This window comes from Haloferax namakaokahaiae, from assembly GCF_042663225.1.
In the GTDB taxonomy this organism is placed as follows: Archaea; Halobacteriota; Halobacteria; order Halobacteriales; family Haloferacaceae; genus Haloferax; species Haloferax namakaokahaiae.
This window is the reverse complement of record NZ_JBHTAA010000005.1, coordinates 1482715-1593343: the sequence shown is the minus strand read 5'-3', so window position 1 is coordinate 1593343 and position 110629 is coordinate 1482715. Positions and strand designations below refer to the sequence as shown.

116 protein-coding genes and 1 tRNA gene (1 of these 117 cut by a window edge) are annotated in these 110629 nt (G+C 63.7%); 60 read left to right on the top strand and 57 right to left on the bottom strand.

All coding sequences use genetic code 11. From position 1 onward, the window contains the following. Positions 1 to 57 precede the first annotated feature (57 nt). From ACFQJC_RS16055 to ACFQJC_RS16030, 6 genes are all read left to right on the top strand, one after another. Positions 58 to 225, top strand: a complete 168-nt coding sequence (locus ACFQJC_RS16055; protein WP_390225248.1) for a DUF7556 family protein — start codon at positions 58 to 60, stop codon at positions 223 to 225. 63 nt (positions 226 to 288) lie between these two features. Beyond that, entirely contained in the window at positions 289 to 708 is a 420-nt protein-coding gene (locus tag ACFQJC_RS16050) for a PPC domain-containing DNA-binding protein (RefSeq protein ID WP_390225246.1), read from the top strand. 3 nt (positions 709 to 711) lie between these two features. Next, the gene (locus ACFQJC_RS16045; protein ID WP_390225244.1) at positions 712 to 5790 is read left to right on the top strand and encodes a DNA polymerase II large subunit; all 5079 of its coding nucleotides are present in this window, start codon (positions 712 to 714) and stop codon (positions 5788 to 5790) included. A 387-nt stretch (positions 5791 to 6177) separates the two neighbouring features. Next, the gene (locus ACFQJC_RS16040; RefSeq protein ID WP_390225242.1) at positions 6178 to 8553 is read left to right on the top strand and encodes a cation:proton antiporter domain-containing protein; all 2376 of its coding nucleotides are present in this window, start codon (positions 6178 to 6180) and stop codon (positions 8551 to 8553) included. A 533-nt stretch (positions 8554 to 9086) separates the two neighbouring features. Next, positions 9087 to 9374 carry a DUF7130 family rubredoxin-like protein gene (locus ACFQJC_RS16035; RefSeq protein ID WP_390225240.1) on the top strand — a complete coding sequence of 96 codons (288 nt, stop codon included), beginning with the start codon at positions 9087 to 9089 and terminating at the stop codon, positions 9372 to 9374. A gap of 42 nt (positions 9375 to 9416) precedes the next feature. Then, positions 9417 to 10313: a ketopantoate reductase family protein gene (locus ACFQJC_RS16030; RefSeq protein WP_390225238.1), complete on the top strand. Its 897-nt coding sequence runs from the start codon at positions 9417 to 9419 to the stop codon at positions 10311 to 10313. Positions 10314 to 10347: 34 nt separating this feature from the next. On the opposite strand, the gene ACFQJC_RS16025 is transcribed toward ACFQJC_RS16030, so the two are convergent. The 5 genes from ACFQJC_RS16025 to ACFQJC_RS16005 form a co-directional block, all read right to left on the bottom strand. Then, positions 10348 to 11889 carry a sulfatase gene (locus ACFQJC_RS16025; RefSeq protein WP_390225236.1) on the bottom strand — a complete coding sequence of 514 codons (1542 nt, stop codon included), beginning with the start codon at positions 11887 to 11889 and terminating at the stop codon, positions 10348 to 10350. Between the two features lie 93 nt (positions 11890 to 11982). Further along, on the bottom strand, positions 11983 to 12354 hold the full coding sequence (locus ACFQJC_RS16020) for a NifU family protein (RefSeq protein WP_390225234.1): 372 nt from the start codon (positions 12352 to 12354) through the stop codon (positions 11983 to 11985). Between the two features lie 44 nt (positions 12355 to 12398). Beyond that, the gene (locus tag ACFQJC_RS16015) at positions 12399 to 12716 is read right to left on the bottom strand and encodes a DUF5783 family protein (protein WP_390225232.1); all 318 of its coding nucleotides are present in this window, start codon (positions 12714 to 12716) and stop codon (positions 12399 to 12401) included. A gap of 168 nt (positions 12717 to 12884) precedes the next feature. After that, a complete protein-coding gene (locus ACFQJC_RS16010; protein WP_390225230.1) occupies positions 12885 to 13100 on the bottom strand; it encodes a DUF7557 family protein in 216 nt (71 codons plus the stop codon). Positions 13101 to 13298: 198 nt separating this feature from the next. Beyond that, positions 13299 to 13937: an NAD(P)-dependent oxidoreductase gene (locus ACFQJC_RS16005; protein ID WP_390225228.1), complete on the bottom strand. Its 639-nt coding sequence runs from the start codon at positions 13935 to 13937 to the stop codon at positions 13299 to 13301. Between the two features lie 129 nt (positions 13938 to 14066). Between ACFQJC_RS16005 and ACFQJC_RS16000 the strand changes: the two genes are divergently transcribed. Then, positions 14067 to 14399, top strand: coding sequence for a winged helix-turn-helix transcriptional regulator (locus ACFQJC_RS16000; protein ID WP_390225227.1), 333 nt, complete (start codon positions 14067 to 14069; stop codon positions 14397 to 14399). Positions 14400 to 14496: 97 nt separating this feature from the next. Further along, entirely contained in the window at positions 14497 to 15327 is an 831-nt protein-coding gene (gene ppk2 / locus ACFQJC_RS15995; protein ID WP_390225225.1) for a polyphosphate kinase 2, read from the top strand. Here ppk2 and ACFQJC_RS15990 read toward each other — a convergent pair. The 6 genes from ACFQJC_RS15990 to hemC form a co-directional block, all read right to left on the bottom strand. After that, on the bottom strand, positions 15324 to 16742 hold the full coding sequence (locus ACFQJC_RS15990) for a DHHA1 domain-containing protein (protein WP_390225223.1): 1419 nt from the start codon (positions 16740 to 16742) through the stop codon (positions 15324 to 15326). The genes ppk2 and ACFQJC_RS15990 overlap by 4 nt on opposite strands. A 237-nt stretch (positions 16743 to 16979) precedes the next feature. Beyond that, entirely contained in the window at positions 16980 to 17711 is a 732-nt protein-coding gene (locus ACFQJC_RS15985; protein ID WP_390225221.1) for an enoyl-CoA hydratase/isomerase family protein, read from the bottom strand. 78 nt (positions 17712 to 17789) lie between these two features. Beyond that, positions 17790 to 19001: an MFS transporter gene (locus tag ACFQJC_RS15980; protein ID WP_390225219.1), complete on the bottom strand. Its 1212-nt coding sequence runs from the start codon at positions 18999 to 19001 to the stop codon at positions 17790 to 17792. Beyond that, complete coding sequence (locus tag ACFQJC_RS15975) at positions 18998 to 19741, bottom strand: uroporphyrinogen-III synthase (protein WP_390225217.1); 744 nt, start codon at positions 19739 to 19741, stop codon at positions 18998 to 19000. The genes ACFQJC_RS15980 and ACFQJC_RS15975 overlap by 4 nt, the downstream gene beginning before the upstream one ends. Next, positions 19738 to 20574: a uroporphyrinogen-III C-methyltransferase gene (cobA, locus tag ACFQJC_RS15970; protein ID WP_390225215.1), complete on the bottom strand. Its 837-nt coding sequence runs from the start codon at positions 20572 to 20574 to the stop codon at positions 19738 to 19740. Before cobA ends, ACFQJC_RS15975 begins: the two co-directional genes overlap by 4 nt. Before the next feature lies 1 nt (position 20575). Then, a complete protein-coding gene (hemC, locus tag ACFQJC_RS15965) occupies positions 20576 to 21670 on the bottom strand; it encodes a hydroxymethylbilane synthase (protein ID WP_390225213.1) in 1095 nt (364 codons plus the stop codon). A gap of 97 nt (positions 21671 to 21767) precedes the next feature. Between hemC and ACFQJC_RS15960 the strand changes: the two genes are divergently transcribed. Together ACFQJC_RS15960 and ACFQJC_RS15955 are read left to right on the top strand one after the other, a co-directional pair. After that, positions 21768 to 22157 carry a hypothetical protein gene (locus ACFQJC_RS15960; RefSeq protein WP_390225212.1) on the top strand — a complete coding sequence of 130 codons (390 nt, stop codon included), beginning with the start codon at positions 21768 to 21770 and terminating at the stop codon, positions 22155 to 22157. Positions 22158 to 22234: 77 nt separating this feature from the next. Then, positions 22235 to 22426 (top strand): hypothetical protein, encoded by a 192-nt coding sequence (locus tag ACFQJC_RS15955; protein WP_390225210.1) that lies wholly within the window; start codon positions 22235 to 22237, stop codon positions 22424 to 22426. Here the strand turns inward: ACFQJC_RS15955 and hemL are convergent. The 7 genes from hemL to hemB all read right to left on the bottom strand — a co-directional run bounded on the left by hemL (position 22421) and on the right by hemB (position 29846). Continuing rightward, complete coding sequence (gene hemL, locus ACFQJC_RS15950) at positions 22421 to 23692, bottom strand: glutamate-1-semialdehyde 2,1-aminomutase (RefSeq protein ID WP_390225208.1); 1272 nt, start codon at positions 23690 to 23692, stop codon at positions 22421 to 22423. The two genes, ACFQJC_RS15955 and hemL, sit on opposite strands and share 6 nt — an antisense overlap. Before the next feature lie 32 nt (positions 23693 to 23724). Further along, entirely contained in the window at positions 23725 to 24396 is a 672-nt protein-coding gene (locus ACFQJC_RS15945) for a CPBP family glutamic-type intramembrane protease (RefSeq protein ID WP_390225206.1), read from the bottom strand. Positions 24397 to 24557: 161 nt separating this feature from the next. Continuing rightward, on the bottom strand, positions 24558 to 24923 hold the full coding sequence (locus ACFQJC_RS15940; protein WP_390225204.1) for a P-II family nitrogen regulator: 366 nt from the start codon (positions 24921 to 24923) through the stop codon (positions 24558 to 24560). Between the two features lie 3 nt (positions 24924 to 24926). Further along, positions 24927 to 26384, bottom strand: coding sequence for an ammonium transporter (locus tag ACFQJC_RS15935; protein ID WP_390225201.1), 1458 nt, complete (start codon positions 26382 to 26384; stop codon positions 24927 to 24929). Between the two features lie 360 nt (positions 26385 to 26744). Beyond that, positions 26745 to 27104 carry a P-II family nitrogen regulator gene (locus ACFQJC_RS15930; RefSeq protein WP_390225199.1) on the bottom strand — a complete coding sequence of 120 codons (360 nt, stop codon included), beginning with the start codon at positions 27102 to 27104 and terminating at the stop codon, positions 26745 to 26747. Further along, positions 27101 to 28507, bottom strand: a complete 1407-nt coding sequence (locus ACFQJC_RS15925; protein WP_390225197.1) for an ammonium transporter — start codon at positions 28505 to 28507, stop codon at positions 27101 to 27103. Before ACFQJC_RS15925 ends, ACFQJC_RS15930 begins: the two co-directional genes overlap by 4 nt. Positions 28508 to 28865: 358 nt before the next feature. Then, positions 28866 to 29846 carry a porphobilinogen synthase gene (hemB, locus tag ACFQJC_RS15920; protein WP_390225650.1) on the bottom strand — a complete coding sequence of 327 codons (981 nt, stop codon included), beginning with the start codon at positions 29844 to 29846 and terminating at the stop codon, positions 28866 to 28868. Positions 29847 to 29936: 90 nt separating this feature from the next. On the opposite strand from hemB, the gene ACFQJC_RS15915 reads away from it, so the two are divergent. Then, the gene (locus tag ACFQJC_RS15915; RefSeq protein WP_390225195.1) at positions 29937 to 30446 is read left to right on the top strand and encodes a DedA family protein; all 510 of its coding nucleotides are present in this window, start codon (positions 29937 to 29939) and stop codon (positions 30444 to 30446) included. A 35-nt stretch (positions 30447 to 30481) separates the two neighbouring features. Here the strand turns inward: ACFQJC_RS15915 and ACFQJC_RS15910 are convergent, their stop codons facing one another. Together ACFQJC_RS15910 and ACFQJC_RS15905 are read right to left on the bottom strand one after the other, a co-directional pair. Continuing rightward, positions 30482 to 30643 carry a DUF6757 family protein gene (locus ACFQJC_RS15910; protein ID WP_390225193.1) on the bottom strand — a complete coding sequence of 54 codons (162 nt, stop codon included), beginning with the start codon at positions 30641 to 30643 and terminating at the stop codon, positions 30482 to 30484. 86 nt (positions 30644 to 30729) lie between these two features. Further along, positions 30730 to 31524: a PHP domain-containing protein gene (locus tag ACFQJC_RS15905; RefSeq protein WP_390225191.1), complete on the bottom strand. Its 795-nt coding sequence runs from the start codon at positions 31522 to 31524 to the stop codon at positions 30730 to 30732. A gap of 125 nt (positions 31525 to 31649) precedes the next feature. Between ACFQJC_RS15905 and ACFQJC_RS15900 the strand changes: the two genes are divergently transcribed. Beyond that, positions 31650 to 31934, top strand: a complete 285-nt coding sequence (locus tag ACFQJC_RS15900) for a DUF5789 family protein (RefSeq protein WP_390225189.1) — start codon at positions 31650 to 31652, stop codon at positions 31932 to 31934. A 41-nt stretch (positions 31935 to 31975) separates the two neighbouring features. On the opposite strand, the gene ACFQJC_RS15895 is transcribed toward ACFQJC_RS15900, so the two are convergent. Further along, a complete protein-coding gene (locus ACFQJC_RS15895; protein ID WP_390225187.1) occupies positions 31976 to 32980 on the bottom strand; it encodes a DUF5784 family protein in 1005 nt (334 codons plus the stop codon). Between the two features lie 116 nt (positions 32981 to 33096). Here ACFQJC_RS15895 and ACFQJC_RS15890 point away from each other — a divergent pair, with 116 nt between their 5' ends. Then, entirely contained in the window at positions 33097 to 33273 is a 177-nt protein-coding gene (locus tag ACFQJC_RS15890; RefSeq protein WP_390225185.1) for a DUF5786 family protein, read from the top strand. Between the two features lie 7 nt (positions 33274 to 33280). Here ACFQJC_RS15890 and ACFQJC_RS15885 read toward each other — a convergent pair whose 3' ends face one another. Genes ACFQJC_RS15885 through ACFQJC_RS15875 form a run of 3 tightly spaced genes read right to left on the bottom strand, consistent with a single transcriptional unit; the run spans position 33281 to position 35862 of the window. Continuing rightward, a complete protein-coding gene (locus ACFQJC_RS15885) occupies positions 33281 to 33976 on the bottom strand; it encodes a DUF7530 family protein (RefSeq protein ID WP_390225183.1) in 696 nt (231 codons plus the stop codon). Between the two features lie 39 nt (positions 33977 to 34015). Then, the gene (locus ACFQJC_RS15880) at positions 34016 to 34939 is read right to left on the bottom strand and encodes an NAD(P)H-binding protein (RefSeq protein ID WP_390225181.1); all 924 of its coding nucleotides are present in this window, start codon (positions 34937 to 34939) and stop codon (positions 34016 to 34018) included. A 59-nt stretch (positions 34940 to 34998) separates the two neighbouring features. Next, on the bottom strand, positions 34999 to 35862 hold the full coding sequence (locus ACFQJC_RS15875; protein WP_390225179.1) for a YkgJ family cysteine cluster protein: 864 nt from the start codon (positions 35860 to 35862) through the stop codon (positions 34999 to 35001). A gap of 75 nt (positions 35863 to 35937) precedes the next feature. Between ACFQJC_RS15875 and ACFQJC_RS15870 the strand changes: the two genes are divergently transcribed. From ACFQJC_RS15870 to ACFQJC_RS15860, 3 genes are all read left to right on the top strand, one after another. Beyond that, positions 35938 to 36141, top strand: coding sequence for a DUF7561 family protein (locus ACFQJC_RS15870; RefSeq protein ID WP_390225177.1), 204 nt, complete (start codon positions 35938 to 35940; stop codon positions 36139 to 36141). A 43-nt stretch (positions 36142 to 36184) separates the two neighbouring features. Beyond that, complete coding sequence (locus tag ACFQJC_RS15865; RefSeq protein ID WP_390225175.1) at positions 36185 to 38059, top strand: helicase C-terminal domain-containing protein; 1875 nt, start codon at positions 36185 to 36187, stop codon at positions 38057 to 38059. A gap of 420 nt (positions 38060 to 38479) precedes the next feature. Continuing rightward, entirely contained in the window at positions 38480 to 38674 is a 195-nt protein-coding gene (locus ACFQJC_RS15860) for a DUF7317 family protein (protein ID WP_390225173.1), read from the top strand. Between the two features lie 3 nt (positions 38675 to 38677). Here ACFQJC_RS15860 and ACFQJC_RS15855 read toward each other — a convergent pair whose 3' ends face one another. Genes ACFQJC_RS15855 through ACFQJC_RS15845 form a run of 3 tightly spaced genes read right to left on the bottom strand, consistent with a single transcriptional unit; the run spans position 38678 to position 41412 of the window. Continuing rightward, positions 38678 to 39802: a 60S ribosomal export protein NMD3 gene (locus ACFQJC_RS15855; protein WP_390225171.1), complete on the bottom strand. Its 1125-nt coding sequence runs from the start codon at positions 39800 to 39802 to the stop codon at positions 38678 to 38680. A gap of 37 nt (positions 39803 to 39839) precedes the next feature. After that, complete coding sequence (locus tag ACFQJC_RS15850) at positions 39840 to 40472, bottom strand: phosphoribosyltransferase (RefSeq protein WP_390225169.1); 633 nt, start codon at positions 40470 to 40472, stop codon at positions 39840 to 39842. Between the two features lie 49 nt (positions 40473 to 40521). Further along, positions 40522 to 41412, bottom strand: coding sequence for an NAD-dependent epimerase/dehydratase family protein (locus tag ACFQJC_RS15845; protein WP_390225168.1), 891 nt, complete (start codon positions 41410 to 41412; stop codon positions 40522 to 40524). A gap of 99 nt (positions 41413 to 41511) precedes the next feature. Here ACFQJC_RS15845 and htpX point away from each other — a divergent pair, with 99 nt between their 5' ends. The 5 genes from htpX to ACFQJC_RS15820 all read left to right on the top strand — a co-directional run bounded on the left by htpX (position 41512) and on the right by ACFQJC_RS15820 (position 46047). Then, a complete protein-coding gene (gene htpX / locus ACFQJC_RS15840) occupies positions 41512 to 42393 on the top strand; it encodes a zinc metalloprotease HtpX (protein WP_390225166.1) in 882 nt (293 codons plus the stop codon). Positions 42394 to 42467: 74 nt separating this feature from the next. Then, entirely contained in the window at positions 42468 to 43073 is a 606-nt protein-coding gene (gene pspAB, locus ACFQJC_RS15835) for a PspA-associated protein PspAB (protein WP_390225164.1), read from the top strand. 173 nt (positions 43074 to 43246) lie between these two features. Then, positions 43247 to 44278, top strand: a complete 1032-nt coding sequence (radA, locus tag ACFQJC_RS15830; RefSeq protein WP_390225162.1) for a DNA repair and recombination protein RadA — start codon at positions 43247 to 43249, stop codon at positions 44276 to 44278. Between the two features lie 196 nt (positions 44279 to 44474). Then, positions 44475 to 45620, top strand: coding sequence for an NAD(P)/FAD-dependent oxidoreductase (locus ACFQJC_RS15825; protein ID WP_390225160.1), 1146 nt, complete (start codon positions 44475 to 44477; stop codon positions 45618 to 45620). Positions 45621 to 45630: 10 nt separating this feature from the next. Beyond that, positions 45631 to 46047 carry a helical membrane plugin domain-containing protein gene (locus ACFQJC_RS15820; protein WP_390225158.1) on the top strand — a complete coding sequence of 139 codons (417 nt, stop codon included), beginning with the start codon at positions 45631 to 45633 and terminating at the stop codon, positions 46045 to 46047. 1 nt (position 46048) lies between these two features. On the opposite strand, the gene sufU is transcribed toward ACFQJC_RS15820, so the two are convergent. After that, on the bottom strand, positions 46049 to 46474 hold the full coding sequence (gene sufU / locus ACFQJC_RS15815) for a Fe-S cluster assembly sulfur transfer protein SufU (protein WP_390225156.1): 426 nt from the start codon (positions 46472 to 46474) through the stop codon (positions 46049 to 46051). An 80-nt stretch (positions 46475 to 46554) separates the two neighbouring features. Beyond that, entirely contained in the window at positions 46555 to 47121 is a 567-nt protein-coding gene (locus ACFQJC_RS15810) for a mechanosensitive ion channel domain-containing protein (RefSeq protein WP_390225648.1), read from the bottom strand. 192 nt (positions 47122 to 47313) lie between these two features. Here ACFQJC_RS15810 and ACFQJC_RS15805 point away from each other — a divergent pair, with 192 nt between their 5' ends. Next, positions 47314 to 50133, top strand: a complete 2820-nt coding sequence (locus ACFQJC_RS15805) for a G8 domain-containing protein (protein ID WP_390225154.1) — start codon at positions 47314 to 47316, stop codon at positions 50131 to 50133. 30 nt (positions 50134 to 50163) lie between these two features. On the opposite strand, the gene sufS is transcribed toward ACFQJC_RS15805, so the two are convergent. The 3 genes from sufS to ACFQJC_RS15790 form a co-directional block, all read right to left on the bottom strand. Beyond that, positions 50164 to 51435 (bottom strand): bifunctional cysteine desulfurase/selenocysteine lyase SufS, encoded by a 1272-nt coding sequence (gene sufS, locus ACFQJC_RS15800; RefSeq protein ID WP_390225646.1) that lies wholly within the window; start codon positions 51433 to 51435, stop codon positions 50164 to 50166. A 150-nt stretch (positions 51436 to 51585) separates the two neighbouring features. After that, positions 51586 to 51888 (bottom strand): DUF424 domain-containing protein, encoded by a 303-nt coding sequence (locus ACFQJC_RS15795; protein ID WP_390225152.1) that lies wholly within the window; start codon positions 51886 to 51888, stop codon positions 51586 to 51588. Next, the gene (locus tag ACFQJC_RS15790) at positions 51889 to 52629 is read right to left on the bottom strand and encodes a tetratricopeptide repeat protein (protein WP_390225150.1); all 741 of its coding nucleotides are present in this window, start codon (positions 52627 to 52629) and stop codon (positions 51889 to 51891) included. Positions 52630 to 52719: 90 nt separating this feature from the next. On the opposite strand from ACFQJC_RS15790, the gene ACFQJC_RS15785 reads away from it, so the two are divergent. Then, entirely contained in the window at positions 52720 to 53340 is a 621-nt protein-coding gene (locus tag ACFQJC_RS15785) for a histidine phosphatase family protein (RefSeq protein ID WP_390225148.1), read from the top strand. Between the two features lie 42 nt (positions 53341 to 53382). Next, complete coding sequence (gene thpR, locus ACFQJC_RS15780; protein WP_390225146.1) at positions 53383 to 53937, top strand: RNA 2',3'-cyclic phosphodiesterase; 555 nt, start codon at positions 53383 to 53385, stop codon at positions 53935 to 53937. A 38-nt stretch (positions 53938 to 53975) separates the two neighbouring features. Here the strand turns inward: thpR and ACFQJC_RS15775 are convergent, their stop codons facing one another. Continuing rightward, the gene (locus tag ACFQJC_RS15775) at positions 53976 to 54914 is read right to left on the bottom strand and encodes a DMT family transporter (protein WP_390225144.1); all 939 of its coding nucleotides are present in this window, start codon (positions 54912 to 54914) and stop codon (positions 53976 to 53978) included. A gap of 173 nt (positions 54915 to 55087) precedes the next feature. Here ACFQJC_RS15775 and ACFQJC_RS15770 point away from each other — a divergent pair, with 173 nt between their 5' ends. From ACFQJC_RS15770 to ACFQJC_RS15735, 8 genes are all read left to right on the top strand, one after another. Continuing rightward, positions 55088 to 55240 (top strand): 50S ribosomal protein L39e, encoded by a 153-nt coding sequence (locus tag ACFQJC_RS15770; RefSeq protein ID WP_007544136.1) that lies wholly within the window; start codon positions 55088 to 55090, stop codon positions 55238 to 55240. A gap of 3 nt (positions 55241 to 55243) precedes the next feature. After that, the gene (locus tag ACFQJC_RS15765) at positions 55244 to 55522 is read left to right on the top strand and encodes a 50S ribosomal protein L31e (protein WP_390225141.1); all 279 of its coding nucleotides are present in this window, start codon (positions 55244 to 55246) and stop codon (positions 55520 to 55522) included. A gap of 4 nt (positions 55523 to 55526) precedes the next feature. Then, positions 55527 to 56192 carry a translation initiation factor IF-6 gene (locus ACFQJC_RS15760; RefSeq protein WP_390225139.1) on the top strand — a complete coding sequence of 222 codons (666 nt, stop codon included), beginning with the start codon at positions 55527 to 55529 and terminating at the stop codon, positions 56190 to 56192. Between the two features lie 127 nt (positions 56193 to 56319). Beyond that, a complete protein-coding gene (gene rpl18a, locus ACFQJC_RS15755) occupies positions 56320 to 56496 on the top strand; it encodes a 50S ribosomal protein L18Ae (protein WP_390225137.1) in 177 nt (58 codons plus the stop codon). After that, the gene (gene pfdA, locus ACFQJC_RS15750; protein WP_390225644.1) at positions 56496 to 56966 is read left to right on the top strand and encodes a prefoldin subunit alpha; all 471 of its coding nucleotides are present in this window, start codon (positions 56496 to 56498) and stop codon (positions 56964 to 56966) included. Before rpl18a ends, pfdA begins: the two co-directional genes overlap by 1 nt. 22 nt (positions 56967 to 56988) lie before the next feature. After that, positions 56989 to 58326 (top strand): signal recognition particle-docking protein FtsY, encoded by a 1338-nt coding sequence (ftsY, locus tag ACFQJC_RS15745; protein ID WP_390225135.1) that lies wholly within the window; start codon positions 56989 to 56991, stop codon positions 58324 to 58326. Between the two features lie 212 nt (positions 58327 to 58538). Beyond that, a complete protein-coding gene (locus ACFQJC_RS15740) occupies positions 58539 to 58814 on the top strand; it encodes a hypothetical protein (protein WP_390225133.1) in 276 nt (91 codons plus the stop codon). Beyond that, positions 58811 to 59239: a type II toxin-antitoxin system VapC family toxin gene (locus tag ACFQJC_RS15735; RefSeq protein ID WP_390225131.1), complete on the top strand. Its 429-nt coding sequence runs from the start codon at positions 58811 to 58813 to the stop codon at positions 59237 to 59239. The genes ACFQJC_RS15740 and ACFQJC_RS15735 overlap by 4 nt, the downstream gene beginning before the upstream one ends. Positions 59240 to 59688: 449 nt before the next feature. Here the strand turns inward: ACFQJC_RS15735 and ACFQJC_RS15730 are convergent, their stop codons facing one another. The 4 genes from ACFQJC_RS15730 to ACFQJC_RS15715 form a co-directional block, all read right to left on the bottom strand. Next, positions 59689 to 66321, bottom strand: a complete 6633-nt coding sequence (locus tag ACFQJC_RS15730) for a DUF7743 domain-containing protein (RefSeq protein ID WP_390225128.1) — start codon at positions 66319 to 66321, stop codon at positions 59689 to 59691. Between the two features lie 154 nt (positions 66322 to 66475). Beyond that, positions 66476 to 67090, bottom strand: a complete 615-nt coding sequence (locus tag ACFQJC_RS15725) for a LysE family translocator (RefSeq protein WP_390225125.1) — start codon at positions 67088 to 67090, stop codon at positions 66476 to 66478. Between the two features lie 40 nt (positions 67091 to 67130). Beyond that, a complete protein-coding gene (locus tag ACFQJC_RS15720; RefSeq protein ID WP_390225122.1) occupies positions 67131 to 68093 on the bottom strand; it encodes a D-2-hydroxyacid dehydrogenase in 963 nt (320 codons plus the stop codon). 77 nt (positions 68094 to 68170) lie between these two features. Beyond that, the gene (locus ACFQJC_RS15715; protein WP_390225121.1) at positions 68171 to 69220 is read right to left on the bottom strand and encodes a type IV pilin domain-containing protein; all 1050 of its coding nucleotides are present in this window, start codon (positions 69218 to 69220) and stop codon (positions 68171 to 68173) included. 155 nt (positions 69221 to 69375) lie between these two features. On the opposite strand from ACFQJC_RS15715, the gene ACFQJC_RS15710 reads away from it, so the two are divergent. The 4 genes from ACFQJC_RS15710 (at position 69376) to ACFQJC_RS15695 (ending at position 73035) form a co-directional block, all read left to right on the top strand. Beyond that, a complete protein-coding gene (locus ACFQJC_RS15710) occupies positions 69376 to 70764 on the top strand; it encodes a signal recognition particle protein Srp54 (RefSeq protein ID WP_390225119.1) in 1389 nt (462 codons plus the stop codon). Positions 70765 to 70868: 104 nt separating this feature from the next. Beyond that, positions 70869 to 71450 (top strand): magnesium transporter, encoded by a 582-nt coding sequence (locus ACFQJC_RS15705; RefSeq protein ID WP_390225117.1) that lies wholly within the window; start codon positions 70869 to 70871, stop codon positions 71448 to 71450. Then, entirely contained in the window at positions 71451 to 72011 is a 561-nt protein-coding gene (locus tag ACFQJC_RS15700) for a magnesium transporter (protein ID WP_390225115.1), read from the top strand. A 55-nt stretch (positions 72012 to 72066) separates the two neighbouring features. Beyond that, the gene (locus ACFQJC_RS15695) at positions 72067 to 73035 is read left to right on the top strand and encodes a nucleoside recognition protein (protein WP_390225113.1); all 969 of its coding nucleotides are present in this window, start codon (positions 72067 to 72069) and stop codon (positions 73033 to 73035) included. A gap of 13 nt (positions 73036 to 73048) precedes the next feature. Here ACFQJC_RS15695 and ACFQJC_RS15690 read toward each other — a convergent pair whose 3' ends face one another. Both ACFQJC_RS15690 and ACFQJC_RS15685 read right to left on the bottom strand, forming a co-directional pair. Next, positions 73049 to 73468 (bottom strand): RNA-binding domain-containing protein, encoded by a 420-nt coding sequence (locus tag ACFQJC_RS15690; protein WP_390225111.1) that lies wholly within the window; start codon positions 73466 to 73468, stop codon positions 73049 to 73051. Further along, positions 73465 to 74034 carry an AAA family ATPase gene (locus ACFQJC_RS15685; protein WP_390225110.1) on the bottom strand — a complete coding sequence of 190 codons (570 nt, stop codon included), beginning with the start codon at positions 74032 to 74034 and terminating at the stop codon, positions 73465 to 73467. The genes ACFQJC_RS15690 and ACFQJC_RS15685 overlap by 4 nt, the downstream gene beginning before the upstream one ends. An 84-nt stretch (positions 74035 to 74118) precedes the next feature. Between ACFQJC_RS15685 and ACFQJC_RS15680 the strand changes: the two genes are divergently transcribed. The 3 genes from ACFQJC_RS15680 (at position 74119) to ACFQJC_RS15670 (ending at position 75442) form a co-directional block, all read left to right on the top strand. Continuing rightward, positions 74119 to 74493, top strand: a complete 375-nt coding sequence (locus ACFQJC_RS15680; protein ID WP_390225108.1) for a YccF domain-containing protein — start codon at positions 74119 to 74121, stop codon at positions 74491 to 74493. A 43-nt stretch (positions 74494 to 74536) separates the two neighbouring features. Next, positions 74537 to 74610, top strand: a tRNA-Arg gene (locus ACFQJC_RS15675). Between the two features lie 637 nt (positions 74611 to 75247). Then, the gene (locus tag ACFQJC_RS15670; protein ID WP_390225106.1) at positions 75248 to 75442 is read left to right on the top strand and encodes a hypothetical protein; all 195 of its coding nucleotides are present in this window, start codon (positions 75248 to 75250) and stop codon (positions 75440 to 75442) included. A 148-nt stretch (positions 75443 to 75590) separates the two neighbouring features. Here the strand turns inward: ACFQJC_RS15670 and ACFQJC_RS15665 are convergent, their stop codons facing one another. The 5 genes from ACFQJC_RS15665 to eif1A all read right to left on the bottom strand — a co-directional run bounded on the left by ACFQJC_RS15665 (position 75591) and on the right by eif1A (position 80154). Further along, positions 75591 to 76004, bottom strand: coding sequence for a hypothetical protein (locus tag ACFQJC_RS15665; protein WP_390225104.1), 414 nt, complete (start codon positions 76002 to 76004; stop codon positions 75591 to 75593). 321 nt (positions 76005 to 76325) lie between these two features. Beyond that, positions 76326 to 77978, bottom strand: coding sequence for a thermosome subunit alpha (thsA, locus tag ACFQJC_RS15660; RefSeq protein WP_390225642.1), 1653 nt, complete (start codon positions 77976 to 77978; stop codon positions 76326 to 76328). Between the two features lie 290 nt (positions 77979 to 78268). Then, entirely contained in the window at positions 78269 to 78808 is a 540-nt protein-coding gene (locus tag ACFQJC_RS15655; protein WP_390225102.1) for a KH domain-containing protein, read from the bottom strand. 110 nt (positions 78809 to 78918) lie between these two features. Then, entirely contained in the window at positions 78919 to 79782 is an 864-nt protein-coding gene (gene rio1 / locus ACFQJC_RS15650) for a serine/threonine-protein kinase Rio1 (protein WP_390225100.1), read from the bottom strand. 84 nt (positions 79783 to 79866) lie between these two features. Beyond that, positions 79867 to 80154: a translation initiation factor eIF-1A gene (gene eif1A / locus ACFQJC_RS15645; protein WP_390225098.1), complete on the bottom strand. Its 288-nt coding sequence runs from the start codon at positions 80152 to 80154 to the stop codon at positions 79867 to 79869. A 105-nt stretch (positions 80155 to 80259) separates the two neighbouring features. Here eif1A and ACFQJC_RS15640 point away from each other — a divergent pair, with 105 nt between their 5' ends. Further along, on the top strand, positions 80260 to 80439 hold the full coding sequence (locus tag ACFQJC_RS15640) for a DUF7470 family protein (RefSeq protein WP_390225096.1): 180 nt from the start codon (positions 80260 to 80262) through the stop codon (positions 80437 to 80439). An 18-nt stretch (positions 80440 to 80457) separates the two neighbouring features. On the opposite strand, the gene ACFQJC_RS15635 is transcribed toward ACFQJC_RS15640, so the two are convergent. After that, positions 80458 to 81444: a tyrosine--tRNA ligase gene (locus ACFQJC_RS15635; protein ID WP_390225094.1), complete on the bottom strand. Its 987-nt coding sequence runs from the start codon at positions 81442 to 81444 to the stop codon at positions 80458 to 80460. Between the two features lie 86 nt (positions 81445 to 81530). Between ACFQJC_RS15635 and ACFQJC_RS15630 the strand changes: the two genes are divergently transcribed. Continuing rightward, complete coding sequence (locus ACFQJC_RS15630) at positions 81531 to 81842, top strand: ATPase (protein WP_390225092.1); 312 nt, start codon at positions 81531 to 81533, stop codon at positions 81840 to 81842. 24 nt (positions 81843 to 81866) lie between these two features. Here ACFQJC_RS15630 and ACFQJC_RS15625 read toward each other — a convergent pair whose 3' ends face one another. Next, the gene (locus tag ACFQJC_RS15625) at positions 81867 to 83855 is read right to left on the bottom strand and encodes a DUF460 domain-containing protein (protein ID WP_390225090.1); all 1989 of its coding nucleotides are present in this window, start codon (positions 83853 to 83855) and stop codon (positions 81867 to 81869) included. Between the two features lie 112 nt (positions 83856 to 83967). On the opposite strand from ACFQJC_RS15625, the gene ACFQJC_RS15620 reads away from it, so the two are divergent. Together ACFQJC_RS15620 and ACFQJC_RS15615 are read left to right on the top strand one after the other, a co-directional pair. Continuing rightward, the gene (locus ACFQJC_RS15620; protein ID WP_390225088.1) at positions 83968 to 84906 is read left to right on the top strand and encodes a prohibitin family protein; all 939 of its coding nucleotides are present in this window, start codon (positions 83968 to 83970) and stop codon (positions 84904 to 84906) included. Beyond that, positions 84906 to 85250: a DUF8108 domain-containing protein gene (locus tag ACFQJC_RS15615; RefSeq protein ID WP_390225086.1), complete on the top strand. Its 345-nt coding sequence runs from the start codon at positions 84906 to 84908 to the stop codon at positions 85248 to 85250. The genes ACFQJC_RS15620 and ACFQJC_RS15615 overlap by 1 nt, the downstream gene beginning before the upstream one ends. Before the next feature lie 37 nt (positions 85251 to 85287). On the opposite strand, the gene ACFQJC_RS15610 is transcribed toward ACFQJC_RS15615, so the two are convergent. Both ACFQJC_RS15610 and rnz read right to left on the bottom strand, forming a co-directional pair. Continuing rightward, positions 85288 to 86163 (bottom strand): PhzF family phenazine biosynthesis protein, encoded by an 876-nt coding sequence (locus ACFQJC_RS15610; protein ID WP_390225084.1) that lies wholly within the window; start codon positions 86161 to 86163, stop codon positions 85288 to 85290. A gap of 48 nt (positions 86164 to 86211) precedes the next feature. Beyond that, positions 86212 to 87138, bottom strand: coding sequence for a ribonuclease Z (gene rnz / locus ACFQJC_RS15605; protein WP_390225640.1), 927 nt, complete (start codon positions 87136 to 87138; stop codon positions 86212 to 86214). A gap of 129 nt (positions 87139 to 87267) precedes the next feature. Here rnz and ACFQJC_RS15600 point away from each other — a divergent pair, with 129 nt between their 5' ends. From ACFQJC_RS15600 to ACFQJC_RS15590, 3 genes are all read left to right on the top strand, one after another. Continuing rightward, a complete protein-coding gene (locus tag ACFQJC_RS15600; protein ID WP_390225082.1) occupies positions 87268 to 88293 on the top strand; it encodes an AAA family ATPase in 1026 nt (341 codons plus the stop codon). Between the two features lies 1 nt (position 88294). Further along, positions 88295 to 88897 (top strand): protein sorting system archaetidylserine decarboxylase, encoded by a 603-nt coding sequence (locus ACFQJC_RS15595; RefSeq protein ID WP_390225080.1) that lies wholly within the window; start codon positions 88295 to 88297, stop codon positions 88895 to 88897. A gap of 151 nt (positions 88898 to 89048) precedes the next feature. Continuing rightward, complete coding sequence (locus tag ACFQJC_RS15590) at positions 89049 to 89429, top strand: DUF7522 family protein (RefSeq protein ID WP_390225079.1); 381 nt, start codon at positions 89049 to 89051, stop codon at positions 89427 to 89429. Between the two features lie 60 nt (positions 89430 to 89489). Here ACFQJC_RS15590 and ACFQJC_RS15585 read toward each other — a convergent pair whose 3' ends face one another. Beyond that, on the bottom strand, positions 89490 to 90608 hold the full coding sequence (locus ACFQJC_RS15585; protein ID WP_390225077.1) for a hypothetical protein: 1119 nt from the start codon (positions 90606 to 90608) through the stop codon (positions 89490 to 89492). Positions 90609 to 90832: 224 nt separating this feature from the next. Between ACFQJC_RS15585 and ACFQJC_RS15580 the strand changes: the two genes are divergently transcribed. Continuing rightward, complete coding sequence (locus tag ACFQJC_RS15580; RefSeq protein WP_390225075.1) at positions 90833 to 91117, top strand: F0F1 ATP synthase subunit C; 285 nt, start codon at positions 90833 to 90835, stop codon at positions 91115 to 91117. A gap of 128 nt (positions 91118 to 91245) precedes the next feature. Here the strand turns inward: ACFQJC_RS15580 and ACFQJC_RS15575 are convergent, their stop codons facing one another. Then, entirely contained in the window at positions 91246 to 92202 is a 957-nt protein-coding gene (locus ACFQJC_RS15575) for a methyltransferase domain-containing protein (protein WP_390225638.1), read from the bottom strand. Between the two features lie 97 nt (positions 92203 to 92299). Between ACFQJC_RS15575 and ACFQJC_RS15570 the strand changes: the two genes are divergently transcribed. From ACFQJC_RS15570 to ACFQJC_RS15560, 3 genes are all read left to right on the top strand, one after another. Then, positions 92300 to 92611, top strand: a complete 312-nt coding sequence (locus ACFQJC_RS15570; protein WP_390225073.1) for a DUF5658 family protein — start codon at positions 92300 to 92302, stop codon at positions 92609 to 92611. An 83-nt stretch (positions 92612 to 92694) separates the two neighbouring features. Continuing rightward, the gene (locus tag ACFQJC_RS15565; RefSeq protein ID WP_390225071.1) at positions 92695 to 93264 is read left to right on the top strand and encodes a TATA-box-binding protein; all 570 of its coding nucleotides are present in this window, start codon (positions 92695 to 92697) and stop codon (positions 93262 to 93264) included. 52 nt (positions 93265 to 93316) lie between these two features. Beyond that, positions 93317 to 93697: a DUF7473 family protein gene (locus ACFQJC_RS15560; RefSeq protein ID WP_390225069.1), complete on the top strand. Its 381-nt coding sequence runs from the start codon at positions 93317 to 93319 to the stop codon at positions 93695 to 93697. A 16-nt stretch (positions 93698 to 93713) separates the two neighbouring features. Here ACFQJC_RS15560 and hisG read toward each other — a convergent pair whose 3' ends face one another. Both hisG and ACFQJC_RS15550 read right to left on the bottom strand, forming a co-directional pair. Beyond that, positions 93714 to 94559: an ATP phosphoribosyltransferase gene (gene hisG, locus ACFQJC_RS15555; protein WP_390225067.1), complete on the bottom strand. Its 846-nt coding sequence runs from the start codon at positions 94557 to 94559 to the stop codon at positions 93714 to 93716. A gap of 62 nt (positions 94560 to 94621) precedes the next feature. After that, positions 94622 to 95134, bottom strand: coding sequence for a winged helix-turn-helix transcriptional regulator (locus tag ACFQJC_RS15550; protein WP_390225065.1), 513 nt, complete (start codon positions 95132 to 95134; stop codon positions 94622 to 94624). 175 nt (positions 95135 to 95309) lie between these two features. On the opposite strand from ACFQJC_RS15550, the gene ACFQJC_RS15545 reads away from it, so the two are divergent. After that, positions 95310 to 96599 carry an amidohydrolase gene (locus ACFQJC_RS15545; RefSeq protein ID WP_390225064.1) on the top strand — a complete coding sequence of 430 codons (1290 nt, stop codon included), beginning with the start codon at positions 95310 to 95312 and terminating at the stop codon, positions 96597 to 96599. An 84-nt stretch (positions 96600 to 96683) separates the two neighbouring features. Further along, positions 96684 to 98015, top strand: coding sequence for an adenosylhomocysteinase (locus ACFQJC_RS15540; RefSeq protein WP_390225062.1), 1332 nt, complete (start codon positions 96684 to 96686; stop codon positions 98013 to 98015). Positions 98016 to 98066: 51 nt separating this feature from the next. Here the strand turns inward: ACFQJC_RS15540 and ACFQJC_RS15535 are convergent, their stop codons facing one another. Further along, complete coding sequence (locus ACFQJC_RS15535; protein ID WP_390225059.1) at positions 98067 to 98780, bottom strand: DUF8127 domain-containing protein; 714 nt, start codon at positions 98778 to 98780, stop codon at positions 98067 to 98069. Positions 98781 to 98820: 40 nt separating this feature from the next. Further along, positions 98821 to 100356 carry an ATP-binding protein gene (locus ACFQJC_RS15530; RefSeq protein WP_390225057.1) on the bottom strand — a complete coding sequence of 512 codons (1536 nt, stop codon included), beginning with the start codon at positions 100354 to 100356 and terminating at the stop codon, positions 98821 to 98823. A 119-nt stretch (positions 100357 to 100475) separates the two neighbouring features. On the opposite strand from ACFQJC_RS15530, the gene hjc reads away from it, so the two are divergent. Further along, complete coding sequence (hjc, locus tag ACFQJC_RS15525; protein ID WP_390225055.1) at positions 100476 to 100898, top strand: Holliday junction resolvase Hjc; 423 nt, start codon at positions 100476 to 100478, stop codon at positions 100896 to 100898. Between the two features lie 13 nt (positions 100899 to 100911). On the opposite strand, the gene ACFQJC_RS15520 is transcribed toward hjc, so the two are convergent. Beyond that, positions 100912 to 101559, bottom strand: a complete 648-nt coding sequence (locus ACFQJC_RS15520; protein ID WP_390225636.1) for an SWIM zinc finger family protein — start codon at positions 101557 to 101559, stop codon at positions 100912 to 100914. 216 nt (positions 101560 to 101775) lie between these two features. Here ACFQJC_RS15520 and ACFQJC_RS15515 point away from each other — a divergent pair, with 216 nt between their 5' ends. Continuing rightward, positions 101776 to 101979: a DUF7472 family protein gene (locus tag ACFQJC_RS15515; protein WP_390225053.1), complete on the top strand. Its 204-nt coding sequence runs from the start codon at positions 101776 to 101778 to the stop codon at positions 101977 to 101979. Between the two features lie 95 nt (positions 101980 to 102074). On the opposite strand, the gene ACFQJC_RS15510 is transcribed toward ACFQJC_RS15515, so the two are convergent. Further along, a complete protein-coding gene (locus ACFQJC_RS15510; RefSeq protein WP_390225634.1) occupies positions 102075 to 103142 on the bottom strand; it encodes a DNA primase in 1068 nt (355 codons plus the stop codon). 129 nt (positions 103143 to 103271) lie between these two features. On the opposite strand from ACFQJC_RS15510, the gene ACFQJC_RS15505 reads away from it, so the two are divergent. The 6 genes from ACFQJC_RS15505 (at position 103272) to ACFQJC_RS15480 (ending at position 110393) form a co-directional block, all read left to right on the top strand. Beyond that, entirely contained in the window at positions 103272 to 103865 is a 594-nt protein-coding gene (locus tag ACFQJC_RS15505; protein ID WP_390225051.1) for a DUF7474 family protein, read from the top strand. Between the two features lie 109 nt (positions 103866 to 103974). Further along, positions 103975 to 105906 carry an ABC transporter substrate-binding protein gene (locus tag ACFQJC_RS15500; protein WP_390225050.1) on the top strand — a complete coding sequence of 644 codons (1932 nt, stop codon included), beginning with the start codon at positions 103975 to 103977 and terminating at the stop codon, positions 105904 to 105906. Positions 105907 to 105911: 5 nt separating this feature from the next. Beyond that, on the top strand, positions 105912 to 106718 hold the full coding sequence (locus ACFQJC_RS15495) for a phosphatase PAP2 family protein (protein ID WP_390225048.1): 807 nt from the start codon (positions 105912 to 105914) through the stop codon (positions 106716 to 106718). Between the two features lie 70 nt (positions 106719 to 106788). Continuing rightward, positions 106789 to 107139, top strand: a complete 351-nt coding sequence (locus ACFQJC_RS15490; protein ID WP_465261521.1) for a DUF8070 family membrane protein — start codon at positions 106789 to 106791, stop codon at positions 107137 to 107139. A gap of 129 nt (positions 107140 to 107268) precedes the next feature. Then, a complete protein-coding gene (locus ACFQJC_RS15485; RefSeq protein ID WP_390225045.1) occupies positions 107269 to 108630 on the top strand; it encodes an MFS transporter in 1362 nt (453 codons plus the stop codon). Positions 108631 to 108689: 59 nt separating this feature from the next. Further along, positions 108690 to 110393, top strand: coding sequence for a histidine kinase N-terminal 7TM domain-containing protein (locus ACFQJC_RS15480; protein WP_390225043.1), 1704 nt, complete (start codon positions 108690 to 108692; stop codon positions 110391 to 110393). A 168-nt stretch (positions 110394 to 110561) separates the two neighbouring features. Here ACFQJC_RS15480 and ACFQJC_RS15475 read toward each other — a convergent pair whose 3' ends face one another. Next, positions 110562 to 110629 carry the final stretch of a DNA polymerase sliding clamp gene (locus ACFQJC_RS15475; protein WP_390225041.1) on the bottom strand. It continues 676 nt past the right edge of the window, so 68 of the gene's 744 nt are visible here — the last part of the coding sequence; its start codon lies beyond the right edge, outside the window; its stop codon occupies positions 110562 to 110564.

Here is a 110629-nt window from a genome sequence, read left to right as displayed (position 1 = left end):
GCCTGTTTTGCCTGCCGTTTCGGGCAACTTATATAGGGGTGTCACAATGTATCATACATGACGCCGAATGCGACGGCTTCCGTCGATGACTCGAGCGCCGAGGTGATGTCCTCGGTGGACCGCACACAATCGGGTCAGCGACTTATTATCGCAGACATCTCCCGCGATGACGCGTGGGTCGCAGTGGACGTGGCCGATGCACTTGCCCTCGACGACTGGCAATAACTCCTCCACAGTCAATCCAGCGATACCTTCACATTTTAGTTCGGTTCGCTCGTGGTACGTTGCATGAACGCTCGAGCGGTATCGGTGAGCGAGGAGTTCCTCGCACGCCTCGAACACGGTGCGGACTGGCGCGAGGAGATCGAAGAGTTCTGCGCGCGCAAGGGAATCGAGTCCGCGTGGTTCAACGCGATGGGCGCGGTGCAGGACGCCGAAATCTGGTTCTACGACCAATCCGAACAGGAGTATCAAGCAGTCACGTTCGACGAACCGCTCGAAGTCGCCTCGTGCGTTGGCAACGTCTCGCTGCTCGACGGCGAACCCTTCGCGCACACGCACGCGGTTCTGTCCCGACGGAGCGGCCAGTCACTCGCCGGTCATCTCAACGCCGGGACGGTCTTCGCAGGCGAGGTGTATCTCCGCGCGTTCGACGAACCACTCGAACGCGAGCACGACGACGTGACCGACTTGGACCTCTGGTTGTAGGCCGTGCGCGACGAAGACGAGCGGTACTTCGCGCGAATCGAATCCCGCCTCGACGAGGCGTTCGACCTCGCGCGCGCCGCGAAAGCACAAGGACACGACCCGAAGACAGACGTCGAAATCCCGGTCGCTAAAGACATGGCCGACCGCGTCGAGAACATCCTCGGCATCGACGGCGTCGCCGAACGCGTCCGCGAACTCGAAGACCAGATGTCGCGCGAAGAGGCCGCACTCGAACTCGTGACCGACTTCGTCGAGGGCAACGTCGGCGACTTCGACTCCCGCGAGGGCAAGGTCGAAGGCGCGGTCCGGACCGCGGTCGCGCTCCTCACCGAGGGTGTTGTCGCCGCGCCAATCGAAGGAATCGACCGCGTCGAGATTCTGAGCAACGACGACGGCACCGAGTTCGTCAACGTCTACTACGCCGGGCCGATTCGCTCTGCGGGCGGGACGGCGCAGGCGCTCTCCGTCCTCGTCGCCGACTACGCTCGCTCTCTGCTCGGTATCGACCAGTACAAAGCCCGAACCGACGAGGTCGAGCGCTACGTCGAGGAGATAAACCTCTACGACAAGGAGACGGGACTTCAGTACTCACCGAAGGACAAGGAGACCCGATTCATCGCCGAGAACATGCCCATCATGCTCGACGGCGAGGCGACGGGCGACGAGGAAGTCTCCGGCTACCGCGACCTCGAACGCGTCGATACCAACTCCGCCCGCGGCGGGATGTGTCTCGTCATGGCGGAGGGTATCGCCCTCAAAGCGCCGAAGATTCAGCGCTACACTCGCCAACTCGACGAAGTCGAATGGCCGTGGTTACAGGACCTCATCGACGGCACCATCGGCAAAGACGACTCGAAGACCGACGACGCGGACGAGGAAGCCGAGGCCGAGACCGACGAAGCGGCCGCCGAAGCGGCCGACGACGAGACCGAACCGGATGCAAACGTACCCGAGGGTCCCGTCCGCGTGGACCCGGCAACGAAGTACCTCCGCGACCTCATCGCCGGCCGCCCGGTCTTCGGCCACCCCTCCGCGGCAGGCGGGTTCCGACTTCGCTACGGCCGCGCCCGCAACCACGGCTTCGCAACCGCGGGCGTCCACCCCGCGACGATGCACATCGTGGACGACTTCATCGCAACCGGAACGCAAATCAAGACCGAACGCCCCGGGAAAGCGGGCGGTGTCGTCCCCGTCGATTCCATCGAGGGACCGACGGTCAGACTCGCAAACGGCGACGTTCGCCGCATCGACGACCCCGAAGAAGCGGAGAAACTCCAGAACGGCGTCGAGAAGATCATCGACCTCGGCGAGTACCTCGTCAACTTCGGCGAGTTCGTCGAGAACAACCACGCGCTCGCCCCCGCCTCGTACGTCTACGAGTGGTGGATTCAGGACTTCGAAGCCACCGACGCGAACGTCCAAGCCCTGCGCGACGACCCCACTATCGACCTCGAACGACCCACCGTCGAGACCGCACTGGACTGGGCCGAGCAGTACGACGCCCCCCTTCACCCCACCCTCACGTACCTCTGGCACGACATCTCGGTCGAGCAGTTCGACCACCTCGCGGACGCCGTCGCCGACGCCGACATCGTCGCCACGAAAGCCGACGGTGGTCGCGCCAGCGGTGTGATTCCGAATTCGGCGGACGACACCGGCGAGACGCTCGTCTTGCCGAACACACCCGAACTCCGAGAGACGCTCGAACACCTGCTCGTCGAACACCGCCAGACCGAAGACGAACTCCACGTTTCGGTGTGGCGGCCACTCGCACGCTCGCTCGGACTCGACGACGACCTGACGCGAACGTGGTCGCTCGATAGCTTGTCAACGCGTGCCCGTGAGTGGGGCGAGGGCGAGAACGCCATCGAGGCGGTCAACGAAGTCGCGCCGTTCGAAGTCCGCGAGCGAGCACCGACGCGAATCGGCGCGCGAATGGGTCGTCCCGAGAAATCCGAGCGCCGTGACCTCTCGCCCGCCGTTCACACGCTCTTTCCCATCGGCGAGGCCGGTGGCAGTCAGCGCAACGTCAGCGACGCCGCTCGAAAGTTCAACGACGCGGGCCAGCGTGGGCAGGTGTCGGTTCAACTCGGTCGCCGGAAGTGCGGCGACTGCGGGACTGGCACGTTCAAATCGAAGTGCCCGGAGTGCGGCAGTCACACCGAACCACATTTCGAGTGCGACGACTGCGGTAGCGTCATCGAACCCGACGAGTCGGGCCGCGTCTACTGTGACCGCTGCGAACGCGACGTTCGAAGCGCCGCGTGGCAGGAAGTGGACCTCCGCGGCGAGTACCGCGACGCCCTCGAAGGCGTCGGCGAGCGCGAAGCCTCCTACGAGATTCTGAAGGGCGTCAAGGGACTCACTTCCTCGAACAAGACGCCCGAACCCATCGAGAAAGGCATCCTCAGAGCCAAACACGACGTTTCGACGTTCAAAGACGGAACGGTCAGATACGACATGACCGACCTCCCGGTCACCGCAGTCCGACCCGAGGAACTCGACGTGACGGCCGGACACTTCCGCGAACTCGGCTACGAGACCGACATCGACGGCGAACCCCTCCGCTTCGACGACCAACTCATCGAACTCAAAGTACAGGACATCGTCCTCTCGGACGGCGCGGCCACGCACATGATGCAGACCGCCGATTTCGTGGACGACCTACTCGAACAGTTCTACGGACTCGAACCCTTCTACAAAATCGAAGACCGCGACGAACTCATCGGCGAACTCGTCTTCGGGATGGCACCGCACACGTCCGCGGCAGTCGTCGGCCGCGTCGTCGGATTTACGACCGCCGCTGTTGGATATGCACATCCGTACTTCCACGCCGCGAAACGTCGGAATTGCTTCCACCCAGAGACCGAGCTTTGGTACCGCGACGAAGCCGACGAATGGCACTTCGGAGATATTCAGACGCTAGTCGAGAGTCGCCTCGAAGACCCAGAAACGGACGACTTCGGAACTCTCGTCGAGCACCTCGACAGGGACGTGTTCGTCCCGTCCCTCACGAGAGATGGCGGAGAGGTTCTCAAACCAATCGAAGCGGTTTCGAAGCACGTCTCACCCGACCAACTCGTTCGTATCGAGACTCGGTCGGGCCGAGAGTTGACAGTCACGCCCGACCACACGATGATTCGTGGTGACGGAGATGGCTTCGAGCGTGTTCCATCCCACGAACTCGAAGTTGGTGACGCCGTCCCGTCGCCGAAAGCGGTCGATATCGAGGGAGAGGTAGTCGAAATCGACCTTCTTTCGGAACTCTTAGCTGGTGACTCAGTACCCCCGGAAGACCTCATGATTCGCGGACTTGGGAAAGAGCGTATTCAGGGTCTCTTCGATGAATACACTGACGCACGAGGATACCTCAACTCGGTTGCTGAGCTACTCGACTGTAGCAATTCGACAGTCTACAACTGGGTCTCGCGCGACAGCGTGCCCGTTTCGGTGTTCCTCGAACTACTCGGTGCCTCGGAAGCTGTCGTCTCAGAGCTTCCGACAGACATCTCGCTTGGCGTCCGACGCGACACAGCTACTGTTGCCCGGTTCCTGGAACTTGACGAAGACTTCGGAACCGTTCTCGGCTATTACGCAGCAGAAGGATTCACCAGAGCTGACCCCGGCGAGTTCTACCAGACGACGATTTGTATCCCCGACGAAGTCGCCCGTGAACGCATTTCGGAGGCGTTCACTACTGCGTTAGGAATCGAGGCGTTCGACGAGAATGAGTGGAAACTGACCGTTTCGAGCCGACTCGTCCAGATACTCTTTAGCGATATTCTCGACCTTGGTTCCCGAGCAGAGGACAAACGGATTCCAGATCGTATCATCAGTGGGCCAACGCCTGTTCTCCGGGCGTTTCTTGCTGCGTACTTCTCAGGCGACGGGAGCGCATCCGGTGACCGAGTTGAGATTCGCGCTCACACGGTGAGCGACGAACTCAAACGTGACCTCGTTGCTGCACTCAAACGATTTGGGATTGCAGCGAAGACCTACACCGAACGCCGCGTACCGAAAACCGGGGCTGTAGCAGAGTTCTACGATGTCGTCCCTGAATTCGACTCGTGGATACTCAAAATAACATCGGAGAACGCCGTTCGGTTCGCTGACCGAATCGACTTCCACTTGCCGCGGAAGCGCGAAACGTTGCAAAACAGTATCGAGAAAATCGACGTTCGGACACAGCGCCTCTTTGCCGACGGAGGCGACCTGTGGTTAGACGAAGTCACTGCCGTCGAGTACGTCGATAGCGATATCGAGCACACGTACTCGGTGACCGTCTCAGAGACGAATTCGCTCGTCACAAACGACCTGTACGTGGGCCAGTGCGACGGTGACGAAGATTGCGTGATGCTCCTCATGGACGGGCTGCTCAACTTCTCCAAGGAGTACCTCCCGGACAAACGCGGCGGGCAGATGGACGCGCCGCTCGTGATGTCTTCGCGCATCGACCCGTCGGAAATCGACGACGAGGCGCACAACATGGACATCGTCCGGCAGTATCCCCGCGAGTTCTACGAGGCCACCCTCGACATGGAAGACCCCGGCGACTGGGAAGACGCGGTCACCATCGCCGAAGAGTTCCTCGGCACCGACCGCGAGTACACCGGATTCGACCACACCCACGACACCACAGATATCGCCGCCGGCCCGGACCTCTCGGCGTACAAGACCCTCGGGTCGATGATGGACAAGATGGACGCGCAGTTGTTCCTCGCGCGGAAGCTCCGCGCCGTCCACGAGACCGACGTGGCCGAACGCGTCATCGAGGGCCACTTCCTCCCGGACCTCATCGGGAACCTCCGCGCGTTTTCGCGGCAGGAGACGCGGTGTCTCGACTGCGGGGAGAAGTATCGACGGATGCCGCTCTCCGGGGAGTGCCGCGAGTGTGGTGGGCGGGTCAACCTCACCGTTCACCAGGGAAGTGTGAATAAGTACATGGACGTCGCCATCGAGGTGGCAGAAGAGTTCGACTGCCGCGACTACACGAAACAGCGCCTCGAAGTGCTCGAAAAGAGTCTGGAGTCTATCTTCGAGAACGACAAGAACAAGCAGTCGGGAATTGCGGACTTCATGTAATCCGCTGATTTTTCCTCCACCGTGAGACGCAAAGCGTCTCACGAGCCTTCGCTCGCCGCCGCTCACGAAGACAGGTTTTGCGAGACGAGCGAAGCGAGTCTCGGAAAAAGTGGAGAACCCCCCGATGCTCCTCGTCGGCGGGGCCCGACACAACGTTGATACCCGCTCCACACCTGTTATTCCACAGTCAAGAGCGACCGGTCGCCACCGCGTGTCGTGCGCTCGACGCGTGATACCGTTCGCCGACTGGGTCGTCCAGCGGAATCGGCTACGCTCGCGCGTCGCCGCCGCTGGTCGTTAGAATCAGGCCATGACGCGACGAGTTTCGAGCGACCGACGTGTGACAGTGCATCGTCTACAGACTGGCACCGACACCGAGTACGTCCGATGGCGACTGTAATCGAACCACTCAGCCACTATCAGCTACTTCTCGTGGTCGCTCAGTTGCTCGTGCTGTTAGCCGTCGCGCGCCTCTTCGGGGAGGCGTTCTCGAAGATTGGACAGCCGGCGGTCATCGGCGAACTTCTCGCGGGCGTCCTCCTCGGGCCATCCGTGCTCGGACTCGTCGCACCGGGCGTTTACGGGTGGCTCTTCGCCGTCTCGGAGAGCCAGTTTCACCTGCTCGAAGTAATCGCGTGGGTCGGACTGATAATGCTGCTAATCGTCACTGGACTCGAGACCGACCTCGACCTCATCGTGAGCAAGGGCCGTACTGCGGTGTTACTCTCGCTCGGCGGCATCATCGTTCCCTTCACGACCGGGTTCGCGCTGGGGTGGATGCTCCCGCTCGAATTCGTCGCCGCGCCGGACCAGCGACTCGTCTTCAGCCTGTTTATCGCCACGGCGATGAGCATCTCGGCCATCCCGGTCATTGCGAAGATTCTCATCGAACTCGATGTAATCCGCCGAGACATCGGTCAGCTCATCCTCGCGGCCGGGATGGTAGACGACACCATCGGGTGGATACTGCTGGCGACGGTAGCAGGGTTGGCACAGAGTGGCGTCGCAGACATCGACTCGGCGCTCGTCACGGTCGTCTCGGTCGTCGTCTTCCTCGGACTCGCGTTCACCGTCGGCCAACGATTCGTCTCGAGTGTCATGCGGTGGGTCGATACCAACACGAGCGGCGAGACTTCGATGATAACGGCGCTCGTGGTGCTCGCACTCGCCGCCGCAGCGATTACCCAGTTTCTCGGGCTCGAAGCGATTCTCGGCGCGTTCGTCGTCGGCGTCCTGGTTGGCGGACTCAAACGGTTCGACCACCGTCTCCGTCGCACCTTCGAGGTGATGACGCTCGGCGTCTTCGCGCCGGTCTTCTTCGCAATCGCAGGACTCCGAATGAACGTCACGACGCTGTTCGACCCGACGGTCGCGCTCGTCGGGGTCGTCGTCCTCGCCGTGGCGTGTTTCGGGAAGTTTGCAGGCGTCCTCGGCGTCTCTCGACTCGCCGGTCTCTCCTACTGGGAGGCAATCACCATCGGCGGCGGCATGAACGCTCGCGGTGCGATGGAGATAATCGTCGCAACGGTCGGACTCGGTCTGGGCATCCTCACCATCGAGACCTACTCTATCATCGTCGTCGTCGCCATCGTCACCTCGCTCATGGCTCCACCGGTGATGCGGTGGTCGCTCGAAAAAGTCGAGATGAGCGCCGAAGAGCGGGCCCGACTCGACCGCGAACAGCGCCGTACCGATGCCTTCGTGGCCTCGCTCGGGCGCGTCCTCTTGCCCACCCGCTGTAGCCCCGCCTCACAGTTCGCGGCCCAACTCGTGGGTGCAGTCGTCCGCGACGAAGATATCGAGGTCACGACGATGTTCGTCCACCCGTCCTCGCAGAACGCAGCGACCGGTCACCTCGCCCGAACCGCTCGCAGACTCGGGCTACCCGTTCGCGTCATCCCGTTCTTTTCGGACTCGTCCACGAATCGTGCCGGAGACAACCGCTCCGAGGCTACTGGTCCGGACCGCGAACTCGACGTTGACGCAGACGCCGCCGCCGACTCCGAGACCGATGTCGATCTTCTGGACGAGTCACCCACCGAAGCACCCGCCGACGACCCGAGTCGGTGTCTCTCACTCACACGCTTCCAACTCGACCTCCCGAAGGCGCGCGTCAGGACGATTACTCGCTCGGCGTCGCCAAGCGCTACCGAGATCGTCCTCGCAGAGTCGGTTGGCCACGACCTGCTCGTGCTCGGTTCGGTCGCTCGTGGGGGCGCCCCGGGAGAAGCGCCGTTCGGCGCGGTCATCGACGAAGTCGTGAGAGATGCCTCCTGTCCGGTGTTGTTGGTCCGTGCGCCCGCCGAACTCGAAGAAACCATCGTCGATCCCGTGGCTATCGAACGCATCCTCCTGCCGACGACTGGGACCCAGTACAATCGACGTGCCGCGGAGTTCGCCTTCGCCATCGCTCGCAGTTACGGCGCGAGCGTCGAGGTGGTCACGGTCATCGATTCGCCGCCGGCGGCCGACAGGTTCGTCGGTCGGTCGTCCTCGACGGCCGCCAGAACGCTCGGCGAGAAGATTGTCGATGCCCAGGCAGACCTCGGCCAATCGATGGGCGTCGTGACGACGACGGCGGTCATCGAAACCGAGCGCACCCCCCACGAAGTCCTCGTCGAACGTGCTAACACGGGCGAGTACGACCTCCTCGTACTCGGCGGTTCGACCAGGTTGGCGACCGAACGGGCGTTTCTCGGCCACCGCGTCGAACACGTCCTCCGGAACGCCGACTGCCCTGTCGTCGTCTTCACCTCCCAGTGACGAGTCGAAGAAGAGTCTCGTCGCTTCGTACGCCGGTGGCCCCACGAGGCTACGTCCACCCGTCACGCACGAACCACTCCACAACGTCGTCTGGGAGGTCGATACCCACGAGTGCGATGGGCAGCGAGGCCTGAACGAGTAGGGTGCACGCACACTCCCTGCGTGTCGCTCACGGACGTCCCGAATGTCACGCCTTTCGTGTCAAAACCTTGTACACTCAACCCCGACTTCGTACACTGGTGCATATACTTCACCAGCGTGCGCACGCGAGGCACGGTTTTCGTGTGCCCTCACCGTAGCCTCGTCTGCGGGTTCGGACCACCGTCCGACGAGTGACACCGGAAGTAGCGTGGAGTCCGTTCGCGTGGTCGTGAGGACAGCACCTCGAACAGTGAGAATCCGTGTCTTGTCGTTTCCACTAGAATTTCATATCGCAGCATTCGATTTATTACTTATACTGTGCGCCCGCTCTCCCACTACCGAGGCGACGGCCCGCCGTTCGATTTACCCCGTTTCGCGTTCATTCTGTTCACATGGCTGACGAGACACGGGCGACGATCGGTATGGCTGTGTACGCACAGGACGGGACCGAACTCGGTCACATCCGCGGCTTCGACGAGGACGGTTTCTACGTCACCACGCGCGAGGGACTCGCCGGACTCTCCGTCGAACACGAGCGGGCCGGTCACGAGTTCGGCGAGGCGGAGTTGATGTGGCGGTGTTCGAACTGCGGCGAGATGGGCGATATCGAGGAGATGCCCGACACCTGCCCCAACTGCGGCGCGGAGAAAGAGCAACTCTACTACTGGACCGAAGACTAATCGGTCACCCCGCTTTTTATCGCCTGCAATCGACCCACACCTATGCGTATCCTCGTCTTCGGTGCCGGCAGTCTCGGTACTCTCGTCGGCGGCCTTCTCTCTCCCATCCACGACGTGACGCTCGTCGGCCGCGACCCCCACGTCTCGCAGGTCGAAGCCCGCGGTTTGGACATCGTCGGCGCTCACTCGGCGTACGCCACCCCGCGGGCGACGACGGCCGAAACCGGCCACACTGCCGACCTCGCGGTCCTGACGGTGAAATCGTTCGACACCGAATCGGCCGCAGATGCACTCGCGCAGTGCGATATCGGCTGTGTGCTCTCGCTCCAGAACGGCCTGACCGAAGAGCGTCTCGCCGGCCGACTCGACGTTCCCGTCCTCGCCGGGACCGCCACCTACGGCGCTCGACTCGTCGAATCCGCCCGCGTGGAATGTACCGGTATCGGCCGCGTCGTCCTCGGCGCACTCGACGGCGGGACCGACCCGCTCGCAGAACGCGTCGGCAAGGCGTTCCGTGACGCGAACGTCAACACGCTCGTCGCCACCGACATGCCCCGCCGTCGCTGGGAGAAACTCGCGGTCAACGCGGGTATCAACGCCGTCACCGCACTCGCACGCGTCGAAAACGGCGCACTCGGGTCGGGTGACGCCAGTACGATTGCCCATCGCGCCGCCCGAGAGACCGCCCGCGTCGCCCGACTAGAGGGGGTTCGCCTGCCGAACCGCGTCGCTCGGGAGGCAATCGACCGCGTCATCGACAAGACGGCCGCGAATCGCTCGTCGATGTTGCAGGATATCGAGGGCAGAAAGCGAACTGAAGTGGATTTCATCAACGGTGCGGTGGTCGAATACGCTGCGAACTACGACCTCGCGGTGCCGACGAACGCACTGCTTGCAGGGCTGTTGCGGGCGTGGGAGCGGGGTGTGGGGCTTCGATAAAGAGACGAAGAACAGAACGGAGAGCCGTCGAGAGTTATTCGAGATAGCCCAAATCGCGGAGTCGCGCTTGGGCCTCTTCGTCCATCTGTTCGACCGAGTCGTCCGACACGTCGGTGCCGAGCGCGTCGGTCCACGCGCCGCCGACTGCCGATTCGAACTCCGAGAGCGCCGATTCGACCTCGGCGATTCGTTCGTCGTCCGAGTCGGCGAGGTTCTCCTGTTCTCCGGGGTCGCTATCGAGCAGGTAGGCCTCGTCGGCGATGCGGTCGATACGCGTGTACTTCGCGTCTGGGCGACGTGCCGAACGCATCCGCGAGTAGAACCGCGAATCCTCGGGAATGACGATGTTCGCCTTGGCCGCCTTCTCTTCTAACTGCTTGAGTTCGACCACGGGACGCGAGTATTCGACGAATGCGTATTTTCCATCCAGTCGCTGGCCGGGGTCGCCGTCGGTCACGTCGGCGAACTCGCGGTAAGAGTCCGAGAGGAGCGAACGCGTTCGGTCGAGCGCGACGACGTTGTCGCCGGGCGACGCCGGGGTGCCGCCCTCCACGTCGAGGGCGTCGAGGACGGTGTGATACAGGTCAACGAGTTCGACCTGGTCCTCGCGTCGGCCGCCATCGAGCTTGGGGTGTTTGACCAGCAGTGGGACGTTGATGAGCGGGTCGTAGAGGCAGAATTCGTGGCCGTAGAGACCGTGTTCGCCGTGGAGTTCGCCGTGGTCGGCGCAGACCACGACCATGGTGTCGTCCCACTGGTCGGTCGCTTTCAGGTGGTCGAACAGTCGGGTGAGCTGGGCGTCGATGTGTGCGATTTCGGCGTCGTAGAGGCCGCGGATGTCCTCCCACTCGTCGTCGTCGATTTCGTAGGCACCGGAGTTGTACTCCTTGGAGTTCTGGCACACCTCGGTCGAATCCACGCCGGGTGCGAACTGTTCGGCGAACTTCTTTGGTGGATGGTACGGGAGGTGTGCGTCCATCAGGTTGATGAAGGCGAACGACTTGCCCGACTCGTCGATGAAATCGATGGTGTGGTCGATGACCGCGGGGGTCTTCGAGTCGGCACCCTCGCCGCCGGCGAGGTATTCGTGGGCGGTGTTGCCGAGGCTGACGAGTTTGTCGGCGAGCGCCCGGAGGGTCTGGTTGTCGTTCATCGTCTTCCAGGCCTTGGCCAACGGACCCGAGAGGAAGTCGCCGGGCATGACCTCGAAGAAGTTGTCCTGGTCGTCGAAGCCGTCGGTCAGGTGCGTGTAAGGCGTAATCCACGCGTTCGAGGAGTAACAGGCGGTGTCGTATCCGGCCGCGGAGAGTGTCTGGGCGAGCGTCGTCGCCCCTTCGAGGTAGGGCCGTTCTTGGTCGGCACCGTGTTGACTCGGGTACATACCGGTAAAGAGCGAGGCGTGAACGGGGAGCGTCCACGGCGCGGGAGCGACTGCCTGCTCGAAGACCGTCGCCTCCTCGGCGAACTCGGCGAGTCCCGGCGTCGTCGGGCGGTCGTAGCCGTACGGCGTGAGGTGGTCCTTTCGGACCGTGTCCATGACGACGAAGAGGACGTTTTCGGGCGACTGGGCGGTCATACCTGTCTGTGTACGGTAGGGGTCGATAAAAGCGGTGTTCTCGCGTTCGTGAAAGACGGGCTCGCGTGGGCGAATCGACCCTCACGGCGTCCCTTAGAACGGGGCCTGTGGGCCTTCGTCGCTCTCGCCGCCCGAACTCGTCTCACCGGGGAACGACGGGCTCACGTCGCCGCCGCGGCTCGCGCCACCCATGTCGCCGCCGCCCATGCCGGTCTCGGCGTGGACTTCGTTGATTTCGGGAATCTCCTTGACCATGCGGGTCTTGATTGCCTGGATGGTCATCGGCGAGATGCCACACCCGGAACAGGCGCCACCGAGGAGGATGGTGACTTCGCCGCTCTCGCGGTCGAGGTCGCGGATGGCGGCACTGCCACCGTGCATCTGAATCTGCGGGAAGTTGCGGCGGAGGAAGTTTACGACACGCTCTTTGAGGTCGTCTTCGCCGTCCTGCGTCTCCGTGCTCATGGGCGCGAATTTGGGTCGAGTGGGCTTAGGCCTTTGGTTCGATGTCAGGCTTCCACGCCGAACGTCCGACGCAGTTGACCGACGATCTCTTCGACGTAGCGGTCGAGCACCTCGTCCAACTCGTCGTCGTCGATGGCGACCGCGGTCAAACGCTCGTGCGGGTTCTCGGGCAGTTCGACGTAGAAGTCGCCGTCCTCGTAGAACGGTTCGGACTCGTTCAGAATCTGCTGGTCGATACCGTGGATGAGCGTCGAGTCGAACTCGTCGTTCATCGTGTTGAACGCGTTCTTGTACGAACGCTGGAGTTGCGGGAAGTAGTGGACGTACTTGTCCTCGAACTTCTCCGGGTCGAAATCGGCCATACAGAGTGATTTCCCGGTGCCAGCAAAAAATCGGACGATTGGCCGGTGGGGTCGTGGCCGTACAGGTCCATTTCTATATCGCAGTATTCAATTTATGTCTCGAATCGAGATGACAATCGAGCTCTGCCGCTACAGGCTGTGAGATGGCCGAAAAGTGGGAGTGTGTGCTCACTCGATGAGTGGGCTGTCGGTGCGAACAGAGTTGAGTTCGCTTGCGACGTGAATCGACACGAGTTCGTTGATGAGTTCTTCGTACGTCTCGCCCGGTTCGAGCAGCGAATCGAGTCGCCTCACGGTTCGCCGGTCGAGTTCGAGTGTCTCCGTCTCTATCATCGGCTCGTAGCCGACTGGGTAGTCGTATTTGTTTGATCTCGCAGTTGCCATCGTCATCCCCCTGACCGTGTGGCCAGTACCGTGTGATACACCAGCATGGAATAAGAGGATTTCGCGGGATGTGGGTGATTTGAGACCGCATTCGTCGGAATTTTAGCCACGCACAGAACTCAGCCGACAGTGAATAAATCGAATGTTGCTATACAGAATGGAGAACTCCGAGTGAACGAGCGCGATGGAGGAACGTATTCAGTACCCGACGCCGAGCTTTTCGTGAACTCCCTCGCTGGATTCCAGTTCGTCCACGAACGCGACTGCGAAGTCTTCCATCGAGATGTAGCTCTCGCCGTCGTCGTCCGCCACGAGTTCGCCGACTGCGGTTCGGTAGTCGCCAGTGCGCTCGCCGGGTTCGATGAGCGCGGCAGGGGCGAGATACGTCCACCGCAGGTCGTCCGCGTCTTCGAGGCGTTCGTACGCGTCGATAGCCGCGCTGGCGACGGGTTTCCACTCCTCCGGGAAGTCGTCGGAGTCGATGAGGCGCGTGTTCGGGCCGACGTTCAGGATGCCCGCCCCGCCGGTCCAGACGAGGCGTTCGACTGATGCACGGCGCATTCCCTCGACGACGGCGTCGAGCATCTTCGGGAGCACGTCCGCTGATTCGTCTCCACTCGGACCGAGTGCAGACGCGACTGCGTCGTGGTCCGCCGCGAGGCGTGCGATATCGCCGGAGTTCGTCGCATCGCCCGCGACGGCGACGAAGTCGTCCCCGGGATGACCCTCGAAGTCGCCGCTTCGGGAGACGCCCGCCACGCTGTGCCCGCGGTCCAAGAGTTCGGTCGTGATTCGCTGGCCGATTCGTCCGCTCGCTCCGAGTAGTAGTACGTCCATTGTGTGAGTGATGGGTGCCGTCCGATTCGGTGGTGTGTGAGCCACCGAACGTGGTCACACCATCATACCTGGTACTCGGACGTGACCACTAAATAGCTCAGCGAACGTCTGAGTGACCAAGTCACACCGATGTCATCGTCTGAAAATCTCGAAGAGAAGTACGGCAGTTGCCCTGTCATCAAGACGCTCGAACAGATTGGGTCGCGGTGGCGACTCATCGTCATCCACGTCCTCCGGGAGGGCGACCTCCGGTTCAACGAACTGAAGCGAGCGACGGGTGCGAACTCACAGACGCTTTCTCGCGTCCTCGGTGACCTCGAAGAGAAAGGCTACGTCCACCGGCGCGTCGAAGAAGACAGTCCAGTCGCGGTCTACTACTCGCTGACACAGCAAGGCGACGAGTTGCTCTCGGTGTTCGACGAACTGTTGGTGTGGGGCGAGAAGTGGATGGGCGACGACTGAACGCCTCCGCCGCCGTTCGCGCGTGGCTACCAGATGCCGATCGGTTTCTCTCCTCTCCGCACGCTTGGTATTTGTTCACACAGCACGTGTATAGCGCATGACGAGTTCGGATGGTCAGTACAACAAGAAAGGCGTCCTGAAGAAGAAACGCTACAAGAACGAACTGGCAGACCTGCAAGAAGAACTGGTCAAACTCCAGTACTGGATTAAAGAGGAGGGACTTCGCGTCTGCGTCGTCTTCGAAGGCCGCGACGCCGCCGGGAAAGGTGGCGTCATCAAGCGCATCACCCGCCGACTCAACCCGCGGGTCGTCCGCGTCGTCGCACTCGGCAAACCGACAGAGCGCGAACAGGGCCAGTGGTACTTCCAGCGCTACGTCGAACACCTCCCCACCGAGGGCGAGATGGTGCTGTTCGACCGGAGTTGGTACAACCGCGCCGGCGTCGAGCGCGTGATGGGATTCTGTACGGACGAGGAGTACGAAGAGTTCCTGCGGACCTGCCCAGAGTTCGAGCGTATGCTGGTTCGCTCCGGTATCGTCCTCATCAAGTACTGGTTCTCCATCAGCGACGAAGAACAGGAGCGACGCTTCCAGAAGCGGAACAAGGACCCGAAGCGACGCTGGAAACTCAGTCCGATGGACCTCGAAGCGCGCGCTCGGTGGGACGAGTACTCCGAGGCCAAAGACACGATGTTCGAACACACGGACATCGAGGAAGCGCCGTGGAACGTCGTCCACGCCGACGTGAAACGACACGCACGACTCAACTGCATCTCGCACTTGCTAAATCAAATCGACTACGGCGACCTGACGCCCGGACCAATCGAGTTGCCACCGCGCGAGAACGACTCGGCGTACGAACGCCCGCCAATCGACTCGCAACACTGGGTTCCCGCACGGTTCGGGTCGAATCCCGTCGATACCTAGGCTAACTGCTCGCCGACGATTCGGTCGGCTTCGGCGATGAACGCTTCGACCGTGCCCTTCGGAATCGTCGCGCCCGCGGCGACGTCGTGGCCGCCGCCGTCGCCGCCGACCGCGCGCGAGGCCGCTCGCATGACTGCCGAGAGGTCGAGACCGTTTCTGACCATCACGTAGGACCCGCGGGAAGAGACCTTCACGTCGCCGTCCTCGTTCTCGGCGAACGCGAGCACGGGCATGCCGTTTCGCGTCGCGTTCGTGCCGACGGCCATCCCCGCGACGATGCCGACGATGGTCTCTCGTATCTCGTCGCCCGCGTCGAACCACTGGAGGTTGTCTTCGACCTTCACGCCGTGTTCTTTCACCCATTGCAACCCGTTCGAGAGGTTCATCCGGTGGTTCTTGAGGAGTCTGCGAGCGCGGTCGAGTGCGCGGTCACGGTCGCCGAGACAGACCGCGAGACCGACGTCCGCGCGGTCGTAGCGGGCAGTCGCGTTGAGCAGTGTCGAAAACTCGCTCACGTCGCGGAGTTCGGTTCCTTCGTCTTCGCGGGTGAGCACGTACGTCGTCCCGACGAGGTCGTCGATTCGAGCGGCGGGGACGCCGCTGGCGATGGCCCGGCGCATGAGCGCGCTGGCGAGTCCCTGTCGCTCCTCGTTCGTGAGGTCCACCCAGCGTTTCCACTCGCCCTCGTCGTCGCGGCAGTCGATGTCGAGTTCGGTCAGAAACTCGATTGCGCCCGCTTCGTTGTTCGAGATGCCGGGAATCCGAACGTCCGTCGCGTACTGGAGGAGTTTCGGGAGCGCCCGCGTCTGCCGGCCGTAGATGAGGAGGTCGGTCCCCTCTTCGACGACGCCGGCCTCCACGCCTTCGGCGACGATGCCCGCGTTGGCACCGTGTAACCCGCCGTCGGAGTCCTGCATGTCGCCGACCGCGCCGACGACGGCGAGTGCGGCGAGGTCGCGGTTGTCGCCATCTTCCGGTTCGAGCGCCCGCGCGAGGACGTAACTCGCGCCCGCACCCGACAACTCGGTCGCGCCGTTGAGACCGAATCTGAGGGGGTTCAGGTGGTGTTCGGTCTCGACGCCCTCGGCCGGTTTGTGGTGGTCGGCGATAACTGGGGTAAAATCGCCCGCGGCCTCGTGTTCGGCGATGATGTCGAGTTGGCCGCTCCCGAAGTCCGTGAACAGAACGGTCTCGTAGTCGGTCGCCGCAATCTCGGCCACGGCGTCGGCATCGAGTTGGCGGCAGAACACCGTCTCGAACGGAATCTCGGCGCGTTCGAGCGCGCTCGAAGCGACGGCGGCGCTCGTCAGGCCGTCGGCGTCGATGTGCGAGGCGAGCAGTACGCTGTCGGCCTCGCGGAGGCGATTCGCGCACGCCTCGGCGTGGTCGGCGAGTTCGGGAACGGGTCCGTCCATCTGTTGGATACTCACGTCGTCACCGAGATAAACACTGGCTGTTTTCGCGCGGTTCGTGCCCTCGGTCACCGACGTGTACTGCTTGGTCGTCGTGGGCTGTTCGACTGTCGTGGGCTGTTCGACCGTCGTGGGCTGTTCGACCGTCGTGTGACATGATGCGGCGAGATGGTCCCGTCTCGGTACAAAAAGGTTCGGCCGTCGAAGAGAGGTGTGGATGAGCGTGTTCTTTCGACTCAGTCAGCGCTCGAAGAACCGCCGCGTCGCCGCTCGGCACTCGTCGTCGGCCCGAACCTCCTGAAACGCGCCGCGAATCCGTTCGCGCGTGCCCGGCGTAGCCGCGCTGACTGCTGCTTGTTGCTTCGCCAAGCGAGTCCCCCGCCGCGGCGACGTTGCGATGGACTCGACGAACTCCCCGACCGTCTCCTCCAGTTCGTCGTCCGCGACGACGCGGTTCACGAGTCCCCACGCGGCCGCCCGGTCCGCGTCGATTGGGTCGCCAGTCAACGCGAGTTCCATGAGACGTTTCTTGCCAACGGTCTCGGCCACGCGCTCGACCGCGTAGGGTGGGTACGCGCCGATGGTTGTCTCGGGGAGCGCGAACGTGGCGTCCTCGACGGCGACGGCGAGGTCGCACGCGGCGACGAGTTCACACCCGCCGCCGTAGGCGAGCCCGTTGACGGCGGCGACGACGGGAACCTCCAGTGACTCGATGCCGAACAACACGTCGTAGAGGCAGTCGGTCAGTGTTTCGACGTCGTCGGCAGTCTCCGCTCGCTCGATGAGTCCGATGTCGTCGCCGGCGCAGAACACGTCTTCGACGCCGGTGAGGACGGCGACCCGAGACTCGTCTGTCGCCCGGTCGAGCCCGTCGCGGAGTTGTCGCCACCCGTCGAGGTGGAGGGCGTTCCTCTTCTCGGGTCGGTCCAGCGTGAGCCAACTGGCGTCGCCGCGCGTGTCGTATCGTAACATGACTCACAGTGCGCGGACGAGTGAGAATAGTCTGGGGGTCGTCCCTCGACAGCGACGGTTCTCGTCCTCTCTGCTAGTTCAGGTCCGCCGTCGCACCGCGAACAACAACAGTGCGCCGGCCGCCGCGAGTCCCGTGACGAGGAGCCAGCCAGCGTCGTAGCCGACCGATTCGACGAGAATCCCGAACGCGGGCGGGGCGACCAAGCCGCCGGTGTTGATCGCCGTCTGGCCGCCGGCGGTGGCCGCGCCGATATCGTCGTCGGCGACGACACTGCTCAGACAGGAGTAGAACACGCCCGTCGAACCGTGGATGGTGAGGCCGAGCGCGACGAACACCAGAACCGTCAGCGCGAGACCGCCACCGGAACCCACGAGGAGCGCGAAGAGACCGACGGCGACGGCGAGTTGTCCCAGTGCGACCGTCGCCGCGCCGTTCGCGCCACCCAGCCGGTCTGCGAGGCTTCCGGCACCGATGCGGCCGATACTCCCCGTCACCTGCGTCAGCGCGAGCACGACGCCCGCGACAGTGGCGCTCGCCTGCACCACGTCTTGGACGTAGAGGACGGTGTAGCCGAGCATCGAGAAGATGGACGCGCCGATGAAGAATCCGGCCGCGACGAGCGCGATGTACGCGCCGTTGTCGCGCAGTCCCGACACTTCCGGCCACTCGAACTCGCCGGTGCCGGGCCTGCCCCGGTATCGCGCGGCGAAGACGACGGCGTAGCCGCCGGCGACGACGGCAATCACCCAGAAGCCGACCTGCCACGCCGCGAATGCGGCGATGCCGGTGACGACGAGCGAGGATGCGCCGCTCCCGGCGGTCACGCCGACCTGTTTCAACCCCATGGCGAGGTTCGTCCGCCCGGCGGGTGCCGCGCCGACGATACCGCGGTTCGAAGCGGGCATCGCCGAGGAGTACGCCGCGCCGAGGAGTGCGACGGAGCCGAGAAGGAGGGCGTAACTCGGCGCGAACGAGACGCCGACGAGGGCGACGGCGAGCGCGACGAGTCCCAGAATCATCACGCGCTTCTCGCCGAAGCTATCGACGGCCGCGCCGCTCGGAAAGAGCGAGACCGTATAGCCCAACAGCCCGGCGGTCAGGACGACGCCGACGAGCGATTCCGAGAGCGAGAACGCGTCTCGAAAGAACCCCGTCGCGGCGAAAATCGTGTAGTAACAGAGGCTCGCGGCGGTCTGCCAGCCGGCGACCGTCCCGACGGCGCGCCACGACCCCGTCTCCTTCGATTCGGAGGTCGCGGTCGCCGTGTCGGAACGGGCGTGTTCTGTCACTCGTGGTAGGTCGGGGCCGCTGTCTCGACGACGGTACAGGCGAGTTCGTCGAAGTCGGCCGACTGAGGGACGACATCGACTTCGATGCCGTGCGACTCGGCGGTCTCGCGCGTCGGTTCGCCAATCGTCCCGACCACTGCGTCGTTCAGGCCGGCGATTGCCTCGTCGCGGATACCGCGCTCCGCTGCCGCGTCGAGGAAGTGTTCGACCGTCAACGACGAGGTGAACAGCGCGGCTTCGAGGTCGCCACCGGCGGCGAACTCGGCCGACTTGCCGGAGCCTTCGGGTCGAACAAGTCGGTAGAGAACGGTCTCGTGTACGTCCGCGCCCGCCTCGCGCAGGCCGTCCAAGAGGACCTGACTGCCGTGGTCGCTCCGGGCGACTTCGACTGTCGCGCCCGCGACTTCGTCGGCCAAGCATTCGACCAGTCCGGTCGAAGAGTACTCCTCGGGGACGCGGTCTACGTCCCAGCCAACGCCGCGGGCGGCGTCTGCGGTCGCCGAACCGATACAACAGAGAATCGACTCGCCGGGAGACCATCCGGCCTCGTCGAGCAGTTCGACGCCGGTCTTGCTCGTGAGGACGACGTACGCGCCGTCTTCGGGGGTCGCACCCGTCGGTTCGACCGCGAGCATCGGGTCCGGAACGGGCGTCGCGCCGAGCGAGTCGAGCAGTTCGACCGCGTTCGCCAGTCGGTCGTCGTCCGGGCGGAAGACGGCGACGCGAACCTCGTGACTCATTCGTCTCCGTCCTCGGCCCGCGCGGACTTTGTTTCGTCGCCTTCGGCAGTCCCTGCGAGCGCATCCACGCCGCCGTCGCGGAGGAACGCCTTCACGCGGTCACGGGTGGCCGCGACCTCGCCGACGATGGTGATGGCGGGCGGTTCGATATCGGCCTCGTCGCGCACGTCAACGATGGTTTCGAGCGTGCCCGTGGCGACGCGCATGTCGGGCCACGTGGCGCGTTCGATGAGCGCGACGGGCGTCTCGGCGTCCATGCCGGCCTCGCGGAGTTCGGCCGTGTAGAGCGGGAGTTTGCCGACGCCCATGAGGACGACGAGCGTCCCGCCGGTCGCGGCGAGCGCGTCCCAGTTCACCGCCGACTCGTCTTTCGTCGGGTCTTCGTGGCCGGTGACGAAGGAGACCGACGAGACGTAATCGCGGTGTGTGACCGGAATTCCGGCCGCGCCGGGACCGCCGACTGCCGAGGTGATGCCGGGCACCACGTCGAACGGGATGCCGTTCTCGGCGAGGTGTTCCATCTCTTCGCCACCGCGGCCGAAGACGAACGGGTCGCCGCCCTTCAGTCGGACGACGGTCTTGCCCTCGCGGGCGAGTTCGACCAGTCGCGCGTTGGTGTACTCCTGCGGCGTCCACTCGCCGCCGGCGCGCTTGCCCACGTCCTCGCGGCGCTCCTCGGGAATCATGCCGAGAATCTCCGGGCCGGGGAGTTTGTCGTGGAGCACCACGTCGGCCTCGTCGATGAGCCGGGCGGCTTTCAGCGTGAGGAGTTCCGGGTCGCCGGGACCGCTCCCGACCAGATGGACGACGCCGAGTTCGTCGTTCTCCGACATCTCACTCCTCCGTCTCGTCGCGGGCGGCCTCGATGAGTTGGCCCGCGCCGCGGTCTCGGAGGTTCTGTGCGAAGTCCCGGGCCTCGGTCGCGTGGCGCTGGACCGAGAGGTCGCGGGTCGTCTTGATGGCCTCCGACCCGTCGGTGGCGAGCACCTGCACCTCGACGTGGACGTGTTCGCCCTGCAAGAGCGCGTGGACGCCGATGGGGGCGATACACCCGGCACCGAGTTCTTCGAGAACCGTCCGCTCGACGGTGGTCTCGACGCGCGTCCGCGGGTGGTCGAGTTTCTCGTTGACGAGGTCGATGACCTCGGAATCGGCGGCCGTCACGGCAATCGCACCCTGTCCGGGCGCGGGGACGAACTGCGAGCGGTTCAGGCGCTCGTACTCGACCTTCTCGGCGAGACCGCTTCGTTCGAGTCCCGCTTCGGCGAGGACGATGGCGTCGTACTCGGTCTCGACCTTTCGGCTCATGGCCTGTCGTTCGAGTTCGCTCAGGCCGTCGAACCACTCGTCGGCGGTCTGGTCGAACTCGTCTTCGTGCTCGACTTTCCCCTTCTTGCCCGCGCGGTCCTTGTCGTTCTCGACGCGCGCTTCGTGCTCGCGCTGGAGGTGCGTTGCGAGCAGTTTCTCGACGCGCGTATCGACGTTGCCGCGGATGGGTTCGACCACGAGGTCGTCGCGGTAGTTCAGAATCTGGGCTTGCCGGCGGAGCGAGCCCGTCCCGACGACTGCGCCCTCGGGCAGGTCGTCGATGGTGCTGCCGTCGCGCGTCACGAGCACGTCACCGGCGTTCGCGCGCTCGGGGACGCCCGCGACGACGAGGTCGTTGTGTTTCTCGGTCGGCATGTCCTTCATCGAGTGGACCGCCGCATCGACCTCTCCGTCTGAGACGTGTTCGTCGAGCGCGTGGACGAACGCGCCAATCTTGCCCAGTCGGTGGATGAGTTCGTCTTGAATCCGGTCTCCCTCTGTCTCGACTTCGACGAGTTCCACGTCGAGTCGGCGGCCTTCGAGCGCCTCCTTCACACTCGCGGCCTGTCGGCGCGCGAGCACCGACCCTCGCGTCGCCAATCGAAGCGTCCGTTCGGTCATACGAAGTTCTCTGGCGTCCGCGTTGAAAAGCCCTCCAGTTCGTCCCCGAGAGCGCCGCGAGAGAAAGACGCATACGGGACGGGGCACCTGTCGTACTATGGTCTCTCTCGAATCTGCCGTCCGGCAGGTCGGCGACTTCGTCGTCATCGCCCTGTTCTTCTTCGGCTTGCTCCCCATCTTCGCGCCGCTCGATTTGTTGCTTCCCGCGCTCGGCTACCACCCGCCGGTTCGACTCCAGTACGTCGTCGCGGGCGCGGTGGGCGCGCTGTTGCTGTGGCTTCGCCCGCTTCGACTCCGCCTCGTCGTCCGCGTCTGGATCGTCGGTCTCACGATGTCGGTCCTCGCAACGACGCTCTTCATCTTCTTCGACCTCCGAGGTGACCCTCTCGGAATCCTCGCCGTCTGGGGCGTCAGCGTCGGTCTCGGACTGGCCCTCGCCTACCCGCCGCTCTGGAAGGCCGCAGAAGCACGCTTGCGGGTCGAGTGAGTGGCCGTCACGACGTTCTCCTGCTGTGGAACAGCAGGTCGCAAACTACTTTCGACTGACAGACGTCTGCGCGGACGATGCCCTCCACCCATCACGTTCTCGTCTCGTTCGTCCTCGCCCTCGTCGTGGCGTTTCCCCCGGCGTTCGTCCTCAGTCCGGACCCGACGGGCGCGACGCCGTTTATCGCTGGAATCGTCGCCGCAGGCCTGTTTAGCCCGCTGTGGTACTTCTACCTCAAGCAGACAGTCAGCGACAGCGCTCCTCTATAGCGCCTCTTTGTAGGCTTCGAGCGTCCGCTCGATATCCTCGTCCGTGTGGGCGTAGGAGACGAACTGCGACTCGAACTGGTTGGCAGTCAAGAAGACGCCGTGGTCTTTCATCTCCTGCCAGAAGACGCGCTCCCAGCGGTCGGTCTCGGCCTTCGATACGTCCGCGCCGTTCTTCGGGGTCACCCCGTCGCGCGTGAACATGGTCTTGAACATCGAGTCCGTGCCGACGACGGTGTACTCGGGTGCCTGGTCTTCGAGGATATCCGAGATGCCGGCGCGGAGGTCGTCGCCGAGGCGATTAACGTGGTCATAAACGTCGTTCTCGGCGGCGAAGTTCAGGTACTCGTGGCCGGCGGCCATCGTCACGGGGTGGCCCGAGAAGGTGCCCGACTGGAACACGTCGCCGCCGGGGGTGAACTGCTCGACGAGTTGGGCTTTGCCACCGATTGCGCCGACGGGAAAGCCGCCGCCGATAATCTTCCCGAAGGTGGTGATATCGGGCGTGACGCCGAACTTCCCTTGGGCGCACTGAAGACCACCGACGCGGAAGCCAGTGATGACCTCGTCGAATATGAGGAGCGACCCGTGTTCTTCGGTGATGTCGCGGAGCGTCTGGAGGTAGCCATCGACGGGGGCGACGATGCCCGTGTTCGCCAAGATTGGCTCGGTCATGACCGCGGCGATGTCGTCGCCGTGCTGTTCAAAGACCTCGCGGACGGTCTCTTCGTCGTTGAAGGGTACGGGAATCGTGTGCTCGGCGAAAGAGTCGGGGATACCGCGCGTGCTCGGGTGGACGTTTCCGGGTTCGCCCTTGACGAGCGTCGATTCCTGTGCGCCGTGGTAGCCGCCCTGCATGATGACGATTTTGTCGCGGCCGGTGGTGGCCCGAGCGAGGCGCACGGCCGAGACGGTGGCTTCGGTCCCCGAGTTGACGAAGCGAATCATCTCCACCGAGGGGACGTGCCGAGCGACGAACTCGGCGTGTTCGACTTCTATCTCCGTCGGCGCGCCGTACATCGGCCCGGCTGCGGAGTGCTTTTGAACCGCCGCTTGCACCGGTTCCGGTGCGTCGTGTCCGTAGAGCAGCGGTCCGTAGCCCATCACGTAGTCGATATAGCGGTTGCCGTCGGCGTCGATGACGTGCGCGCCGTCGCCGCGCTCGACGAAGAACGGATACGGCTGGGTTGCCCTGACCGAGGAGTTCACGCCGCCAGCAAGTACGGAGAGTGCCCGGTCGTACAACCGGCGGGACTCGTCGTGTCTCATGCGCGGCGATTCGCTCGCGCACGGGAAAGACCTTACTGGGTTGGTTCCTGTGCTGTCTCCGACTCTTGGCCCGCCGACTCGTCGCTCATGGAGCCGACCAAGAGCAGGCCGACGGCGTCGTTCACCGCGTGAATCGCCATCAGCGCCACCACGTCGCGGATGAGGAGGTAGAGCAGCGTCGTCACGAGCGCGGGGACGGCGATTCGAACGACCGAGTCGCGGTCCCAGCCGACGACGTGGCCGAGGGTGAACGCGACGAACGAGACGCCCGCCGCAATCACGGGACTGCCGGTCGATTCCAACAGGCGCTCGATGGCGTAGCCGTGAAACAGCGCCTCTTCGGTGATGCCCGCGGTCGCGGCGACACCGAGGCGATGCGGAACCGAGAGCGACCCGAAGCGCGTCATCTCGTCGCTCACGCCGCCGACGCCGACGCGTTCGAGCAACGGCGTCGCGGCGGCGCTCGCGGCGAAGAGGACGAACACGCCGCCGCCGACTGCGGCGACAAAGGAGAGTGGGTCGAGCGACCGCCCAGAAATCGAAGAGAGCGGGCGACCCTCGACGAACACGACGAATCCACAGAGGAGAAGGAACACCGCCCACTTGCTCGCGTCGCTCACGAGGAGGTCGGTCCGGAAGTCGTCGCGGTCGATACCGAGTCGGTCGATGTCGAGGCGGTCGGTGAGGAGGCTCACCGCCGGCATGCCGACGAGCGCGAGCGCGAGACCGACGGCGAGCGTGAGGTCAATCAGGGCGAGTCACCGCTCATCGTCTCATGGCTCTGGTCGAAAGAGAAAAACCGTTTCGCGTGCGGGCTGTGCGCATCGAGGCGCTGTCGAGTCTCGAATCGGTCAGGAACGGCGACTTAGACCGCGTCGCGGCCGGTTTTCCCCGTCCGGACCTGGTACGCCTCTTCGACGGGCAGGACGAACACTTTCCCGTCGCCTTTCTCGCCCGTGTGGGCGGCGTCGGCGATGGCGTCTGCGACGTCTTCGGCGGGAATCTCGGCGACGATACACTCGATTTTGACCTTCTGGTGGAGGTCAACGGTGTACTCTTCGCCGCGCCATTGGCTCTTGGTCGCCGGTTGCGACCCGCGGCCGGAGACGTTCGTCACCGTCAGCGAGGGCGCGCCGACTTCGGCGAGCGCGGATTTCACGTCTTTGAGTTTGTCCGGTCGGATGATGGCCATGACGAGTTTGATGCCGCCGTCGTTTGCGAGGTCGCTCATGACTTAGTCCTCCTTCCGAGTAGACATGAATCCATCTGCCACGTGTCCATTGTCGGACGATGCATCCGACGTGCTTTCACCTGCGGTGAAACCGTCGTCGGATGACGCACCCAACGTGCTTTCACCTGCGGTGAAACCGCCGTCGGCGCGGATGCCGGTATCAGCGTCCGGTCCACCGAACTCGGGGTAGGTATCGACGCCGTGTTCGGCCGTGTCGAGTCCCTGGCGTTCGTGGTCGGCCGAGACGCGGGCCAGACCCACCGCGCGGAAGGCACCGAAGACGAGCGCGGTCGCGGCGAACGTCCAGATGGCGATGACGCCGACGCCGACGAACTGGGGGATGGCGAGCGAGACGACCGACGCGCCACCGTGCCAGACGGGCATCGCAAAGACCGGGTAGAGCAGGGCACCGAGGATGCCTGCCGAGCCGTGGACGGGGAAGACCGCACACACGTCGTCGATGCGGAGGCGCTTTTCGATGAACTCGAAGACGATGGGGAGTTGTGCGCCGGCGAGCGCGCCGACGATAATCGCGCCGGGCCAGACGATGTCGTCGGCGATAGCGGTGATGCCGACGAGACCGGCGAGGATGCCGTTGGCGACGTAGAGCGTATCGACTTTGTCGGTCTTGAGGTAGGCGACGCCACCGGCACCGAGTGCCCCGGCGGCCATGCCGAGGGTGGTCACGAGGGCGACGCGGCCAACGTAGGCGAACGAACCGAGCGTCAGGCCGTCGGCCTCGGAGTAGGCGAGTGGTGCCGCGGCGGTACCGACGTTGAAGCCGTACCAGCCGAAGGCGAGGATGAGCGTGCCGAGGACGGCGAACGTGATGGAGTGACCGGGGATGACGTTCGCGGTGCCGTCGGGTTTGAAGCGGTCCATGCGCGGGCCGATGACCCACGCGGCGGTGAGACCGGCGATGCCGCCCATGCCGTGGACGATCATGCCGCCCGCGAAGTCGTGGAAGCCGAGGTTTCCGAGGAACCCGCCGGCCCACGTGAAGCCGACCACGACGGGGTAGATGATACCCGCGATGAGGACGGTGTACGTCAGGTAGGCACCGAGGCGTGCGCGGCCGGCCACTGCACCGGAGACGATGGTCGCGGCGGTCATGGCGAACACCGCGCCGAAGAGCCAATCGACCCACGCTGTCGTCGCCGCGGCGTCGGGTGCGTAGAGGCTCATGAAGGCGTCAGTAATCGTTGCGGATGGTCCGCCGGTGACGGCCGCGATAATCGTCGAGACGGCGGCACCGAGCAGGAAGAAGACGATCACTCCGATACTCCACGTCAGGAGGTTCTTCGTGAGTTGGTTCGAGACGTTCTTCGCGCGGACCTGCCCGGCTTCGAGCATGGCGAAACCGGCGTGCATGAAGAAGATGAGGAACGTGACGGTGAGGACCCAGACGAGGTTCACACCTTCGACGATGGTGGCCAGGTCTGCTTGCAAGGGAACTACCATTCGATTCCTCCTACTGTCGGTTCAACGAGGGGCGAGAGTTGACGTTTGTACATAGTGGTGCTCAATTCGTGGATGTTCGTCCCACGAATCATGGAAGATTCTAACCACATCTGAGTACATAACCATTTGCGTTGACATTTGTCTAAAAGGATGGCTCTATCTCGACAAATGTACGATTTACAATCAAGTATGAGTAATATAAGGTCATATATTCGGCGACAAGTAGACAAATGTTGCCAAACTATTTGACGTATGTAGTGTTGGTTCTCTGACAAGATGTCGGAGAACCGGAATGAGGCAAGCGGGGGTCACCCGCTCACGCGCAGGAAAGACTGACCGGTACCAAGGGTGAGAGCGCTCTCAGACCGCTGGTTTCCCCTCCTTTCCAGTCCGGACTTGGACGGCCGATTCGACGGGGATGACGAACACCTTGCCGTCGCCTTTCTCACCCGTGTGGGCGGCTTCGACGATGGCATCCACCACGTCTTCGGCAGGTGTGTCGGCTACGACACACTCGATTTTGACCTTCTGGTGGAGGTCAACGGTGTACTCCTCGCCGCGCCACTGGCCCTTCTTTGCGGGCTGAGAGCCGCGGCCGGAGACGTTCGTCACCGTCAGCGAGGGAGCACCCGCTTCCGCGAGCGCTCGTTTGACGTCTGCGAGCTTATCGGGGCGGATGACCGCCATGACGAGTTTGATGCCGTCGGTTTCTTCGCTCATTTCGAGTCACCTCCCTCGAACGAGTCTGCGGTGTGCTCGGCTTCGACACCACCGTCGGTGCGAACCTCGCTGCCACCGTCCGTCGCCGTGGGGGTTCCCAGTGCGCGGTCGGGTGAGGAGTCGCCGATGAACTCGGGGTAGACCGAGACGCCGTGTTCGCCGATGTCGAGACCTTCGAGTTCCTCTTCTTCCGAGACGCGGAGGCTGAGGACGGTACTGGTTGCGAACAGGACGATGGCGGACGCCGCGATGGTCCAGAGCGCGATGACGAGCACGCCAGCGACTTGCATCACCAGTTGCGTGGCGGAGAACCCTGCCACTGCGAAGACGGGGATGAGCGCCGTGCCGACTGCACCTGCGACACCGTGGACGGCGAAGACGCCACACACGTCGTCGATTTTGAGCGTATCGACCGTAAAGCGGAACGCGGGCAGGACGATTGCGCCGCCGAGTGCGCCGAGGATGAGACCGCCCCACCACGTGACGTGGGGGACTGCGCCCGTGACCGCGACGAGACCGGCGAGCAGACCGTTCGCCATCCAGAGTGGGTCGGGTTTGCCCTGGTACTGCGTCGAGACGATGACCGCGGCGACTGCGCCTGCGCCCATGCCGAGGGTGGTCACGAGGGCGACGCGGCCGAGTGCGGCACCCATGAATTCGAGTCCGCCGCTCTCGGTGACGGCGAGGACCGTCGCTTGCGTACCGACGTTGAAGCCGTACCAGCCGAAGGCGAGGATGAGCGTGCCGAGGACGGCGAGCAGCATCGAGTGCCCCGGGATGGGGTTGCTGTTACCGTCCGCGTCGAAGCGACCCTTGCGCGGGCCGACCATCTTCGCGGCGACCAGACCGGCGATGCCACCGCACATGTGGACGACGGTCGCACCGGCGAAGTCGAGGTAGCCGACGCCGAGGATTGCTCCGAGGTATCCGCTCCCGGCGAGCAGGCCGCCGGACCACGTCAGGCCCTGTACGACTGGGTAGATGATACCCGTCATGACGGCTGCGAACACCACGTACGCGCGGAAGTCCATGCGCTCGGCGACTGCGCCGGAGACGATGGTCGCGGCGGTCATGGCGAACACCGCGCCGAAGAGCCAGTCGATCCACGAACCGGAATCGCCGATGTACGAGAACGCGGCGGCCGCGCTGAACCCACCCGGCGAGGTGAGTCCACCGATAATCGTCGCCACGCCCGCACCGACGATGAAGTAGACGAGCACGCCCAGTGCCCAGTCGGTCATGTTCTTCATCAGGACGTTCCCGACGTTCTTCGCGCGGACCTGCCCTGCTTCGAGCAGCGCGAAGCCCGGCTGCATGAAGAAGATGAGGAACGACACGACGAGAATCCAGACGTAGTTGACCCCGCTGGCGATGACGCTGGGATCGACCTGGAGCGAAATCACTTGGTTTCACCCCAGTTCACAGCAAGTGAACAATCGAGTACTTTTCTTCCGTATCCGTGTGGAATGTGGTGCTTCATCACGGTTCGGCTTCATGGGGAGGGCATACATAAAGTTGTACGTTAAAAAAGACAATTTTTGGAGGGTGTAATCTGACGTTTTAACAAAATGCTGTAGAATATTACGCATATAAGGTCGTATATTGTCCACTATCCGGGTACGAATCCGAGAATCTCTGGACGAACGTTCAGGAAAATATTGCCCACGCACCCGATTCGAGGGGTGCGCGAAGCGGTGTCACGCCGCGATTTTCACCGAGCTGACGCCGCGGCGGAAATCGGTACTGCTGTGCCCGTCCTGCTTACAGTCGTTCGGCGATATCCTCGGCGAAGTAGGTGATAATCAGGTCAGCGCCCGCCCGCTTCAGCGACACGAGCGACTCGTAAGCGGTCGCCTCGAGGTCCAACCAGCCCTTCTCGGCGGCGGCGTGGAGCATCGCGTACTCGCCGGAGACGTTGTAGGCGGCGACCGGATGGTCGTACGTCTCGCGGATTGCGTGGATGATGTCGAGGTACGGCAGGCCGGGTTTGACCATCAGGACGTCGGCACCCTGTTCCACGTCGAGGGCGACTTCCCGCATCGCCTCGCGGGCGTTCGCCGGGTCCATCTGGTAGTGTCGGCGGTTGCCGAAGGCGGGTGCGCCGTCGGCGGCGTCGCGGAACGGCCCGTAAAAGTGGCTCTCGTACTTCGCGGCGTAGGACATGATTGGGACGTCCGAATAGCCGGATTCGTCCAGCGCCTCACGAATCGCGCCGACCATCCCGTCGGTCATCGACGAGGGGGCAATCATGTCCGCGCCGGCCTCGGCGTGGGAGACTGCCGTCTCTGCGAGGAGTTCGAGCGTCGGGTCGTTCTGGACGGTGAGTGTGGGGTCGTCTTCGGCGTGCGTTTCTAACACCCCGCAGTGCCCGTGGTCGGTGTACTCACACAAGCACACGTCGGTGATGACGTAGGCGTCGGTCTCGGCCGTAATTCGGCGCACTGCCTCCTGTACGATGCCGTCACTCGCGTACGCACGCGACCCTTCTGCGTCCTTGGATTCGGGAATCCCGAAGACGATGACGGCTTCGACGCCCGTCTCGCGTACCTCGCGCACGCGAGCGACTGCCTCGTCGAGGGGGACGCGCTCGTGGCCCGGCATGGACTCGATGGGGACGCGTTCGTCCGTCGTCGCGTCCACGAAAATCGGCGACACGAGGTCCGTCGAATCGAGCGATGTCTCCGACACGAGCGGTCGAATCCCGTCGGTTCGAAGCCGCCGCGGGCGGTCGGTGAGGTCCATGCGACCCGCTTCGAGTGCGAGGAGCAAAATCTCGTCGCTCTCTTTGTCATGCACACCATAACCAAATCCCTCGTGTGGCTAGAATGGGTGATGAGTAGCGTTGTCCCCGAATTCCCGGAGATGCTACGCCAACTCCTCGCCTCGGAGTTCGCGTTCGCAATCCTCTTGGTCGTGTTTATTCTCGAAGGAGCGATGCTGCTTTACGTCGTTCCGAGTGAACTCCTCGTCCCCGGTGCCCTCGTCCTCATCGGTCCCGAGTATCTGATTCCGATTCTCGCCGTCGCCGTCCTCGGAGCGACGATCGGACAGCTCGTGTTGTTCACCGTCGCCAAGCGTGGCGGGCGAGACTACCTCCTCACTCGCCGCTGGTTCCGGGTGAGCGAATCGACCCTCGACCGATTCGACGGCTGGTTCGACCGCTGGGGACCCATCGTCGTCCCCGCGAGCAACGCCATGTTGTTTACGCGCGGGATGCTCACCGTCCCGGCGGGGCTCTCCGAGATGTCGCCGCGAGAGTTCGTCGTCCTCTCGGCGGTCGGGACGCTCATCTTCGAGAGCGCGCTCGCGGCGCTCTATCTCTTCGGCGGGAGAGTGCTGTAAAAGGAAGCGTTGAGAATGCTACCGATAGGTGTCCACTATGTTCGGTTAATATCCAGTTTCTCTTTGAGCGCCGCGAGTTGGTCAGACTCGGCGAGTTCCTCGACGCGTTTGCGGAAATGGCGTTCACAGAGACCGACTTTAATGTGGTCCTTCTCGGCGGCGTACGCCGCCTGACGTTCGCAGTAGTGACACTGCATACCGCTCTATCAGAGCTGATAGGATTTAAGCCTACGTACTGGGTGCTTACCGCAGTTATAACCTGTATAACCACACTAGAAGGCCGCTAGAAGGCGGATATTCTGTCACTAATTCTACTGAATTCGTCCCGCGGTGGCCCCGCTCTGCCGAGTGTCGTATCGTGGCAGTCGCTCCCGCCGGTCGCCAACAGGTCGTACCGTTCGATTGCCGAATCGAGGAGGTCCGTCTCGACCGGGAAGCTGTACGGGTAGTAGCGTTCGACCCCATCGAGTTCGGCACAGAGTTCGAGTGCCCCTCGCGGGTCGCGGTACCGGAACGGGTGGGCGAGGCTGACCACGTCACAGGCCGATTCGAGCGCGGCCACGCCGTCCTCGAACGTCGGGAGTTCGCGCGCGACGTAACACGGGTTGCCGCCGCCGATGAGTTCGTCGAACGCGCCCTGATAGTCGTAAGGTGCGTCGCTCGCGTCGATGGCGCGGGCGATGTGCGGGCGGCCGACGCCGTGTTGGATGTCGATGTCGATGGCGACGCCCGTCTCGTCTTCGACGCGCTCGACGATTTCGCGGGCGCGCTCGACACGGTTCCGCTGGAGTCGAGTGATTTCGTCCGTCAGCGCGGGCGTCGGTTCGACGCCGTAGCCGAGGAGGTCCACCTGTCTGTCGCCCGCATCGACGCGGAGTTCGATGCCGTGGATGATGGTCACGCCGTCGCGCTCGACTACCGGCGCGTCGAGTTCCGGGTGATACCGGTCGTGGTCGGTGACTGCGACCACTTCGACGCCGCCCGCGCGGGCCGCGGCGGGCAGTTGCTCGATAGTGAGCTGGCCGTCCGACGCGGTCGTATGTAGATGGAGGTCCGCAGCGGGGCGCTCGTGGCTCATACCGACAGATGCGCTCCTGAGAAGTACAAGCCTTCCGAACGATTAAGGACCATTAAGGATTACAATGGGACTAATCATCCTCATGGACAATCATTAAGGATAGGTGCCGACCATGTGTGGCTGTAATGCGCTTGAACGAACTTGGCGACGTCATCGCGCGCCACGAATACCCGACCAGCTCTACCGACTTCGTTACCCAGTACGGGGAAGAAGTAATCGAACTCCAAAACGGAGACGAGACGGTCGCAGCGATTCTCTCTCGGCTCGGTGACGAAACCTACACCTGCCCGCAGGACGTGCTCGATTCCCTCTACACCGGCGTTGGTCACGAGGCAATCGGCCGGCGCTACTACAGCGACCGCGACCCGACGTCTTTCGGCGAGAACGGACCGCAACAGGTCTCGTTCTAATCACGCGGGCGGTTACGCCCGGTACTCTGCTCACGGTCCTTCTATTTTAGCCACGACAACTCGACTGGAACCGAGCCTTTGCTGTAGCCTTCGACGTGTCCGTCGGGGCGGAGTCGAAACACCACGGCGGGCCGGTGGCGAACGTCCGGTTGCTCGGCCATAATCGACGCCCAGTCGTCGTCGGGGAACGACGAACAATCGACGAAGAGCGTCACGCCGCCGCCGTGTTCGGCGAGTTGCCCCGTGCCGCCGGTTTTCGTCTCCGCGGTGTCACGTATCGCGGCGATTGGATTCCCGACAGACCGCTGGTTCGGCGGGAGCGGGCGCGTCACTTCGATGAGCGAGCCACCGACTTGCGTGCCTTCCGCCCGGAAGTCGATGGAGTGGCCGGTCGTGACTTCGATTTCCGGTTCGATGTCGTAGCCCGCTTCGGTGAGGAGGTACGCCACGTCGAACTCGCCCATCGCCGCCGCCATGCGCACCTGGTCGAAGTACTCCGAGGTACCGAGTTTGCCGGCCATCACCTCTCGGTACTGGTCGAGGACGCCCGTCGAGAGGAACGAATCGTAGAACTCCATGGCTTCTTCGCGCGTCGTATCCGGGAATCCCGCGTCGTAGTCGTAGAAGAACTCTCGTGTCGTCTCGCGGCCGTCCTTCGAGAGGAACACGGGGAGGAAGAACCACGAGAGATAGGGATACGGTTCGAGCCACGGTGACTCCTCGAACAGTTCACTAATCAACTCGCGTTGTGCCCATCGAGAGAGTTCGAAGGGGGCTTCGTCGAATCCTTCTTTCTCGGTTCGCCAGAGCGAACTCGGCGTCTCCGTGTTGCCGAGCCAATAGGCGTGGTCGTCGGTCCACGTGAAGAGTGCTATATCTCCATTGTCCATGTCGAAGCGGACTGCCTCGTAGCCATCGGGCGGACTGTTCACCGGCGCGTTCATCTCGGCACCGAGATTAGAATCGAGGGGCTGGAATATCTCACGTCGAATCCGCGAGTCGTTCCACGTCCCGGGCGCATATCGAAATCGAAGCGGGCGTGCCACACTCCTTCTAGCCCGGGGGATGCTTTTATCCTTTCTTGCCATCCCGGTCTAATCATCACTATTTTGAATTACTCCGATAACTATATGTGGGACACTTACACACGGTATGGTGTATCATGTCAATGGGTGCCTACGATGAAGCCGAACACGAACGCCGCGAACGGATGACCAGTCAGGTCGAACCGGGGACAGACGACACCCGGAAGACCTACCGTGGCAAAGTTCAGTTCGACTCTGGTGACTCAGCAGACGCGCTATTAGAGCAGTTCAAGCAGATGAAGTCCGACAGCTGAACGACTGTTATTCTCGCGTCAATACGACTGTCACTGCCGAGACGAGTGTCACGGCAACGACGTGGCCGCCGACGGCGACGAGCAACACCGGTTCGTCGAACAAGAACGGCGCGAGTGCCAACTGAGCGCCGGCGAACCCGACGTTCAGGAGGCTCACCCGTCGAATCGTCCGCGCGGTGATGCCGCTGAACCGATAGGTGGTCGTCCCCCACAACCCGACGACGGCGACCCACCACGACGTTCCAATCCGATAACAGAGGTCCCACAGCACGAGGAGCATCAGGTAGACGACGACGACGGGGGGGTCGGTCCCGAACAGCGTCGTCAACAGCGGTGTCGAACTCTCCTGCGGGTCGAAGACGAAGAGGTGCGTCACGAGCGCGATAAACGCGAGCACCGCGAGCACGACTTCGATGCTCGACCCGAAGAGCAGGCGTCGATACGGACCGGGGACCGTCGTCGCGCGAATCCACCCGCCCATCCGGAGCATGGCGACGCTCCCAGCGGCCGCGACGAGAATCGCTATCGTCCCGGCGATAGCCGCCGCCCAGAGGTCGTACACCCACGCCAAGACGAGCACCGCCGCCTCGAAAATCGCAATCTGGATGGCGATTGCGCCGCCCTCGCCGATGTCGATGCCGGGGAGTGCGCCGACGATGCTCTCGTAGACCCACGTCTCACCGTATTCTGGCGTCTCGGTCACCGCCTACTCCTCGCTGAACCTCTATTCGGTCTCACCACGTCAGACACCGGTACGGGTTTCGATGGTAATCGGCTCGACCGGTTCGACGCCGAGTGCCGTGGTCACCGCCTCGTCGAACGAGGTCAGTTCGACGGGAACGATGTCGCGGATGCGGTTGTCGCGGACGACGACCGGATTCTTCAGTCCCTCGATGAGCGGCCGGGCGACGCTCGTCTCCACGTCGGTGACGAGACCGATCCAGTACGACGAGAGTTTCGGCGACAGCACGGGCACGGGAACGATCATGGGTGACTGTTTGGTGAGCGCGCCGACGCGCTGGAGAATCTCGCGGTAGGTCAGCACGTCCGGGCCGCCGATTTCGTACGTCCCGCCCGCCGTCTCCGGGTAGTCGAGGACGCCGACGAGGTAGGCGACCACGTCGTCGATGGCGATCGGTTGGCACTCGGTTTCGACCCACTGCGGGGTCACCATGACGGGCAGGCGCTTTGCGAGTTGCCGAATCATCTCGAAACTCACGCTGCCGTCGCCGATGACGATGGCCGCCCGAAGCGTCGTCAGCGAGAACGACCCGTTTCGAAGCAGGTGTTCGACCTCTCGCCGCGAGCGAAGGTGAGCAGACAACCGGTCGCGCTCTTCGCCGAGTCCGCCGAGGTAGACGACGCGCTCGACGCCCGCCGCGTCGGCCGCCGCGACGAAGTTTCGCGCCGCGAGTCGGTCGCGCGCCTCGAAGTCACCACCGGAGCGCATCGAGTGGACGAGGTAGTACGCCGCCTCGACGCCGTCCATGGCGTGTTCGAGCGTCGCCGAATCGAGGAGGTCACCCTCGACGACTTCGACGCCCTCGGGGGCGACGTACTGCGTTCTGTCGCGGACGAATGCGACCACGTCGTGTCCCGCCGCACTGAGCGCCGGCACGAGGTGTTCGCCGACGAATCCCGTCGCTCCCGTCACGAGTACTCTCATGCTATATGGTAACGGACCGTGTGGTGTTAAACTCGTCTCGTCGTCCGCTTTCTATCCACTCAGTTCCACCCGGGCGTCTCGGGTGCACCGCGGGCGACTTCGACTGTCTCCGAGAGCGGTGCCCCGATTGCTGGTTCGCCGAGCGACGTGGCGGCCGCCTCCCACGCCTCGATAGCCTCGCCGGCCCACGATTCGGCCGAGAGCGCGCGTTCGCGGGCGTCGTTCCAGCGCCGTTGGTCCACTTCGGTCGAACCGGGATGCGAGCCGACGGCGATACCGACGAACTCCGCGCGGTCTTCGGGCGTGAGCGTCCGGGTCCGGAGACGCTCGATGACGCCGTCGAGGCGCTCCGGTTCGGGGTGGACGAACAGTTTCGCCCCGAGCGCGTGCGGTCCCAAGAGCAAGCCGCGAAGGTCCGAGGGCGGCGTCGAATCGAGGAGTCGCTCGCCCCCGTGGACGCGTTCGACGCGGGAACATTCGGTATCCTGTTCGAGCGCGAGGTTGTGGCCCGGATACTCTCGACACTCGTCGGGGTAGAGGTCGCTGTCGTGGATGCGGCACTGGAGCGTCTCGGGGTCCAAGAACGCACAGGCGCGGAGCCACGTCGGGTCGAGACCGAAGGGCGCGACTGGTTTGGGTGGTTTTCGAAAGCCGACGAAGAAGGCGGGCTTGCCGTCGATGGCCGCGACTCCGACGCCGTCGATTTCGACGCCGCCCTCGCTCGCGTGCCACAGTCTGGGGGTGAGCACGTCGCCGTAGCCCGCGTTCACGAAGTTTCGAATCTCGTCGCGGGTGAGCGGAACGAGGTTGTAGGTGTCGTCGAGGGGCGCTCGCGGCCCGCGGCGCTCGTGGTCCAACGGAACCGGAGAGACGGGACGCCAGTCGATACAGCAGCCGGCGCAGCCTTCGCAATCGACGTGCATGCCACACAACTTCTCGCCCAATCAACATAACTGTGCTGCGCGGGGCTTTTGAACACCAAGCGCCTCTCTCCTGTCATGACTTCAGAACCGTGCGACGCCTGCGGAAAGGGCGTGCGCATCGCGGGCGGCATCGGCGACCTCTGGAACTTTCCCACCTCGTCGTCGGGCGGCATGACGCTCGAACTCGTCGATGGCTCCGAGCACTTCCTCTGTTTCGAGTGCATGGAGCGCCTGCCGGGCGACCACGAACCGACCGCCGAAGACGTGGCGGCGCTCTGAGTTGGAGCGGTGGATTTAGGCCCGCACACCAACACCACCTACCGTGGACCCGTCGCGTATCATCGAGTCGTTTCCAGCCCCCAGTTTTCGCGGCAATCAGGAGCAAGCCCTCCGAGACATCCGCGACGCCTTCGACTCCGGAAACGACGTGGTACTGGTTCGTGCGCCGACCGGGAGCGGCAAGTCTCTTCTCGCCCGTTCGATTGCGGGCGCGTCCCGCACCGTCGAAGAAGCCAGTCCCGCCGACGCGACAGACGCCTACTACACCACCCCGCAGGTGTCGCAACTCGACGACGTCGCCGAAGACGACCTGCTCTCCGATTTGAAGATTATCCGCGGCAAGTCGAACTACAACTGTATCCTCCGCGGAGAAGAGACGACGCCCGTAGACCGCGCGCCCTGCGTCCGAGAACGCGGGTTCGACTGCACGGTCCGGCACCGCTGTCCCTACTTCTCTGACCGCGCTATCGCCTCGAATCGACAGATTGCGGCGATGACGCTCGCGTATTTCATGCAGACCGCGGGGTCGGACGTGTTCAGAAAGCGCGACGTGGTCGTCATCGACGAGGCCCACGGGCTGTCGGAGTGGGCCGAGATGTACGCGACCATCGACCTCCAACCCCGAACCGTTCCCGTGTGGGACGACATCGGCGTGCCGGACCTCTCGGAGGCGGACGACCCGCTCGAACGCGTCGTTCGATTCGCCGAGACGCTCGCGGGGGTGTGTTCGCGCGCGAAAGACGATTTACTCGCAAAGCCCGAATTAACTCCAGAGGAGGCCGCGCGCCGCGACCGACTCCAAGAACTCAAGGGCGAACTCCAGTGGTTCGTCGAGGACTACCGCGACCCGCAGAGTCCGACGACGTGGGTCGTAGACCAGCACGACGGCGCGGGGTCGCCTATCTCCATCAAACCGCTCGACCCGGCGCGGTACCTCCGCCACACCGTGTGGGACCGCGGCAACCGGTTCGCGCTCCTCTCGGCGACGATTCTGAACAAGGACGCGTTCTGTCGGTCGGTCGGTCTCGACCCGAACAACGTCGCGCTCGTGGACGTGGGCCACACTTTCCCCGTCGAAAACCGGCCGCTGTACGACGTGACACAGGGGAAGATGACCTACGAGAATCGGGACGAAACGCTCCCGAAAATCGCCAAACTCGTCGTTCGGCTGATGGCGAAACACCGGGAGGAGAAGGGCCTGATTCACTGTCATTCCTATGCGATTCAGGCGGAACTCCGCCGCCGACTCGCCGAGTTGGGTCTGGGCAATCGCATCCGCGGCCACGACAGAGAGAACCGAGACACCGAGTTGGAGACGTGGAAGGCCACCGACGACCCCGAGGTGTTCCTCTCGGTCAAGATGGAAGAGGCGCTGGACCTGAAAGGCGACCTGTGTCGCTGGCAAGTGCTGTGTAAAGCGCCGTATCTCAACACCAACGACTCGCGCGTGGCCCGACGCCTCGAAGACGGCCAGTGGTCGTGGTACAGACGCGCCGCGCTCAGCACGGTGATGCAGGCCTGCGGACGAGTCGTGCGCGCGCCGGACGACTACGGCGACACCTACATCGCCGATTCGAGTCTGCTCCAACTGTTCGACAAGACGCGCCACGACATGCCCGACTGGTTCGCCGAGCAGGTCGAGAGGATGTCGAAACCGACGCTGCCGGAGTTCGACCCGGTCGCGGCGGGTGGTCGCGGGGGGAACGCCTCGTCCGCCCAGTCCGACTGGTCTAAGAGTTCGACGAGCAGCGGTCGGTCACAACAGAACACGTCGCGCTCTGGTGAGTCGGCGGGCAGTTCCGCTTCAGGAGGTTCGGAACGTCGTCGCGGCGGCAGTCGCGGCGGGCGCAGTCGCTCGGGGGACGATTCTGACGATGGCAAACGAAGCCACCCGCTGTCCGACGTCTGGGGCGAGTAACTATAACGCGAAGCTAACCGCGTAGAACAGACTCGACCCGAGCATCAGCGCGACGAGCGTCAGCGCGAGGATTTGTTGGGCGTTCATACTCCGTCACTCGCGCGAGCAGGAAATTAACGGTTTGGGACCAGTTCTCTGTGCTGATACTCGCCGACACGTGGAGTTCCGACAGATGCGCGTCGCCGACGTCAAAACCGTGCGACAGCGTAGCACCGTCGTGGCAAAAATCGCCGCTCCGTCCACTCCGAGCCGGAACTTCGTGCCATAATTAACATGATTGTTAATGCTGGTGGTTGTTTGACAATGTTGTGCCGGAAAACAGTCATTGATTGTAAAGCTATGGCGTGGCTAACTCTGTGTTTGACACGCTTTCTCACGTAATAGTTAACACCTTGGCCTCTGAATGATGGTGTATCGGCCATGCACTCTACCGCACTCGCAACGGCGATGACACTGTACCGCAGCGGGACCCTCACACTCTCGCAGGCGGCAACCCGTTCTGGCTACTCTGAGAAGGAACTCACCGTCGCGCTCGAACGCCACGGTATCCCCGTGCGAGAATCCGAACAAACGGTGCGCGCCACCGCCGTCGATTCCCCGGCGAGCGCCGACTAAGTTTTACTCGTCGTCTTCGACGACCGCATCCGGAAGGATGTGCAACCCAACTGGACTCTTGAGTACCGACACCGTCTGCGCGTCGGGGTCGAAGTAGTCCGGTCGGGGAATCGTCTTCGCCTCGAACGTCACTGGGTCTAGCACCTGCACCGCGTGGTCGTCTTCGACGGTGACCACGGTCGTCTCCTCAGCATCTTCGACCGACCCGAGCGGTTCGGCGTCGGGATTCTCTCCTTCCTCGAACTCGGCGACGTACTCTTTACCACTGGCGAGGCGCGTCCCGTGGAGTCGCCCGCGATTGCTTCTGACGAGCACCGGGCCGTCGCCGTCTTCGGGGTCGATGATGTCGCCTTCGACGAAGCGTGGGAGGCGCGTGACGAACGTGACGCGGTAGACTTCGTTGCCGTCGCCGTCTTCGGTGACCAGCGTCGGGTGTTCGTCGATGGTCCCGCCGAGTTCCTCGCGGATGCGTTTGGCGATGCCGCTGGCCATCTGGTTGCTCGAAATCTTCATGTTCGGGCCGTCGGGTGCGCGGTCAACCTCGGTGATGAACGCGTTTCGGTCGCCCTTCTGCTCGCGTTCGGCGATGTATGACTCGGCGATTTCGATGGCTCGCTCGGCCTCTTCTTTGGTCGGCACGCGGGTGTCCGCGCGGACTTGGATGATGCTGGCGAAGTAACCGCCGGCGATGCGACCACAGCGCTGACACGTCTCGCGGGCGATGCTCACCGGCACGACGACCGTCTCTTCGAGCGGCGTGCCGCGAACGACGCCCGAGAAGTGGCAGTGCATGCGGATGTTGTTCTGGTCGATCTGCTCGGGTTCGACGCCCCACTGAATCTCTTCGGCGTTGATGTGGACGCCGAGCGACTGCGAGACCTCGTCGATGGCGACGTCCGTGTAGTCCTGTGCGCCGACATCGACCCACCGGTTCCCGCGGTGGACGGCACCGCACTGGGCGCAGACGCGCACTCGAATCTTGTCGGGGGCGTCCACGAGGTCGAAATCTTCGAAGTAACAGGCGTCACAGAGCACGTCGTCGCGCTCGCGTGGCATCCCGGGGAGCGGTTCCGGTCGCTCCGGAATCGGGTCACCGCATCGAGGACAAAAATCGCGGGATTCACTCATTGCCCGCTCTAGCGTGTTCGGGCGCTTAAATTCCGCGTCACGCACCCGCGCCGCCGAGATAGCCCACCGCGTCGTCGTCCGAGACCTGGGCGAAGTTCTGGTAGAACGCACCGACCGCCCCGAAGACGACCGGCGTCTCGACGGCGACGACCTCGTCGCACTCGTCTTCGAGTTCGGCGACCGAGTGCTCGGGGGCGACCGGGACCGCGAGCACGACGTGGTCGGCCCCGGCGGCGTTTACCTGCCGGAGACACGCGCGAACCGTCGCGCCCGTTGCGATGCCGTCGTCCACGATGACGACGCGCTTTCCGTCGAGGTCCGGAAGGGGGTCGCCGCCGCGGTACATGGCGACCTTCTCTCTGGCCGCTTCGGCCTCGCGTTGGCGCTCGCGTTCGAGATAGTCCTCTTCGACCGGAAAGTACGTCAACAGGTCGTCGTTCCACCAGACGCTTCCGTCGCCTGCAACCGCGCCGATGGCGAGTTCTGGATTGTTCGGTGCGCCCACTTTCGACGCGACGACGACGTCTAAGGGCGTGTCGAGCGCGTCGGCGACTTCGCGGCCGACAGGTAGTCCACCGCGCGGAATTGCGAGGATAACGTCTGCCGTCTCGCCTCGCTCCACCAGTACCTCCCCCAGTCGGCGACCCGCATCGATTCTGTCGGCAAACATAGAACTAGATTGGGGGGCCAGCCCAAAAACTGAACCGCTACCTCGGGTCTTACTTCCAGAGAACGGGTTCCGAAACGTCCTCGTCGGCCGCTTCGCGCCACGAGTGCGACGGCGTCCATCCGACGAGGGCCTGCGCTTTCGCCGTCGAGAGCGCCGACTGGTCGCCGTCGAGCGCGCACTGTTCGGGCACCTCACCGAAGAACTCCTCGACGGCCTCGGCGGTCGGCCGGTCGAGGTAGTTCTCGGCGGCCGCAGCGTGGAGTGCTTCGTGGCCCGTGACGGGGTTCGCCAGCGCCGCGACGACGAGGTCGGCCACGTCGCGCACGTCCACGTAGGACCAGCAGTTCCCCGCGCCACCGGAGAGGTCGCCGGATTTGGCGACGTCGCGGCAGGGGTAGTCACCGGGGTACTGAATCCACGACGGGCGAATCGCGCAGGTCGAGACGCCGTACTTCCGGGCGACCATCTTCGAGACCTCTTCGCCCGCGACTTTGGCGGTTCCGTAGGGGTCTTCGGGGCGGAACGGGTGGTCCTCGGTTATCGGGAGGAAGTCGGGAAGCGGCGTCTCCTCGGCGAAGGCGAATCCGTAGGCGCTCTCGGAGGAGGCCCAGACGATTCGTGCGTCGGCGCGGGCGGCCGAGACCAGCACGTTGTAGGTCGATTGGACGTTCGTCTCGAAGACGCGACTGCCGGCGTGGCGCGTCGGCGATGGGATGGCGGCCCAGTGGACGACTGCGTCGGGATTTAGTTGAGAAAAGAGGTCGGCGACTTCGCCCATCTCGGTCAGGTCGCATGCGCGGAAATCGACGTTCTCGCGCGCGTCCACTTCGAATCCGGGTTGTGTGAGGTCCACGGCGACGACCTCGTACTCCTCGGCCAGTCGGTCGGTAATCCAGCGACCGGAGCGACCCAGCGCGCCGGTGACGATGACGGTTTCCATACTGCCGTGGTCGGCGTCGGGGCTACTAACCTTCGGGGAAACCGTGCCACTATTCCGCATTCCAACAGCGTTTATTAGCCAGATTACTTATTCGGGGGTATGGAATGGAAACCGGACTGGGGACTTCGGGGGCGCATGGCGCTCACGATGTTCCTCTTGTTCGCCCTCTACATCGTCTTCGCAGCGGTGCTGTTCGCCTATTTCCAAAGCCTCGCAATCATGGTCGCCTTCATGGGCGTCTTCCTCTTCGCCCAGTTCTTCTTCAGCGACCGCATCGCCCTCTACAGCATGGGCGCGAAAGTCGTGGACGAAGACGACGGCCCGCAGGCCCGCAAACTCCACGGGATGGTCGGCCGTCTCGCCCAGCAGGCCGACCTCCCGAAGCCCAAAGTCGCCATCGCCGACACCTCGGTGCCGAACGCCTTTGCGACGGGGCGCTCGCAGAAGAACTCCGCCGTGTGTGTCACCACCGGCCTGATGCGCACATTGGACGACGACGAGTTGGAAGGCGTCATCGCGCACGAACTCGCGCACGTGAAGAACCGCGACGTGATGGTGATGACCATCGCGTCGTTCCTCTCCAGCATCGCGTTCCTCATCGTCCGCTGGGGGTGGCTCTTCGGCGGCGACGACAACCGCCAGAACATGCCGGTCATCGTCGCAATCATCGCGTCACTGGTCGTCTGGATAATCTCGTACCTGCTGATTCGTGCGCTCTCGCGCTACCGCGAGTACGCCGCAGACCGCGGTGCGGCCGTGATTACGGGTCAACCCTCGGCGCTCGCCTCCGCTCTCCTCAAGATTTCGGGTCGGATGGAGAGCGTCCCCAAGCGCGACATGCGCGAGACTTCGGAGATGAACGCGTTCTTCATCATCCCCATCAAGTCGGACTTCATCGGCCGACTCTTCAGCACCCACCCATCGACCGAGAACCGCGTCGAGCGCCTCCGCGACATGGAGCGCGAGATGGAGACGGTCTGAGCGGGACCTGATTTTCGTCCGACCGCCCTTTTTCGTCCCACCACGCTAAGGTATCCCCCCACCTAGCAGGTCCCATGGGACTCTTCGATTCACTTCGGTCCGCGCTCGGTATCAGCGCGGAAACTGATGCGACCCGCCGGGCCGACCCCGACGACCTGTTCGGCATGAGCACGGCGTATCTCACGATGCAGGCCGACCTCGGATTCGACTCGGTCGATGAGGCGGCCCTCTGTTTCTCCTCCGTGGACAGCACCGACTTCGAGGACACGGTCGAGGCCGTCGAGACCATCCTCCACGCGGGAAGCGAAGAGACCGGGACCGAGTTCTCCCGCCACAGCGACGACTACGGCTACAACTGGGTGGTCCTCACCGACGACGACCCCGAGGACCTCGTGACGAGTATCCACTTCGCGGCCGACGAGTTCATCGAACGCGGCTACGGGTCGCGCCTGCTCGCCGCCCTCTTCGGGTTCGAGAAAGGCGGCGACCGCGTGTACTGGGTCTACTCGTTCCGACGCGGCGCGTACTACCCCTTCTCCCCGCGCGGGACGAGCGAGCGAAACCAGCGACTGGAGTTCAAACTCGAATCGGTCTTGGACGGGGAGTTGGGTATCGAACAGGACGAGGAGTACTGGTACCCGCTGTGGCCCTCGACGGCGAGCGGCCACCCGTGGGAATAGCCGACTTTCGACTCGGCTGAGATAGCTGCTTTTCGACTACTCTCTGCTCTCTGTTCGGGCATGTGATTTGAACGTTCGTCAGACACCTCGAACCGACCCGACCTCGTCCGGCATTTTCACTTTCACTCCGCTGTTAACGAGGGTTTATGTGGGTATGGGAATGACAAGTGGGTATGGCAGAAGACGAACTCGAAAATCTCCCCGGCGTCGGCCCGGCGACCGCCGACAAACTCATCGAGAACGGCTACGACAGTTATCAGTCCATCGCAGTCGCCAGTCCCGGCGAACTGTCGAACAAGGCCGACATCGGGTCGTCCACGGCTTCGGATATCATCAACGCCGCGCGGAAGGCCGCCGACGTGGGCGGCTTCGAGACCGGTTCGATGGTCCTCGAACGACGCCAGCAAATCGGCAAGCTCAGCTGGCAAATCGACGAGGTAGACGAACTCCTCGGCGGCGGGCTGGAAACCCAGTCCATCACCGAAGTCTACGGTGAGTTCGGTGCCGGTAAGTCCCAGATTACCCACCAACTCGCGGTCAACATCCAACTCCCCTCCGAGTTCGGCGGCCTCGAAGGCGGGTGTATCTTCGTGGACTCCGAGGACACCTTCCGTCCCGAACGTATCGACGACATGGTTCGCGGCCTCGAAGACGACGTGCTCCAAGCGACGATGGACGACCGCGAAATCGAAGGCTCTCCCAGTGACGAAGACGCCATGGACGAACTCGTCGCGGACGTCCTCGACAAGATTCACGTCGCCAAGGCGTTCAACTCCAACCACCAGATTCTCCTCGCCGAGAAGGCCAAGGAACTCGCCGGCGAGCACGAGGACACCGACTGGCCGATTCGACTGGTCTGTGTGGACTCGCTCACCGCGCACTTCCGCGCCGAGTACGTCGGCCGTGGCCAACTCGCCGAACGCCAGCAGAAGCTCAACAAGCACCTGCACGACCTGATGCGCATCGGCGACCTGTTCAACACCGCAATCCTCGTGACCAACCAAGTCGCTTCGAACCCCGACTCCTACTTCGGCGACCCGACCCAGCCTATCGGTGGTAACATCCTCGGTCACACCTCGACGTTCCGTATCTACCTCCGCAAGTCGAAGGGCGACAAGCGTATCGTCCGCCTCGTGGACGCACCGAACCTCGCCGACGGCGAGGCGGTAATGCGCGTCCAAGACGGCGGCCTGAAGCCCGAATAACCACACACGCTCCGTTTCCCCTTTCTTTCTTCTCCATCCTACGGAGTGACAACTCTAGACGATAGTGTGACTTCTGTGAACGACTCGACTTCTAAACCCGACCAAAACCTCGAACTCACTACTTCATTCTCGAACTCTTGGAACTGGCTCACAAGACTATCTCCTCTGCTCTCGTCACTCTATACAGGTGACTCAGATGACACAACGAATCGTCGTCGTCGGGGGTGGGACCGGTGGAACGGTCGTTTCGAACCATCTCGCATCGGGACTCGTCTCCGAAATCGACGCGGGAGACGTGGAGATTATCCTCGTCTCGGACGACACGAAACACGTCTACAAGCCCGTGTTCCTCTACGTCCCGTTCGGTCTCGCGGCCGTCGAAGACGGCGTTCGAGACATGGGAGAACTCTTGGACAATCGCGTGACGTTCGTCACGAACCGCGTTCGACGCGTCGATACCGAGCGCAAACGCCTCGTCTGCCAAGCCGGAGACGAAGAGATTCCGTACGACAAACTCGTGCTCGCCACGGGTTCGAAACTCGACCCCGACGCCGTTCCCGGGTTGAAAGACGGTGCACACCACTTCTACAGCGCGAAGGGGGCCGAAAAACTCCGCGACGCGCTCGCGGACTTCGACGGCGGCCGACTCGTGATGAGCGTCGTCGGCATGCCGCACATGTGCCCGGCCGCACCGCTCGAATTCACGTTCATCGTGGACGATTGGCTCAGAAACCACGGTCTGCGAGAACAGACGGAACTCGTCTACACCTACCCGATGCCGCGGAGCCACAAGAAACCCGAAATCGCCGCGTGGGCCGACCCGATATTCGAGGCCCGCGACATCCGCGTCGAGACGGAGTTCGTCGTCGAAATGGTTGACTCCGACACGCAGGTCATCACGACGCGGTCGGGCGACGAACTCGACTACGACCTCTTCGTCGGTATTCCGCCGCACCGCGGCGACGAGATGATTATCGAGTCGGGACTCGGCGACGAGGGCTGGGTCGAGGTAAACCCCCGAACACTGGCGGCAACCGCCGTCCCCGACGTGTACGCTCTCGGCGACACCGCGGCGCTTTCGATTCCGAAAGCCGGCAGTGCGGCGCACTTCCAGGCGTTCACCGTCGCCGACCGCATCGCCGCCGAGGTTCGGGGACAGACACCCACGAAACTGTACGACGGAAAGACGGTGTGCTTTGTAGAGACGGGACTGGACCACGCGACGTTCGTCTCGTTCGACTACGACCACGCGCCGACGATGCGCCGGCCGTCGAAACCCATCCACTGGGCGAAACAGGCGTACAACGAATCGTACTGGCTGACCGCCACCGGCATGCTCTGAGGTGACCACGATGCAAAATCAAGACACTCCACGAACCGAACCGCAGGCCCCCGACGAACTCGTGGCGGCCATCGAGAACAACCCCGAAGAGGTCGCGCTCTTCGTCGAGCGACTCGGTCTCCTGAACGAACTCATCGACGTAATCGAACTCGGGATGGGCGCGGTGGACGACGAGATGGTCCACTCGTTGGCCAAGACCGGGACGGCACTCGGCGAGGTTGCGGACGACGCCGCGAATCCCGAAACGGTCGCCGGAATCAAGCGCCTGCTCGCCGCCGTCGGCGACGCCGAGGTCGCCGATTCGAAACCGCTCGGCCCGGTCGGACTGGTTCGAGCGGCGCGTGACCCGGAGGTCAAAGCTGGCTTAGGCTACCTCGTCGCGCTCGCCGCGGCACTCGGCGCACAGCGAGAAGAAAAGACCCAGTAAACTACGCGTCGTCTTCGGTTTTCGTCTTCTCGATATCGATTTCGCCCTCGAAAATCTTCGCGCCGTCTTGGGCGACCTGCCGCGCGAGGACGGCGCACTTGATGCGCATGGGCGAGATATCGACGCCGAGCATCTCGGTGATGTCGTCGGTGTCCATCGCCTCCAACTCCGAGAGCGTCGTCCCCGGCAGTCGCTGGGTGAGCATGCTCGCGGAGGCCTGGCTAATCGCACACCCGTCGCCGGAGAAGGCGACGCGCTCTATCGTTTCGCCGTCGTCGGCGAGCTGCACGTCCATCGTAATCGTATCGCCGCAGGAGGGGTTCTCCCCGGTGTGGCTGAACGTCGCCTCGGACAGCCGGCCGTGGTTTCGGGGATTCTTGTAGTGGTCCAAAATCTGCTGACGATACATGTCTGAGCCGATGCCCATTGGTCTTCGCCCTCGCTACGCCCGAGCGCCGTAAAAGAATTCCGGGGGCACGAGGCGGCCGGTTTCGCCGGATACGACGGCTACACCGATTCCGTGGTCGCCACGACTTTCTCGTCTCCGACCTCCTCGTACTTCGTCCACTTCTTCTCTACGTCGCGGTTCGCCACGACCACCGTATCGCCCTCGTCGCTCTCGAAGCGCGTCTTCCGGAGTTCGATGGATTCGACGACGCCCGTCACGGGGTCGGACTTCACGCGGTCACCGGGGTTGAAATCCGGGTCGCGCAGGAGGTACACGCCCGCGACGGTGTCGGCAATCATGTTCGACAGCGCGTAGGAGACGCCGAGTGCGATGAATCCCGCCGCGGTTCCGAGACTCGCGGCAATCTCGCCCATCCCGACGATATTGAGGAGTGCCAACGCCGCGCCGAACCACAGGAAGACGCCCGCGATGGCGACGCCCAAGTCCACCACGAGGTCTTGTTCTTCCGGATAGAGACCGTCGAGCACGCCGCGAAGGACGTACAGAAGCACCCGAATCGTGACGTACGCGAGCGTGAGGAACACGAGCGCGGCGAGGAGTTTCGGCACCGCCTCGGCGATGCTGACGACGAAGTCGTTAATCGTCACCTCGACGAGTCCGCCGATGGCTCCCGCTTGTAAGTAGAACACACCGTGTGACGAAGGAGCACACGGACAAAGTGATTCCGAACGTGACAGTCTGCGACCATGCAACGCGGCGGGCAGTGCCCACCCCGCGAATCACCGAATCGGCCTTCAAACTTATTGCGGTCTATTCGGTGCGTACAGACGTTCACACGAGCCTGAACGTCTGTATCCATGAGCGACGACCCTCCCTCATCGAACTCGACCGACCGCGCACTCCTCTCGACACGCCGCGCGTTCCTCGCCGGACTCGGCGTCGGTGCCGCCGGAACAGCAGGTGCGCTCAGTGGCGTCCCGGACATCCCCATGCTCGCCGACGACTCGGGTCACTCCGATGCGCACCACGTCCGCGAACTCGTCGCCGACTCGAAGGTCACCCACCGCGCGACCGGCGGCCCGTGGCGCGACCCGGCGTCGTGGGACGACGAGGTTCCGGGCGACGACGCCCGCGTCCAGATTCCCGCCGACGTGACCGTCACCCTCGACAACGAGGCGGCTGCCCGACTCCGGACCGTCCGCGTGGACGGGACGCTCCGTGCCGACCCGACGGCGGCGACGCAACTCCTCCTCGATACGCTCGTCGTCACCGAGACGGGAACGCTCGAAGTCGGGACGCCCGAGAGCCCGATTCAGAAGGACGCTGGCGCTCGTCTCACGTTCCTCGACGGCGGTCCCATCGACGAGTCGGCCGACCCCGAGCGAATCGGCCGCGGACTGGTGACGCTCAGGGGAGCGACGGTTCGCATGGTCGGCCAAGCGGTCACCTCGTGGCTTCGATTCGGCCAGTCACCGCGAGCGGGCGACCGAGTGCTCTCGCTCGCAAAAGAGCCACACGGATGGAGCGCGGGCGACACGCTCGTCGTCGCCGGGATGCACCCCGATAGAGATGAAGACGAAGTCGTCTCCGTCGCCGACGTCGATGGCTCGCGCGTCACGCTCGACTCCCCGCTGGAGTTCGACCACGTCCCACCACGCGAGTCGCTCTCGGGCGTCGTCGCCCATCTCGACCGGGCCGTGACGCTCGAATCAGAGTCAACGCGGACGGAACGTCGCGGGCACGTCATGTTCATGAGCGACGACGTGCACGTCGGCCACGTCGCGTTCTCGTCGCTCGGACGAACCGACAAATCCCGGCCCTTCACCGACCCGAAGAACGGCGTCCCGCCGAAAGACGCGGAGCCGAATCCACAGGCTCGATACGCCTGTCACTTCCACCGGACGGGCACCGGTACCGAACACGGTCCCCGCGTCGTCGAGGGATGCGTCGTCAACGGCAGTCCCGGGTGGGGCTACGTCAACCACGCGAGCTTCGTCCGCTTCGAGGACAACGTCTCGTTCCGCGTGTTCGGTGCCGGGTTCGTCGCCGAGACGGGCGCAGAGCGCGGAGCCTTCCGCCGCAACTTCGCGCTTCGGTCGCACGGGTCCGGGTCGGTCCCGGACGGCAGGCAGTTCAAAGCCAATTCGGAGGGGAGCATCGACGACTTCGGCCACGGCGGCTACGGCTTTTGGTTTCAGGGACCGGCTATCACCGTCGAGGACAACGTCGCCGCCGGCCATCGCCACTACGGGTTCGTCTACTGGAATCGCGCGAAACCCGACGCGGAGGTCTCCGCCGACACGCTCGATAGCCTCGTCGGCAAGGTGCCGAACCTCCCCGTCGAAGCGCTCTCCGGGCAACCCGAACTCGCGCGCTCGGACCGCGTCGAAGACGGGATGGTCCCGTCGAGTTTCGTCCGCCTCGAATCGTTCGCTCGCAACACGGTCTTCGCCTCCGGCGGCGGTCTCGACATCTCGCGGCACATGTTCACCTTCTCGCACGAGCGAGTCGATGCCTACAGCGTCGTCGAGGACTTCACCGCGTTCAACGTCGGTTCGCACGTCAGCCAGTGGGACCGCCTCCGTCCCCCGAACAGTCGCGGCGCGCAGGGCGGCGAAAACGGCATCTCGATTCGCTACAGCGCGAACGTCGTGATTCGAAATCCGACGCTCGTCTCCGGGTCAGGCGGTCGCCGCGGCGTCGCAATCAACCGCAATCACGCCCCCGCGAACGTCCACGTCGAGAACCCGGATATCGAAGGGTGGTTCACCGGCATTCGCGCCCCGCCGCGCGGGTCCGCACCGATTCGCGGTGGCCGACTCGACAACCACATCGACGTGCACGTCATCGGCGGGACGACCGACCGCCGGTGGTCCGAGAAACAGCACGTCGATATCGACGACGTGACCTTCGGCGACGGCGGCCGCGCGGAGGTGTCCTTGAGCGCCGAACTCGACGACCACCTCTACGGCCTGTTCACGCCCGAGGGCCACGTCCGCCGCGACGGCACAGACCTCTACTTCGCCGAGCAAGCGCCCGATTTCGTCCCGTTTCCGTCGAAAGCAGACTTGCGCGCCGCGAATCCCGGCGACGACGCGCTCGCCGACCTGAGCGACGTCTCACCCGGTGCGCTCGTCGGCAAGTCGAACGCCGAGTTGTTCGAATCGTTCGGTCTCGCCGTCGAAGGTGAGGTGCTTCCCGAAGGTGCCGGTGGCGCGCCGGGCGTCGAGAGTGGGTTCGTCGCGGGCGGAACGGGTGACGCGGCCTCCCAGTCGCTCGCGCCCATCGAGCGCGTCCACTCGGCGGAGGGGTCGGTGTACGAACTCGGCCGCCTCCGGTCGGGCGAACCCGTGTACGTCTACGACGATTCGGAGTTCCTCACCGTCCCCGGCCGCTACACCGGCCTGCCGTACGTTCGCCCGGAAGTCGAAGACGCCGACTCTGAGCGCCGGTCGTTCCTGACGCTCACGCTCTCGTCACCCTCGACGGTGTACGTCGCCTACGATTCGGAGTCCGAACCGGGATGGCTCTCGGGATGGACCGACACCGGCGACACGCTCGGGACTTCGGACGGAACGCGCCGAGTCTACGAACGCGACTTCGACGCCGGAACGGTCCGACTCGGCGGTGCTGTCGATACGCACTCGATGTACTCGGCGTTCGTTCGAGAGCGTTGAAACGAAACGAGGATTCGCAGAAAACCCGATTCAGGCGAACAGGTCGCGGGCGACTTCTAACCCCTCTACGAGCGCGTCGATTTCCTCTTTCTTGTTATAGATGTAGAAGGACGCGCGCGTCGAAGCGGCCGCGCCGAGTTTGTCGTGGAGCGGTTGCGTACAGTGGTCGCCGGCGCGGATGGCGACGCCCTGTTCGTTGAGGATGCTCGAAAGGTCGTGCGCGTGGACGCCGTCGAGGTTGAACGCGACGAGTCCGCCGCGGTCGTCGCCCGGCGGGCCGTAGATTTCGATATCGTCGAACTCGCTCAGGCGGTCGTAGGCGTACTCGGCGAGCAGTTCCTCGTGGGCCTGGACGTTCTCCATGCCGATGTCGTCGAGGTAATCGACGGCGGCGGCGAAGGCGATGCCTTGCGCGATTGGAGGCGTTCCGGCCTCGAACTTCCACGGGAGGTCCTCCCACGAGGAGTCTTCGTAGCTGACGCGCCGAATCATGTCGCCGCCGTAGAGGTACGGGTCCATCTCTTCGAGGATTTCTTGCTTGCCGTAGAGCGCGCCGATGCCCGTCGGACCGCACATCTTGTGACCCGAGAAGGCGAAGAAGTCGGCGTCTATCTCCTTCACATCGACGGGTCGCGTCGGGACCGACTGCGCGCCATCGACGAAGATGTACGCGCCGACGTCGTGGGCGAGGTCCGCGAGGTCGGCGACGGGGTTGACGGTGCCGAGGGTGTTGGAGACGTGGACGACAGAGACCATCTTCGTGGAGTCGTCGATGAGTTCCGTCGCGTGGTCCATGTCGAGACGGCCGTCGTCGTCGATGCGGATGAAGCGTGCCTCTGCGCCGGTCCGCTTACAAATCTGCTGCCACGTGACCAGCGAGGCGTGGTGTTCCATCTCGGTGAGGACGACGGAGTCGCCGGGACCGAGTTCGTTCAGACCCCACGCGTAGGCGACGAGGTTCATCGCCTCGGTCGTGTTCTTCGTGAAGACGACTTCCTCGCGCCCGGAGGCACCGATGAACTCGGCGACTCGGTCGTGGGCGTCCTCGTAGGCGACAGAGGCCTCTTGGCTCAGACTGTGAATCCCGCGGTGGACGTTCGAGTTGTAGCCGTAGTAGTAGTCCACGATGGACTCGACGACCTGTTTCGGCGTCTGACTCGTCGCGGCGTTGTCGAGATAGACGAGCGGGACGGTGTCGTCCTCGTCCTCGCCGGGGGTCGAAATGTCACCACCGACGCGGCGCTGGAGAATCGGAAAGTCCGCGCGGATGGTGTCTACGTCGATAGGATACGATTCCTGCACTCCCATTGGTCATGGCTTATCTCCGTAGACACAACACATCTTCGGTCCCGGCGCGTGTTCGAAACCGATTCTGGTTTCGCTGAGGGTCGAACGTGCGGAAAAGTGTAGACGACCGGACGACGAGCGGTGAGACCGAGGCCGACCCCTGCGTTATCGAAGCCAGAGCAGTTGGGCGTGGAGCGTGCCGTCCACTTCGAGGACGGTCTCTTCGTCCACGAGTCCCGCGTCGATGGCGACGGTCACGGCTTCCTCGCCGACGATGTTGGCGACGGTGGCGCGGTTGAGGCTATCGACCACGGCGTCGCTGTCGGCGTCTTCGGCGTCGTCGCCGCCGTAGAAGTCCTCGGTCACGTCGAGCGAGACGCCGTCGCCGGTGAAGGTCTCGCCGATGCAGTCCGAATCGCAGACCGAGACCAAGAGACCCTCGGGCGTCTCGCGTTCGCGGAGCAGCATCTAGAACTCCTCGACCATCTGCTGTTCGGCCTCCTGTCGAATCTCGTCGGCCTGCGCTTGGACCTGTTCTGCCTCCTCGTCGCGGCCGAGTTCTTCGAGCGCGCGGGCCTTCTCTTCGAGCACGTAGGGTGCGCTCTGGCCGAGGCGGATGGCGTTGTCGAAGGCGTTGACGGCCTCCTCGTTGAGACCGCGCTCGTGGAGGAAGAAGCCGCGGTTGTACCACGCCTGTGCGAAACGCGGGTCGAGTTCGACGGCGCGCTCCGCGTGGTCGAGCGCGTCCGCGGTGCGACCGGACTCCCACAGCGCGTAGGCGAGGTTCGTGTGAGCGGTGGCGGCGTGTTCGGAGTCGTCGTCGATAGAGAGCGCCTCCCGATACGCGCCGATGGCTTCGTCCCACTCTTCGAGTTCGGCGTGGGCCGCGCCCTTGTTGACCCACGCCTCTTGGGCGATGGGGTCGTCGTCCTGCGCGTAGCGCGCGACGCGCTCGAAGGCTTCTGTGGCCTCCTCGAAGCGGTTGATTTGCATGTAGGACAGGCCCACGTCGAGCAGCGTCTCGAAGTCGATTTCGTCGGGGTCCACGTTGCGTCGGTCGAGGATGTCCGTGAGGACGCGCGAGTCCACCGGATCGACCTTCGTCGGATCGACCTTCAGTTCCGGCGGGTCGAGCGAGAAGTCAGAGTAGTCTTGGTCGAAGCCCTGACCCTCGGAGAACTTGTGCGGTCGGTTGCCGTCGTCGGTCATATAACCGCGCTTGGGTGTCGAATCGGTTAAACGCTACGTCAGAGCGCTGATATCGACCGCTTTTTAGCCTCGGGTTGCGGGCGTCTACCAATGAACGCCCCCACGGCGACGGTGGTCTCGTTCGTTCGCCACGCCCACTCGCCGTACGTCCCCGACGCCGAGCGCGCCCGCGGCCTCTCAGAGCAGGGCCGCCGCGCCGCCGCGCGAGTCACCACGCACCTCGGTCCCGTCGCGGACGTCGTCGTCACCAGCCCCTACGAACGGGCGAAAGCCACCGTCGAGGGGGTCGCCGACGTTGCCGAGGTCCCGCTCATCGTGGACGAAGACCTGCGAGAGCGTGAACTCGCAGGGAATCACGTCGAAGATTTCGACGGGGCGGTCGAACACCTGTGGGCCAATCCGACCGATTCGTACCCCGGCGGCGAGTCGCACGTCGAAGCACAGGCCCGCGGGGTCGCGGCTATCGAGAGACTGCTCGATGCGTACCCCGGTCGCCACGTCGTCGTCGGCACCCACGGGACGCTCTTGGCCCTGATTCTGAACGAGTTCGACCCCCGCTACGGCTACGAGTTCTGGTCCGGGTTGTCGATGCCCGACGTGTACGAAGCGACGTTTCTCGACGGCAACCTCCTCGGCGTCGTTCGGACGTGGGTCCCCGAAGACGAACGCCGGGCGGAGACGGACACGGTCGCGGAAACGGACGACGCCTGAGGCGGCGGAATCTATACCTTCTTTTCTGTGCTATGTGTTCGCATGCGGTTGTTCCTCGCTATCGACCTTCCAGCGTCGCTCTCGCGGGAAGTCGCGGACGCCCAAGCGCTCTTCGCCGACGCCGACGGACTTCGATTCACGAATCCCAAACAGGCCCACATCACCCTCAAGTTCCTCGGCGAGACGCCGCCGGACCAACTGCGCCCCGTGGCCGACGCCGTCGAAACCGCCATCGACGAGGCGGGCGTCGAACCCTTCGACGCCTCGCTCGGCGGCCTCGGCGCGTTCCCGTCGCTCGATTACATCCGCGTCGTCTGGACCGGCGTCCGCGACGGCGCGCGCGAGATGGTGCACCTCCACGACGCGCTCGACCCCGAACTCGCCACGCTCGGATTCGAACCGGACGAGCGCGATTTCTCGCCACATCTTACGCTCGCTCGGATGAACGACGCGCGGAGCAAGACCTACGTCAGAGAGGTTATCGAAGACGAAGCGCCCGAACTCGGGTCGTTTCGCGTGCGCGAGATTCGAGTGAAGAAGAGCGACCTCACCGCGGAAGGGCCGAACTACGAGACGGTCGCACGCTGTTCGTTGTGAGGCTCGATTCTCGACGCTCACTCTCGTGACGCTCACCCTCAATCGTCGGCCGAACGGGTCGGCCGCCCATCGACCATCCGCCGGAGTTCGCCGCGAATCACCGTCCGCTTGAAGAGCAAGAAGCCGACGAAGATGAACACGAAGCCGAGCACCGTCGTGAGCGTCGGGACTCTGTCGAGAACGACCCAGTCGGCGAGGGCCGCGAACAGCGGGATGACGTACTCCAAGAGGCTCGATTCGACGGGACCGATTCGGTCGAGCAACCAGAAGTAGAGGAGAAACCCGCCCGCGCCCGCGACGACGGCGAGGTAGACGACCGTCCCAATCGCCGTCGTGGTCCAGACGGCGTCCGACGCCGACTCCCACGGCAGGGCGATGCTGGTCAGGTGCAGCGTGACGGCCCCGATGAGCATCATCCACGCCTGCACGGAGAGCAGGGACATGTCGGTCTGGCTGTCGTGGGTGAACACCGCGCCGAGGGCGAACGCGAGCGCGGAGGCGAACACGAGCACCGCGCCGAGGAGGTTCGCCGACAGCAGGTTCTCGGGGTTTGGGTTGGCGATGATGACGAGACCCAGAAAACCGAGGACGAGTCCGAAAATACTGACTGGCGAGAGTCGCCGCCGCGACGAGGTGAGTCGCGTGAGCGTCGGCGTCATCAGGGGGATGATGCCGAGGAGCACCGAGGCGACGGAGCCGGGGATGTAGGTCTGTCCGGAGAACAACAGCGCGTGGTGGGCACCGATGGCGAAGAACCCGCCGGCGAGGATACGCCGCCACTCGGAGCGACCCGCCGGGAGGAGTCTGTCGTCGCGGGCGACGGCGAGCGCGAAGAGCAGAAGCGCCGCGATGTCGAACCGAATCGCACCGAGGAACGCTGGCGGGAGAAACTGGAGGGCGATTTCGGTCGAGAGGAAGGCGGTTCCCCAGATTGCAGAGAGGGCGAGAAAGGCGACGACAGTGCGGGACCGACTCATCGACTCGGCGTTGTCGGTCGAAGCTACTGAATGAGTCGATTCGGCGGCCACCGCGACGTACGGTCCCGAATTGGGGTCGAGAGTCGCCGTGATTCGACCGTGTGGGGTGGTTTCACACTACTGAAACGCGAAGGAACAAGATTTTATGCGGAGGAAGGAAAGTGTAGCCCACTATGGGTAAGAAGTCGAAGGCTAAGAAGAAGCGTCTGGCGAAGCTCGAACGCCAGAACAGCCGCGTTCCGGCGTGGGTTATGCTCAAGACCGACATGGAAGTCACGCGAAACCCCAAGCGTCGCAACTGGCGGCGAAGCAACACTGACGAGTAACCAATGAGTGCAAACGATTTCGAAGAGCGAGTCGTCACCGTCCCGCTCCGCGATGTGAAGCAGGTTCCGGCGTTCGAACGCGCAGGCCGCGCGATGAAGCTCATCCGCGAGCACCTCGCACAGCACTTCAAGGTCGATGCAGACGCAGTCCGCCTCGACCCGCAGATCAACGAAGACATCTGGGAACACGGCCGCCAGCAGCCGCCGAGCAAGTTCCGCGTCCGCGCCGCTCGATTCGACGAGGACGGCGAGGCAGTCGTCGAAGCCGAACCGGCAGAGTAAACCGGTGCTTCGCGCCTCCTTCGCCGGTTCCTCGTACATCGGCGTCTTCGCACGGACGACGAACGACGTCCTCCTCGTTCGCCCCGACGCTGACGAGTCACTCGTCGAAAACCTGTCCGACGAACTCGACGTGCCCGCGGTCACGACGACCGTCGGCGGGTCGGCGACCGTCGGCGCGTTAGCGATGGGTAACGAAAACGGGCTGCTCGTCACGAACCGCGCGACGACCCGCGAACAGGAGGCACTCGCCGAGGCCGCAGACGTTCCGGTGTACGAACTCCCCGGCCGCATCAACGCCGCCGGAAACGTCGTACTCGCCAACGACTACGGCGCGTACGTCCATCCCGAACTCTCTGACGAGGCCGTCGCCGCCGTCGAAGAGGCACTCGAAGTGCCCGTCGAACGCGGCGACCTCGCTGACGTTCGAACCGTCGGCACCGCCGCCGTCGCCAACAACCGCGGCGTGCTGTGCCATCCGAAATCACGCGAACCGGAACTCGAAGCGCTCGAAGACGTCCTCGACGTTCGAGCGGACATCGGGACCATCAACTACGGTGGCCCGCTCGTCGGGTCCGGACTCGTCTGCAACGACGAGAGCTACGTCGTCGGCGAGGACACGACCGGTCCAGAACTCGGTCGCATCGAAGACGCGCTCGGCTTTATCGACTGAGTCCAGTTCTGGACTGAGTTGATTCATCAACTGAGTTGTTTCACCAACTAAGTCGCGTCGGCGTCTTTTCTCCCGCTAACTACTCCGAGTAGGAAGATACTTCCCGCTCGCTGCCCGAAGCACAGCCATGAGTCAGTTTACTATCAGCGGGACGTTTACGTCCCGAGGCGTCTCCCACGGCTTTACGAAGTCCGTGGAGGCACCAAACGAGTCGGTCGCACGAGAACACGTGCTGTCGCAAATCGGCAGCGAACACGGCATCAAGCGCGTCAAAATCGAGCTCTCGGAGGTGTCCGCAGCATGATGGGCGGCGGTCAGCAGCAACTCCAGCAGCTCTCGCAGGAACTCCAGGCACTCGACGAAGAAATCGAGCAACTCGAAGGCGAAGTCTCCGACCTCAACGCGGAGAAACAGGAGATGGACGAAGCCATCGAAGCCATCGAGACGCTCGAAACCGGTTCGACGGTGCAGGTCCCGCTCGGCGGCGGTGCCTACCTCCGCGCCGAAGTGCAGGACATCGACGAAGTCGTCGTCTCGCTCGGCGCGAACTACGCGGCCGAACACGACCAGTCCGGTGCCGTCGAAACCCTGCGCCGCAAGCAGGACGCCCTCGACGAGGAAATCGCCGGTCTCCGCGGCGAAATCGAGGGTCTCGAAGAAGAGAGCGAACAGCTCGAACAGCAGGCGATGCAGGCCCAACAGCAGATGCAGCAACAGCAGATGCAGCAGATGCAACAGCAGATGCAGGGCGAAGAAGAAGACGCCGACGAGTAAACTCCCCTAACTCCTTTCACAGATGTTCGACGGACTGAAAAAGAAACTCAACCGCTTCCGCGAGGACGTCGAAGAGACCGCGGAAGAGAAAGCCGAAGAAGCCGCCGAAGCAGAAGCCGAGGCTGAAGCTGCCGAGACAGAGGCAGACCCTGTAGAAACCGAGACGGTGGATACAGGAGCCGACGCCGAGACCGAGGCGGCCGACGAATCGACTGCCGAAGACGCAGTCGGTGACGCGCCCGAACCCGAAGCGGTGTCGGAAGACGCCGACACCGACACGGCGGCCGAAGCTGAGACTGTCGCGGCCGAGACGGCCGACACGGAACCGGCGTCCGACGACGACGACGCCGAACCCGTGGACGTGGACGACGCGGATTCCGAGTACGTCTACGAGGGCGAGCGACCCGAATCGCTCGCTTCGGACGCGGCCAAGCAGGCGCTCGCCGCCGAGAAGAAAGACGACTCGTCGGGTTCGAGTCGCCTGAAGCGCGCCGCATCGCTCGCCATGGGGAAGGTCGTCATCGAGGAAGAAGACCTCGAAGACCCCCTGTGGGAACTGGAGATGGCGCTCCTCCAGAGCGACGTGGAGATGCAAGTCGCCGAGGAGATTCTCGAGACTATTCGAGAGAAACTCATCGGCGAGACGCGCAAACAGGTCCAGAGTACGGGCCAACTCGTCGAAGAAGCGCTCCACGACGCGCTGTACGACGTCATCAGCGTCGGGCAGTTCGACTTCGACCAGCGCATCGCCGAGGCTGACAAGCCAGTCACGCTCATCTTCACCGGCATCAACGGCGTCGGGAAGACGACGAGCATCGCCAAACTGGCGAAGTACTTCGAGAAACAGGGCTACTCGACGGTGCTCGCTAACGGTGACACCTACCGTGCGGGCGCGAACGAGCAAATCCGCGAACACGCCGAGGCGCTCGACAAGAAACTCATCACGCACGAGCAGGGCGGCGACCCGGCGGCGGTCATCTACGACGCCGTCGAGTACGCCGACGCCCACGACATCGACATCGTGCTCGGCGACACCGCCGGACGCCTGCACACCTCGAACGACCTGATGGCGCAGTTGGAGAAAATCGACCGCGTCGTCGGCCCGGACCTCACCATCTTCGTGGACGAGGCCGTCGCCGGACAGGACGCCGTCGAACGCGCCCGCAAGTTCAACGACGCGGCGTCCATCGACGGCGCGATTCTGACGAAAGCGGACGCCGACTCCAACGGCGGTGCCGCAATCTCCATCGCCTACGTCACGGGCAAGCCAATCTTGTTCCTCGGCGTCGGGCAGGGCTACGACCACATCGAACGGTTCGACCCCGAAGCGATGGTCGAGCGACTCCTCGGCGAGGAGTAACCCACGCAGTCCGTCGATTCATTCTTTCAGCATCCGTCCGCGAGCGACAGCGTTCGCGCGAGCGATGGAAAATCGGTCGCAGTGGCTCTGTTGAAATCCTTAGAACCTGACAGAAACCGTGTGACACACATAGAGGGTGTATGCAGCAAACGTCCGTTACACCGACTGAGTTGGTAGCAAACTTTACTCAGTAGTATGTTCTACTAGCTGGCATGGCCACGTCGGTAAAGATGGACGACGACACCAAGTCCCGGCTTGAACGATTACAGGCCGAGATTCGGCTCAAGACAGGGAAGCGAGTGACGCAACAGGATATCTTGGCACGACTCGTCGAGCATGCCATTGAGTCGAAGGCAGGTCTCATCGACTCGTTCCGTGAGCAACGTGTCCCCCTTGCAGAATCCGAGCGCGAGAAGTTCCACGATGGGATGGTCTCCTCGGGGGTTACGACGACCGAGGAGGACATCGACGACGTGCTGTACGGATGAGCGTCTTCGTCGATACTGGTGTGTTTTTTGCGCATCACGATACGGATGCCGACCGGCACGACCAAGCCGTCAGTGCATTCGACGACCTGTTCGATGGAGAGTTCGGACAACCGTACACGAATGACTACGTTTTCGACGAGACTGTGACGCTTACACGGGCTCGAACGGGGTCGTTCGAGGCTGCAGACACTGTTGCCAGTCGCATTCTTGGCGAAGAGCCGTTTCCGCAAGTATTCGAGATGATCCACGTCGAACCAGATGATGTACAGGCGTCGCTAGAGACGTTCCGTCGATACGACGACCACGATCTCAGTTTCACCGATGCGTCGATAGTTACGCTGTGTGAGTCACGTGGTATCGACGCTGTGTTGAGCTTCGACACGAATTTCGATGGACTCGTTGACCGAATCGAACCGGGATACTAAGCAGCGACTCACTTGGAGTATCGTCGCTAACTTCTCCTGAGACCATCAGAAATTGAGTGATGAGTTTAGAGGGTGTAGTCAGAACAGGTCGCCCGTGTCGTCTACTCTCTTGTCGAGTCGTACCACAGCCTTGCGCCCCAAGCAAAACCACTGCCCACTGCTATCGGAACTGAACGTTGAATATCGTAAAGCAGTGCGTTGGCGAAGAAGACCTCACGAAAGGCCAACGTCACCACAAGCACTAACACGAACGTCTTCCCACCGGCAGTGAGGTATGTAAGGGATGCCGACCTTTCTGTTCCCATCGGTAATCTGTACAAATGGGCATTATCGATTCTGGTCTGTACAAAATGGTTCTTTCAGCGTGACCGACTCGCGCCCTGTATTCAGCACGGACTCAGCAAACTATCAGCGACTGGGGATTTCAACAGAGCCGTCGCAGTGGAAAACTAGCCGCGCCGGAATCGTGCGAGTCCAGCCACGACCAACAGCGCACAGACCGCAGCGAACAGTCCGAATCCGGGCGTGTCGGTGTCGGTCGTCGTCTGGTCGGGAGTCGAAGTCGTGGGCGTCGCGGTCGTCGTTGCCGCCGAATCGTCCTCGGTCGTCGCAGTCGTCGCCGTCGCAGTCGGCGTCTGTGCCTGCCCGCGAACCGTGACCGTCCCGGCGGTGACGCCATCGACGGACACGCTTCGGACGCCGCCCGTTTCGAGTCGGGTACCGACGGTAATCGACCGGCGCTCGCCCGCATCGAGCGTGACCGTCTTCGACCCGACGACCGACCCGTTGGCCGTCACGACGACTTCCTTCTTCACCGCGAGACCGCGCGGGTTGACGAGTTCGACCGCCACCGGGAGCGACTCGCCGGGAGTGACGCTCGCTTTCGTCAGCGCCGCGCCCTCGACAGTGAACAGCGTGCCCGATTCGACGCCGACGACGAACTCCGAGAACCCGGGCGACGTGGCCCGGAGCGTGTAGGTGCCGTCGTGTGCTTCGGCGCTCGTCTCCAAGCGCTGCCACTCGCCGTCGTGGTAGCGATAGAGCGCGAGTTCGTCCGCCTCGAAGCCGAGTTCGTCGAGTCGCGCCGCGTCGATATCGAGCGCGAACTCGGCCGAGTCGATGGATTCGTCGTCGAGTTCGTGGTCAACGCGGACCGACCCGAGGACGACACCGTCGAACGCGGGCGTCGCGTTTTCGGTCGTCTCCTCGCCGGTCGGACTCTGCCCGCTCGCGTCCGCCATCGACGCCGCTCCGTCGAGCAGTGGCGAGCGCCCCGACAGGGCGAGCGAGTAGTTCTCGTTGCCGTCGGTCGTGACCGTCAACCGCGTGAGGTTCATCCCCTCGGTCTCCAGTTCGCCGCCGAGGTCGATTGCGACGGGGCGATTGCGACCGGGGTTTTCGACCGAGACGTTCGTTTCGCGCTCGTCATCTTCGACGCTGACGACGGGGTCGGGTGCCGGGGGTGCGGACTTGCTGTCGTCCGAACTGCTGCTGTCGTCCGAGCCGCCGTCGTCGCCGCCAGAGTCACCATCGTCTGACCCGTCGTCGCCGCCATCGCCGCCGTCACCCGAGTCGTCCGCGCCCGAAATCGAGACGGACCCGGACTCGCCGTTCGCGCCGTCGTTGCCAGTCGCGTCCTCGGCGGTCTGGAGCGTCACGGTCGCGGTTCCGTCGGCGGGCGACTCCCACGTCGCCACGTACCCCGACCCGACCGCGGTAAAGGAGTCGGTTTCGAGCGTCACCGAGTCGGTCCCGGAGACGTCGGCGACGATGGTCGTCAGCGTCTCGTCGGTCGAGAAACTCACCTGCACCGTCTGGCCGGTCGGGTTCGAGACGGTGAAGTCGGTCACCGCCGGCGGCGTGTCGAGCGAGAGCGTGTTCGTCAGTTCGTGCTGGGTGTTGCCGTCGGTGTCGGTGGCCAAGATATCCACGTCGTAGTCGCCGTCTTCGCTGGCCGAGGATTCGTCCACGGTCGTGGTGCCCTCGTAGGTGCCGTTGCCGGTGTCGGTGAGGACGACGGCCGAGCCAGCGCCGAAGTCCGACGCGTCGGCCGTGACTGCACTCACTCCGGTGTCGTCGCTGACGTTCGCGCGAATCGTGAGTTGGTCGCCGTCGGCCACGCTGCCGTCGCCGTCCGTGGTATCGACGAGCGTCGCGTTCGTCACGCTCGGTCCGTCGGCGACCACGGTGAGTGATGCGGTGGTGAGACTCCCGGTGTTCCCGACCGAATCTTCGACGACGATAGTCGCCGACTGCGTGCCGTCCGACGCGCCAGACCCGACGGTGACGGTCGTCTCGTAGGTGCCGTCGCCGTCGCCGTCGGTCAGTTCGACCGCCGACCCGACGCCGAAGTCAGAGACGTAGGCGGTCACCGACTCGACGCTCGTCGTCGCGTCCGAGACGCTCACGCTGAGCGAGAGCGTGTCGCCGACGCTCACGTTTCCGTTCCCGTCGCTCGCATCTGACAAGGTGCCGCTGGCCGTCGTCGGAGCGGTCGTATCGAGGGTCAGCGTGCCGGTTTGCGTGGTGTTGACCGTTCCGGCGTCGTCCGTCGCATCGAGGGTGAGACGCTGGTCGCCGTCGGTCGAGACGTTCGATTCGTTGACGACGACTGTCGCGGAGTACGTGCCGTCGCTGTCGCCGTCCGAGAGCGAGACGTTGGTCCCTGCACCGAAGGCCGAGGCGTTGGCGGTCACGGCGGCAACTCCCGTCGCGTCGGTCACGTCCGCCCAGACGACGAGTACGTCTCCGTCGCTGACGATGCCGTCGCCGTCGGTCGAATCCGAGAGCGAGACGTTCGTCACCGTCGCCGGCGTCGTATCGAGAGTCACCTGCGACGTGGTCGTCGATTGGACGTTCCCCTGTCCGTCGGTTGCGTCGAGGGTCACGTCGTGGTCGCCGTCGGCCGAGGCGTTCGCGGCATCGACGGTGACGGTGGCGGTGTAGGTGCCGTTTCCGGCGTCCGAGAGCGAGACGTTCGTTCCCGCGCCGAAGGCCGAGGCGTCGGCCGTGACGTTCGCAATCGTCGTCGCGTCGGTCACGTTCACTGAGAATGTGAGCGTCGCACCGTCGCCGACGATACCGTTTCCGTCGGTCGAATCGGTGAGGCTCGCGTCGGTGAGCGTGGGTGGGGTCGTATCGAGTGTCGGCCCACTGCCCGTGTCGGTTCCTTCGTTGCCGGCGGTGTCGAGCGCCGAGAAGGTGACGCTGTGCGCGCCGTCGGTCGTCCCGGATGCCGAAGCGGTGACGGTTGCGGTGTAGATGCCGTCGCTGTCGCCGTCCGAGAGCGAGACGTTCGAATCCGCGCCGTAGGCCGAGGCGTCGGCGGTGACGTGCTGGAGTGCCGCGGCATCGGCAACCTCGACCGAGAGGGTGAGTTGGTCGCCGTCGGCGACTGCCCCGTTGCCGTCAGTCGCGTCGGCCACCGAGCCGTTGGTGAGCGTCGGTGCGGTCGTATCGAGCGTTATCTCGCCGGTCGTGTCGTTCTTCGTGTTGTATCCGGCGTCCGCGACGGTGACGGTGACGGAGTAGTTGCCGTCGGGCGAGGCCGAACTTCCATCGACCGTGACGGTCGTCTCGTAGGTGCCGTCGCTGTCGCCGTCCGAGAGGGAGACGCTCGCGCCGGCACCGAAGTCCGAGAGGTTCGCAGTGACCGATTCGACCGAACTCTCGGCGTCCGAGACGGTCGCGCTCACGGTGAGCGAGTCGCCGTCGCCGACGAGGTCGTCGCCGTCGTCTGAGAGACTGACGCCCGAGATGGTCGGCACTTGGGTATCGACGGTCAGACTCCCGGTGCCGACGGTTCGGGTGCGGTTCTGCGCGTCTTCGGCGACCACGGTGAGCGACTGCGACCCGCCGGTCGCGTTCGCGCCATCGACGGTGAACGTCGCCTCGTAGCGGTCGCCGCCAGCGGGCGTCAGTTCGACGGTTCCCGCGCCGAAGACCGACGCGTCGGCCGTGACGTTCTGAATCGACGTCGCGTCGGTGACGTTCGCGCTGACAGTGATAGAATCGCCGTCTGCGACGACGCCGTTCGCGTTCGTCGCGTCGGTGAGATTCGCGTCCGAGACGACCGGTGCAACGGTGTCGAGGGTGAGCGACCCCGCCGACCCGGTTCGCACGTTGCCGGCCGCATCGGTCGCGTTGACGGTGATTGCATAGGTGCCGTCGGGCGAGGCGCTTGCGTTATCGACGGTGGCCGTCGTCGTGTACGTCGTCCCCGAATCGAACGAGAGCGTGACCACGCCCGCGCCGAAGTCCGAGAGGTTCGCGGTGACGGTATCGACGCCGCTCTCGGCGTCCGAGACGGTGGCCGAGAGGGAGATGGTCTCGCCGTCGCCGACGACCCCGTCGCCGTTGGTCGCGTCCGACGCGCTCGGACTGAACGAACCCGGTTCGGTCGCATCGAGGGTGAGCGCACCGGTCGTCGCCGACGCGGCGTTTCCGTCGTCGTCGGCCGCGTCGATGTCTACCGAGTAGTCGCCGTCAGGCGATGCGCTCGCGGCATCGACGGAGACGGTGGCGGTGTAGGTGCCGTCGCTGTCGCCGTCGGAGAGGACGACCGCCGACCCAGCGCCGAAGTCAGAGAGGTTCGCGGTGACGCTCCCGACAGTCGTCGCGTCGGTGACGTTCACGCTGACGGTGAGCGAATCGCCGTCGGCGACCAGTCCGTCGCCGTCGTCCGAGATGGTCGCGTCGGTGAGCGTCGGCGCGGTCGTATCGAGGGTGAGCGCGCCGGTCGTCGCGTTCGATTGTTTCGACTTCTCGTCGGTCGCGGTGACGTTGACGGAGTAGTCGCCGTCGGCCGAGGCGTTCGCGGCATCGACCGAGACGGTGGCGGTGTAGGCGCCGTCGCTGTCGCCGTCCGAGAGGACGACGGCCGCGCCAGCGCCGAAGTCGGAGAGGTTCGCGGTGACGCTCTGGACGGACACCGCGTCGGTGACGTTCGCGCTGATGGTGACCGAGTCGCCGTCGGCGACGACGCCGTTTCCGTTCGTCGCGTCCGCGAGCGTCACGTCGGTGACGTTCGGCGCGAGCGTGTTCAGCGCGAGCGTGTTTGTCGTACCTGCGCGCGCGTTGTCGCCGTCGTCCGCGGCCGTCACGCCCACGTCGTAGTGGCCTTCGCCCGAACTATTCGACGCGTTCACGGTGACGGTGGCGGTGTAGGTGCCGTCGCTGTCGCCGTCGGTGAGCGTGACGTTCGAATCCGCACCGAAGGCTGAGGCGTCGGCGGTGACCGACACCACGCCGCTCGTCGCGTCCGTGCTGTTCGCCCGGATTTCGACGCTGTCGCCGTCTTCGACGATGCCGTCGCCGTCGGTGTCGTCCACGAGCGTGACGTTCGTGAGCGTCGGCTTTTCGGTGTCGAGGGCGAGCGTGCCAGTCGTCGTCGAGTTGGTGTTGGCCTTCGCGTCCGTCGCGTCGATATCGACCGCGTAGTCGCCGTCCGCGGCGGCGTCCGCGTCTTTGACCGTTCCGGTGAAGTCGTAGACGCCATCGCTATCGCCGTCGGTGAGTTGCTCGCTCTCGCCCGAGAACCCCCATCCGAAGTCGCTGGCGTCGAAGGTCACCTGCGTGACGCCGCTGGTGTCGTCGCTGACGTTCACGCGGACGGTGAACTGGTCGCCGTCTGCGAGGACGCCGTCGCCGTCGGTCGCGTCGATGACCGTCGCGTTCGACAGCGTGGGCGCGGCGGTGTCTATCGTCGCCGTGTCCGTCTGGTTCGACCCGCCGTTGAGACCGGTCGAGTCGTTGGCGACGTACAACTCCGCGGTGAAGTCGCCGTCGGTGGTCGCGTTCCACGTGGCGGTGTAGGTGCCGCTCGAATTACTGAAATCGCCCTCCGTGAGCGTCGTCGTGGCCGGGCCGGTGACCGCGACTTCGACGTCCGTCAGGTTCTCCGAGGAGTCGAACGAGACGGTGAGGTTCTGTCCCGACGGGTTGGTGACGCTGTAGGCGGTGATATCGGGCGGCGCGCTGATGGCCAGCGGCGCGCTCTCGTTCGTCGTCGTCTGGCCGGCTTGGTCGGTCGCCGAGACGGTGATGTTGTAGTAGCCGTCGGGCGAGGCGGCCGCGCCGTCGGCCGTGACGGTGGCGTTGTAGGTATCACCGCCCGCGTTCGTCAGGACGACGGCCGCCCCCGCACCGAAATCGGAGAGGTCGGCGGTGAGTTGTGCGCTATCGAGCGTCGGTCCTGACGGGCCGTCGCTGATGGTCGCTTCGATATCGAAGGTGTCGCCGTCGTTGACGACGCCGTCGCCGACGGCGCTCCCGGTGTACTGGACGTTCGTGACCACCGGCGCGCTCGTGTCGATAGTCAGGTTGCCGGTGGTCGCGTTTCGCTCGTTTCCACTCCCGTCGGTGTCCGTTACGGTGAGCGTCACCGACTGGTTGCCCTCGGTGACCGGGCCGCCCGACCCGACGGTGAGCGTCGTCTCGTAGGTGTCGCCGCCGACGTTCGTGAGCGACTCGGCCGCGTCGCCGCCGAAGGCACTCAAATTGGCCGTCACCGACCCGACGCTCGTGGTGTTCTCGACGACGGTTGCGCTGACGGTGACGTCGTCGCCCGAGGTGACGAAGCCGTTGCCGTCGGTGTCGTCGGAGAGCGTGAGTCCGGAAATCGTCGGGGCGGTGGAATCGACGACGACGGTTCGGGTCTCGCCGTTCGCGCCGTTGATGCCGTCCGAGCCTTTGGCAATTAGAACTTCGACGGTGAAGTTGCCGTCTTCTGGCGTCGTGCCAACGGCGGTGTAGTGGTACGGCGCGGAGCCATTAGCGGTTGAAAAATCGTCTTCGTTGAGGCTGTTGTCGAGTTTTTCGATGCCGCTCAAACCGCTCGCCGAACTGTTGTAAATCCCGACGTCGATCTGTTGGAGCGATTTGGACGAGGTGAAACTCACCTCGATAGTTCGCCCCGATTTGCTCACGACGGTCAGGTTGGAAATCTCCGGCGCGGTCGCCGCGGCGACGACTCCCGCTTCCGAGCCGAGGTCGGTCGTCGCTACCGGACCGACGACCATTCCGGCGACGACGAGCAGACCGACGACGAGGAGTCTCGCCCCTGTTCGCGCGCTCCGACTCACGGCTCAGTTTTGATAGTGACGACGTGCATTCGACTTCGACTCATCTCTAACCGCGTCTATCTACCGAAAGACCACACTTCGCCGTGATAATGATATGGTCGAAATTATCAGTTCTGTTATTTAGCTCTCCGTTCACCACTGGCGAGTCGGCCGATTACTCGGCGGCGAGACCGATACCGAGTGCGACCATCACGCCGCCGCCGACCCAGCTCAGCCGCGACGAGACGCGCGGTGATTCGAGAGCGGCACCCGCCCGTCGAGACGCGAGCGCGACCAGACAGAGATACACCGCCGTGAGCACGGCGTACGTCGCGCCGAGCAGTGCCATCCGCTCTGTCGTTCCCGGGCCGTTCCCTGCGAACCCCGGCAGGAACGCGAGAAAGAACAGCGCGACTTTCGGGTTCAGCGCGTTCACCAGCACGCCGCGTCGAAAGCTTCCGTCCGGGCTCGTCTCGACCTGCGGGTCGAACTCGCGGTTTCGAATCGCCGAGATACCGAGGTAGACGAGGTAGACCGCGCCCGCGTACTTCACGACCTGATAGGCGACGGGGGCGGCCCGAAGGAGCGCGGCGAGTCCGAGCGTCGCCGCCATCGTGTGGAAGAGGACGCCGGTTGCGACACCGAGCGCCGAGCGAATCCCCGACTGTCGGCCCTGCACGCCGCGGGCGAGGACGTACATCGTGTCGGGACCGGGCGTGAGAATGAGCGCTATCGCCGCGGCACAGAACGCGAGATACGTCGGAACCGAGAGACCGGTGAGTCCCGTCATGGTCGTCTTTCAGTGTCGGCCGGGATGAACGTGGTGCTGCTCACGGGGAGACCTGATTCTCCAGTCCCGAGTCGATTCCCTCGTCGGCGATTCGCTCGACGTTCCGCGACAGGATATCCGCCACCCGCGTCCAGTAGTGTGGCGTGTAGCCGGAGACGTGGGGCGTGAGGTAGACGTTCTCGAAGTCCCACAGCGGGTGGTCGTTCGGGAGCGGTTCGGGGTCGGTCACGTCGAGTGCGGCGGCGTGGATACGCCCCTTCTGGAGCGCCGAGACGAGCGCGTCGGTTGCGACCACGCCGCCGCGGGCGACGTTCACCAACACGGCGTTCGGCGGGAGCGCACCGAAGGAGTCGCCGTCTATCAACTCCCGGGTCGCATCCGTCAGCGGGCAGGCGAGCACGAGATAGTCGGTTCGCGGGAGCACGGTGTCCAACTCGTCGAATCCCACGACTTCATCGACGCCGTCCGGGCCGCCCTTCTCGGGCGAGTAGCGCGCGCCAATCGTGGTGACGCCGAACGGGTCGAGGCGCTCGGTGATGGCCTGCCCAATCGCGCCGAGACCGACGACAGTGACGGTCGAACCCTTCAGTTCGCCCATCGCCTGGAAGTGCCGCCACTCGTTCCGCGCTTGGCGTCGCATCCCCTCGTCGAGTCGGCGGGTGACCATGAGCATCCAGCCGAGGACGTGCTCGGCGATGTTCGGGCCGTGGACGCCCGAGGCGTTGGTGACGACCACACCGCGCTCGCGGAGTTCCTCCATCGGGAGGTGGTCGTAGCCCGCAGCCGCCCCGGCGAACAACTGGAGGTTCTCGGCCGCGTCGAGCACGTCGTCCGGGAGGTGAACGCCCGTGATAACCGTGGCTTCTTCCGCGGCGTCCAGCGTTTCGGCGGTCGTCTTCGGGTGGTCGATAGGCACGTCGGGAAGGCGCTCGCGGAGGGCACGTGCGTACTGCTCGGCGGGCAATCCGTGCGTCGGTTGGTCGAGGACGAGAATACGGGTCATCGACTCAACGCTCGGGCGGAAGGCGAATAAGTCCGTGTGACAGCGGCAGGTGTGACTTCGTACGCTTGAGAGGCGTCTCAGGAAGTTGGGCAGACGATGACGCTCTCGCCGGTCGTCGTCTTCTCGACGCTCGCGGTGACGCGTTCGGTCTGGAGCGTGACGAGTACGACGACGTCCTGGAAGTCGGCTGACGACCCAGTCTGGGAGTTTCCGAGTTCGAAGAGGTAAATCGCCTCGTTGTCCGACAGCGAGATGTTGCCGTCGTCGTCGAGGTAGGGACCCACGTACGAACTCGCGGAATCCTGGTCGCCGAAGCCGGCGATGTTCGGCGGTTGGTCACCGTCGCGGAGGACGTACACCCAGCCGTCCGACTCGTTCGACCAGCGCGTTCGCGGGCTGATGTACACCCCGTTCTTGTCGGCGGTGGCCGCGACTTTGATTCCCGCTCCCGCTGGCTGGTCGGTGAAGGTGTGCGAGCGCGGGTTTCCGTTGTTGTTCACGTTGCCCGGCCACGGGTCGTAGCTGGCGTTTCCGACGGCGATATCGAGCCGAATGTCGATGTTCGGCCCGCCCGCCCCGTAGGTAAAGCCCGTGCCGAGCACCGTCACCTCTGCTTGGTAGCCGGAGTTGGGAACGACCGAACCGTCTTCGATGGTGAACCCTTCGCTCGCCACTGGAATCGTCTGCGTCGAGAGGATGTACGACTGGTCGTCGGTGGCGTGAGTGACCGAGACGTCGAGGCGGTCTGCCCCGGTGCAGACGGTGTCGGTGTCGATGTCGAGTTCTAAGCGTTCGCCTGCTGACCACGTCCCATCCGACAGGTCACCCGTCTCCGCCGGTTCGGCCCGGACGGTTCCGTTTCCCGTATTGAACTTGACGACGAGGTTTTCGGCCCGTACTTGGCCGCCAGCCTCGTGGACTAATACGATTTTCTGGTCGGTTATCGACGCGTTCTCGACGGAGATTTCGACTTGCCCTTGCTGTGAGAACATCGGCGCAGGCTCGTTGAGCGAGTCCGTGAAACCGAGAAACAGCACCACTGTCGTACCCGATAGGAGGACGATGATGACGACCATGAGCGCCACATCCATCACGGGTGAGATTGCTCGGGCGCGGTCTCTCGGCATTTCTCTATCGGGTTTTACTCAGAAATATAACTAAAAGTGTTCGATAAATGAAACCCGTATTTCATTTATACTCGTTTACACCATTCGCACATCGTGGCGACGCCGCGGCCGCGACGGATAAAGCCTTTACCAGCGCGACGGCCTAGAGGTGGACAATGGTACTCGACAATCTCGGGAGTTCACTCCGTGGCAGTCTCGATAAGCTACGGGGCAAATCCCGCCTCGACGAGGAAGACGTCCAAGAGATCGTCAAGGAGATTCAGCGCTCCTTGCTCTCTGCGGACGTCGATGTCAGTCTCGTCATGCAGCTTTCTGATTCGATTAAAGACCGGGCACTCAACGAGGAACCGCCGGGCGGTACGAGCGCCCGCGACCACGTCCTCAAAATCGTCTACGAGGAACTCGTCGGACTCATCGGCGACTCGACGGACATCCCGCTCCAACCACAGACCATCATGCTCGCCGGTCTGCAAGGGTCGGGCAAGACGACCACCTCCGCCAAGATGGCGTGGTGGTTCTCGAAGAAGGGACTTCGTCCCGCGGTCATCCAGACCGACACCTTCCGTCCCGGTGCCTACGACCAGGCCAAGCAGATGTGTGAGCGCGCGGAAGTCGAGTTCTACGGCGACCCCGACTGCGACGACCCGGTTCAAATCGCCCGCGACGGACTGGAAGCGACGAAGAACGCCGACGTGCACATCGTGGACACGGCCGGTCGCCACGCGCTCGAAGACGACCTCATCGACGAAATCGAAGAGATAGAGTCGGTCGTCCAACCCGACCTCAACCTGCTCGTCCTCGACGCGGCAATCGGGCAGGGCGCGAAAGACCAGGCCCACCAGTTCGACGAGTCCATCGGCATCGGCGGCGTCGTCATCACCAAACTCGACGGGACGGCGAAAGGTGGCGGTGCGCTGACCGCCGTCAACGAGACGGACTCCTCTATCGCGTTCCTCGGCATGGGTGAGACCGTCCAGGACATCGAGCGCTTCGAGCCGAACGGCTTCATCTCGCGTCTGCTCGGCATGGGCGACCTGAAGCAACTGTCCGAGCGCGTCGAGCGCGCGATGGCCGAGACGCAAGCGGAGGACGAAGACTGGGACCCCGAGGACATCATGAAGGGGAACTTCACCCTCAAGGACATGCAAAAGCAGATGGAGGCCATGAACAAGATGGGTCCGCTCGACCAGGTCCTCGATATGATTCCCGGTCTCGGCGGCGGTCTGAAGGACCAACTGCCGGACGACGCGATGGACGTGACCAAAGACCGCATGTTCGCTTTCGAGGTCATCATGGACTCGATGACCGAAGAGGAACTGGAGAACCCCCGCAAGGTCGGTGCCTCCCGCGTAAAGCGCATCGCCCAAGGCTCCGGCCGCGACGAGGAGACGGTCCAGGAACTCCTCGAACAGCACCGCATGATGGAGAAGACGCTCAAGCAGTTCCAGGGCATGGGCGACGGCGACATGCAGCGGATGATGAAGAAGATGCAGAAGCAGGGCGGCGGCGGCATGGGTGGCATGGGCGGCATGGGGCCGTTCTAATCCACTCGACCACGTCCGACTACCGGTTTCTCCCGAGTTCTCTCTTTGGTACCACGATTCCGGATACGCCCGACTTTTAACGTTCGCCCCCGTCGCACCTGACAATGACGGTACGAGATGTCGCAGTCGAGGCCTACCGCGAGGCCCTCCCCGCGCTCTCGACGAGCCTCGTGGGCGGTCTCATCGCGGGCGTCGTCCTCGGCGGCATGCGTGCCGAACTTCGGGCCGTTCCCGGATTGCTCGTCCTCGTTCCGGCGCTGCTTGCGACCCGGGGCAACGTCTACGGGTCGTTCGGCGCGCGAATTGCGACGGCGCTCCACCAGGGGCTTATCGAGCCGACGGTCACCGCCGGCGACACGCGATTGCGTGCGGCCGCCGCCGCCGCCATCTCGAACGGCATCCTCACCAGCACCTTCGCGTCTATCGTCGCGTTCTTCGTCTTGACCGCGCTCGGTGAGGCGGTCGCACCCCTCCCGATTCTCGTCGGTGTCGCCCTCGTCGCCGGCCTGCTCTCGGGTATCGTCCTCGCGGTGGTCGTCGTGACCGTCGTCTTCGCGGGCTACCGCCGCGGCTACAACCCCGACACCATCGTCGGTCCGGTCGTCACCACCACCGGCGACGTGTTCGGGATTCTGTTCCTCCTCATCGCCGTCCGAACCGTCCTCGTCGTCGCCGGGGTGTTCTGAGTGGCCACAGAGTGGACCGTGCGGACGATTACGCGCGCGATGCTCCCCGTGTTGCTCGTGCTCACGTTGGTCGAACTCGGGAGCGGACTCGTCCTGGGGAGTTTCGAGGCGACGCTGCTCGAATACCCCGCGTTGCTCGTGCTCGTGCCCGTCACCATCGGGACCGCCGGAAACCTCGGGAGTATCCTCGCCGCGCGTCTCTCCACGTCGTTCCACCTCGGGACGCTCTCGTTCTCGCCCGACGACGAGGAACTCGCCGGCAACGCCATCGCAACCGTCGCGCTCGCGCTGACGATGTTCCCCATCATCGGCGTGGGCGCGTGGGTGCTGACCTTCCTCGTCTCGGGGAGCACCGCGCTCTCACTCGGGACGATTCTCGTCGTCGCCGTGTCGAGCGGGGCGACACTCGCCGTCTTGGCCGTCGTCGTGACGTTCCTCGCCACGTACATCGCCTACCGGTTCGGTCTCGACCCCGACGACGTGGTGATTCCCGTCGTCACGAACGTCTGCGACGTACTCGGCGTGTTAGTGCTCTTCGCGGCGGCGCAAGTGTTCGTCTGAGTTCCGTCTCAAGCCGACCGACGCCGCTTAGTCTCCGCACTCCCGACCACGACGTGTGCAACCGTCGGCCGTCCTTCCCGTCGTCTTCGACGTGCTCCCGCGAGTCGCACGTATCTCGCTCTACATCGCCGTCGGCGTCTTCGCCGCGAACCTCGTCGTCAGCCTCGGTCTCGTGGAGCGAATCGCCGGTCTCTCTCGGTATCTCACGGGACCGGCGAACCTCCCGGACGAGGTCGGGACGGCTATCGTCACGACGGCGGCCTCGACGACCGCCGGATACGGGATGCTCGCCGAGTTCCGCGAATCGGGGGCACTCGACGACCGCGAGACTTTGATTGCGGTCACCATCAACACGTTCTTCGGGTTCGTCCAGCACATCTTCACCTTCTACTGGCCGGTGTTGATTCCCATTCTCGGGATGGAAGTCGGCCTGCTCTACGTCGGCGCACGCGCCGCTATCGCGCTCGCTATCACCGTCACCGGCGTCGCCGCTGGCGCGCTGTTGCTCTCGGACCGCGCTGGCAGTGCGACCGCGTCGGTCGAAACCGACGGTGCTGGCGACGACGATAACGACCAGACCAAGAGCGAGTTGGTCGAAGAAGCGGCCCGCAAGACGTGGGACAAACTGAGGCGACTGGTGCCGCGTCTCGCGGTCGTCTACGTGCTCGTGACGCTCCTCGTTCGGACGACCGACCTCGACGCGCTGACGGCGTTCGCCGACCCGCTCGCAACGCTCGTCGGTCTCCCCGGTGCGGCGGTCCCCGTGATTGCCGTGTTCGCGTTCGATACGACCGCCGGCGCGGCGACGATTGCCCCGCTCGTCGGCGAGACGTTCACCCCGACGCAGGCGGTTGCGACGATGCTTCTCGGCGGTATCGTCTCCTTTACCGTCTCGACGTTCAAGCGGTCGATTCCGTTTCAGTACGGCATCTGGGGACCCTCGTTCGGCTCGAAGGTCATCCTCGTCAACACCAGTTTGAAAATCGTGTTTATCGCCCTCGCGGTGGCGCTGTTGGTCGCTTAATCGGTCGCTATTCTCAGTCGCGGTCGGCGGGGTCGATTGGTTTACCGTCTTTCGTCGGCGGGGCGATGTGGTCGATGAGTTCCTCGACCGACGGGTCGCGGACGCGAACGTGGACTTCGATGTCGCCGAGTTCGTCCGGACTGCCGACCGAGAAGTTGACGACGCCTTTGAACGCCGCTTGCTTCTTGAGCGAGAACGAGAAGCCTTCGTCGTCCTGTCGCTTGGCGAATTCGCGGCGCGCCGTATCGAGGATGGTCTGTTCGTGCAGTTTCTCGGAGAAGCGTTCGAGTTCGTGCGACTCGCCGACCAGTCGGCCGGGTTCGGATTCGAGTTCGACCGCCGGGAAGATGTTCGAGACGGCGTCTCTCACGCGGTCGGTGACCTCCGTATCGCGGACTGGCGCTTCGATGCGAACGTCAACGCTGTAAATCATCGTTCGGCCTCCGCGACGGCTTCTGGGCCGTCGTCGAACAGGCGAGCGATTTTCTCCCGATACGCGTCGAGCGAGTCGGTGTTCTCGATGACCACGTCGGCGCGGTCCATCGCCTCGTCCATCCCGAAGTCGAGTTCGCGCGCCTCGCGCTTTTTCAGGGCTTCGAGGTCGGTGTCGCTCTCGTCGCGGCCGCGGTCCAACAGGCGTTCGGCGCGCATCTCGAACGGCGCTTCGACGCTCACGAGTACGAATTCGTCTCCGAACGCCTCGCGGAAGCAGTCGAGTTCGACGTCCGAACGAAGCCCATCGACGACCACGAGGTCGGTCGATTCGAGGTGCGACTCGACGACGGGAAGCGAGCGCGCCGCGATGGCGTCGTCGCCTTCTTCCTCGCGGAGTGCCTTCGCAATCTTCCCGTGGTCCGTCGCCGGGTCGAGCCCGCGGTTGCGACACTCTTGGCGGATGATGTCTCCCATCGTCACGACGGGAATCCCCGCCTCGCGGGCGACTTCGGCGAGTTCGCCCTTGCCGCTCCCGGGCAGGCCAACCGTCCCGATGACTCTCATGGGCGGTCATACCTCGTTGGCGCTGTTAAACCCCTCCCTTCGACCCGCCGCGTGATTTTTCCACCGTCCCATCGTGTATCCACTATGGCAGACCGTTCCCTCCTCGTTCGTGCCCTCTGGTTCGTCTTCATCGGCTGGTGGGCGACACCCGTCGTCGTCAACATCGCGTGGTTCCTCAACGCCACCGTCATCGGCATCCCGCTCGGGATTGCACTCATCAACCTCGTCCCGACCGTCCTCTCGCTCAAAGAGCCGCGAGAGCGCGATACACACGAGGGCCGGAGTCAGCACTCGTTCGTCGTTCGCGCCGTCTACTTCGTCTTCGTCGGCTGGTGGCTCAGTTGGTTCTGGGCGAACGCGGCGGCGTTCTTCGCGGTCACGATTATCGGCCTGCCGATTGCCTTCTGGATGTTCAATCGGCTCCCTTACGTGACCTCGCTGTACCGGTTCGACGGCTAGAAGCCGATTCGTTTTTCATTTGGCACCTGTTTGTGAGAGACGAGGGCGCGTAGCTCAGTTGGACAGAGCATCGGACTTCTAATCCGACGGCCGCGGGTTCGAATCCCGTCGCGCTCGTCATCTTCTGCGAGCGGCAGCGAGCAGTAGTGACGTCTCCGACAGGATTCGCGGCCCTACGAGACGAGCGGAGCGAGTCTCGTTTTGGTTCGAATCCCGTCGCAAACGCTTCGCGTTTGCTCAATCCCGTGAACTCCGTTCACTGAGTCCCGTTCGCGGTGCTCACGGGACTCCCGTCGCGCTCTTTTCGTAGCTCGTGGAAACCGCCGAGCGGCAGCGAGGCGTGTTGGAACGCCACGCAGCAGGATTTGAACCCTCGTCGTGCTCTTTTTGTGAAGGGCTATTGATTCTTAGAATGTGGTCTCCCGAAAGGCAGAACTGATTATTTTTGCCCTTCTGACGGGAATTCTATTTCGAGCAGCTGACTCGCAGGTGCCATTCTCCACCCTTTGGCTCGTTTTTCTCGGTGGGAGTCTTCTCAGTGCCGTCCTTCTCGTGAGAACCTATCGGCAGTATCAGTCTGAATGAGACGGTTGCACTCCGTGTTCAGTACAGTCTCGAAACATCACTAGCTGAGTCTACTGGAGGCCGAAAATGTCGCTCTCATCACTCGATTAACACACTCTTACCGCACGTAAGATTTCGTTATCCTCTCATCGTGGCAAACAATCATCAACTCCGGCGTGAAAACGGAGCTATGGTCATGTCACCGTTTTCGCCGCCGTCGCTCTTCGAACACACCTTCGACCACGCCGTCGTCTACGGAGACGCCGAAAAAGAGGTCGTCCTACACGAAGGGTCGGTTCGAATTCTCGGCAATGGATGGGTCGAAGTCTCGGACGGTCGGGTGTTCTCGCCGAACGCCGTCCACCACATCGACGGCGAACGGTAGTTAGACGAGTTGCAACTCGCGGCCACACTCGGGGCACGTCTCATCGACGATAGTCACCGAGGCGTCGCAGTCCGGACAGAACTCTCGGTAGCACGCTCTGTCGCCCATAGTTCGCCTACACGCGCCAGCGCCGAAACCGTTCGGGTGGCTACTCGTCGGCGATGTCGGGGGCGGGACCGACGAAGTTCGCGCCGATTTCGTCGCTGTACAGTTGAGCGTAGACGCTCGGGAGCGCGAGCAACTCGTCGGGCGTGCCGTCTTCTAAGATGTCGCCGCCGTCCGTGACGATGATTCGGTCCGCGTCGCGGGCGATGGCGGCGCTGTCGGTGGCGACGACGAGCGGTCTATCTTCACTTCGTATCGAGGCGAGTGTCGCACGAAGGCGAGAGGGTGCGGTGGGGTGGGGTGCGTGGATGACGGGCGTGACGCCGGGGAGGACCGTGGTGGCGACAGCGGCCGCTTCGGCGACGCGCGGGCTGACGACTGCGAGAAACGGCGGTCGTCTGGACGGGTCGAGGGGGTCCGAGACGGTAGGGCTGTCCGTAGTCCCGGTGGAAGTCATACCTTGGTAGTCGATGCCATGGGTCATAAGTAGGCGTCGGCGATTCACCGTTTCGGTGTGTCTAACCGCAAAATTATGGCGATTTGTCGAATACTGTGTCGGAAAAGTAGCTGTTTCAAAACTCTCGGGCGTTCGTAATCCGACGGCCGTCTCGTGGGGGTTCGTTTACGTCGCTGTTAACGACGGTTTCAGTCGTGGACCGACGGCTGACGGGTGTGAAACGGTCGAAAATGATGTGAAACCGAGCCGATGGTCGAACGTCGATACGGGAGTCAGGTGGTGAGTGGATGGTGGCCTATGGAGAATCGGTTTCTCCGATTTTCACATAGCACCGCCCATGCCGCCCATACCGCCCATGCCACCCATGCCGCCGCCCATGCCGCCGGGTGCGCCGCCTTCGTCGTCGTCGTCACCGACCTGACCACCGGAGAGGTCGCCAGCGGCGATGACGTCGTCGATGCGGAGAATCATGACAGCGGCTTCGGTCGCGGACTCGATGGCCTGCGTCTTGACGCGGAGGGGTTCGACGACGCCCTCTGCTTCCATGTCGATGACGTCGCCCGTGTAGGCGTCGAGACCGGCGGCGAACTCGCCGGCGTCGTGGCGCGAGCGAAGGTTGACGAGCGAGTCGATGGGGTCGAGACCGGCGTTCTCGGCGAGGGTGCGCGGGATGACGTCGAGCGCTTCAGCGAAGGCTTCGACGGCGAGCTGTTCGCGGCCGCCGACGGAGTCGGCGAACTCGCGGAGCGCGAGCGAGAGTTCCGTCTCGGGTGCGCCGCCGCCGGGGAGCACTTTGCCGTCTTCGAGCGTCGTGCGAACCACGCCGAGCGAGTCGTCGATGGCGCGTTCGAGTTCGTCCACGACGTGTTCGGTGCCGCCGCGGAGGATGAGCGTGACGGACTTCGCGTCTTCGACGTCTTCGACGAAGATGCGCTCGTCGCCGCCGACGTCCTTCTGTGCGACGGAGCCGGCGAAGCCGAGGTCGTCTTCTTCGAGGTCGTCGAGGTTGCTGACGACGCGGCCGCCCGTCGCGCGGGCGAGACGCTTGAGGTCCGAGGACTTGGCGCGGCGGACCGCGAGGATGCCCTCTTTTGCGAGGTAGTGCTGGGCCATGTCGTCGATGCCGTCGCCGACGAAGACCACGTCAGCACCGACATCAACGAGCTGGTCCACCATCTCCTTCAGCTGCTTCTCCTCTTGGTCGAGGAACTGCTGAAGCTGGTCGGGGTCGGTGACGTTGACCTCTGCGTCGATGGAGGTCTCCTTCACTTCGAGCGCGTCGTCGAGGATGGCGATGTTCGCGTCCTCGACGCCGAAGGGCATGTTCTCGTCAACGCGCGTCTTGTTGACGATGACGCCCTCGACGAGTTCGGAGTTGTTGATGGTGCCGCCGACGACCTTCTCGACGGAGATGTTGCCGGTGTCGATGCCGTCCTCGTCCTTGACTGCGAGCACGCCGTCCACGACGAGTTCGGCGAGCAGGTCCTTCGCGGACTCTGCGCCCTTGCCGGTCATCGCGGTCGCGGCGATCTTCAGGAGCGTCTCGCGGTCGTCCTCGGTCACGTCGATAGCCTTCGATTCGAGGACTTCCTTGGCCTTCTCGGCGGCCTGACGGTAGCCCTGTGCGATGGTCGTCGCGTGGACGTCAGAGTCGAGGAGGTCTTCGGCCTGGTCGAGCAGTTCGCCCGCGATGACGACTGCGGTCGTCGTGCCGTCTCCGACTTCGTCTTCCTGCGTCTCGGAGACCTCGACGATCATGTTCGCCGCGGGGTGGTCGATGTCCATCTCCTTGAGGATGGTGACGCCGTCGTTCGTGACGACGACCTGGCCCGACGAATCGACGAGCATCTTGTCCATCCCCTTGGGTCCGAGCGTCGTCCGTACGGCCTCGGCCACCGCCTTTCCGGCTGTGATGTTCATCGACTGTGCATCTTTACCGGAGGTTCGCTGCGAGTCTTCGCCCAGGATAATCATGGGCTGACCCTGCTGCATTCGCTGCGCCATGTTCAGCCCGTTCGTTGTTTGCGATTCTATAAAAATGTTTTGAACCATGGCATGTCAAAACCCGGCACGGTACGGCGGTTTCGATTCACAGACGGGGTCGAGTTTTCGGCCGCTTGTCGTCGCTGTCGCGGGTGGTGATTCGGGAGACTGGGCGTGGTTCGAGAAACCCACGGTCGGACGAGAGACTGAGTACACTCAAACGAAGGAGTCGTCAGTCAGAAAAAAACCGGTTCGTGGCAGTGCCGTATCGGTGTCGGCGATTACGTGTTGCGGACGTTGAAGCCCTGGGTCAGCTCGTTGTGCTTCCGTTCGAGGAAGGAGTACACCGCTCCGTGTGGGGCACCATCGAGAATCATCTCGACGGCGCGGCGAACTACCTGCACTTCTTCGGCCTTGCCGATGATACCGAGCGTCGAACCGTAGATGACCACGTCGGCACCGGTGAGTTCTTCCATGAGTTCGCGGGTGCGACCGTTCTCTCCGATGAGACGGCCCTTCTTCCGCCGCATGTCGTTCTTGTTCCGCGAGTGGCGGTCGATGTCGATGAGTTCGAACATCATCATGTCGTCTTGCAGGAGCGTGAGTGCGTCCTCGGGGGCGAATCCGCGGCCGACAGCGCGAACGATGTCGGGGGCAATCATGCCGAGGACGGGGTCGCCGACGCTGTCGATAGCGACGCTTCCGTTCTCCGAGTCGATATCCAATCGAACTTCGGCACGTTGCTCGATCTCTCGCATCGTCGAGCCACCTTCACCAATGAGAACACCGATACGGTCCTGCGGCACCTTGACGTGCTGCATAGGAGTCGATACCCGGTGGAACGGTTTAAGCGTTCGCTCGCGGGGGCGCTACGTGTCCTGTTCGCATACGTCGCTGCCGTGCAGGTGCGACCCAGCGAGCGTTCGAGACGTTACTCGTCGTCGGCTTCTTCCTCGGCAGTCACGAAGTCGAACAACTGGTCTGCGTCGGCGTCGGCACCTTGTCTGCTGAAGAATTTGGCGACGTTGCGGCAGTCGCGCTCCAAGAAGGAGACGGCGTTCGGGTGGTGAATCGTGACTGCTTGGCCGAGGTCGATGACGACGAGTTCGCCCTCGTGGATGATGAGGTTGTATTCGGAGAGGTCGCCGTGGACGAGACCGGCGCGATACAGGCGACGCATGTACTCGCGGACGACTTCGAAGGCGGTCTGCGGGTTCTCGACGTTGACCTCTGAGAGGCGTCGTGCTCGGTCGTCGGCGTGGCCGACGAGTTCCATGACGAGCACGTTGCGCTCGACGGCGATTGGGTTCGGGACGCGAACCCCCGCTCGCTGGGCGCGTTCGAGGTTGGCGTACTCCTTTCGGACCCACGCCATGACGACTTGGCCCTTGTCGTGGCCGATGCTCTGGAAGCGCGGGTCGCCTTCGAGGTAGTCGCGCATGTGGCGGAAGTCGGAGGCGTTGATGCGGTAGATTTTGACCGCCACGTCGGCTTCGTCGCCGCCGAGGGCCTCGAAGACGTTCGCCTCTTTGCCGGTCGAAATCGGGCCGCCGAACGCGTTGATGTAGCCGTCTTGGACGAGTTTGTAGATGGCCGCGAACGTCGCGTCGTCGAAGACGGACTGTTCGACTTTGAACTGGTCGGCGTCCTTGAGACGCATCCGAAACTCGTCGAAGTCTCTGTCCTTCCGTTTCGCTATGCGGTCCGCCGCCGAGTCGGAGAGGTCTATCTCCTCCCACTCGTCGCCGAACGCCTCCCCTTCTTGGGGTTCGACCAAGCCGAACTCGTCACTCATTGGACTGAGGCTACGGGAGGCGAGATGAAAAGCGCAAGGCTCTGCGTGTCGGGTCGAGCTGAGAACGTGAGTGCGAAGCGAGCGTTACTGGATGTGGCCTTCGCGGCGGAGTTGGTCGGCTTCGGACTTCTCGTATCGCCACGACACGTCTGCCTTCTCGTCTTGCCAGTCCCACGGTTCGACGAGCACAACGTCGTCTTCTCGAATCCAGATGCGTTTTTGCATCCGACCGGGGATGCGCGCGGTCCGCTCGACGCCGTCTGCACAGCGGACGCGAATACGATTGGCACCGAGCATGTTCGTCACGACGGCGAACACTTCGTCGTCGTTCGGCATTCGTAGGTCTCGGCGGCGCTCGTTCTCGTCGCTCATACGCCACGATTCTACGCCGTATTGTTTAAACCCGCCGACGTTTGTTCGCATTTGAACCTCCCACGGAGCGACGGCTTTAGGGCCGCAGGGCCTCGCGTTCGTGATATGCTCGATAAACTCGGCACGAAAGGTCTCGCCGGAATCGCCTGTCTCCTCGTCGGTATCGCTATCGTCGCCATCCAAGCGCCCATCGTCGCCGCCGGTCTCGCGCTCGTCGTCGCCGGACTCGGACTCGTCGCCAGCGGTCTCGCAGAGGGCGTGATGAAGATGTTCGGAATGGCCTGAGTCGGCGCAGTCGCCTGCTTAGGCGTTTATCTTCTCGCGGCCGGGTGCGATGAGTTCGTCCAGGTAGCCGGCGAGTGCGCCCTTCGCATCGAGCGGGTGGAGTTCGCCCGATTCGAGGTCGGCTTCGAGCGACTCGTAGTCGTCGTATTCGAGGTTGCCGCCGTACTCGTCGGGTCGCTCGACCACGACGCGCTCGAAGCGCGGGAAGATGTGGTACTCGAAGATTTGGAGCACGGGATTCTCGCGTTCCTCGCCCTCGTCGGTCGGTTCGGGGTTCGCCGTCGGCGGACAGAAGGCGTCGTTGACCTTCTCCTCGATATCTTCGGGCGAGTCCTCCATCGAGAGGCTGACACCCGACGACGACGACATCTTCCCGATACCCGTCGAGAGGTCCGCGATGAGCGGGGTGTGCACGCAGGTCGGTGCGTCCTCGTCGATACTCGGCAGCGTGTCGCGGGCGAGCATGTGCACCTTGCGCTGTTCCATGCCGCCGATGGCGAGGTCCACGTCGAGGTAGACGATGTCCAGTGCCTGCATGATTGGGTAGACCGCCTGTGCGACGGTCACGCTCTCGCCGCTCTTGATTTCGGCCATCGCGCGCTCGGCACGCGAGAGCGTCGTCTGGAGTTCGAGCGCGTGCAGGTCGAGCACGTAATCGTCGTCCATCTGGTAGTCAGAGCCGAGGACGAACTCGGTCTGGCTCTCGTCGAGCCCGTAGGCAATGAACTGCTCTTTCATCCGGTCGGCCGTCTGGCGAATCTCCTCGAACGTGCCCTTGCCGTTGAGGTAGGCGTGCACGTCCGCCAGAAGCACGACGATTTCGAAGCCCGCCTCCTGCAGGTCGATGAGCTTGTTCGCCGTGAGCATGTGACCGATGTGGAGGACGCCCGAAGGCTCATAGCCCACGTACGCTCGCTTTCCATCGGGGTCCTCGGCCAGCGCGCGCACTTCGTCCTCCGTGACCACTTCGGAGGCGTTCCGAGTGATCAGGTCGTATGCGTCCATACGTGCTTTCTGACGGGGATGTGGGATATGACTTCTGGAACGCGGGTGGCGAAACGGACAACACGGTTCGAGTCTAAGTCGGGGTAATGTCGGACTCTGGAACCACGACGCGTGCGCCGATTTTCATCTTCGCGGCGCTCATGCTGGTCGTCTTCGCCCTGCTCGTCGCCATGTGGGCCTCGGTAAACGGCGGGGCGTACGTGCCCTACCTCATCGGCTTCGGGGTGTACTTCCTCGTCTTCCACGTCTACCTCCCCTACCGGGTTCACCGCGATGCGACGTTCAAAGAGCGAAACGCGACGCTCTGGGTCGCGGTTGCGTTCTTCATTCCGCTGCTCGGGGCGGCGCTCTACTTCGTCGTCGGTGGGTTGACGGGCAACGAGGCGGCCGCAGAATAGGGATTGGCAGTTAGAATCGGGGAACTATCGTCGGTTCTCGGCGCGATGCTCCGAGATAATCTGGTCCACCATCGACTTCTGCTGTTCTTTCTGGCGCTCGGCCGCGCGCTCCTCCCAGTCGGCAATCGCCGATTCGACTTCCTTTTCGCGGGCAATCGCCAACTCGTCTATCTCCTGAATCGTCATTCCATCCGCAGGCGAAACCGGGATGCTCGCTTCGAAGAGAATCTCCTCGGCAACGTCCGAGAGGTTCCCGGTTCGGAGGACGACGCGGGGTTCGAACTCGGCCAGTCGCTCCGCAGTCGCCCGCCCCGCCCCGCTCGCGTCGCGGAAGTACACCACGTCGCCCGCCGAGATGCCGTACTGTTCGACTGTCTCGTCCAGCGCGGCTTTCGTGAACTGCTCGACGATTTTGACGGGCACGAGGTTCTTCTCCGTATTTACGTCCGCAAAGTTCGAGTGGTCGAGTTTCCAGAGCGACTTCAGGCGTTCGAGCTTTTCGGAGAGGGCTTCGTTCCGTTCCTCCAAGGACTCCACCTCCCGCTCTAACCGGCCGTTGTCGCGTTCGAGGCGGTTGACTTCGCGGCGCTCGCGTGCCTCTTGGCGCTCTTTCCGGCGGGCGTCCGAGAGTTCCGTCTTGTACTCCTCGATGGTCTCTTCTTTCGCGTCGAGTTCGTCGGTGAGTTCGTCGATGTGGGATTCGAGGCGCTCGACGCGGGTCTTCAACTCCCGAATCTCGCGCTCTTCGGGCGATAGTTCGGGTTGTTCGTGGGCTTCCTCGTTCCCGCCGTCGTCGCCCCCGTCGTCGTCCGATTGCATCGTTCGCAAGACGGCTTCGACGGACTCCTCGCTGGAGATGACGCGGGCGATGACCTCCTCGCGGTCGATTTCGGCGGGGACCTTTCGAGAGATTCGCTCGAACTGGTCCTCGTGAGCGTCGAACGCGAACAGTGCCGCGGCGAGAGCGTCGCGCTCGTGGTCGTTCTCGTAGGCCGCCTCGCGGGTGCGATGGAGTTTTTCATCGACCGCGATATCGCTCGGCGGGTTCCAGCCGACGGCGTCGAAACTCCGTCTGAACTTCTCGACCGTCTCGGGCATGGGATACACGTCGGCGGCGACGAGCGTCGGCCGGCCGCGTTCGATGAGCCATTCGATAATCGCCGGGGTGTCGGCGGTGCGAGTGGAGTGCACGTCGAGGACGCGACCATCCAATCCGACGACTGCGACGCCGGTGGTCGTCCCGGGGTCGATGCCGACGATGACGCGGTCACGGCGTTTGACGAGCGGTTCGAAGTCGATGCCGTCGCGGCGCTCGCGCTCGATTTCGATGCGGGTGTCGCCGGAGCGCCTACTCGAAACGGGGATGTCCTGCGGGCGGGCCTCGACGGTGAAGATGGCGTTCGAGTAGCCGCCGTACTTCTCGGTGACGTCGCGCTCGTAGTCCAGTCCGGCCTCTTTGAGCGCGGATTCCACTTTTCGGGATTGGCGCTTGACAGAGCCGTGAATCCGGCGCGTGTAGCGGTCTTGGCTCCAGCCACCTTTGCCGGTCGAGCGCCCGCGAGAGACTTTGACGGTGGTCGTGTTCTCGAAGGCTGCCACTTCGTATCCGACGTTGGCGAGTGCGAGACGCGCGGCCGCCTCGGCCTCCTTCATCGGCTCTTTGCCGTACGGGACGCCGTGGCGGGCGGCCACCCGCGAGAGGGGTTCCGGCCGCTCTGCACCCGTGACCTGCACCAACCGCGATTCGTGGGGAAGCCACCGTAAGAATCGAACCAGGTCGTCCTTGTCGGTCGCCAGTTCGTACATGTTGTCCGTCGCAATGAGCGCGGGTTCGTCTCGCTCGATGAGGCGACGCAACTTTCGGAAAGAGACCACGTCTCGCTCGACCGTTACCTCGTCGGCCCGACTGTCCACGACGACGAGCGCGTACGACGGTGCGTCGCCACGGATGTCGCCGCTTTGGATGTCGATGCCGAAGACGACCGAGTCGAGCGCGCTCGTCCGGTCGTTCACGAAGGCGACTAGGTTCGCACCGGATATATACTCCACGCCGGGGTGGAACTCTCCTCGGTGCGGCGAGTTGTCGGTCGGTGGAACTAATTGGAATGCTGAAAAATCGGACACGATGAGTTCTGATATTCCCTCCCCGCCCTCGACGACGCCTCGGTCGTTGACGCGGATGGTCCTCATTGGCTGTCTCGCCCTCCTCCTAATCGCCTCTCCCGTCGCCGGATTACTCGCGTGGGAACCCGTCGAAGAAGGAAACGTCAAGGTCGTAAAGAAGTGGGGTGCGACCACCGGAACCGTCTTCGAACCCGGTGCGCACGTCGTCAACCCCGTCTCCCAATCGACCGTCTCCATGTCGGTTCGCCCGCAATCCTACACGATGTCCTCGAAAGCCGGCGAGGGCAACCAACAGGGTGACGACGCCATCACGGTCCTCACCCAAGACGGTCTGCGAACCGACATCGACGTGACCGTCCGCTACCGCATCGACGCCGCGAAAGCGGTGTCGTTCTACCAGAACTACCGGACGCTCGGAACCGCAGAAGAGCGCCTGATTCGCCCCTCGATTCGCTCTGTCCTCCGAACCGAAGCGGGCCGACTCCCGGTCACCGAAATCTACACTGGCGAGGGTCAGACGAAACTGAAAGACGCCGCCGAGAAGGAACTCGGCGAGGAGTTCGCCAAAGACGGCATCATCCTCGAAGCCGTCCAGATTCGAAACGTCGAACTCCCCTCGGAGTACGCCCAAGCGGTCGAACAGAAGGAAATCACCGAACAGCGCCGCCAACAGAAACAAGACGAACTCGCCGTCGAAGAACTCGAAGCCGAGCGCAAACGCATCGAGGCACAGGGTGAAGCGGACGCGAACCGAATCCTCGCCGAGTCACTCTCCGACGAGGTGCTCGCCCAGAAGTACATCGAGAAACTGGACGAGACCGACACCGTGTACATCCCGGTCGGCGACGGCGGCTATCCGCAGTTCGTCCGCTCGCTCGACGACGATTCGAGCGGACAGGAGTCGTCCTCGCAAGGCAGTTCGAGCAACAGTTCCGCCTGATGCGATTCACCCGTGAACTCGCCGCCGTGGTCGCCCTCTTGGTACTGTTCGGCGCACTCGTTCGGTCGGGTGCGGGTCGAATCGTCCTCCCACTGGTGAGTCTCGTGGTCGCCGCTGGACTGGTCGTACTCCTTCTGAAACAACCGGCCTACACACGAATGGCAGTCGGCCCACGAACGCGAATTCTCGAATCGGTTCCATCCGACACTGAGGCCGAATGCGTCGAGTGCGCCGCGCCCGCGACGCGGATTCGACACTACGTCCGCGAGTGGGTCGTCCTCGGCGTCCCCGTCGTCTTGCTCGACGAGGGCCGTGTTCCCGTCTGCGACGATCACCGCGACTAGGCCGTCGTCGCCGCCCCGAGCCTACTCGCACGTCGCCTCAGACGAGATTCCCTTCTGCGACGAACTCGACGCGCCCACCGACGTGGATGTCGATACCGTCGTCGGTCGCCTCCGATTCGAGATGGAGGAGCGACGGCCGGCCCATCTCGTAGCCCTGTTCGACCACTGCTTCGACCTCGCCGTCGCCGAAGTACTCGTGGCGGGCGAGATAGCCCGCGAGACAGCCGTTTGCGCTCCCCGTCGCCGGGTCTTCGGGGATGCCGTAGCCCATGCAGTACATACGCGCCGCGAAATCGTGCGCCTCGTCGCGCGGGTCGGGACAGAACAAGAGGAGGTTCTCCACGTCCGTCTCGTCCAGCAGTTCTCGATAGGCGATGGGGTTCACTTCGCTTCGTCCAAGGGCGTCTCGGTCGCGGAGCGGTACCATCACCGCCGGAAGCCCGGTCGAGACGACCTGTACGGGCCACTCTGTGTCCACGTCCGACTCGTCCAGCGAGAGCACGTCTGCGAGTCGGTCGTGTTCCAGCGTCTCGCCGAACTCGGGTTCGTTCTGTTTCATCCAGTACGTCTCGTCGTCGCCCGACCCGCGAACCGTGACCGAGATGGGGCCGACACCGAGGTTCAGCGTAATCTCGTCGCCCGCGTCGTAGTGCTCGCGGAGGACTGCGGCGGTCCCGAGCGTCGGGTGGCCGGCGAACGGGATTTCGGTCGCTGGCGTGTAGATTCGAACGTCGTATCCTGATTCGCTGTCGCCGCCCTCGACGAACGTCGTCTCTGAATAATTCATCTCGACGGCGAGTGCGGCCTGCTCGTCGTCCGAGAGCGACTGGGCGTCCTCGAACACGGCGAGTTGGTTTCCGGCGTACTTGGCCGTCGCAAACACATCGACGATGTGGAAGGCGTTCGTCGGCATGGGTGTCGATTCCCCGACGAGCGAGAAAAGCGTGCCTCCGATTCGGGGTCAGTCGTCGGCGTCCGAAAACGGAATTTCGACCGTCTGCCCGTCTTCGGCGACGAACACGTCACCGTCGAAGACGTCGCTCGCTTGCGCCAAGAGCGGGTCCGGATGGGCCGCGTAGCGCGCCGAGATGTGGGTGAGCGCGAGTTTTCGAACACCCGCGTCGCGGGCGACACGCGCTGCCTCGCGGGCAGTCGCGTGACCGGTCTTGGCCGCCCGTCCCGACTCGTCGTCGGTGAACGTCGCATCGTGAATCAATAGGTCGGCACTCTCGGCGATTTCGGCGGTCGAATCCAGCGGTCGCGTATCGCCGGTGTAGACGAGTTTGCGGCCGGGTCGGGGGTCGCCGACGACCTGTTCGGGTTCGACGACGGTTCCGTCTTCGAGTTCGACCGACTCGCCGTCGTGGAGTTTGCTGAACTCGGGTCCGACCGGGACGCCGAGTTCTTCGGCGCGTTCGCGGTTGAACCGGCCGGGTCGGTCGTCTTCGACCAAGGCGTAACCCACCGAGGAGGTCCGGTGTTCGGTCTCGAATGCTCGGACCTCGTAGTCGTCGCCCCGATACGCGACGTTGCCGGGGCGGGTCTCGTGGACCGAGACGTGGAAACTGGGCTGGTACCCACCGGCGCGGACGAGTTCTTCGAGGTGACGCTTGCTTCCCGGCGGGCCGTGGATGGCCAGCGGGTCGTCGCGCTCGTTGAAGTCGAGCGTCTGAATGAGACCGGGAATACCGAGGATGTGGTCACCGTGGAGGTGGGTGACGAAGAGATGCGAGATACCGAAGCCGGTCCCGTAGCGCATCATCTGGCGTTGGGTGCCCTCCCCGCAATCGAACAGGAGGCGCTCGCCGTCGCGGTTGACCAGTACCGCGCTCGGCGCACGCACCGTTGTGGGAACCGCCCCGCCGGTTCCGAGGAAGGTCGCGCGCATAGACATGGGCGATACTCGTGGCGGCGGCGGTAAACGTGCGTCGAATCTGCGCGACTGCGACGTGCTCTGAACCCGCAGTGGGACGCCGGACCGACCGATTCTTACCCACCCGTCTGTTACCGCAGTCCAATGGACGCGCCGCTGTGGACCGAGACGCACGCACCGACGCTCGAAGACCTCCCACAGCCGGAGGCACGCGAGCGTCTCCGCCGCGCCGTCGATGAACCCATGAACCTCGTGGTGCAGGGACCGCCCGGTGTCGGCAAGACCGCCGCCGTTCGCGCCCTCGCCCACGAGGCGCACGACGACCCCGAGAACGACCTCATCGAACTCAACGTCGCCGACTTCTTCAATCGGACGAAAAAGCAGATTCGCAGCGACCCGCGATTCGAGCAGTTCCTCGACGGCCGGAGTCGAATGGCCAAACGCGACATGATAAATCGCGTGCTCAAGGAGTCGGCGAGTTACGCCCCGATGTCGGGGACGTACAAGACTATCGTCCTCGACAACGCCGAAGCCATCCGCGAGGACTTCCAGCAGGCGCTTCGCCGCGTGATGGAACAGCACCACCGAACGACGCAGTTCGTCATCGCCACGCGTCAACCCTCGAAACTCATCCCGCCGATTCGCTCGCGCTGTTTCCCCGTTCCGATGCCCGCGCCGGACGACGACTCACTCGAAGCGCTCCTCGCCGACATCCTCGACGCCGAGGGCGTCGAATACGACGCCGGCGGTCTCCAATTTCTCACCGATGCCTCCGAGGGGAACGTCCGCAAGGCCGTCCTCTCGGCCCAGCGCACCGCGAACGAGGCCGACGAGATTACCATGTCGTCGGTCCACGCCGCCCTCGGCGAGGTCGGGTTCGACGACGAACTCAAGACGCTCCTCATTCAGGCCCGCGACGGCGACATCCGCGACGCCCGAAAGACCATCACCACGCTCCTCGACGACGAGGGATACGAGGGGCAGGAACTCCTCCAAGATATCCTTCGTGTCGCGGACGCCACGCCCGAGAAGTTCGGTCCCGGCGAACTCCCACGCCTCCACAAAATCGCCGGCTCGGTCGATTTGGACCTCGTGACGGGCATCGACGACCGACTGCACCTCACGCACCTGCTCACCAGTTGGGGCGCGGAGATTCGGAACGAAGCCTAAAATGAAGTTCGCACCCGGCTATCGGCGGTTCGCGGTTCCTGCGTTCGTCGGCGCGGCCATCTTCGCGTTCGTGCTCCCACCAGTCGGCGCGTTTTTGCTCGCCTTCGGCGCGTTCGTCCTCTGGTTCTTCCGCGACCCGGAGCGGTCGCCACCAAAAGAGGGAATCATCTCACCTGCCGACGGTCGCGTTTCGGTCATCCGAGAAGAGGGCGACAGAGTGCGAATTGGCGTGTTCATGAACGTCACCGACGTGCACGTCAACCGCGCCCCTGTTTCGGGGACGGTCCGCGAGGTGACACACCGACCCGGCGCGCACAAACCCGCGTTTTCGAAAGACTCAGACAAGAACGAGCGCGTCGATATCGTGGTCGAATCCGAGGATGGCGAGTTCGAAATCTCGCAGATTGCGGGTGCGTTCGCTCGTCGGATTCACCCCTACGTTTCGGCGGGCGACGAACTCGCTCGCGGCGAGCGATTCGGACACATCGACTTCGGCTCTCGGGCGGACGTGTTGTTGCCGCCGGAGTACGGAGTCGAAGACGTTGCGGTCGAGAAAGGAGAGAGTGTGACGGCGGGCGAGTCGGTGGTAGCACGAAGTGAGTAGTCCGAACGGTTGGACAGCCGAATTTTCGGGAATCGACCCACGAGTTGGTGTCCCGCGAAGAGAGCGGGATGTACTGGGATGGTCTCGGGTGTCCGATGGCCAATACCATTAATATACCACAATACGTCGGCACAGAATCCAAGGCACCACTATGGTCGAAAGTACGGCTCAGCAACTTGCGAACTATCTCAAAACGCGTGTCGGCGACGGTCTCCGAACCGTTATCATCGTCTCGGAAGACGACTACGAGATACAGTACCTCCGCCGTGACCTCAAAGAACAGTATTCGAAACGAGCGTTCGACGAAGTCGTTGACGACGTTCGCGTCGAGTCACTACCGCTGGCTCAACTAGTCGAGTCTCACCCAATCGGTGAACAGCGGGCCGTCGTCCACTACTACGACAGCGCGTTCGTCGTTCAATTCCCCTATTCGGACACCGAACAGATACTCATCAGTGTAGCGACCGACGCCGGTGCCAGCCTTCTGCAGTTTATCGAAGGGTGTCGCCAAATCGTCGATACGGCTGCGTAACCTCTCTCGGGTGTTCGTGACGTGAGTCTCTCGAACTCGACGAGGAGGAGAGAACCTGCGTCAGTACGACCGCTCTTCCGGAAGGGCGTCGAAGAACTCGGCTACCGAGCCGATTTCCTCCGACACAATGTCACACGAGTTGAACTCCTCTCTCGCGTCCGACTCCGCCGCCTGTTGCTTCTCGGCGATTTCGTTGCCGCCTGCGGTCGCTGCCTCGTCGAGGAGGAGACAGCCCTCCGAGAGCGCCCCAGTTATACACGCGAACTCCTCGTATGCCCGTTCGAGCGCCTCCGTCGGGTCTACCGTCGTGAACTCCTCGTTCAACTCCTCGAAGTCCCGAAAGAGGGTGTAGAACGTCCCGGAGGCGTCGTCGTACCGCTCGCCGAGATACTCTTCGAACCCTTCGTGCAGTCGCTGCATGGATGCGCTCAACAGCAGTATCTGGTCCGCGAACGTTCCGAACCGACTGATTTCGGTCTCGATTTGTGAGACGGTGGTCTCGTAGTCCTCCGGCGTGAGTTCGCTTATCGCGTCGAGACTCTCGGCATCGGAGTCCTTCTTCAGCGACGAGAACGGCGCTGCCGCGTTTTCGGTGGCCGTTACGATGGCGTCGGCTCTCGACTCTATCTGGTGGTACTCGCCGCTGTACAACCTCGAAACCGCGTTCTTCGACCGGTAGTTGGCCTCTGCGAGTTGCTCGTACGTCTTTCCGGTCCACCAGAGAAACCAGTACGCCCCCCGGAGTCGTGACCTGCGCTGTTTCTGCTCGTCGCTCAGGTCTCCATCGAGGGTGTTGAAACGCTTCCGAGCGGCGTAGAGATACTCCGAGTTCTCGTCGAACGAGAACCCGCTCGTCGAATTGAGGTCGAGGAAACTCTGATTCTGCCCCGCGGCCGCGGCGTACTGGACGACGACTTTGTCGAGTGTGGTTGCGATTCGATTCAGTATCTGGTCCGCCTCGTCGGGCGTCTCCGTCGTCTCCGTCTGTGTCTCCGTTTCGGTCTCTTCGGGAGTCGGTGTCGGCGATTCGGTCGTCTCTGTCGTCTGCTCTGGTGTCTGCGTCGTCGTCTCGGTCGTTGGGTTCGCCGTCGTCGTCGTATCGTCCGGGTTCCCTTCAGACGAGGTACAACCCGCCAACAACACTCCCCCTGCTGTTGCAAGATACGTCCGTCTGTTCATACGTTGATAATTACTGGGATAAATAATGAATTACTGATGGCTTCAGTTTCGAGTTCGCGTCGGCCGTTCTGGTAACCCTGCTTCGAGTCTCTGAACCGCCCGAAAAAACGCTCTCTGATGGTCGGAAAATCGACCCATAGAACTACGTCCACGACTCGTAATAGTGTTTTCTTTCTGAAAGCAAGAAGATTTATTCAAAAATGAACCCAACAATCGATTGAGCAATGAGCGAACTAGCTCACAGTGCGTTCTGGCCTGTCGTGGCAACGACCCTCCAATCGGATGCGCCAACGCTCCCGCCAGAATCGGCCGAGTTCTTGGCCGGTGGGATGGCGGCACTCGCCGTCGGAATCGCAGCGTACGGTGCTGGCATCGCAGAGCGCGGAATCGGTTCGGCCGCCGTTGGCGCGATGGCGGAAAATGAAGACCTCTTCGTGCGCGGACTCATCCTCACCGTCCTTCCAGAGACGTTGGTGATTCTCGCACTGGTCGCAATCTTCCTCGCCTGACCGCACTCCGACCGCCGGTACCGACGAGTCAACTCCCGACGACGACATTTTTGGGCCGCCCGACACGGCAAGCACGACTCCCCGCCGTGTGCCCCCTGACGGGTCGTCTCTCTCCGATTCGACAGAACTCACCGATTCAACAGGTGCACGTACCGAACCAGCGAGCGATGGACCCGCCGCTCGAACACCTGTTCGACCTCCCATCCAACCGCTTCGGCCACCTCGACCCACGACCGGTCGGCGACCATCACACACCGATGCGACACACGGGCGACTTCCGAGAGCGCCCCCCGAACCAACTCCTCCAGCGTGTGTCTGGCAATCTTCGACTGGCGACCGTAGGGTGCGTCGAACACGACGCCGTCGATGGAATCGTCCGAAAACGGAAGCGCCGTCGCATCGCCGCGAACGACCTCGCCGGAGCCGACGTAGTGGTCCAGGTTCACCTTCGCACCGCGGGCCATCTTCTCCTGTGCATCGACGCCGACCACGTCGGCACCGGCGAGTCCGGCCTCTAACAGCACGCCACCGGTCCCGCACATCGGGTCCAGAATCCGAGCACCGGGTTTTGCACCCGCGATGTTGACGAAGGCGCGGGCGTCGAGCGGTGCCATACTTCCGGGTTGGAAGAAGGGTCTGTCCGTGGGTTTTCGGTCGCCGAAGTCACGAACGCTCTCGACGACGGTCCAACCGACGAGGCATTTGTCTTCGGAGAAGTACACTCGCAACTCGTGGTCCGGTGAGTCGAGGTCCACGTCGAATCCGCGTTCGACCAGCGCGCTCCCGATGGAAATCTCGGCGTCGCTGGTGCTCACCCCCGTCAGTCGGCGCACGTCGCGGGCGCGGACGGCGACGGTTCCCTCGCGGTCGATGGCCGCGGCCTCGACGAGCGCTCTGGCGGCGTCGATATCGGGGTCGCAGTGCCCGACGAGTTCGACTACTCTGCGGGTGTAAGCCAAGGTTCTCGCGCGGTCGGTTTCGACACCCCGAGCGGTCGCCAGTCCGGGGGCGACGATATCGACACCCGTGGCGGCCGACTCGGCTTCGCGGGCGGCGAAGTCGTCTTCCTCGCCGGCGAGTTCCAATCCGTACACGCTCGGACCTAACGGGCGGCGAAAATGAGGGTATCGGTCCCCACTGGCCGACAGTGAGAGTTATGATACCCGCTTGGTATCCTCCTGCATGGTTTCACTCGACGCGATGCTCTGGGGCGCGGCGGTGCTCACCTACGGGCTTGGTGATTACGTGACCACAGTCATCGGCGTCAAGATGGCCGGCGTCCAAGAAGGCAACCCAATCGTGCGACTGCTCTCCGGCGGCGACCCCGGACCAGCGTCGTTCGCCGTGTTGAAACTCGTCTCGGTCGGTCTGTTCTTCGGCGTCTACTGGCTGTTCAGACCGGCGTTCGTCCGAATCTTCGTTCCGCTCGCACTCACACTTCTCGGCATCGCTGTCACAGGCAAGAACGTCCAAGTCATTCGCCGCCGTCGCTGAGTTGGCCGACGTTCACGACTCCCGACCTGTCAGGTTTTCGCACCAATCTTTTTAAAGCGCACATACGTGACTTAAACCGTCGTATGACCGACCCGAAGGACACAATCAACATCGAAAACGTCGTCGCCTCCACGGGAATCGGCCAAGAACTCGATTTACAGAGTGTGGCAATGGACCTCGAAGGCGCCGATTACGACCCCGAACAGTTCCCGGGTCTCGTCTACCGTACGCAAGAACCTAAATCTGCAGCCCTCATCTTCCGTTCCGGCAAAATCGTCTGTACGGGCGCGAAGTCCACAGACGACGTTCACGAGAGTCTCGGTATCGTCTTCGACAAACTCCGCGAACTCCAGATTCCCGTCGATGACGACCCCGAAATCACCGTCCAGAACATCGTGACGAGCGCGGACCTCGGCGAGAGCCTCAACCTCAACGCGATCGCCATCGGACTCGGACTCGAAAACATCGAGTACGAACCCGAGCAGTTCCCCGGACTCGTCTATCGCCTCGACGACCCCAGCGTCGTCGCGCTCCTCTTCGGGTCGGGAAAACTCGTCATCACGGGCGGCAAACAGCCGACAGACGCCGAAGAGGCCGTCGATGTCATCTCCGAACGCCTCTCGGAACTCGGTCTCCTCGGCGGGAGCTTCTAACTCGCCCGTCGAAATCGCCTGCACCTAAGTCATCCGCGTCCCACGGGCCGATATGGACGCCCTCGCTTTGCAGACGGCCGCTTCGAACGCGACGGTGCTCGCCGTCGCGGGGACCTTCGCGTTGTTTGCCCTGTTTCTCTCCGTAACCGCTCACGTCGCCGCCAGAAACGTCCTCGGCGACGTCGAGGTGAAGAAAGCGTTCGCAATCGGCCCGGCAATCGCGGCCGTCGCCGTCGTCTCGACGACGTTCGGCTTCAACTCGTTTCTCGCACTCGGTATCGCACTCGCGCTCGATTTTCTCCTCGCGCGGTTCTTGTACGGCCAGTCTGACCGCTTGACCGCCTACGTCGTCTTCATCCACTTCGTCGTCTCGGTCATCGTCGGCGTCGTGCTCTTCGGCCTGCTCGTCATCCTGTCGAGCGCGCCGGTGTGACCGAAACGAGTCGATTCTATTCGACGAGGCGCTCGATTTCGGTCACGAGAATCCCGCTCGCGCCGACGTTCTTCAACTCGCTCACCACTTCGAACACGTCGCGCTCGTTGACGACGGCGTGGACCGCGACGGTGTCGTTTCCGGCCACGTCCATCACCGTCGGCCCGCCGAGTCCGGGGATGACTTCGCGTACTTCGTCGAGGCGCTCACGCGGGGCGTTCATCATCAGATAGCGCTTGCCCTCGGCAGTAAGCACGGATTCGAGCGCCATGACGAGTTGCTCGACTTTCGGGTCGTCCACGACGTCGGGATGGGCGAAGAGCCGAACCGACGACGAGAGCACTTCGTCTACGATGCCGAGGCGGTTCACGCGAAGCGTCGTCCCCGTCGAGGTGATGTCGATGATGGCGTCGGCCATCTCGACGTGCGGGGTCAACTCCGTCGCGCCCGTGACCTCGACGACTTCGGCGTCGATGCCCGCCTCCTCGAAGTACGTTCGCGCGATGTGCGGGAACTCGGTGGCGACGACTTTTCCTTCTACGTCTTCGGGCGACTCGATATCGCCGTCCTCGGGCGCGGCGAGGACGAGTCGGCACTTCCCGTATTCGAGGTCGAGCAGGTCGGCGAGTTCGTGGCCCGATTCGCTCACCTGGTCCAGTCCCGTGATGCCGATTTCGGCCGCGCCGTCGCGGATGTACTCGGGGATGTCGGCGGCGCGGGCGAAGAGGACGGTCACGTCGGGGTCTACGGTACCGGCGTAGAGCTTCCGCTCGGCTCCGTTGTCGAGGTGCAACCCGGCGCGTTCGAGGAGTTGAATCGTCGGCTCGTGGAGGCGGCCCTTGTTGGGCACGGCAATTCGCATATCGGAGTCTCACACTCAGGGGCTAACTGGCTTTCGCCACAGACAGAAAGAACAGGAGCCGACTAGCCTTCGATAACCGCGCTCACCCGACGGTCGAACTGCGCGACGAAGGGGTCGGGAAGCGAGGGCGAGACGGATTCGAGGAGGTGTGCGGTCCGCTCGGGGTGGGTGAGTTCGAGCGTGACGTGGTTGTGGAGGTCGCGCCGCTTGTGGACGATATCCCGTTCGACGAGGTGGTCGAGGTGCCATTCGAGCGTGCTCCGCGCGACGCCGATTTCGTCTGCCACGTCGCCGGGGCGAGCCTCGCCGTGTTCGAGTACGTGGCCGAGAATCGCGCGGGCGGTGTCGCGGCGGACGAGCGCGAGGACGCCGCGTTCCCACGCGTCGAATCCCGGCGCGAAGTAGTGCGTTCGACCGTAGAACTCCCGGCGTTGGATGGCGTCGTCGGCAATCAACCGACGGATGTGGTGCTGGACTTGGCCCGGTGCGAGGTCGAGCGAACGGACGAGTTCGTTGAAGTGGACGCCCGGGTTGTGCGTGACGTACTCGGCGACGAGGGTGCGTGTCTCGGTCATGGTGCGAATGGCCCGCTGCGCGTGTCGAGCGAGTCCAATGAACGACACTAGCGAACGACCGGAGGTAAGAGGGGGTGCTCGTTCCCAACATCCGAGAATCGAGTGACTGCGTGCGTATCGAAGCGGTGCCGACCGGAGACGGTGGATTCAGGACGACCGCCACGGAACGCCCTGTATGAACACGCTCCACATCGCGGGCGGGCAGGTGCTCCGCCCCGATATGACGGTCGAATCGGCCGACGTGCTCGTGGACCGAGACGAGGGGACGATTCTCGAAACCGGCACGCTCGACGCCGACGCCACCGAGACGCTCGACGCCGAGGGCTGTCTCGTCATGCCCGGTCTGGTCAACGCCCACTGCCACGCCGCCATGACCCTCCTCCGCGGCTACGCCGACGACAAACCGCTCGGGGCGTGGCTCCAAGAAGACATCTGGCCGGCGGAAGCCGCGCTCACACCCGAAGACGTGCGTGCCGGAACCGAACTCGGCATTCTGGAGATGATTAAATCCGGCACCACCGCGTTCGCGGACATGTACTTCGAAGTCCCCGAAGTCGCCGCGGCGGTCGAAGAATCGGGCGTCCGCGCCCGCATCGGTCACGGCGTCGTCACCATCGGCAAAGACGACGAGGCCGCGTGGGCCGACGCCGACGAGTCGCTCGATATCGCTCGCGAGTTCGACGGTGCCGCAGACGGCCGTATCCGAACGGCGGTCATGCCCCATTCGCTGACCACGGTCGGCGAGGAGTACTTGCACGAACTCGCCGCCGAGGCGCACGACGACGGTATTCCGGTCCACTACCACGCCAACGAGACGACCGACGAAGTCGAGCCAATCGTCGAAGAACGCGACGAGCGCCCGCTCGCCTACGCGAAATCGGTGGGCATGCTCACCGAGTCGGACTTCGTCGCCCACGGCGTCCACACCGACGGCGAGGAAATCGAGTTGCTCGCCGAGGCGGGAACCGGCGTCGTCCACTGCCCCGCCTCGAACATGAAACTCGCCTCCGGGATGGCCCCGATTCAGGACATGCTCGATGCGGGCGTCACGGTCGGACTCGGCACCGACGGCGCGGCCTCGAACAACGACCTCGACCTCTTCGACGAGATGCGCGACGCCGCGATGCTCGGCAAACTCGCCAGCGACGACGCGAGCGCCGTGGCCGCCCCAGACGTGGTTCGGATGGCGACCGCTGGCTCGGCGGACGCAATCGGTCTCCCCGGTGGCCGCCTCGAAGCAGGCGCGGTCGCCGATATCGCCGTCGTGGACCTCGACGCACCGCACCTCACACCCGCCAACAACCTCGTGAGCCACCTCGCCTACGCGACCCGCGGGTCTGACGTGCGCCACACGGTGTGTGACGGACAGGTCCTGATGCGTGACCGCGAGGTGCTGACGCTGGACGAAGAGACCGTCAAAGCCCGCGCTCGCACCGCCGCGGCCGACCTGTTCGAGCGCGTCTAACCGCCCATCGAATCGCCGCCCGATCCTGTGCTGTCTCGCTTCCGCTTCGGTAGGGTTTTCGGACCCCTCTTCGAATCGCCCTGTATGAGCGAACACTACGCTCCCGTCTCCGAGCACCTCGACGACATTGCCGAGGGGACCTCGGCAGGCCACGAAATGGAATTTCGTGACCTCGAGGCCGCCCGGAAGGAGGGACGCCGCAAGATGGACTGGGCGCTCCAGCACATGCCCATCCTGCAGGAACTCCGCGAGCAGTTCGAAGCCGACCAACCGCTCGACGGCGAGGTCATCGGGATGGCCATGCACGTCGAAGCGAAGACGGCGAATCTGGTCGAACTCCTCGCGCTCGGTGGCGCGGAAGTCGCCATCACCGGGTGCAACCCGCTTTCGACCCACAACGACGTCTCGGCCGCCCTCGACGCCAACGACGACATCACCTCCTACGCCGTCCGCGGCGTGGACGACGAGGACTACTACGCCGCCATCGACGCCGTCGTCTCGCACGAACCGACCATCACCGTGGACGACGGCATGGACATGGTCTTCACCATCCACGAGGAGTACCCCGAACTCATCGAGACCATCGTCGGCGGCGCGGAAGAGACCACCACGGGCGTCCACCGCCTGCGCGCGATGGACGCAGACGGCGAACTCAAATATCCGGTCTTCGCCGTCAACGACACGCCGATGAAGCGCCTCTTCGACAACGTTCACGGCACCGGCGAGTCGTCGCTGGCGACCATCGCCATGACGACGAACCTCTCCTACGCCGGGAAGAACGTCGTCGTCGGCGGCTACGGCTACTGTGGCAAGGGCGTCGCCAAGAAGGCCGCCGGCCAGAACGCGAACGTCATCGTCACCGAAGTCGATTCGCGCCGCGCGCTCGAAGCCCACATGGAGGGCTACGAGGTCATGCCGATGGCCGAGGCGGCGAAAGTCGGCGACGTGTTCATCACGACCACCGGCAACCGCGACGTCATCACCCGCGAGCACTTCGAGCACATGAAAGACGGCGTGCTCCTCGCCAACGCCGGGCACTTCGACATCGAAATCAACCTCGACGACCTGTCTGACCTCGCCGTCGAGGAGTACGAAGCACGCGACGGCGTCGAGGCCTACGAGATGGCCGACGGCCGTCGCCTCAACGTCCTCGCCGAGGGCCGCCTCGTCAACCTCGCCGCGCCCATCTCGCTCGGCCACCCGGTCGAAGTGATGGACCAGTCGTTCGGCGTGCAGGCAGTCGTCGTCCGCGAACTCGTCGAGAACGCCGAGGCCTACGACGCCGGCGTCCACGACGTGCCGGACGAACTGGACCGCGAAGTCGCCGAAATCAAACTCGCCGCAGAAGGCATCGAGTTCGACTCGCTCACCGACGAGCAGTCCGAGTACATGAACAGCTGGGCGCACGGGACATAAGCCAGCCCAGTTTTTCCGTTTTCGCCCGCTACGAGCGATGCGTCTACGACGTTAACGACGCGACTTCGTCGATTCGGCGGCCCGTCGCCCGCGTTCGGTCCACTCGCCAGCGCGCCATATACAGGCGATACCGCCAATCCACGCCGCCAGTCGCATCGCGTCGAGTTGGACCTGTGATGGGTCTTTCCAGCCCCACCCGGTCGGTCGGCGCTTGCTCTCGACGGGACTCACTTTGTAATAGGTCCCGTCGTGTTCGACGTAGTGGGTGTCTGCCTCGTACACGTCTTCTTCGGATATGGTGCTGCTGCCGTTTCGGACGGCTTCTCGGATGTACGGGGGCGTCTCGTCGAAGTCCTCAGATAGGGCGCGTTTGACCGTCGCTTCCGACACCGGGGTGAGCGAGAGGGTGAGGGTGCGTCCGTCGAGCGTGGCGTTCGGTTCGAAATAGCGGCCGTCTGCCCGAACGTAGTCGAACGACCAGAACTCGGAATCGACGCCCCGGTCCGGGTCGAGACGGAGTTCGACCGAGTCGCCGCGGGCCATATCGTTGATGACGGCGCACTCTGCCGACTGGAGGGGGTTCCACCCACAGGACTTGAAGTGGTAGAACGTGCGGGCGGTGTTGGGAAGGTAGTCCACCGCCGATGCTTCGTAGGTGTAGGTCGTCTCGTAGGAGACGTCTTCGGGATAGAGATACAGGGGGTTCGCCAACAGGGTGACGCCGAGGAGAAGGAGGACGAAAGCGCGCCAGTTCTGGCGATTCATACACGGGGTGAATCAACCCACCGACAAATGTTTGCTGGCACTACTGACGCCACGCGAGCGCCAGCCCGAAGACGCCGCCGAAGACGCCTCCCCAGACGATGTGTGCGAACAGGCCCGGAAGCGAAAGGGTCGGGACCGTCGCCGGAATGCCGACCGCTTGGAGCCACAGCGGCATGATGACACCGGCGGCGACGAACGACAGGAACACGCCGTAGCCGATACCGAGCCCGGTCATCTTGAGGGGGCTTCGAATCGCGCCGCGGGGGTTCTGTCGCACCACGGCGACGGCGAAGAGGACGCCGAAGACGACGCTGTGGAACAGGTGCATCACCCAGCCGACGCCGCCGTTCATGACGCCGTAGAGACCGCCGATGACGGCGAGCGAACCGGTGAGGAGGTGGAAGACGACCCCCATGACGACGCCCGCGACGATGGCCGCCACCGTCGTCGCGCCGAGCACCCACGGCGGCACGCCGTACTGGTTCGTGGTGTCGATGACGCCGTTCTCGCCGGGGCGGGCGAGCGTGACGCGAACGACGGACCCCGTATCGGAACTGTCGATTTCGACGCTGCCGCCGTACGTATCGACGACGAGCAGTCGGACGAGCGTGAGTCCGAAGCCCATCGTCGGGTCGTCGTACTCCGGTACGTTTCGGTCTTCGACGACGGCCGCGATTCGGTCGGAGACGCCCGGTCCTTCGTCGGCGATGTCGATGGTGACGTTCCCGGCGTTGGTCGTGACGCCGATATCGACTTGTGGTGCCTGGGTCCCGGCGTGGACGATGGCGTTCTCGACGAGGTGACAGAGCGCCATATCGAGGTGCGCGTCGGCGAGGACGCGAGCGGTGTGGTCGTCCACGTCGAGCGAGACGTTGGCTTCGGGATAGTCAGTCCGAACGCCCTCGACTGCGTTCGTGATGGCTTCGTGTACGTTGGTCGAGACCGGGCGCTCGTCCACGGGACCGACGATAGCACGGAGTTCGGAAATCGAGGCGTCGATTCGGTCGGCGTTGCGCTGGATGACCTGCAGACTCGATGCGTCCGCGGCGGTGTCGGTGGTCCCGAGGTCGGCGTAGCCGCGGATGACGTTCACCTTGTTCAGCACCTCGTGGCGGAGGATGCGATTGAGGACGGTCAGTCGGTCGGCCTGCGCGGTCAACTCTTGACGGTGTTCGTTGGTCGCTGCGGCGCGAATCCCCGTGAGGACGCCGCCGATGGCACCGCCGATGAGGACGTTCGCCACGAGCGCCGACCGAGTGAGTTGGCCCAACATCAGCGAGTCGCCGGTGCCGGCGAACGTGACGGCTAAGACGGCGACCATCGAGAGCGTGCCGAGGATGCTCCAGATGGCAATCGTGTTCACGAAGTTGTCGTCGTAGGAACTCACCGCCAGTCCGATGCCGAAGACCGTCAGCCCCATCCCGAGTGTCAGAAACACGCCCTGTCCGAGCACGAACTGCCCGAGTGTCGCACTCGGGTCTACCGACTCTAAGACCGTATAGCGTGTCGCAACGAATCCAATCAGGGCGACGACGAATCCACTCGGCTTGATGTCACTCCCCCGAACTCCCTCCATTTGTGGCAACAATTCACAAGGGGTGGTCGTTACTCTTTGGGTGACAGTCTTGGTTCTGAGAATGCGGTACGGAACCCGCTGTCGCCCAATTTAAGAAGGGGGACCGTAGACTCAGGAGTATGTCCTCGAACAGAAAGGGCGACCGACGAGAGCGCGAACTCGTCAATCTCCTCGATGAGGCCGGGTTCGCCGTCATGCGCGCGCCCGCCTCGGGAAGCGCGACGACGCGCGAACTCCCCGACGTGCTCGCCGGCAACGGCGAGGTGTTCTACGCAATCGAAGCGAAGGCCTCCAGCGGTCGGCCTATCTATCTCAGCGGCGAAGAGGTCGAAGCGCTCATCTACTTCTCGCAGAACTTCGGCGCGAAAGCCCGTATCGCGGTCAGATTCGACCGCGAGGACTGGTACTTCTTCCACCCCGGCGACCTCTACGTGACCGACGGCGGCAACTATCGGGTGAAAAAAGAGACGGCGCTCGCAGAGGGCGAAGCCTTCGATTCGTTCGTCGGCGATTCGACCCAGACGCGACTGGGCGACCTGTAGTCTCCACTCTCACCTAGGCTAACACGGCGGCCGGTTCTGCGGTTCGCTGGCGAATGAATTGGCGTTCGACACGACGGAGCCGAGAGGCCGGGAATCGGTAGGCTCGCTGGTGTTCGAGCGCGTCGAGGTTCGCCGTCGCGCGAATCGATTCGAGGTAGACGGCTTCGAACACGGGTTCGTGGTCGCCGTACTCCTCGTTCGTCTCGTACTCGGAGACGAGTTTGCCCGTCGGCGTCGGCGTCTCGTCCGCTCTGGTGTGGAGTCGGCGCATGACGACGAGCAGGCCGCCGGTCTCACGGTCGCGGACGAGGTCACCGGGTCGGTGTTCGTGGTCGGCACAGAGCGCGGGACCGTGGAAGTCCATCGGAACGAACGTCCGCGACCCGCAGACGGCGCAGGTCGCGCTCTTTTCGCCCGGCAGAGGGACCTCGCCGAGCGTGATTTCGATGGCGACGCGCCGGAGGTGCTTGCAGCGGGCGTGCCGAATCGCGTTGTCCGGACAGGTGCAGGTTCGCGCGTCGATATCGACCACGTAGGTGCCACCGTCGGTTTCGACCACGTAGCGGCCGTCACGAAGCGGTCTGACGGCCATCGGTTCGGTTCGCGCGCGGCGGGCGCGGCCGGTCAGACCGTCGGCTGGAAGGGTTGTCTTCTGTCGCACCGGGCGGCGAATCGACGCGGGTGTGTGTGCAGTGTGCGTCATGGTGTTGGTGCGGGAAAACGCCCGAAAGACCCACTTTCAGGCGTCTATCCGTCAGTTTAGATACGTTCCGAAGCGACCTAAACCCTCGTCTCGACCCTCCGTTTGGGATGGAATTCCCTCGTCCTGCGTCGCCTCATCGAAGCCCTTTTAGAATGGCCATGGATACGTCGTCGCATGGCTATTGAAGCGGAGATGCGTCGAAAAATCGTCGTCTCCATCGTCGCGGTAGGGGTGTTCATCGCCCTTATCGTCGGGATTGGCTCGGTCTACAACACGGGTGGACTGGCCGCGACGGGCGGTCTCGCACTCATCGGGGCTATCACGGCGTTCGTGCTCGTGATGGCCGGTATCGGCGTCTGGCTGTCGCGTACGTCCTAACGCGGCGACTTCTCTCTCGTTCTCTTCGTTCGGCGAGCGCCGCGCTCGACCGGTGAACCCGTGTCCTTCGCCGCTCGCCCACCGAAAACCCGCGCTCAGTCGTCGCTCGCCGCCGCTTCGTGCATCGCCGTCTGGTAGTACGTCATCGGGTGGGCGATGGTGTCGCAGTGGTCGTCGCGGTCCACACAGAGGTCGTAGGCCTGCATCGTCTCACACGTCGGCGGCGCGTACTGTGATCCGCCCGAATCCACGAGAATCGTCGCGCGCGATTGGAGTGCGTCGGCGTGGTCGTCACCGACGACGCCCGCGATTTCCTCGGGCGAGAGACCGACGCCGACGAGGAACGCCGCCAGCGAGAACATCGCTTCGTTCGGTAACTCCGCGCCGTCCGCAACGTCGTCGAGGAGCGCCTGCATGCACGGCGGGAACCGCTCGGGTTCGACCGACTCCGTGCGAACGATGTTTATCGCGCCGCGCTCGCTCAGGAGGTTGCCGAGGCGTTCGACGTGGGGGGCGAGCGCCTCGGCGAGTTGGTCGCCCGCTTCGCTCCCTCGAACCGCGAAGGGAAGCCCTTCGAGGACGCGCCGTCGGACCGCCTCGCGCAGGAGTTCGTACAGTTCTTCCCGGCGGATTCGAACGCTCCCGCCGGCGAGCGCGCGGTTGACGAGTCGCCACTCGTCGCCCCAGTCGGGCGTCGAAAAGGTGAGATACGGGCCGACATCGACCCAGTAGTATTCGGGTGCACGTCCGCGAGGGGCATCGTCCGCGCGAACCGCGTCGCTCAGGCCGAACTCGGTGAGGACGTCGTCCAATGACGCGCGGGAGTCGTCGTTCTCGCTCTCGGCCGCTTCGAAGTCGGCGACCATGCGCTCGTAGGCGGTGTCGGCCTCGGAGCGGGCGTACTTATCGACGGCCGCGGGCGTCTCGACCAGCGAGACGAGAATCCGCGAAATCGGGTAGGAGAGCAGTTCTTCTTGGGTGTCCCACGAGTAGGGTTCGGCCGCTTCGACCTTTCCCTCCATGAGGGCGCGCTCGACGCGCTCTGCGCCACGCTTGACGGCAGGGGCGTCTTCCGCGATGAGTGTCGCAACCGCGACGTCTGCCGATTCGACCGCCGTTCGTGCGGCGGTGAAAAACGGGTATCGTGCGTGGAGCGGGCGCATCCGCATACCGCCACCTTCCGAGTGCCCACCGATAAACACGACGGATTCGGCGATGGTTCGAGTCGGACGACTGTCTCGTTCGAGCGACGCATCAGACAACCTATTACGGACCCCTCCATCAGACGATGTGTGCCGTACTTCGACTACCCGTGTCCGACCTGTCGCAGCACGACGAGTCTCCACGACGCCGACTGCCAGTTCGAGGGCGTGCCGTGGGTCGATGTCGAACGCGCCTACGTCGATATCGTCTCGGTCCTGACGGGCGGGCCGTGCGACGAAGAGACGCTTCGTCGGGAGGCCCCCGGCGAGTGGGAGTCGATTCACCACGCCGCGCTCTCGCGGCTCAAACGCGACGGTCGCATCTCGGAAGCCAAGTCGGGCGTGCTCCGACTGCTGACCGCCGAAGAGTTCCGCGAAGAGGTCTCAGAGCCGACCCGCGAACCGATGCGCACCCTCTACACGAAGGGAAGCGTCCCCGGCTGTCACGACAACGCCGTCTTCGCCATGATTGCGTGGTACGAGATGGTCGGCCTGTCGTGGTCCGAAACCCGCGAGAACGTCGTTCAGTGGCTCCGGGAGACTGGAACGTGGGACCGCGGCGGTTTCGAGGAAGCCACGCCACAGGAACTGGTCGAGAAGAAACGCCACGTCTACGAGGCCGGCTACGGGTGGAAAGAGAAGGCGACGGCGGCGAAACGCGTCATCGACCGCTACCACGGTTAATTCTCGTTCCGCTGACACTCACGAGATTCGACTATTTTTCACGACGAGAGCCAGTGATTGATAACGCTTGGGCGCGTGACAGTAGGTACGAGAGACGCTCCGCGAGCCAATGTCCGACGCCATCTTCACGCCGTCTCGGCGGTCGGTCCTCGCCGCCGCAGGGCTCGCCGCGACCACCGGGTGTGTCCGGCGCGTACGCTCTGCCCTCGACCGCGAGACGCCGAGACAGCTTTCACTGTCCGTCAAGACCCTCCCCGCTGATGCGGACCCGGCAGCGACGCGTCTCGCTCGCGTCCTCACCGAGAACCTCCGTCAGGTCGGTATCAACGCGACGTTGGTCCCCATGGAACTCGAAGAACTCTACCGAGACGTCCTGTTGAACCAGTCGTTCGACCTCTATATCGGGACGTTCCCCGCGTTCGACGACCCGGACGTGCTTCGGTTGCTCTTGCACTCGCAGTTCGCCGTCGAACCGGGCTGGCAGAACCCGTTCGGCGTTTCGGACCTCTCGCTCGACGAGTTGCTCGAAACGCAGGCGATGCAGTCCGGCCGCGACCGAAAACAGACGCTCGCCGCAATCCAACGCCGCGTCGCCCGCGACCAGCCCTTCACCGTCATCGCGTTCCCGGACGAGATTCGCGCGACACGCGCGACCAGCTTCCTCGGATGGAATCCCCAGTGGACCGGGAGCACGACCGATTTTCTCCAACTCACCCCCGCCGAACTCGCAACCTCGCCGTCGATTCCACCAGCTATCAGCGAGAGCGACGCGATAGCGACGGAGACGAACCGCGAACCGCCCGCAGACGCCTCGACGACGACCACGCAGACGACCGATACCGAGTCCGCCCCGGAGGCGACGGCGACCACCACACCGACCGCTGATTCGGACATGGTCACCGCGCGGATGACCATCGTTGACCCCCGTCCGACGCGGAATCGCAACCCGCTCGCGGTCGAGTTCCGCGGCGGCATCCCGCTGACGGACCTCGTCTACGACTCGCTCGCAAAGCGCGTCGATGGCAGTCTCCTCCCGTGGGCGGCCGAATCGTGGTCGTGGGAGACGGCGGACTCGACCATGCCGACCGTGACGCTCACGCTCCGGTCCGGCCAGACGTGGCACGACGGCGAACCGCTGACCGCCGAGGACGTGGTGTTCACCTACGAGTTCCTCGCCGACACCTCGCTCGGGGAGTTCTCGACGCCCGTCCCCGCGCCGGTCTATCGCGCCGAATCGTCGCTCGTCAGTGGCGTTCGCGCGCTCGACGGCGAGACGGTCGAACTCGAATTCGCCCACGCGAGTCCCGAAGTCGCCGTCAACGCGCTCACGGTCCCGCTTCTCCCGGAGCATATCTGGGAGGAGACGGCGCGTCGGGCGAGTGTCGCCGGCATCGACACGGGTCGGCAAGTCACCGAAGCGCTCGTCTGGGGGAACCCGAACCCCGTCGGGAGCGGCCCGTTCGCCTTCGCCGACGCGACGGTCGATACGTTCCTCTCGTTCACGCCGTTCGAAGACCACTTCCTCGCACGCGAGGACGAAGACGGGCCCTTCGAACCCTTCCTCAACGCGTTCACCTTCGACCGCGTGCGGTTCGATTACGTCCCCTCCAGCGCCGCGTGCGTGGAGTTACTCACGCTTGACCGCGCGGACGCGACGGCCTCGCCACTCGCCCCGCAGACGGCCCGCGACATCGGACGCGCCGAGGACTTGGACTTCTACGTCACCCCCTCGACTGGGTTCTACCACCTCGGGTTCAACGTGCGAACCGCCCCGCTCAGCGACCCGCGATTCAGACGCGCCGTTGCGAGTCTCCTGGACAAACAGCACCTGGTCGGGTCGGTGTTCGGGGGTTACGCGACGCCCGCGACCAGCCCGCTCGACGGGACGAACTTCGTCCCTTCAGACCTCGAATGGGACGGCGAAGACGCCGAACTCCCCTTCGTCGGGTCGAACGGTGAACTGAACGTCGAACGCGCCCGTCAGCGATTCAAAGACGCCGGCTATCGCTACACCGAGGGCGGAAAACTGGTGTACGGGTGAGTCAGATGGTCTCGACGCTCCTCATCCTCGCCGGGTACGTCCTCCTCGGAGAACTCGTCTTACTCGGTCTCGCCACGGCGGTGTTCATCGACGGGACGAAACGGGCGGAAGCGCGTCGGCACGCGACGCGTCGTCTCCGCGAGCGAGCGCCGTGGCTGGGGATTCTCGTCGGCGTCCTCGTCGTCAACAAACTCGTCCGCGACGTCATCCCCGAAATCTCGTGGCTCATCGGGTGGAACATCACGCCGGTCATCCACCGCTTCGAAGGCGCGCTCGTCGCCGACTTGCAGTCGGTAGCGACGCCGACGGCCACGCTCTACTTTTCCTTCGTCTACATCTATGGCTACGTCTTCCTCCTCGTCTTCCCCTTCATCGTCTATCTCGCGCTCGAAGACCACAAACCGATGCAGACGACGGCGGCGGCCTACACGCTCAACTACGCGCTGGGGCTTCTGCTCTACGTCCTGTTCGTCTCGTACGGCCCGCGAAACCTCATTCCGGACCTCGTCCAACCCTTGCTGTACAACACCTTCCCCCAGTCGCAGATTCTCACCAGCGCGGTGAACACGAACACGAACGTGTTCCCCTCGCTCCACACCTCGCTGTCTGTCACCGCCGCGGGGTTGGCGTACTTGACCCGCGAGCAGTATCCGGCGTGGGCGGTCACCGCCGCGGTTCTCGCGGTCAGCATCACCGCCGCGACGATGTATCTCGGCATCCACTGGGTCTCGGATGTCGTCGCGGGCGTGGCACTCGGGGTGCTGTGTCTCGTCCTCGCGCGGCGGTTCGTGACGCGTCGTGAGACCGAGTGACCGCTCACGACTCCCCTATCCCAAAGAGATATACTGTCGGTGATACGATACGTTGCCACGGCTGATTCCCATGAACGGTAAGCCCCTCTTGAAACCGCTGTTGCTCTATACGTGTCTTCTGGGTCTGCTCACGGTTGGTGCGGTATATCTCGTGACACGCTCGGGAATGTACATGGTCATCTTAGCGGGGACCGGACTGCTGCTCGTCGCCGTCGGCGGCGGAACCGTAGACCGGATGGGTGTCACTCAGACCGAAAACGCAGGCGGAAAAGGGGGAGCAGAGTTGATGGTCGATAGTTCGGGTCTGAAATCGACGCTGCGTACAGACACCTCGCTCCGTCTCAACCTCCTGTTCTACGGACTCGGCGTCGCTCTGTGGAGCATCGTCGTGTTGAGCACGTTGGGCGACACGCTCGTCTGAGCGGCCCATCGGCCCGCTAGTTGCTCGAATCTCAGTCCGCAGTCCACGCCCAGAAACCGTCGTACGAACCACTGGTCGGACTCCGACTCCAGCGTAATGGTTAGGAACTTCTCGCACGATTGAACTATCGTGAGTACTCCCGAATCTTCGACTGCCGCCGACGCGTCGGTCCCGGACGACGCCTCACCCGGGTCGCGTCGCGCGCTGGCGGTGGTCGTCGCCATCGTCTTCATCGACCTCTTGGGATTCGGGGTCGTCATTCCGATTCTCCCCTTCTACGTGCGCAGTTTCGGCGTCAGCGACGTGTACATCGGCTTGCTCGCGGCCTCCTACTCGCTCATGCAGTTCGTCTTCGCACCCATCCTCGGGCGCATCTCGGACCAGCGCGGGCGTCGGCCGGTGTTGATGCTCTCGCTCTTCGGAAGCGTCGTCGCGTGGACCGTCTTCGGACTCGCGGGCGAAGTCGAATTCCTCGTCGGCACGGTGTTCGCCGTCGCCACGCTCTTCGTCTCGCGGATGGTCGCCGGCGCGATGGGTGGCAACACCGCAACGGCACAGGCGTACATCGCCGACATCACGCCGGTCGAGCGTCGGGCGGCCTCGCTCGGGTTGCTCGGCGCGTCGTTCTCGCTCGGGTTCATCTTCGGGCCCGCGATTGGCGGACTGATGGCCTCGGAACCGGTCGTCGCGGCCGCCCGCGATATCTTTCCGAGTTTCATTCCCGCGACGCGCTTCTCACTCCCGAGTTTCACCGCCGCATCACTCAGTCTCGTGAGTCTCGTCTTCGCCTTCTTCTTCCTCCGCGAACCGGACCGAAAGCGCGGACCTGCGGGGCAATCGACGACGACGCTCGTCTCGCAGTTCCGAGACGCGCTCTCGGACGACTCGCTCCGCGGGTTGGTCGTGGCGTTCTTCCTCGTCTCGGTGGCGTTCTCGGGCGTGCAGGTCATGTTCATCCCCTACGCGGCGGACGTCTACGGCTACAACGAGACGGAGACGGCGCTGTTTCTGACGTACATCGGCTTGCTCGGCACGCTGAATCAGGGCGTCGTCGTCGGGCGACTCGCGCGGCGCTTTACCGAATCGGTGCTGGCCGTGGTCGGGGCGGTCTGTCTCGCTATTTCGCTCGCCGTGTTGCCGTTCTCGCCCGATTTCGGGTCGCTCTTGCCGGCGCTCGGCGGCCCGTCGTGGTTCACGCCCGAGTTGCTCGCGTTGCTCCTCGTCGGGGCGCTCCTCTCGTTCGGTAACGGGACGTTGAACGTCTCGCTCTCGACGCTCGTCTCGGCGTCGGCCTCGTCCGAGAAACAGGGTAACGCCTTCGGCGTCACGCAGGGGTCCGGAAGCCTCGGCCGGACCATCGGTCCCCCCTCGATGGCCGTCTTCTACGTCCTCGCCTACTGGTCGCCGTTCGTCGCGGGCGCGATACTGCTCGTTCCCGTCGTCGCCATCCTCGTCACGCTCGTCCGCCGTCCGCGACCCACCATCTCGTGACAGAGAGTAGAACATTCTCCACCCGCAACTGTTAGGACGACGCGTTCAGACCTCTAGGTGTGCTCGTGGGTGGCGTCGTCTCTCCCCTCGTCGTTCTCTGTCTGGTCGCGGCGACCGTGTCGTGCTCTATCGGCATCGTCGCGTGGCGCGAGGGGACCGAACCGGGGTCGAAATCGCTCGCCGTCTTGCTGTTCGCGGCGACATTGTGGGCCGGGTCGTACGCACTCGCCCTCACGGTGTTCGACCCGCAACAGCGAGTGCTGTTTCAGATTCCTATCGACATCGCACAGGCGATTATCGCCCCGGCGTGGTTCTCGTTCACTCTCGCCTACACCGGCCGCGGCGAACTTCTCTCACGCGAACTCTACGCTATCATCCTCTCGTTTCCGGCTCTGACGCTCGTCGTCCTCGTTACCAGCCCCGAACTGCTGTGGTCCAACTACCACATCGTTCGCGTCTTCGGCGCAGCAACGGCGAAGTTCGACCCGAACTTCTGGTACTATCTCCACGCCGTCTACGGCTACGTCATCATCGGAACCGGCCTGCTGTTGGTCGCCGAGATGCTCGTCGAACGGTTCTCACACTACCGAGCGCAGGCGACGGCGCTGGCGATCGGATCGACCGCCCCCACCATCGCCCATGTCACCCACACGTTCGGCATCGGGCCGTTTCCGACGGTCAATTTCACCCCCGTCGCCCTCGCGCTCACCGGAGCGACCTTCGGATATGCCCTCTACCGATTCGAACTGTTCGGGCTGTCACCTGCGACCGGCCGATTGGGTCGGCGCGCCGCTATCGACGACGTTGCGGTCGGTATCTTCGTCCTCGACCGGGAAGAGCGAGTTATCGAGACCAACGAAGCGGCACGCTCACTGCTCGACCTCGACGCCGGTTCCGTGTCGCTGCAACCGCTGACTGCCGTCCTGCCCGGTATCGATCTGGGCGAAGAACGCCAGCTGACCGAGGTGACGGTCAATCGTCGGACGCGAACCTACGAGGTCACGGTCTCGCCGGTAACAGACCAGCACGGCCGCCGTCTCGGACGCACCGTGAGTGTTTCCGATGCGACCGAACGGGTCCACCGTCGGCAGCGCCTCGAAGTCCTCAATCGCGTGCTTCGGCACAACCTCCGGAACGACATGACCGTCGTCATCGGCTACACCGACATCGTCGAAGGAAAACTTCCGAAAGGCGACCGAGACAGCGTCGAGACGATTCGCGCTCGCTCGAACGCGCTGCTCTCGCTCGCCGAAAAGGCCAGAAGTGCAGAACGAGTGATGGCTAATATCGAACACTCCGGTACGTTCGACGCAGCATCGGTGATTCGTCAGACCGCAGAGTCCGTCGCAGCAGCGTTCGAGACCGACCTGACCGTCCTCGGTCCCGACTCGCTCACCATTTCGGGGAGTGAGTCGGTGACCAGATTAGTGGTCCGCGAACTGGTCGAGAACGCGCTCGAACACGGTGGCGACTCGCCGGTCGTTCAAGTGGAGTTCGCCGCCTCCGATGGAGTGCTCGTGGTCCACGTCGCAGACGACGGCCCGGGTGTGCCAGCGTACGAGCGAAACGTCGTCGAAGCGGGCGGTGAATCCCCCTTGGAACACGGCAGCGGCATCGGCCTCTGGGCAGTTCGGTGGACGGTCGATGCACTCGGTGGTATCCTCGAATTCGACATCGACGACGGGACGACGGCGACGGTCAAACTGCCGTACTGGACGGACCGAGAGGCGGCCGAAGACGGCGCGCCGACAGAGTCTACGTAGTTCTGCGTCTCCGCCGAGCGTCATCACTCGGGGGCGAAATCAATCGAGAAAGCCGCGAGTGCGCGCTTATAGGGATTCTCGTAGCCAGCCGGAGACACGGCGAGTCTCGACTGGGTTCGGTGTTCGATTCTCGCAGCGAGAATCGATGCGCGTCTACGGGAATCTCTATTAGTCGCTCTGGATACGCGGGGCGAGCATGTAGGTGATGTCGCCGAGTCCTTCTGCGATTTGGTAGT

What these genes read in the sequence shown, in the direction of transcription:
- ACFQJC_RS16055 (WP_390225248.1), top strand. Translation starts at nt 58, where the DNA reads ATGACGCCGAATGCGACGGCTTCCGTCGATGACTCGAGCGCCGAGGTG.
- ACFQJC_RS16050 (WP_390225246.1), top strand. Translation starts at nt 289, where the DNA reads ATGAACGCTCGAGCGGTATCGGTGAGCGAGGAGTTCCTCGCACGCCTC.
- ACFQJC_RS16040 (WP_390225242.1), top strand. Translation starts at nt 6,178, where the DNA reads ATGGCGACTGTAATCGAACCACTCAGCCACTATCAGCTACTTCTCGTG.
- ACFQJC_RS16035 (WP_390225240.1), top strand. Translation starts at nt 9,087, where the DNA reads ATGGCTGACGAGACACGGGCGACGATCGGTATGGCTGTGTACGCACAG.
- ACFQJC_RS16030 (WP_390225238.1), top strand. Translation starts at nt 9,417, where the DNA reads ATGCGTATCCTCGTCTTCGGTGCCGGCAGTCTCGGTACTCTCGTCGGC.
- ACFQJC_RS16025 (WP_390225236.1), bottom strand. Translation starts at nt 11,889, where the DNA reads ATGACCGCCCAGTCGCCCGAAAACGTCCTCTTCGTCGTCATGGACACG.
- ACFQJC_RS16020 (WP_390225234.1), bottom strand. Translation starts at nt 12,354, where the DNA reads ATGAGCACGGAGACGCAGGACGGCGAAGACGACCTCAAAGAGCGTGTC.
- ACFQJC_RS16015 (WP_390225232.1), bottom strand. Translation starts at nt 12,716, where the DNA reads ATGGCCGATTTCGACCCGGAGAAGTTCGAGGACAAGTACGTCCACTAC.
- ACFQJC_RS16010 (WP_390225230.1), bottom strand. Translation starts at nt 13,100, where the DNA reads ATGGCAACTGCGAGATCAAACAAATACGACTACCCAGTCGGCTACGAG.
- ACFQJC_RS16005 (WP_390225228.1), bottom strand. Translation starts at nt 13,937, where the DNA reads ATGGACGTACTACTACTCGGAGCGAGCGGACGAATCGGCCAGCGAATC.
- ACFQJC_RS16000 (WP_390225227.1), top strand. Translation starts at nt 14,067, where the DNA reads ATGTCATCGTCTGAAAATCTCGAAGAGAAGTACGGCAGTTGCCCTGTC.
- ppk2 (WP_390225225.1), top strand. Translation starts at nt 14,497, where the DNA reads ATGACGAGTTCGGATGGTCAGTACAACAAGAAAGGCGTCCTGAAGAAG.
- ACFQJC_RS15990 (WP_390225223.1), bottom strand. Translation starts at nt 16,742, where the DNA reads ATGGACGGACCCGTTCCCGAACTCGCCGACCACGCCGAGGCGTGCGCG.
- ACFQJC_RS15985 (WP_390225221.1), bottom strand. Translation starts at nt 17,711, where the DNA reads ATGTTACGATACGACACGCGCGGCGACGCCAGTTGGCTCACGCTGGAC.
- ACFQJC_RS15975 (WP_390225217.1), bottom strand. Translation starts at nt 19,741, where the DNA reads ATGAGTCACGAGGTTCGCGTCGCCGTCTTCCGCCCGGACGACGACCGA.
- cobA (WP_390225215.1), bottom strand. Translation starts at nt 20,574, where the DNA reads ATGTCGGAGAACGACGAACTCGGCGTCGTCCATCTGGTCGGGAGCGGT.
- hemC (WP_390225213.1), bottom strand. Translation starts at nt 21,670, where the DNA reads ATGACCGAACGGACGCTTCGATTGGCGACGCGAGGGTCGGTGCTCGCG.
- ACFQJC_RS15960 (WP_390225212.1), top strand. Translation starts at nt 21,768, where the DNA reads ATGGTCTCTCTCGAATCTGCCGTCCGGCAGGTCGGCGACTTCGTCGTC.
- ACFQJC_RS15955 (WP_390225210.1), top strand. Translation starts at nt 22,235, where the DNA reads ATGCCCTCCACCCATCACGTTCTCGTCTCGTTCGTCCTCGCCCTCGTC.
- hemL (WP_390225208.1), bottom strand. Translation starts at nt 23,692, where the DNA reads ATGAGACACGACGAGTCCCGCCGGTTGTACGACCGGGCACTCTCCGTA.
- ACFQJC_RS15945 (WP_390225206.1), bottom strand. Translation starts at nt 24,396, where the DNA reads ATGCCGGCGGTGAGCCTCCTCACCGACCGCCTCGACATCGACCGACTC.
- ACFQJC_RS15940 (WP_390225204.1), bottom strand. Translation starts at nt 24,923, where the DNA reads ATGAGCGACCTCGCAAACGACGGCGGCATCAAACTCGTCATGGCCATC.
- ACFQJC_RS15935 (WP_390225201.1), bottom strand. Translation starts at nt 26,384, where the DNA reads ATGGTAGTTCCCTTGCAAGCAGACCTGGCCACCATCGTCGAAGGTGTG.
- ACFQJC_RS15930 (WP_390225199.1), bottom strand. Translation starts at nt 27,104, where the DNA reads ATGAGCGAAGAAACCGACGGCATCAAACTCGTCATGGCGGTCATCCGC.
- hemB (WP_390225650.1), bottom strand. Translation starts at nt 29,846, where the DNA reads ATGGACCTCACCGACCGCCCGCGGCGGCTTCGAACCGACGGGATTCGA.
- ACFQJC_RS15915 (WP_390225195.1), top strand. Translation starts at nt 29,937, where the DNA reads ATGAGTAGCGTTGTCCCCGAATTCCCGGAGATGCTACGCCAACTCCTC.
- ACFQJC_RS15910 (WP_390225193.1), bottom strand. Translation starts at nt 30,643, where the DNA reads ATGCAGTGTCACTACTGCGAACGTCAGGCGGCGTACGCCGCCGAGAAG.
- ACFQJC_RS15905 (WP_390225191.1), bottom strand. Translation starts at nt 31,524, where the DNA reads ATGAGCCACGAGCGCCCCGCTGCGGACCTCCATCTACATACGACCGCG.
- ACFQJC_RS15900 (WP_390225189.1), top strand. Translation starts at nt 31,650, where the DNA reads ATGCGCTTGAACGAACTTGGCGACGTCATCGCGCGCCACGAATACCCG.
- ACFQJC_RS15890 (WP_390225185.1), top strand. Translation starts at nt 33,097, where the DNA reads ATGTCAATGGGTGCCTACGATGAAGCCGAACACGAACGCCGCGAACGG.
- ACFQJC_RS15880 (WP_390225181.1), bottom strand. Translation starts at nt 34,939, where the DNA reads ATGAGAGTACTCGTGACGGGAGCGACGGGATTCGTCGGCGAACACCTC.
- ACFQJC_RS15875 (WP_390225179.1), bottom strand. Translation starts at nt 35,862, where the DNA reads ATGCACGTCGATTGCGAAGGCTGCGCCGGCTGCTGTATCGACTGGCGT.
- ACFQJC_RS15870 (WP_390225177.1), top strand. Translation starts at nt 35,938, where the DNA reads ATGACTTCAGAACCGTGCGACGCCTGCGGAAAGGGCGTGCGCATCGCG.
- ACFQJC_RS15860 (WP_390225173.1), top strand. Translation starts at nt 38,480, where the DNA reads ATGCACTCTACCGCACTCGCAACGGCGATGACACTGTACCGCAGCGGG.
- ACFQJC_RS15855 (WP_390225171.1), bottom strand. Translation starts at nt 39,802, where the DNA reads ATGAGTGAATCCCGCGATTTTTGTCCTCGATGCGGTGACCCGATTCCG.
- ACFQJC_RS15850 (WP_390225169.1), bottom strand. Translation starts at nt 40,472, where the DNA reads ATGTTTGCCGACAGAATCGATGCGGGTCGCCGACTGGGGGAGGTACTG.
- ACFQJC_RS15845 (WP_390225168.1), bottom strand. Translation starts at nt 41,412, where the DNA reads ATGGAAACCGTCATCGTCACCGGCGCGCTGGGTCGCTCCGGTCGCTGG.
- htpX (WP_390225166.1), top strand. Translation starts at nt 41,512, where the DNA reads ATGGAATGGAAACCGGACTGGGGACTTCGGGGGCGCATGGCGCTCACG.
- pspAB (WP_390225164.1), top strand. Translation starts at nt 42,468, where the DNA reads ATGGGACTCTTCGATTCACTTCGGTCCGCGCTCGGTATCAGCGCGGAA.
- radA (WP_390225162.1), top strand. Translation starts at nt 43,247, where the DNA reads ATGGCAGAAGACGAACTCGAAAATCTCCCCGGCGTCGGCCCGGCGACC.
- ACFQJC_RS15825 (WP_390225160.1), top strand. Translation starts at nt 44,475, where the DNA reads ATGACACAACGAATCGTCGTCGTCGGGGGTGGGACCGGTGGAACGGTC.
- ACFQJC_RS15820 (WP_390225158.1), top strand. Translation starts at nt 45,631, where the DNA reads ATGCAAAATCAAGACACTCCACGAACCGAACCGCAGGCCCCCGACGAA.
- sufU (WP_390225156.1), bottom strand. Translation starts at nt 46,474, where the DNA reads ATGGGCATCGGCTCAGACATGTATCGTCAGCAGATTTTGGACCACTAC.
- ACFQJC_RS15805 (WP_390225154.1), top strand. Translation starts at nt 47,314, where the DNA reads ATGAGCGACGACCCTCCCTCATCGAACTCGACCGACCGCGCACTCCTC.
- ACFQJC_RS15795 (WP_390225152.1), bottom strand. Translation starts at nt 51,888, where the DNA reads ATGCTGCTCCGCGAACGCGAGACGCCCGAGGGTCTCTTGGTCTCGGTC.
- ACFQJC_RS15790 (WP_390225150.1), bottom strand. Translation starts at nt 52,629, where the DNA reads ATGACCGACGACGGCAACCGACCGCACAAGTTCTCCGAGGGTCAGGGC.
- ACFQJC_RS15785 (WP_390225148.1), top strand. Translation starts at nt 52,720, where the DNA reads ATGAACGCCCCCACGGCGACGGTGGTCTCGTTCGTTCGCCACGCCCAC.
- thpR (WP_390225146.1), top strand. Translation starts at nt 53,383, where the DNA reads ATGCGGTTGTTCCTCGCTATCGACCTTCCAGCGTCGCTCTCGCGGGAA.
- ACFQJC_RS15775 (WP_390225144.1), bottom strand. Translation starts at nt 54,914, where the DNA reads ATGAGTCGGTCCCGCACTGTCGTCGCCTTTCTCGCCCTCTCTGCAATC.
- ACFQJC_RS15770 (WP_007544136.1), top strand. Translation starts at nt 55,088, where the DNA reads ATGGGTAAGAAGTCGAAGGCTAAGAAGAAGCGTCTGGCGAAGCTCGAA.
- ACFQJC_RS15765 (WP_390225141.1), top strand. Translation starts at nt 55,244, where the DNA reads ATGAGTGCAAACGATTTCGAAGAGCGAGTCGTCACCGTCCCGCTCCGC.
- rpl18a (WP_390225137.1), top strand. Translation starts at nt 56,320, where the DNA reads ATGAGTCAGTTTACTATCAGCGGGACGTTTACGTCCCGAGGCGTCTCC.
- pfdA (WP_390225644.1), top strand. Translation starts at nt 56,496, where the DNA reads ATGGGCGGCGGTCAGCAGCAACTCCAGCAGCTCTCGCAGGAACTCCAG.
- ftsY (WP_390225135.1), top strand. Translation starts at nt 56,989, where the DNA reads ATGTTCGACGGACTGAAAAAGAAACTCAACCGCTTCCGCGAGGACGTC.
- ACFQJC_RS15740 (WP_390225133.1), top strand. Translation starts at nt 58,539, where the DNA reads ATGGCCACGTCGGTAAAGATGGACGACGACACCAAGTCCCGGCTTGAA.
- ACFQJC_RS15735 (WP_390225131.1), top strand. Translation starts at nt 58,811, where the DNA reads ATGAGCGTCTTCGTCGATACTGGTGTGTTTTTTGCGCATCACGATACG.
- ACFQJC_RS15725 (WP_390225125.1), bottom strand. Translation starts at nt 67,090, where the DNA reads ATGACGGGACTCACCGGTCTCTCGGTTCCGACGTATCTCGCGTTCTGT.
- ACFQJC_RS15720 (WP_390225122.1), bottom strand. Translation starts at nt 68,093, where the DNA reads ATGACCCGTATTCTCGTCCTCGACCAACCGACGCACGGATTGCCCGCC.
- ACFQJC_RS15715 (WP_390225121.1), bottom strand. Translation starts at nt 69,220, where the DNA reads ATGCCGAGAGACCGCGCCCGAGCAATCTCACCCGTGATGGATGTGGCG.
- ACFQJC_RS15710 (WP_390225119.1), top strand. Translation starts at nt 69,376, where the DNA reads ATGGTACTCGACAATCTCGGGAGTTCACTCCGTGGCAGTCTCGATAAG.
- ACFQJC_RS15705 (WP_390225117.1), top strand. Translation starts at nt 70,869, where the DNA reads ATGACGGTACGAGATGTCGCAGTCGAGGCCTACCGCGAGGCCCTCCCC.
- ACFQJC_RS15690 (WP_390225111.1), bottom strand. Translation starts at nt 73,468, where the DNA reads ATGATTTACAGCGTTGACGTTCGCATCGAAGCGCCAGTCCGCGATACG.
- ACFQJC_RS15685 (WP_390225110.1), bottom strand. Translation starts at nt 74,034, where the DNA reads ATGAGAGTCATCGGGACGGTTGGCCTGCCCGGGAGCGGCAAGGGCGAA.
- ACFQJC_RS15680 (WP_390225108.1), top strand. Translation starts at nt 74,119, where the DNA reads ATGGCAGACCGTTCCCTCCTCGTTCGTGCCCTCTGGTTCGTCTTCATC.
- ACFQJC_RS15670 (WP_390225106.1), top strand. Translation starts at nt 75,248, where the DNA reads ATGGTCATGTCACCGTTTTCGCCGCCGTCGCTCTTCGAACACACCTTC.
- ACFQJC_RS15665 (WP_390225104.1), bottom strand. Translation starts at nt 76,004, where the DNA reads ATGACTTCCACCGGGACTACGGACAGCCCTACCGTCTCGGACCCCCTC.
- thsA (WP_390225642.1), bottom strand. Translation starts at nt 77,978, where the DNA reads ATGATTATCCTGGGCGAAGACTCGCAGCGAACCTCCGGTAAAGATGCA.
- ACFQJC_RS15655 (WP_390225102.1), bottom strand. Translation starts at nt 78,808, where the DNA reads ATGCAGCACGTCAAGGTGCCGCAGGACCGTATCGGTGTTCTCATTGGT.
- rio1 (WP_390225100.1), bottom strand. Translation starts at nt 79,782, where the DNA reads ATGAGTGACGAGTTCGGCTTGGTCGAACCCCAAGAAGGGGAGGCGTTC.
- eif1A (WP_390225098.1), bottom strand. Translation starts at nt 80,154, where the DNA reads ATGAGCGACGAGAACGAGCGCCGCCGAGACCTACGAATGCCGAACGAC.
- ACFQJC_RS15640 (WP_390225096.1), top strand. Translation starts at nt 80,260, where the DNA reads ATGCTCGATAAACTCGGCACGAAAGGTCTCGCCGGAATCGCCTGTCTC.
- ACFQJC_RS15635 (WP_390225094.1), bottom strand. Translation starts at nt 81,444, where the DNA reads ATGGACGCATACGACCTGATCACTCGGAACGCCTCCGAAGTGGTCACG.
- ACFQJC_RS15630 (WP_390225092.1), top strand. Translation starts at nt 81,531, where the DNA reads ATGTCGGACTCTGGAACCACGACGCGTGCGCCGATTTTCATCTTCGCG.
- ACFQJC_RS15620 (WP_390225088.1), top strand. Translation starts at nt 83,968, where the DNA reads ATGAGTTCTGATATTCCCTCCCCGCCCTCGACGACGCCTCGGTCGTTG.
- ACFQJC_RS15615 (WP_390225086.1), top strand. Translation starts at nt 84,906, where the DNA reads ATGCGATTCACCCGTGAACTCGCCGCCGTGGTCGCCCTCTTGGTACTG.
- ACFQJC_RS15610 (WP_390225084.1), bottom strand. Translation starts at nt 86,163, where the DNA reads ATGCCGACGAACGCCTTCCACATCGTCGATGTGTTTGCGACGGCCAAG.
- rnz (WP_390225640.1), bottom strand. Translation starts at nt 87,138, where the DNA reads ATGCGCGCGACCTTCCTCGGAACCGGCGGGGCGGTTCCCACAACGGTG.
- ACFQJC_RS15600 (WP_390225082.1), top strand. Translation starts at nt 87,268, where the DNA reads ATGGACGCGCCGCTGTGGACCGAGACGCACGCACCGACGCTCGAAGAC.
- ACFQJC_RS15595 (WP_390225080.1), top strand. Translation starts at nt 88,295, where the DNA reads ATGAAGTTCGCACCCGGCTATCGGCGGTTCGCGGTTCCTGCGTTCGTC.
- ACFQJC_RS15590 (WP_390225079.1), top strand. Translation starts at nt 89,049, where the DNA reads ATGGTCGAAAGTACGGCTCAGCAACTTGCGAACTATCTCAAAACGCGT.
- ACFQJC_RS15585 (WP_390225077.1), bottom strand. Translation starts at nt 90,608, where the DNA reads ATGAACAGACGGACGTATCTTGCAACAGCAGGGGGAGTGTTGTTGGCG.
- ACFQJC_RS15580 (WP_390225075.1), top strand. Translation starts at nt 90,833, where the DNA reads ATGAGCGAACTAGCTCACAGTGCGTTCTGGCCTGTCGTGGCAACGACC.
- ACFQJC_RS15570 (WP_390225073.1), top strand. Translation starts at nt 92,300, where the DNA reads ATGGTTTCACTCGACGCGATGCTCTGGGGCGCGGCGGTGCTCACCTAC.
- ACFQJC_RS15565 (WP_390225071.1), top strand. Translation starts at nt 92,695, where the DNA reads ATGACCGACCCGAAGGACACAATCAACATCGAAAACGTCGTCGCCTCC.
- ACFQJC_RS15560 (WP_390225069.1), top strand. Translation starts at nt 93,317, where the DNA reads ATGGACGCCCTCGCTTTGCAGACGGCCGCTTCGAACGCGACGGTGCTC.
- hisG (WP_390225067.1), bottom strand. Translation starts at nt 94,559, where the DNA reads ATGCGAATTGCCGTGCCCAACAAGGGCCGCCTCCACGAGCCGACGATT.
- ACFQJC_RS15550 (WP_390225065.1), bottom strand. Translation starts at nt 95,134, where the DNA reads ATGACCGAGACACGCACCCTCGTCGCCGAGTACGTCACGCACAACCCG.
- ACFQJC_RS15545 (WP_390225064.1), top strand. Translation starts at nt 95,310, where the DNA reads ATGAACACGCTCCACATCGCGGGCGGGCAGGTGCTCCGCCCCGATATG.
- ACFQJC_RS15540 (WP_390225062.1), top strand. Translation starts at nt 96,684, where the DNA reads ATGAGCGAACACTACGCTCCCGTCTCCGAGCACCTCGACGACATTGCC.
- ACFQJC_RS15535 (WP_390225059.1), bottom strand. Translation starts at nt 98,780, where the DNA reads ATGAATCGCCAGAACTGGCGCGCTTTCGTCCTCCTTCTCCTCGGCGTC.
- ACFQJC_RS15530 (WP_390225057.1), bottom strand. Translation starts at nt 100,356, where the DNA reads ATGGAGGGAGTTCGGGGGAGTGACATCAAGCCGAGTGGATTCGTCGTC.
- hjc (WP_390225055.1), top strand. Translation starts at nt 100,476, where the DNA reads ATGTCCTCGAACAGAAAGGGCGACCGACGAGAGCGCGAACTCGTCAAT.
- ACFQJC_RS15515 (WP_390225053.1), top strand. Translation starts at nt 101,776, where the DNA reads ATGGCTATTGAAGCGGAGATGCGTCGAAAAATCGTCGTCTCCATCGTC.
- ACFQJC_RS15510 (WP_390225634.1), bottom strand. Translation starts at nt 103,142, where the DNA reads ATGCGCCCGCTCCACGCACGATACCCGTTTTTCACCGCCGCACGAACG.
- ACFQJC_RS15500 (WP_390225050.1), top strand. Translation starts at nt 103,975, where the DNA reads ATGTCCGACGCCATCTTCACGCCGTCTCGGCGGTCGGTCCTCGCCGCC.
- ACFQJC_RS15495 (WP_390225048.1), top strand. Translation starts at nt 105,912, where the DNA reads ATGGTCTCGACGCTCCTCATCCTCGCCGGGTACGTCCTCCTCGGAGAA.
- ACFQJC_RS15490 (WP_465261521.1), top strand. Translation starts at nt 106,789, where the DNA reads ATGAACGGTAAGCCCCTCTTGAAACCGCTGTTGCTCTATACGTGTCTT.